The 115,343-nt window shown below is 70.1% G+C and carries 90 protein-coding genes and 5 pseudogenes (1 of these 95 running past the window's edge); 44 read left to right on the top strand and 51 right to left on the bottom strand.

All coding sequences use genetic code 11. The features are described 5' to 3' along the window. The 4 genes from FE633_RS15940 to FE633_RS15925 form a co-directional block, all read left to right on the top strand. On the top strand, positions 1–1,222 hold the 3' portion of the coding sequence (locus FE633_RS15940; protein WP_138045799.1) for a bifunctional polysaccharide deacetylase/glycosyltransferase family 2 protein. The gene continues 872 nt to the left of window position 1, outside the view; 1,222 of the gene's 2,094 nt are visible here — the last part of the coding sequence; its start codon lies beyond the left edge, outside the window; the stop codon is at positions 1,220–1,222. Between the two features lie 13 nt (positions 1,223–1,235). Beyond that, positions 1,236–2,591: an LCP family protein gene (locus tag FE633_RS15935; RefSeq protein WP_246113640.1), complete on the top strand. Its 1,356-nt coding sequence runs from the start codon at positions 1,236–1,238 to the stop codon at positions 2,589–2,591. 171 nt (positions 2,592–2,762) lie between these two features. Then, positions 2,763–3,737 carry an alpha/beta hydrolase gene (locus FE633_RS15930; protein ID WP_138045798.1) on the top strand — a complete coding sequence of 325 codons (975 nt, stop codon included), beginning with the start codon at positions 2,763–2,765 and terminating at the stop codon, positions 3,735–3,737. Positions 3,738–3,789: 52 nt separating this feature from the next. Next, a complete protein-coding gene (locus FE633_RS15925) occupies positions 3,790–4,872 on the top strand; it encodes a PucR family transcriptional regulator (RefSeq protein ID WP_138045797.1) in 1,083 nt (360 codons plus the stop codon). A 10-nt stretch (positions 4,873–4,882) separates the two neighbouring features. On the opposite strand, the gene FE633_RS15920 is transcribed toward FE633_RS15925, so the two are convergent. After that, positions 4,883–6,136 carry an MFS transporter gene (locus FE633_RS15920; protein ID WP_138045796.1) on the bottom strand — a complete coding sequence of 418 codons (1,254 nt, stop codon included), beginning with the start codon at positions 6,134–6,136 and terminating at the stop codon, positions 4,883–4,885. Positions 6,137–6,342: 206 nt separating this feature from the next. Between FE633_RS15920 and FE633_RS15915 the strand changes: the two genes are divergently transcribed. Next, positions 6,343–7,314, top strand: a complete 972-nt coding sequence (locus FE633_RS15915; RefSeq protein WP_138045795.1) for an SGNH/GDSL hydrolase family protein — start codon at positions 6,343–6,345, stop codon at positions 7,312–7,314. Positions 7,315–7,402: 88 nt separating this feature from the next. Here FE633_RS15915 and FE633_RS15910 read toward each other — a convergent pair whose 3' ends face one another. The 7 genes from FE633_RS15910 to FE633_RS15880 form a co-directional block, all read right to left on the bottom strand. Then, positions 7,403–11,062, bottom strand: coding sequence for a LamG-like jellyroll fold domain-containing protein (locus FE633_RS15910; RefSeq protein ID WP_246113639.1), 3,660 nt, complete (start codon positions 11,060–11,062; stop codon positions 7,403–7,405). A 376-nt stretch (positions 11,063–11,438) separates the two neighbouring features. Beyond that, a complete protein-coding gene (locus FE633_RS15905; protein WP_246113638.1) occupies positions 11,439–12,086 on the bottom strand; it encodes a TetR/AcrR family transcriptional regulator in 648 nt (215 codons plus the stop codon). After that, complete coding sequence (locus FE633_RS15900) at positions 12,083–14,101, bottom strand: CocE/NonD family hydrolase (RefSeq protein WP_138045793.1); 2,019 nt, start codon at positions 14,099–14,101, stop codon at positions 12,083–12,085. The genes FE633_RS15905 and FE633_RS15900 overlap by 4 nt, the downstream gene beginning before the upstream one ends. After that, positions 14,098–15,873, bottom strand: a complete 1,776-nt coding sequence (locus FE633_RS15895) for a dipeptide ABC transporter ATP-binding protein (RefSeq protein ID WP_138045792.1) — start codon at positions 15,871–15,873, stop codon at positions 14,098–14,100. The genes FE633_RS15900 and FE633_RS15895 overlap by 4 nt, the downstream gene beginning before the upstream one ends. Next, positions 15,870–16,778 (bottom strand): ABC transporter permease, encoded by a 909-nt coding sequence (locus FE633_RS15890; protein WP_138045791.1) that lies wholly within the window; start codon positions 16,776–16,778, stop codon positions 15,870–15,872. Before FE633_RS15890 ends, FE633_RS15895 begins: the two co-directional genes overlap by 4 nt. After that, positions 16,775–17,731, bottom strand: coding sequence for an ABC transporter permease (locus tag FE633_RS15885; RefSeq protein ID WP_138045790.1), 957 nt, complete (start codon positions 17,729–17,731; stop codon positions 16,775–16,777). The genes FE633_RS15890 and FE633_RS15885 overlap by 4 nt, the downstream gene beginning before the upstream one ends. 2 nt (positions 17,732–17,733) lie before the next feature. Further along, positions 17,734–19,317 carry an ABC transporter substrate-binding protein gene (locus tag FE633_RS15880; RefSeq protein ID WP_138045789.1) on the bottom strand — a complete coding sequence of 528 codons (1,584 nt, stop codon included), beginning with the start codon at positions 19,315–19,317 and terminating at the stop codon, positions 17,734–17,736. A 275-nt stretch (positions 19,318–19,592) separates the two neighbouring features. Here FE633_RS15880 and FE633_RS15875 point away from each other — a divergent pair, with 275 nt between their 5' ends. Continuing rightward, the gene (locus FE633_RS15875) at positions 19,593–20,495 is read left to right on the top strand and encodes an MHYT domain-containing protein (RefSeq protein WP_138045788.1); all 903 of its coding nucleotides are present in this window, start codon (positions 19,593–19,595) and stop codon (positions 20,493–20,495) included. 116 nt (positions 20,496–20,611) lie between these two features. Here FE633_RS15875 and FE633_RS48400 read toward each other — a convergent pair. Further along, positions 20,612–20,824, bottom strand: a pseudogene (locus tag FE633_RS48400) (VOC family protein); the annotation flags it as partial. Between the two features lie 18 nt (positions 20,825–20,842). Here FE633_RS48400 and FE633_RS48395 point away from each other — a divergent pair. Both FE633_RS48395 and FE633_RS15865 read left to right on the top strand, forming a co-directional pair. Beyond that, positions 20,843–20,986 (top strand): hypothetical protein, encoded by a 144-nt coding sequence (locus FE633_RS48395; protein ID WP_246113637.1) that lies wholly within the window; start codon positions 20,843–20,845, stop codon positions 20,984–20,986. A gap of 76 nt (positions 20,987–21,062) precedes the next feature. Continuing rightward, on the top strand, positions 21,063–22,253 hold the full coding sequence (locus FE633_RS15865) for an epoxide hydrolase family protein (protein WP_138045786.1): 1,191 nt from the start codon (positions 21,063–21,065) through the stop codon (positions 22,251–22,253). Positions 22,254–22,324: 71 nt separating this feature from the next. On the opposite strand, the gene FE633_RS15860 is transcribed toward FE633_RS15865, so the two are convergent. The 4 genes from FE633_RS15860 to FE633_RS15845 are packed head-to-tail and all read right to left on the bottom strand — an operon-like array spanning position 22,325 to position 27,642. Then, positions 22,325–24,514 carry a hypothetical protein gene (locus FE633_RS15860; protein ID WP_212747224.1) on the bottom strand — a complete coding sequence of 730 codons (2,190 nt, stop codon included), beginning with the start codon at positions 24,512–24,514 and terminating at the stop codon, positions 22,325–22,327. Beyond that, positions 24,511–25,428, bottom strand: a complete 918-nt coding sequence (locus FE633_RS15855; protein WP_138045784.1) for a carbohydrate ABC transporter permease — start codon at positions 25,426–25,428, stop codon at positions 24,511–24,513. The genes FE633_RS15860 and FE633_RS15855 overlap by 4 nt, the downstream gene beginning before the upstream one ends. Next, positions 25,425–26,393 (bottom strand): carbohydrate ABC transporter permease, encoded by a 969-nt coding sequence (locus FE633_RS15850; protein ID WP_138045783.1) that lies wholly within the window; start codon positions 26,391–26,393, stop codon positions 25,425–25,427. Before FE633_RS15850 ends, FE633_RS15855 begins: the two co-directional genes overlap by 4 nt. Beyond that, on the bottom strand, positions 26,386–27,642 hold the full coding sequence (locus tag FE633_RS15845; protein WP_138045782.1) for an ABC transporter substrate-binding protein: 1,257 nt from the start codon (positions 27,640–27,642) through the stop codon (positions 26,386–26,388). Before FE633_RS15845 ends, FE633_RS15850 begins: the two co-directional genes overlap by 8 nt. A gap of 291 nt (positions 27,643–27,933) precedes the next feature. Between FE633_RS15845 and FE633_RS15840 the strand changes: the two genes are divergently transcribed. Further along, on the top strand, positions 27,934–28,719 hold the full coding sequence (locus FE633_RS15840) for a FadR/GntR family transcriptional regulator (protein WP_138045781.1): 786 nt from the start codon (positions 27,934–27,936) through the stop codon (positions 28,717–28,719). Positions 28,720–28,767: 48 nt separating this feature from the next. Here FE633_RS15840 and FE633_RS15835 read toward each other — a convergent pair whose 3' ends face one another. Continuing rightward, on the bottom strand, positions 28,768–29,976 hold the full coding sequence (locus tag FE633_RS15835; protein WP_212747223.1) for a mandelate racemase/muconate lactonizing enzyme family protein: 1,209 nt from the start codon (positions 29,974–29,976) through the stop codon (positions 28,768–28,770). A 185-nt stretch (positions 29,977–30,161) separates the two neighbouring features. On the opposite strand from FE633_RS15835, the gene FE633_RS15830 reads away from it, so the two are divergent. Both FE633_RS15830 and FE633_RS48390 read left to right on the top strand, forming a co-directional pair. Beyond that, positions 30,162–30,923, top strand: a complete 762-nt coding sequence (locus tag FE633_RS15830; RefSeq protein ID WP_171059967.1) for an SDR family NAD(P)-dependent oxidoreductase — start codon at positions 30,162–30,164, stop codon at positions 30,921–30,923. 39 nt (positions 30,924–30,962) lie between these two features. Next, a pseudogene (locus tag FE633_RS48390) lies at positions 30,963–31,114 on the top strand (class I SAM-dependent methyltransferase); the annotation flags it as partial. Positions 31,115–31,121: 7 nt separating this feature from the next. Here FE633_RS48390 and FE633_RS15820 read toward each other — a convergent pair. Continuing rightward, a complete protein-coding gene (locus tag FE633_RS15820; protein ID WP_138045864.1) occupies positions 31,122–31,643 on the bottom strand; it encodes a DinB family protein in 522 nt (173 codons plus the stop codon). A gap of 139 nt (positions 31,644–31,782) precedes the next feature. Next, on the bottom strand, positions 31,783–33,000 hold the full coding sequence (locus FE633_RS15815; RefSeq protein WP_171059966.1) for a DUF6777 domain-containing protein: 1,218 nt from the start codon (positions 32,998–33,000) through the stop codon (positions 31,783–31,785). A gap of 168 nt (positions 33,001–33,168) precedes the next feature. Between FE633_RS15815 and FE633_RS15810 the strand changes: the two genes are divergently transcribed. Both FE633_RS15810 and FE633_RS15805 read left to right on the top strand, forming a co-directional pair. Beyond that, positions 33,169–34,464, top strand: coding sequence for a streptophobe family protein (locus tag FE633_RS15810; RefSeq protein ID WP_138045778.1), 1,296 nt, complete (start codon positions 33,169–33,171; stop codon positions 34,462–34,464). A gap of 30 nt (positions 34,465–34,494) precedes the next feature. Then, the gene (locus FE633_RS15805) at positions 34,495–35,139 is read left to right on the top strand and encodes a class I SAM-dependent methyltransferase (RefSeq protein WP_138045777.1); all 645 of its coding nucleotides are present in this window, start codon (positions 34,495–34,497) and stop codon (positions 35,137–35,139) included. A 23-nt stretch (positions 35,140–35,162) separates the two neighbouring features. On the opposite strand, the gene FE633_RS15800 is transcribed toward FE633_RS15805, so the two are convergent. From FE633_RS15800 to FE633_RS15785, 4 genes are all read right to left on the bottom strand, one after another. Beyond that, on the bottom strand, positions 35,163–36,179 hold the full coding sequence (locus tag FE633_RS15800; protein WP_138045776.1) for a serine/threonine-protein kinase: 1,017 nt from the start codon (positions 36,177–36,179) through the stop codon (positions 35,163–35,165). Next, the gene (locus FE633_RS49750; RefSeq protein WP_425473177.1) at positions 36,179–37,690 is read right to left on the bottom strand and encodes a hypothetical protein; all 1,512 of its coding nucleotides are present in this window, start codon (positions 37,688–37,690) and stop codon (positions 36,179–36,181) included. Before FE633_RS49750 ends, FE633_RS15800 begins: the two co-directional genes overlap by 1 nt. A gap of 5 nt (positions 37,691–37,695) precedes the next feature. Beyond that, positions 37,696–40,041: an ABC transporter ATP-binding protein/permease gene (locus FE633_RS15790; RefSeq protein ID WP_138045775.1), complete on the bottom strand. Its 2,346-nt coding sequence runs from the start codon at positions 40,039–40,041 to the stop codon at positions 37,696–37,698. 89 nt (positions 40,042–40,130) lie between these two features. Then, a complete protein-coding gene (locus tag FE633_RS15785) occupies positions 40,131–40,541 on the bottom strand; it encodes a hypothetical protein (protein ID WP_138045774.1) in 411 nt (136 codons plus the stop codon). A gap of 496 nt (positions 40,542–41,037) precedes the next feature. On the opposite strand from FE633_RS15785, the gene FE633_RS15780 reads away from it, so the two are divergent. Continuing rightward, positions 41,038–41,337, top strand: coding sequence for a DUF1905 domain-containing protein (locus FE633_RS15780; RefSeq protein ID WP_138045773.1), 300 nt, complete (start codon positions 41,038–41,040; stop codon positions 41,335–41,337). Here FE633_RS15780 and mgrA read toward each other — a convergent pair. Beyond that, positions 41,327–42,316 carry an L-glyceraldehyde 3-phosphate reductase gene (gene mgrA, locus FE633_RS15775; protein WP_138045772.1) on the bottom strand — a complete coding sequence of 330 codons (990 nt, stop codon included), beginning with the start codon at positions 42,314–42,316 and terminating at the stop codon, positions 41,327–41,329. The two genes, FE633_RS15780 and mgrA, sit on opposite strands and share 11 nt — an antisense overlap. A 104-nt stretch (positions 42,317–42,420) precedes the next feature. Here mgrA and FE633_RS15770 point away from each other — a divergent pair, with 104 nt between their 5' ends. The 3 genes from FE633_RS15770 (at position 42,421) to FE633_RS15760 (ending at position 45,595) form a co-directional block, all read left to right on the top strand. After that, positions 42,421–43,308 carry a LysR family transcriptional regulator gene (locus FE633_RS15770; protein WP_138045771.1) on the top strand — a complete coding sequence of 296 codons (888 nt, stop codon included), beginning with the start codon at positions 42,421–42,423 and terminating at the stop codon, positions 43,306–43,308. Positions 43,309–43,538: 230 nt separating this feature from the next. Then, positions 43,539–44,726, top strand: a complete 1,188-nt coding sequence (locus FE633_RS15765) for a peptidoglycan recognition protein family protein (RefSeq protein ID WP_138045770.1) — start codon at positions 43,539–43,541, stop codon at positions 44,724–44,726. Between the two features lie 158 nt (positions 44,727–44,884). Beyond that, on the top strand, positions 44,885–45,595 hold the full coding sequence (locus tag FE633_RS15760) for a dienelactone hydrolase family protein (RefSeq protein ID WP_138045769.1): 711 nt from the start codon (positions 44,885–44,887) through the stop codon (positions 45,593–45,595). A gap of 52 nt (positions 45,596–45,647) precedes the next feature. On the opposite strand, the gene FE633_RS15755 is transcribed toward FE633_RS15760, so the two are convergent. Both FE633_RS15755 and FE633_RS15750 read right to left on the bottom strand, forming a co-directional pair. Beyond that, complete coding sequence (locus FE633_RS15755) at positions 45,648–47,021, bottom strand: phosphoinositide-specific phospholipase C-related protein (protein WP_138045768.1); 1,374 nt, start codon at positions 47,019–47,021, stop codon at positions 45,648–45,650. A gap of 90 nt (positions 47,022–47,111) precedes the next feature. Next, complete coding sequence (locus tag FE633_RS15750; RefSeq protein WP_138045767.1) at positions 47,112–48,212, bottom strand: acyl-CoA dehydrogenase family protein; 1,101 nt, start codon at positions 48,210–48,212, stop codon at positions 47,112–47,114. A 98-nt stretch (positions 48,213–48,310) separates the two neighbouring features. On the opposite strand from FE633_RS15750, the gene FE633_RS15745 reads away from it, so the two are divergent. Continuing rightward, the gene (locus FE633_RS15745; protein ID WP_138045766.1) at positions 48,311–49,486 is read left to right on the top strand and encodes an acyl-CoA dehydrogenase family protein; all 1,176 of its coding nucleotides are present in this window, start codon (positions 48,311–48,313) and stop codon (positions 49,484–49,486) included. 62 nt (positions 49,487–49,548) lie between these two features. Here FE633_RS15745 and FE633_RS15740 read toward each other — a convergent pair whose 3' ends face one another. Then, positions 49,549–51,141 (bottom strand): CocE/NonD family hydrolase, encoded by a 1,593-nt coding sequence (locus tag FE633_RS15740; RefSeq protein ID WP_171059965.1) that lies wholly within the window; start codon positions 51,139–51,141, stop codon positions 49,549–49,551. Between the two features lie 20 nt (positions 51,142–51,161). Beyond that, positions 51,162–52,538 (bottom strand): CitMHS family transporter, encoded by a 1,377-nt coding sequence (locus tag FE633_RS15735; RefSeq protein WP_171059964.1) that lies wholly within the window; start codon positions 52,536–52,538, stop codon positions 51,162–51,164. A 177-nt stretch (positions 52,539–52,715) separates the two neighbouring features. Between FE633_RS15735 and FE633_RS15730 the strand changes: the two genes are divergently transcribed. The 5 genes from FE633_RS15730 (at position 52,716) to FE633_RS15710 (ending at position 59,089) form a co-directional block, all read left to right on the top strand. After that, entirely contained in the window at positions 52,716–53,642 is a 927-nt protein-coding gene (locus FE633_RS15730) for a LysR family transcriptional regulator (RefSeq protein ID WP_138045764.1), read from the top strand. A gap of 274 nt (positions 53,643–53,916) precedes the next feature. Continuing rightward, positions 53,917–55,134, top strand: coding sequence for a CaiB/BaiF CoA transferase family protein (locus FE633_RS15725; RefSeq protein ID WP_138045763.1), 1,218 nt, complete (start codon positions 53,917–53,919; stop codon positions 55,132–55,134). 88 nt (positions 55,135–55,222) lie between these two features. Further along, positions 55,223–56,140, top strand: coding sequence for an HpcH/HpaI aldolase/citrate lyase family protein (locus tag FE633_RS15720; protein WP_138045762.1), 918 nt, complete (start codon positions 55,223–55,225; stop codon positions 56,138–56,140). Between the two features lie 120 nt (positions 56,141–56,260). Continuing rightward, positions 56,261–57,979 (top strand): IlvD/Edd family dehydratase, encoded by a 1,719-nt coding sequence (locus tag FE633_RS15715; RefSeq protein WP_138045761.1) that lies wholly within the window; start codon positions 56,261–56,263, stop codon positions 57,977–57,979. A gap of 66 nt (positions 57,980–58,045) precedes the next feature. After that, the gene (locus FE633_RS15710; RefSeq protein WP_138045760.1) at positions 58,046–59,089 is read left to right on the top strand and encodes a zinc-dependent alcohol dehydrogenase; all 1,044 of its coding nucleotides are present in this window, start codon (positions 58,046–58,048) and stop codon (positions 59,087–59,089) included. On the opposite strand, the gene FE633_RS15705 is transcribed toward FE633_RS15710, so the two are convergent. Further along, positions 59,086–59,787, bottom strand: a complete 702-nt coding sequence (locus tag FE633_RS15705; RefSeq protein WP_138045759.1) for a response regulator — start codon at positions 59,785–59,787, stop codon at positions 59,086–59,088. The genes FE633_RS15710 and FE633_RS15705 overlap by 4 nt on opposite strands. Here FE633_RS15705 and FE633_RS15700 point away from each other — a divergent pair. Beyond that, positions 59,732–60,073, top strand: a complete 342-nt coding sequence (locus tag FE633_RS15700; RefSeq protein WP_246113635.1) for an ABC transporter permease — start codon at positions 59,732–59,734, stop codon at positions 60,071–60,073. The genes FE633_RS15705 and FE633_RS15700 overlap by 56 nt on opposite strands. Positions 60,074–60,461: 388 nt before the next feature. Here the strand turns inward: FE633_RS15700 and FE633_RS15695 are convergent, their stop codons facing one another. Beyond that, positions 60,462–61,934 (bottom strand): glycoside hydrolase, encoded by a 1,473-nt coding sequence (locus tag FE633_RS15695; RefSeq protein WP_138045757.1) that lies wholly within the window; start codon positions 61,932–61,934, stop codon positions 60,462–60,464. A gap of 300 nt (positions 61,935–62,234) precedes the next feature. Here FE633_RS15695 and FE633_RS15690 point away from each other — a divergent pair, with 300 nt between their 5' ends. Continuing rightward, on the top strand, positions 62,235–64,268 hold the full coding sequence (locus FE633_RS15690) for a GDSL-type esterase/lipase family protein (protein ID WP_138045756.1): 2,034 nt from the start codon (positions 62,235–62,237) through the stop codon (positions 64,266–64,268). A 97-nt stretch (positions 64,269–64,365) separates the two neighbouring features. Continuing rightward, on the top strand, positions 64,366–65,364 hold the full coding sequence (locus FE633_RS15685; RefSeq protein WP_138045755.1) for a TerC family protein: 999 nt from the start codon (positions 64,366–64,368) through the stop codon (positions 65,362–65,364). 61 nt (positions 65,365–65,425) lie between these two features. Here the strand turns inward: FE633_RS15685 and FE633_RS15680 are convergent. Beyond that, positions 65,426–66,490: pseudogene (locus tag FE633_RS15680) on the bottom strand (RNA polymerase sigma factor); the annotation flags it as partial. Between the two features lie 474 nt (positions 66,491–66,964). Between FE633_RS15680 and FE633_RS15675 the strand changes: the two are divergent. Continuing rightward, a complete protein-coding gene (locus FE633_RS15675; protein ID WP_138045754.1) occupies positions 66,965–68,023 on the top strand; it encodes an acyl-CoA dehydrogenase family protein in 1,059 nt (352 codons plus the stop codon). 76 nt (positions 68,024–68,099) lie between these two features. Here the strand turns inward: FE633_RS15675 and FE633_RS15670 are convergent, their stop codons facing one another. Further along, entirely contained in the window at positions 68,100–68,594 is a 495-nt protein-coding gene (locus FE633_RS15670; protein WP_342791175.1) for a hydrolase, read from the bottom strand. 200 nt (positions 68,595–68,794) lie between these two features. Between FE633_RS15670 and FE633_RS15665 the strand changes: the two genes are divergently transcribed. After that, positions 68,795–69,250, top strand: coding sequence for an SPW repeat protein (locus FE633_RS15665; RefSeq protein WP_138045753.1), 456 nt, complete (start codon positions 68,795–68,797; stop codon positions 69,248–69,250). A gap of 102 nt (positions 69,251–69,352) precedes the next feature. On the opposite strand, the gene FE633_RS15660 is transcribed toward FE633_RS15665, so the two are convergent. Further along, positions 69,353–70,120: an ArsR/SmtB family transcription factor gene (locus FE633_RS15660; RefSeq protein ID WP_138045752.1), complete on the bottom strand. Its 768-nt coding sequence runs from the start codon at positions 70,118–70,120 to the stop codon at positions 69,353–69,355. A gap of 337 nt (positions 70,121–70,457) precedes the next feature. On the opposite strand from FE633_RS15660, the gene FE633_RS15655 reads away from it, so the two are divergent. From FE633_RS15655 to FE633_RS15645, 3 genes are all read left to right on the top strand, one after another. Continuing rightward, positions 70,458–71,690, top strand: coding sequence for an aminoglycoside phosphotransferase family protein (locus FE633_RS15655; RefSeq protein WP_246113634.1), 1,233 nt, complete (start codon positions 70,458–70,460; stop codon positions 71,688–71,690). Between the two features lie 77 nt (positions 71,691–71,767). Next, positions 71,768–72,031, top strand: a complete 264-nt coding sequence (locus FE633_RS15650; RefSeq protein WP_119099268.1) for a GlsB/YeaQ/YmgE family stress response membrane protein — start codon at positions 71,768–71,770, stop codon at positions 72,029–72,031. A 173-nt stretch (positions 72,032–72,204) separates the two neighbouring features. Continuing rightward, entirely contained in the window at positions 72,205–73,086 is an 882-nt protein-coding gene (locus FE633_RS15645) for a GNAT family N-acetyltransferase (protein ID WP_138045750.1), read from the top strand. 71 nt (positions 73,087–73,157) lie between these two features. Here the strand turns inward: FE633_RS15645 and FE633_RS15640 are convergent, their stop codons facing one another. Continuing rightward, a complete protein-coding gene (locus FE633_RS15640) occupies positions 73,158–73,937 on the bottom strand; it encodes a GNAT family N-acetyltransferase (protein ID WP_138045749.1) in 780 nt (259 codons plus the stop codon). Between the two features lie 100 nt (positions 73,938–74,037). On the opposite strand from FE633_RS15640, the gene FE633_RS15635 reads away from it, so the two are divergent. Next, on the top strand, positions 74,038–74,520 hold the full coding sequence (locus tag FE633_RS15635; RefSeq protein ID WP_138045748.1) for a nucleoside deaminase: 483 nt from the start codon (positions 74,038–74,040) through the stop codon (positions 74,518–74,520). A 117-nt stretch (positions 74,521–74,637) separates the two neighbouring features. Beyond that, a complete protein-coding gene (locus tag FE633_RS15630; protein WP_246113633.1) occupies positions 74,638–75,777 on the top strand; it encodes an acyltransferase family protein in 1,140 nt (379 codons plus the stop codon). A gap of 58 nt (positions 75,778–75,835) precedes the next feature. Here the strand turns inward: FE633_RS15630 and FE633_RS15625 are convergent, their stop codons facing one another. Beyond that, positions 75,836–76,699, bottom strand: coding sequence for a GNAT family N-acetyltransferase (locus tag FE633_RS15625; RefSeq protein ID WP_138045747.1), 864 nt, complete (start codon positions 76,697–76,699; stop codon positions 75,836–75,838). 111 nt (positions 76,700–76,810) lie between these two features. On the opposite strand from FE633_RS15625, the gene FE633_RS15620 reads away from it, so the two are divergent. Continuing rightward, the gene (locus tag FE633_RS15620; protein WP_171059962.1) at positions 76,811–77,317 is read left to right on the top strand and encodes a GNAT family N-acetyltransferase; all 507 of its coding nucleotides are present in this window, start codon (positions 76,811–76,813) and stop codon (positions 77,315–77,317) included. A 70-nt stretch (positions 77,318–77,387) separates the two neighbouring features. Here the strand turns inward: FE633_RS15620 and FE633_RS15615 are convergent, their stop codons facing one another. Next, positions 77,388–78,047: a chaplin gene (locus FE633_RS15615; RefSeq protein ID WP_138045745.1), complete on the bottom strand. Its 660-nt coding sequence runs from the start codon at positions 78,045–78,047 to the stop codon at positions 77,388–77,390. Positions 78,048–78,344: 297 nt separating this feature from the next. Between FE633_RS15615 and FE633_RS15610 the strand changes: the two genes are divergently transcribed. Beyond that, positions 78,345–79,928 (top strand): alpha/beta hydrolase, encoded by a 1,584-nt coding sequence (locus tag FE633_RS15610; RefSeq protein ID WP_138045744.1) that lies wholly within the window; start codon positions 78,345–78,347, stop codon positions 79,926–79,928. A 108-nt stretch (positions 79,929–80,036) separates the two neighbouring features. Here FE633_RS15610 and FE633_RS15605 read toward each other — a convergent pair whose 3' ends face one another. Next, a complete protein-coding gene (locus tag FE633_RS15605; RefSeq protein ID WP_138045743.1) occupies positions 80,037–80,450 on the bottom strand; it encodes an SsgA family sporulation/cell division regulator in 414 nt (137 codons plus the stop codon). A 458-nt stretch (positions 80,451–80,908) separates the two neighbouring features. Between FE633_RS15605 and FE633_RS15600 the strand changes: the two genes are divergently transcribed. After that, positions 80,909–82,372: a PP2C family protein-serine/threonine phosphatase gene (locus tag FE633_RS15600; RefSeq protein ID WP_138045742.1), complete on the top strand. Its 1,464-nt coding sequence runs from the start codon at positions 80,909–80,911 to the stop codon at positions 82,370–82,372. 62 nt (positions 82,373–82,434) lie between these two features. Here FE633_RS15600 and FE633_RS15595 read toward each other — a convergent pair whose 3' ends face one another. Further along, complete coding sequence (locus tag FE633_RS15595) at positions 82,435–83,931, bottom strand: DNA-binding protein NsdB (RefSeq protein WP_138045741.1); 1,497 nt, start codon at positions 83,929–83,931, stop codon at positions 82,435–82,437. 233 nt (positions 83,932–84,164) lie between these two features. Here FE633_RS15595 and FE633_RS15590 point away from each other — a divergent pair, with 233 nt between their 5' ends. Both FE633_RS15590 and FE633_RS15585 read left to right on the top strand, forming a co-directional pair. Next, positions 84,165–85,343, top strand: coding sequence for an aminoglycoside phosphotransferase family protein (locus FE633_RS15590; RefSeq protein ID WP_138045740.1), 1,179 nt, complete (start codon positions 84,165–84,167; stop codon positions 85,341–85,343). Between the two features lie 209 nt (positions 85,344–85,552). Next, the gene (locus FE633_RS15585) at positions 85,553–87,553 is read left to right on the top strand and encodes an N-acetylmuramoyl-L-alanine amidase (RefSeq protein ID WP_138045739.1); all 2,001 of its coding nucleotides are present in this window, start codon (positions 85,553–85,555) and stop codon (positions 87,551–87,553) included. A gap of 28 nt (positions 87,554–87,581) precedes the next feature. Here FE633_RS15585 and FE633_RS15580 read toward each other — a convergent pair whose 3' ends face one another. The 4 genes and pseudogenes from FE633_RS15580 to FE633_RS15565 all read right to left on the bottom strand — a co-directional run. Beyond that, positions 87,582–89,813, bottom strand: a complete 2,232-nt coding sequence (locus tag FE633_RS15580; protein WP_138045738.1) for a glycoside hydrolase family 95 protein — start codon at positions 89,811–89,813, stop codon at positions 87,582–87,584. Positions 89,814–90,050: 237 nt separating this feature from the next. Then, positions 90,051–90,548 carry a glycosyltransferase family protein gene (locus tag FE633_RS15575; RefSeq protein ID WP_138045859.1) on the bottom strand — a complete coding sequence of 166 codons (498 nt, stop codon included), beginning with the start codon at positions 90,546–90,548 and terminating at the stop codon, positions 90,051–90,053. Between the two features lie 82 nt (positions 90,549–90,630). Further along, positions 90,631–90,711, bottom strand: a pseudogene (locus FE633_RS15570) (CGNR zinc finger domain-containing protein); the annotation flags it as partial. A gap of 41 nt (positions 90,712–90,752) precedes the next feature. Continuing rightward, positions 90,753–91,255 (bottom strand): annotated as a pseudogene (locus FE633_RS15565) (RNA-guided endonuclease InsQ/TnpB family protein); the annotation flags it as partial. Positions 91,256–91,519: 264 nt separating this feature from the next. Between FE633_RS15565 and FE633_RS15560 the strand changes: the two are divergent. Then, positions 91,520–92,245 (top strand): leucine-rich repeat domain-containing protein, encoded by a 726-nt coding sequence (locus FE633_RS15560; protein WP_138045737.1) that lies wholly within the window; start codon positions 91,520–91,522, stop codon positions 92,243–92,245. 6 nt (positions 92,246–92,251) lie between these two features. Here the strand turns inward: FE633_RS15560 and FE633_RS15555 are convergent, their stop codons facing one another. The 6 genes from FE633_RS15555 to FE633_RS15530 form a co-directional block, all read right to left on the bottom strand. Next, a complete protein-coding gene (locus FE633_RS15555; protein WP_138045736.1) occupies positions 92,252–93,157 on the bottom strand; it encodes a universal stress protein in 906 nt (301 codons plus the stop codon). A 131-nt stretch (positions 93,158–93,288) separates the two neighbouring features. Further along, the gene (locus FE633_RS15550) at positions 93,289–93,531 is read right to left on the bottom strand and encodes a DUF397 domain-containing protein (RefSeq protein ID WP_138045735.1); all 243 of its coding nucleotides are present in this window, start codon (positions 93,529–93,531) and stop codon (positions 93,289–93,291) included. 128 nt (positions 93,532–93,659) lie between these two features. Beyond that, positions 93,660–94,826 carry a thiolase domain-containing protein gene (locus tag FE633_RS15545; protein ID WP_138045734.1) on the bottom strand — a complete coding sequence of 389 codons (1,167 nt, stop codon included), beginning with the start codon at positions 94,824–94,826 and terminating at the stop codon, positions 93,660–93,662. Then, positions 94,823–95,899: a thiolase domain-containing protein gene (locus FE633_RS15540; protein ID WP_138045733.1), complete on the bottom strand. Its 1,077-nt coding sequence runs from the start codon at positions 95,897–95,899 to the stop codon at positions 94,823–94,825. Before FE633_RS15540 ends, FE633_RS15545 begins: the two co-directional genes overlap by 4 nt. Then, positions 95,896–96,840, bottom strand: coding sequence for a Zn-ribbon domain-containing OB-fold protein (locus FE633_RS15535; protein ID WP_138045732.1), 945 nt, complete (start codon positions 96,838–96,840; stop codon positions 95,896–95,898). The genes FE633_RS15540 and FE633_RS15535 overlap by 4 nt, the downstream gene beginning before the upstream one ends. A gap of 149 nt (positions 96,841–96,989) precedes the next feature. After that, complete coding sequence (locus tag FE633_RS15530) at positions 96,990–97,790, bottom strand: crotonase/enoyl-CoA hydratase family protein (protein ID WP_138045731.1); 801 nt, start codon at positions 97,788–97,790, stop codon at positions 96,990–96,992. 176 nt (positions 97,791–97,966) lie between these two features. On the opposite strand from FE633_RS15530, the gene FE633_RS15525 reads away from it, so the two are divergent. Together FE633_RS15525 and paaK are read left to right on the top strand one after the other, a co-directional pair. Next, on the top strand, positions 97,967–99,586 hold the full coding sequence (locus tag FE633_RS15525) for an acyl-CoA synthetase (protein ID WP_138045730.1): 1,620 nt from the start codon (positions 97,967–97,969) through the stop codon (positions 99,584–99,586). 214 nt (positions 99,587–99,800) lie between these two features. Then, positions 99,801–101,114, top strand: coding sequence for a phenylacetate--CoA ligase PaaK (paaK, locus tag FE633_RS15520; protein ID WP_138045729.1), 1,314 nt, complete (start codon positions 99,801–99,803; stop codon positions 101,112–101,114). A gap of 18 nt (positions 101,115–101,132) precedes the next feature. Here paaK and FE633_RS15515 read toward each other — a convergent pair whose 3' ends face one another. Both FE633_RS15515 and FE633_RS15510 read right to left on the bottom strand, forming a co-directional pair. Then, positions 101,133–103,196 (bottom strand): sulfatase-like hydrolase/transferase, encoded by a 2,064-nt coding sequence (locus FE633_RS15515; RefSeq protein WP_246113632.1) that lies wholly within the window; start codon positions 103,194–103,196, stop codon positions 101,133–101,135. A gap of 98 nt (positions 103,197–103,294) precedes the next feature. Further along, positions 103,295–104,827, bottom strand: coding sequence for an acyl-CoA synthetase (locus FE633_RS15510; protein ID WP_138045728.1), 1,533 nt, complete (start codon positions 104,825–104,827; stop codon positions 103,295–103,297). A 185-nt stretch (positions 104,828–105,012) separates the two neighbouring features. Here FE633_RS15510 and FE633_RS15505 point away from each other — a divergent pair, with 185 nt between their 5' ends. Then, on the top strand, positions 105,013–107,433 hold the full coding sequence (locus FE633_RS15505; RefSeq protein ID WP_138045727.1) for a penicillin acylase family protein: 2,421 nt from the start codon (positions 105,013–105,015) through the stop codon (positions 107,431–107,433). Here the strand turns inward: FE633_RS15505 and FE633_RS15500 are convergent. Beyond that, positions 107,393–108,007 (bottom strand): hypothetical protein, encoded by a 615-nt coding sequence (locus FE633_RS15500; protein ID WP_138045726.1) that lies wholly within the window; start codon positions 108,005–108,007, stop codon positions 107,393–107,395. The genes FE633_RS15505 and FE633_RS15500 overlap by 41 nt on opposite strands. Before the next feature lie 176 nt (positions 108,008–108,183). Between FE633_RS15500 and FE633_RS15495 the strand changes: the two genes are divergently transcribed. Beyond that, positions 108,184–108,795 (top strand): antibiotic biosynthesis monooxygenase family protein, encoded by a 612-nt coding sequence (locus tag FE633_RS15495; protein WP_138045725.1) that lies wholly within the window; start codon positions 108,184–108,186, stop codon positions 108,793–108,795. 49 nt (positions 108,796–108,844) lie between these two features. On the opposite strand, the gene FE633_RS15490 is transcribed toward FE633_RS15495, so the two are convergent. Next, positions 108,845–110,419 (bottom strand): acyl-CoA synthetase, encoded by a 1,575-nt coding sequence (locus FE633_RS15490; protein ID WP_138045724.1) that lies wholly within the window; start codon positions 110,417–110,419, stop codon positions 108,845–108,847. Beyond that, positions 110,416–111,525 (bottom strand): nitronate monooxygenase, encoded by a 1,110-nt coding sequence (locus FE633_RS15485; protein WP_138045723.1) that lies wholly within the window; start codon positions 111,523–111,525, stop codon positions 110,416–110,418. Before FE633_RS15485 ends, FE633_RS15490 begins: the two co-directional genes overlap by 4 nt. Before the next feature lie 193 nt (positions 111,526–111,718). Between FE633_RS15485 and FE633_RS15480 the strand changes: the two genes are divergently transcribed. Continuing rightward, on the top strand, positions 111,719–113,500 hold the full coding sequence (locus tag FE633_RS15480; RefSeq protein ID WP_138045722.1) for a serine hydrolase domain-containing protein: 1,782 nt from the start codon (positions 111,719–111,721) through the stop codon (positions 113,498–113,500). Positions 113,501–113,612: 112 nt separating this feature from the next. Here the strand turns inward: FE633_RS15480 and FE633_RS15475 are convergent, their stop codons facing one another. Further along, positions 113,613–115,175: a phytoene desaturase family protein gene (locus FE633_RS15475; RefSeq protein ID WP_138045721.1), complete on the bottom strand. Its 1,563-nt coding sequence runs from the start codon at positions 115,173–115,175 to the stop codon at positions 113,613–113,615. Positions 115,176–115,343: the final 168 nt, after the last annotated feature.

Raw genomic sequence — 115,343 nt, 5'->3', positions numbered from 1 at the left:
CGCGGTAGCAGGTGCGCTGGGGGTGGTGCGGCTGCTGGTGCTCGTCTTCTTCGCCCGCGCCCACGTCCGGCGTCTCACGCGCTTCCGCCCCGGAGCGCCCTGGCTGCGGGAGATCAACGACCCGGTGACGATCCTCATACCCGCCTACAACGAAGAGGCGGGTATCGAATCCACGATCCATTCCCTGCTCGCCTCCACGCACCGATACCTGCAGATCATCGTGATCGACGACGGGTCAACGGATCAGACGGCTGATCTCGCCACCTGGATCAACGATCCCCGGGTGCGGGTGATCCGGCAGCCCAACTCGGGCAAGGCCGCCGCCCTGAACACCGGGCTGGACCATGCGATGTACGACATCGTGGTCATGGTCGACGCCGACACCGTCTTCGAGCCGGACGCGATACACCAGCTCATCCAGCCACTGGCGCATCCGGCCGTCGGCGCGGTCAGCGGCAACACCAAGGTCGGCAACCGGCGCGGGCTGCTCGGCAGATGGCAGCACCTGGAATACGTCTTCGGGTTCAACCTCGACCGCCGGATGTTCGAGGTCCTGGAGTGCATGCCGACGGTCCCCGGTGCCATCGGGGCCTTCCGCCGGGACGCGCTGTTGGGCGTCGGCGGGGTCAGCGAGGACACCCTCGCCGAGGACACCGACCTCACGATGGCCCTGTGGCGGGCGGGCTGGCGCGTGGTCTACGAGGAGTCCGCCGTCGCCTGGACCGAGGTGCCCACCTCGCTGCGCCAGTTGTGGCGGCAGCGCTACCGCTGGTGCTACGGCACGATCCAGGCGATGTGGAAACACCGCGGTGCCATTTTCGAGGTGGGCCCGGCCGGCCGCTTCGGACGCCGCGGGCTGAGCTATCTCGCCATCTTCCAGGTCGCTCTGCCGCTGATGGCGCCGATCGTCGACCTCTTCGCCCTGTACGGGGCGCTCTTCCTCAACCCCGTGCAATCGGCCGGCGTGTGGCTCGCCTTCCTCATCATTCAGCTGGCCTGCGCCGGATACGCGCTGTGGCTGGACGGTGAGCGAAGGAGGGCACTGTGGTCGATGCCCTTCCAGCTCTTCGTCTACCGACAGTTGATGTATCTCGTGGTCATCCAGTCCCTGGTCGCCATCGTGCTCGGCACTCGGCTGAAGTGGCATCGCATGCAGCGCTCCGGCACCGCCGCCGATTACATAGGTCAACCCGCCCAGGCAGCAGAGCTGACATCGAGATGACCAAGGACAGCTCATGAATGATCGGCAGTACGGGTGGACGCCCACCGACGGGCTCGACGAACAGTGGGAGACGCACCGCGTCATTCAGGGGGAGGTGTGGCAACGGACCGACCACCCGTCCCAGCCGCACACCATGCGGACTCCGAACGCATCGCTGAACACGGGCTCAACGGGTGTGTTCATCCCTCATCAGCGGGACACCCCCACCCACACCTATGACGGAAGCGCCCTCCCGTTCGACGCAAGCGCCCGTCCGTATGGCGGAAGCGAGAACGGCTACGGTCCCGGAGGCAGTGTCGGCGGACCCGCCAGGCCTGCCGGGTTCGGCGGTTCGGGCGGAACCCGCCGATCCAGCCGGCCCCTCAGAACTCCCCGCAGCCGGGCCCGCAAGATCATGCGGGCCGTGAGCCTGCTGCTCTGCCTGCTCCTTGTCACAGCCGGCAGCACGTACCTCTGGGCCGACATCGAGCTCAACCGCGACGTGGACCTCGGCAAGATCACGGACCGTGTACCGCATGGCAAAGGGACCAACTACCTCATTGTGGGCTCCGACAGCCGTGCGGGCCTTTCCGCCGAGGCCATCAAGGATCTGCACACCGGCGGCTCGGCCGCCGACGGCCGCCGCACCGACTCGATGATCCTTCTGCACACCGGCGCCAACGGCACCACGATGATGAGTCTGCCGCGCGACTCATGGGTGACCATCCCTGCGCACATCCGCCCCCAAACGGGCATGCACTACCGGCCGGCGAAGAACAAGCTGAACGCGGCGTTCTCGTTCGGCGGGCCCGAACTGCTGATACGGACCATCGAGCACAACACGGGTCTGCGCATCGACCACTACGCGGAGATAGGTTTCGCGGGTTTCGTGAACATCGTGAACGCGGTGGGTGGCGTGGACATGTGCGTGGACAGGCATATCAAGGACGAGAAGTCGGGACTGAACCTGACGAAGGGCTGCCACAACCTCGACGGCCGCAACGCGCTCGCGTTCGTCCGCCAGCGCCACCAGGAGGCCCAGGGCGACCTCGGGCGCTCCCGCAACCAGCAGAAGTTCCTGGCCGCGCTCGCCCGCAAGGCCGTCACACCGGGTGTCGCGCTCGACCCGTCCAAGCTCTATCCGGCCACCAGCGCGGGGCTGGACACACTCATCGTGGACAAGGGCATGAGCCTGTCCACCCTCGCCTCGCTGTTCCAGGCGATGAGAAGCGTCACGGCCGGCCACGGCAAACAGATCAACGTGCCCGTGTCGTCCCTCGGCATCCGGACCTCCAAGGGCGAAGCCGTGAAGTGGGACGACGCGCAGGCCAAGAAGCTCTTCGCCGAGCTGAGGGACGATCGACCGGTGACGGTCGCGGAGAAGAAGTAACACCGTCGGCGAAGGAGCGGCCCTTCGGTCACGGGCCGTCCGACCTGCGACCAGGCGGTTACGCAGCCCGCCGTCCTGCGGGAGACTTCCGCCGGACGGCGGGACCCCCGTTCCCCTCCGGGGCGGCGATGATCTGCGTCAGCCGCCGACGCCGCATCCGAGGAGAAACCGATGACCACCACTCCCCCGCCCTTCGACCCCGAGCTGGCCGCCGCGCTCGCGTTGATGGGCGACCAGGCGCCGACCACACTCCTGCCGGAGTGGATCTCCATGGCGCGAGAGGCGGGCGACGGCCCCTTCGAACTGCCGACGAACGAGGTGCTGAGCCGCGACGGCGCCTTCGAGGTCGAGGAACGCGCGGTGCCCGGTCCCGAGGGCGCACCCAACATCTCCCTGCTCATCTGCCGGCCCACCGGCGCACCCGGTCCGCGACCGGTCGTCTACCACACCCACGGCGGCGGCATGGTGCTGGGCAACAACCGGCTCGGCATGGACGCGACGATGGAGTGGGCCGCGGAGCTGGGCCTGGTCGTGGTGTCGGTGGAGTACCGGCTCGCCCCGGAACATCCGCACCCGGCCCCGGTGGAGGACTGCTACGCGGGTCTGCTGTGGACGGCGGAGCACGTCAAGGAGATCGGAGGAGACCCGGACCGCATCATCCTGGCGGGCGGCAGCGCCGGCGGCGGACTCACCGCGGCGATCGCTCTTCTGGCCCGCGATCGGAAGGGTCCCCGTGCGATCGGTCAGGTGCTGCTCTGCCCGATGCTCGACGACCGCAACGACACCCCGTCCGCGCACCAGATGGCCGGCATCGGCATCTGGGACCGCACCGCGAACGAGACCGGCTGGGCCGCGCTGCTCGGTGACGCACGCGGCACCGCGGACGTCTCCCCGTACGCCGCCCCGGCCCGCGCCGACGACCTCTCCGGGCTCCCCCCGGCGTTCATCGACGTCGGCTCGGCCGAGACCTTCCGTGACGAGGACATCGCCTACGCGTCCCGCATCTGGCAGGCGGGCGGCCAGGCCGAGCTGCATGTATGGCCCGGCGGGTTCCATGCCTTCGACGGACTCGCCCCGCAGGCCGCGCTGTCCCAGGACGCCCGCGCCGCCCGGATGCGGTGGCTGCGTCGCCTGCTCGGTGACTGACCCGACACGATCCTCAGACGCGCATATGTGATTCCTGACCGAGAATGAGCAGATGGAAGAGCTGGCAGGGCGCCTGGCGGCGCTCGATCCGGACGCCGGAGCCGCCGTCCAGGTGATCGCTTACTTCGACCGCCTGGTCGAAGGTCGCGCCGGCCTCGAGGCCCTCGTGCGGGGTGCGGCGGTGCTGTCCGGCTGCCCCGCGCGGCTCGTGGACGCGGACCGGCACGTACGGATCCGGGTCGAGCCCGACGGGCGGAGGAGCGACGAGACCGGGCCGGTGCGCCCCGAGTGGCCCTCGACGCCGCTGAGCCCGGGCGGAGCGCCCGCGGTGTGGCTGGAGCGCACGGGACCGCCGACCGTGGTCGACTCCATGGTCCTGGAGCGCGCCGCGAGTGCCGCGCGGCTGGTCCTCGACCGGACCCGGGGGCGGGCACCGGCACACGGCACGACCGAGGATCCCGCCCTGCTGGAGACGGTGCTCGACCCGACAGCCACGGTGGCCGCCCGGCTGCACGCGGCGCGCGGCCTCGGTCTCGATCCGGACGGCCAGGCCCGCGCGGTCGCGCTGCACGGCGGCCTGCGGGGCGCCCGCCGGCCGCCGGGATCAGGCACGGCCCGCGACGAGCAGTCCACCTTGAGTCTGGCCTCCGGGGAGCGGGCTCTCGTCCAACCGGTTCCCGGCCCGGAGCTTACACAGGGGATTCGCATGGGCGTGGGCCCGGCGGTCCCCGTCCTGGAACTGCCCCGGTCCTGGGCCGCCGCCCGCACGGCCCTGCGCTTCACGGCGGAGGGTCGCGACGACGACCCGGGCCCGCGCGTCGTCCACTCCGATCAGCTCGGCACGCTCGCCCTGCTGGCGACCGTGGTCACCCCGGGCACGGAACCGCCTGCCGATGTGCGCACCGTCGACCACGCCGCCGGGGCCGCTCCCTGGCTCCTGCCCACACTGCACGCCGTCGTCACCCACCCGAGCCTGCGGACGGCGGCCACCGAGCTGAACCTCCACCACTCCACGCTCCAGGACCGGCTCGCCCACGCGGAGTCCCTGCTGGGCTGGCCGGTGCGCACCCCGCAGGGCCGTCTGCGACTCCAGCTCGCTCTGGCGGCGCGGCACCTGGCCCGGAACCAGACCTGAGCCCACCGCGTCAGGTCGGCGCACTGACACTCTGCTGCTGGTGAGGCAGTGCGCGGCGCGTGCGGACCGGTGAGAGGAAGACCGGCACGAAGGCCAGCGCGAGGCAGGCTGCGCCCACCCACAAGGTCGTGTGCACACCGGCCAGTTCACCGATGAGGCCCGCCACCGCCGCGCCGACGGCGAGGGCCCCGGTCAGCACGAACCGGAAAGTGGCGTTCATACGGCCGAGGAGGGCGTCCGAGGTCATCCGCTGGCGCAGGCTCACGCCGAGCACGTTGTCCATGCCCGTCTTGAACAGGGCGAGGACCCAGCCGAACCCCCCGATCCACAGCCAGGCGCCACGGTCGACGAGAGGGACGAGCAGTCCGGCAGGGGCGAGGCACATGCCCACGAAGCCGAGTGTGCGGCCGTGGCCGAGTCGCCCGGCGAGCGGGCCGGCGCAGCGGGCGCCGAGCAGGAGGCCGACGCCGCCCGCCGCCCAGAACAGGCCCAACGCACTTGCCGGAAGGCCGAGTTCGCTGACGAACAGCACCGGGAGCATGGTGTTGATGATCTGCATGCCCAGGTTGGTGAGGGCGGCGGTGAGCGCGAGGGCCCGCAGTTCCTTGTTACCGAAGACATGGCGCAACCCCTCGGCGATCTGCGTCCGCAGCCCGGTCGACCGGCTCGGCGCAGGCGGCGTCGGCGCGTCGCTCATCGCGATGAGCCGGAACGCCGACGCAAGGTGGCTCACCGCGGTGCAGAGGACGGCCACCGGTGCCGTGAGCAGCTGGACCAGTCCACCGCCCACGCTCCGGCCGACCACGTTGCTCACCGCGAAGAGGCTCACCAGGGCGGCGTTGGCCCGCACGAGCGCGTCGCGGCCGACGAGCCTGGGCAGCACGCTCTGTGAGCTCACGTCGAAGAACACGGTGGCGCAGCCGTTCAGCAGGACGACCGCGTACAGCTGCCCCAGCGTGAGCGTGTCCAGCCACCAGGCCGCCGGGACGGACGCGAACAGGACCGCGCGCATCAGGTCCGCGCCGATCAGCACCCGCCGCGAGCGCATCCGGTCCACCCAGGCCCCGGCGGGCAGGCCGATGAGCAGGAAGGCGACGGTGCTCAGGGTCGCCAGGGCACCGACCTCGCCGGGGCTCGCGTCGAGCGCGGCCACGGCGATCAGCGGGACGGCGATGTAGCTGACGTTCGTGCCGAGCTGGCTGAGCGCGGTCGCGGTGAAGAGCGTACGGAAGTCGGCTGCCCGCCATGGGGAGTTGGTCTGCACGTTCGAGTACGCTGCCCGAGCGGAGTGTCGCAGCACAAGTGAATAGATCTACGGTAATACTTAAGCGCGGCTACGTATTTCCCGGGTGGCTCTTTCCTCAAGTGACCGTCGTGCGCCGGGCGTTGGCCTTGTCGGCGCACTTCCCCCTTGCGCCGCGCTGTGCTTGTCTGGGGGCCGTTTTCGGTGGCTGGGGCGGGAGTTACCGCATGCGCAAACCGTGGATCGTCGGGGTACTTGTGGGCTTGCTGCTGCTCGGCGCGTGCGGAGACCCTTCCTCAGGTCCCGAGACCGCGCTTCCCGCGCGATCGGATCCGGTTACGTCACCGTCTTCGGCTTCCGGGGCTTCCGGAGCTCGCGAGGCATCACCGTCCTCGACCACACAGCAGCAGCGTCCGCCCGCCTCCTCCTCGCCCGAGGCACCCGCGAAGCGGCCCACCGTGCTCTACCTCGGCGACTCGCTCGCCATGGAGAACCAGAAGGTGCTCGGCGGACTGCTGCGGGACGAGTTGCAGGCGCGCTACACCAGCGCCCCGTACTCGGGGACGACGCTCTGCGACTATCTGGAGGGCACCGGTCAGGACTCGCTCGTCCCCGCCAAGGACAAGGCGGCCGCCCTGGTGCGTGCGTTGCGGCCGGACTTCGTGGTGCTGCAGTTCTGGGGCAACGCGTGGGGATACACGCCGTGCATGGACGGGATCACCCATGACAAGGCGCGGGCCAGGTATTTCGCGCGTTACGCCGCCGACGCGAAGAAGCTGACCGCGCAGATCGCGGACGCGTCAGGCGCGCACGGGCCGAAGGTCGTCTGGGTGCTCCAGGGCCCGGATCCGATCACGCCCGACCGGATCCGCCGTGTCAACACGATCTACGAGCGGCAGGCCGATGCCTCGGGCGCCCTGCTCGCGGACGCCGGCAAGGAGGTCAGCCCGGCCACGTCCCGCTACACCTGGACCCAGTACCTGCCGTGCACGGCGTACGAGCGCGACCACAGCGCGTACTGCACCCGTCCGGGCAGCGGCCGGACGGCCTTGCACCGCGACGACGACTATCTGCACTTCTGTCTGGCCCCCACCACCGAGAAGCCCAAGCCCTGCCCGGTGCGCTCCCCCGGCATCCTGCGCATCACCCGGGCGATCACCCGGGTGGTGACCTCCGCGACGAACTGGCCAACGGCCTGAAGCGGTGCCGGGTCCGCCCGCCTTGACGGACCCGGGCACCTGCTTGCGGCACCGGCGGCGAGATGGCTCGCCGCCGGTGGTCATCTCTTCATCGCGCCTCCCGCATGTACGGCGCGACGGTGATCCGGTCGATCAGCGGCGCGTAGCGGGAGCGGAGCAGCACGCCGGGAAAGGTGTCCGAGGCGTAGGTGGTGCCGTCGAAGTTCGGCAGTTCCTCGGATCGGAAGGCGATCGTGTTCTCCCCCTTCTTCAGGTGGACCGGGACGGTCAGCTCCCAGAAGTTGTTCTGATGGAAGCTGTGCGGGAAGCTCACGCGCCGCACCTCGCCGTTGACGCTGATGTCGGCGTGGCGGGCGAGCGGGTCCGGGTTGTAGTGGGTGGCCTCCGACTGCTCCGGGTTGGAGAAGCGGATGCGCAGCGCGTGCAGGCCGGTCCGGTCGGCCTTGACGGTGAACGTCGCGGTGTTGCCGTTGCCGGGCTCGCCGCCGATACCGTTGATCGCCGTGCCGTCGGTGGCCAGCGAGAGCCGATCGAGACTGGCCGAGCCGGCGAGCTTGGCGTCGTCCGCCTCGTACGTACGCGCCGGCAGCGCGCCCTCGGTCGGCGTGACCCTGAGGCGGTCGACGAGGGTGGTGGACGAACCTCCGGTCAGCGTCACCTTGTTGACGCCGCCCGAGAGAGATACCGCCGCGCTGCTCCTGCCCTCGGCCAGGCGCAGGACGTCGTGGCCGTTCACGGAGAGCCGGGCGCCCGAGCCGCCGAGGGTGTCGACCTTGAGGGTGGCCTCGCGGTCGGCGGGCGAGTAGACCCAGAACGTGGCGGTCTGCCCCTTCGCGAGCCGGACCGCGCCCGAGCCGGTGGCGGGGGTTCCGGCCTGCTCCGGCAGTTTGTAGACGGGCTGTGCCCCGCCGCCCAGCCAGGCCAGTTCGCCCTCGTACACCTGGGTGTCGGCCGAAGCCTCGGGGAGGGAGAGGGTGAGACGGTCGACGATGGCGTCGCCCTTGGTGGCGCGTTTGCCGTCGGCGCTCTTCGCGGCGAGCGTCAGGGTGTGCTTGCCCTTGGTGAGCTTGACCTTGGTGTCGGTGTGGTCCCACACCACCCACTTGTAGCCGAGCGGCAGATGCATCTCCCGCTCGCTGTCCGCCTTGCCGTCCACGCGCAGGAAGACGTTGGTGGGGCCCTGCTCCTTCACCTTGTCGAAGGTGTTGAGGGAGTTGGCGAAGACGCTCAGGTCGTACGTGCCGTCCTGCGGCACGTCCACGGTGAAGTCGAGCGTGACGTCCGAGCCGGTGCGCAGGCCGCCCACGTCGTATCCGCCGGAGGTGTAGAACTTCGACACGTCGCGGGGCGAGCCCTCCGGGCCGTTCTTGGAGTAGTCGGATCCGGTGTGGGCGGCGTCCTCCGCCTCGTACGAGGCCTTCCAGCGCACGGGCGGCGACTGCGTGCCCTTCGCCTTCCCGGCCGGGCTGAGGACGATCTCGTACGCCGAGGACTCCTTCAGCTTCGGCAGCGCGCCGTCGCCGAAGTCGACGACGACCTTGCCGTCGTCACCGACCTTCAGGTTCTGCTCGGAGAGCAGCTTCGGGCCTGAGTTGTCGCCCACCTGTCCGCTCCAGTCGATCTCCCGCACCCAGGCGTGCACGCGGTCCCCGAAGAGCTTCTTCGGGACGTTGTCGAAGGTGATGTGGCCCTTGCCGGTGGAACCGCCGAAGATCAGCCGGGACTGCTTCTTCTTCTCGTCCAGCGTGGCGACGCCCTGCATGGTGTAGTTCTCGCCGGGGAACGGCGGGGTCACCTGCACCGTGTGCCCGCTCATCGAGGCGTACGAGTTCAGCAGCCACCACTGGCCGTTGCCGCGGTTCGACTGCACCGCGGAGTCGGAGAGGTTGCCGTCGATGTTCCAGTACGCGATGTCGGCGTCCACCTTGGACTCCTCGATCGCGGACACCCACTGGATCATCTGGCCGGGGACCGAGGTGTGGTAGTTGAAGGCGTACTCGTTGACGTTGATCGGCAGCCGGGTGCCCTCGAGGTCGGTGCCCTTGAACAGATCCTTCTCCCACGCCCGGTACTTGGCGACACTCTCGCGCACCGCCTCCGGGTGGCTCAGCTCGTGCCAGGTGATGACGTCGGGGAGGGTGCCTGCGGCCAGGGCGTGGGTGAGGAAGCCCTTCACCTGGTCGTAGAGGACGCTGGTGTTGGGACCGGCGATGCGTGCCTTGGGCATCTTGCCCTTGATGAGCTTGTAGAAGTCGTCCCAGGCGGCGAAGTAGTCGTCCGGATCGTTGAGCCAGCTGACCTTGTTGTAGCTCCACTCGCCGGTGCCGAACATGTTGCCCTCGGGCTCGTTGAACGGCACGAAGACGATGTTGTCCTGGTACTTCTCGGGCAACTGCAGGACCTGGTCGACCTGCTTGGCGATCTTCTCCCTGTAGAGCTTGACCTTCTCCTCGGGGGTGTCGCCCGGCCACTGGTACGGGAAGCCGCGGTGGATGTCGGTCATGTAGATGTACACGTCACCGTTGGTGGAGTCGGCCAGCGGCTTGACCACGTCCAGCGCGTCGGCACCGGGGTGCTGCGGGCCGTCCTGCGCCTTCGTGGATACCGTGCGCAGGCCCATGCCCTCGATGAGGTTGTTCGTGGGGACGTCCGGGCCGTACACGCCGTAGAGCGTGCCGGAGGCGCCGCCGTGGAACGCGCCGGTGTCCGAGCCGAGGTCGACGTTGAGCTCCCCCTCGCGGACCACGGTGACGGTCGCCTTCACGGCCCGCCCTGCCGCCGTTCCCGCCACCGTGAACGTCCCGGGCTGGGCGTACTTCTCGGGTGGTATGTCGTCCCAGGTGATCGGGGTGTCGCGGTCGTAGCCGTCGGAGAAGGTGGAGCGGACCCCGGCGGGGAGGGACGGGGCGGTCCCGGTCGTCGTACGGGCCTCGAAGGACGTCTTCGAGAGCTCCTGGAGGGTGGGCAGGGCCCCGACCGTGCCGGCCACCTGCTCGGCGCTGAGCGCCGAGTGCCACACGGTGAAGTCGTCGACGGCGCCCTTGAGCAGCGGATCCGGCCAGAAGGACTTGCCGATGTAACCGGCGGCCGTGGCCGAACCGTCCAGCACGTCCCTGGCCTTGATGCTGGTCTCGGTGGAGGAGACCGCCACGCCGTCGAGGTAGGTGGTGAGCCGGCCGGCGGAGGTGTCGAGGGTGACGGTGACGGTCCGCCACTCGTTCGCGGGGAGCGGCGCGTAGCCGCGGACCTGTGCCTCCGCGCCCCCGCCGCCGGTGGTCACGGAGGTCTGCAGCAGCCCGCTGCCGTTGTACGGGGTGCTGAAGAGGTACTTGGTGGTGTTGGTGCCCAGATCGAAGATCCGCTGCCAGGACGACTTGTCGCCGCTCCACTTCACGCGCGCGGAGACAGTCAAGTCGGCTGTGTCGCCGACTACTTCGCGGGGCAGGCGGACGTACGCGCCGTCGGAGTCGGGCGCACCGCCGGGCAGGGCGAGCGCCTTCCCTCCGTCAGTGCCCTCGACGGACTGGGCGGTGGAGCCGTTCACCAGGCTCGCCGTCAGACCGTTGCCGGAACTGTCGGTGATCTTTCCGGAGGCGAGGTCATCCTGGTCGAAGGTGTAACGAGCCGTGGGCTGGGGCGTATCGGCCGCTTGCGCGGGGGCGGCCGGCGCGGCCAGCAGGCCCGCGCCGAGGGCCAGCGCCATGGCGGCCGGGGCTCTGCGCCGCGCGGCTCTGTCAACGGATGGCATGGATGGCGTCCTTCCAGGAGAGCGTCGAACCGGTTCGACAACGGCATCAGCCGTGCTCGTACCGGTTGGCACGGATCGACCAGGTGCTCAGGTTCCGGGGAACGCGGCGCGCCCGTGCGCCGGTTCTTCGGGGGTGACAAGCAGCGCGTGCTCGGCCTTTCGGCTACGGGAGGCGGGACGTCCCTCTCAACTCGCCCCGAGTGTGCGGCATTTCGAACATGGTTCGTAGCATCGGCGAGACCGTAGGGGCGGATGAGGCAACGGTCAAGACCTTGCGCAGGCCCCTGAGGGTGTCCGCTCGGTTGACCGGTCCGGGACAGGGGCCCGTCGAGGAGAACACGTCCGCATCAACACCGGGCCCGATCGCCGCGCGGTTCTAGCGCCCCGTCCCCAGCTCCGTCTCGACCAGTCGGTACAGATGGCGGCGGGCGTCCTCCGTGGTCAGCGGGGGCGCCTGGCGCAGCCATTGGAGGGCCAGGCCGTCGGAGAGCGCGGCGAAGCGGACCGTGAAGCCGACCGGGTCGGCGCAGACGAACTCGCCCTCGGCGACGCCCCGTTCGACCAGTGCACGGATCTGGCTGTGCCAGTCCTCGTACCGCCTGGCCTGGCCGCGGGCGAAGGCCCGTTCCGGGTCCTGGTCGCGGTCACCCGCGCTCCAGTAGTCGAACCACATCCGCCAGTGCCGGTCGGTGTCCTCCGTGAACAGCGCGTCGATCAGCAGCCGCAGCGCCTCGGAGCCGCCGGCCGCCTTGTCGGCGGCCTCGCTCAGCGCCGCGTAGTACCGCTCGATGTGCAGCACCATGGCCTCGGAGAGGATCTCCTGCACGCTGTCGAAGTGGTACGTGACGGTGCCGACCGACACCCCGGCCGCGGCCGCCACATCGCGCACGCCCACCGACTGGTACCCGCGTTCCACGATCAGTGGCACGGCCGCCTCCACGATGAGCCGACGGCGCACCTCCGTGGGCTGGCGGGTGCGGTCGGCGGCGGCGACGGCACGGCGAGGACTCTTGGCGGCCTTCATGCCGACGTCCTCGGGATGGCGCGCTGCCATACGCGTTTGGCCACTGTCTCTCCGTCCGCCCGTGCTTCGATGCGACTGTCCATGATGAACTCCGTGGCCGTGGCCCGCAGCTCCGTACGGGCCATGATCTCAGTGTCCCAGTCCGCGCCGCGCCGCAGCCGGATACCCCACTCGGAGACCGCCCGCGCCGAGAGCGGATCATCGGCGCGGATCCGGTACGTCTCGCACGCGCTCTCCTCGTAGCGCAGCCCGTCGGGGTAGGTCCGGGATCCGCCGTAGTTGGGGTCGACCTCCAGTGTCCACTCGCCGGTGACCACGTCGTGCGTGACCAGCCGCTCCGGCCGGGCATCGGCGGGCCGTTCGTACCCCACGGGCAGCGGCGAGGCCTGCTCCGGCTCCTCGAACCGGATCGGCTCCCTGCCCCGGTCGTACGCGGGGTCCCGGACGGGCAGGAGGAGGGCGCTGTCGGCGGGCACCACGGCCAGGCCCGCGCCGCGCTCGCCGTGCGGCCACACCCAGGGCCAGTACGTGTCGGAGACGGCGACCCTGATGCGATGGCCGGGCGGGAAGGCATAGCCGGTGCCGCCCAGCTCGAACTCCACCGTCTCGTACGTGCCCGGTTGCCACTCCACGGCCCGGTCGCGCCCCTGCCTGCTCAGCAGGTTGAGCACGCCGCGCGAGACGAGGGTGGACGTGCCGTCGGGCGCGACGTCGCACAGGCGGACGATCACATGGGCGCGCGGGGTCGCGCTGTCGAGGCGCAACCGGACGCGTGGACGGCCCAGGACCTCCACACGCTCCTCCAGAGTCCGCGAGTCGAAGCAGACGGAACGTCCGTCCTCCTCGCGCTGGTCCGGCGGCAGATCGCTCGCGTTGCCGAAGGGGAAGAAACGGCCGGCGTCGAGGCCGGTGTGCTGCGGTGTGCGGATGAGGGCGGGGGTGTGCGTCTGCCCCAGTGGCTGTTCGGCCCAGGTGACCGACGGGGAGGGCCAGGCCGGGTCTCCGACCCAGCGGCCCGGCATGATGTCGTACGAAGTGGCGGGCCGGACCGATTCGTTGATCCAGGCGCGGAGCTTCGGCTCGCGCATGATGCCGGTGTCCGCGCCCTTGAGGTGCTGGTCCCACCAGCGGAGGGTCTCCTGCAGAAAGCCGATCGCCGGGCCGGGCGGCAGGCCTCGGTCCGGGTACTGGTGCGACCAGGGGCCGATGAGCCCTCGTACGCGGTCGTCCGGCAGGTGCTCCACCAGCCGCAGCACGGTGTCGCGGTACGGATCGTGCCAGCCGCCGACGGCCAGGACCGCCGCGCCGATCGCCGGGTAGTCCTCGCAGACGCTGCCGTGCCGCCAGTAGTCGTCGCGTTCCTGGTGGGCGAGCCAGGTGTGCAGGAAGGGTTCGAGGGCGTCGAGGCGTTCGCGCCACATCGGGAGCCAGCGGTCCCGGCCGACGCTGTTCGGATCCGGCGGGCGGGCGGCGAACGCGAGCATCGTGCCCGCCCAGGCGAGCATGTCGATGCCGAGGACGGCGCCGCCCGTGTAGTGCACGTCGTTGTCGTACCGGTCGTCCGTCGAGCAGACCGTCACGATCGCCTTCAGCGGTTCGGGGGCGAGGGCGGCGATCTGCAGCGAGTTGAAGCCGCCCCACGAGATCCCGAACATGCCCACCTTGCCGGTGCACCAGGGCTGTGCGGCCAGCCAGTTCACGACGTCCACGCCGTCCGCGAGTTCCTGCGCGTCGTACTCGTCGCCGGGGGTTCCCTCGCTGTCGCCGTGGCCCCGGATGTCGACGCGGACGGAGGCGTAGCCGTGGCCCGCGTACCAGGGGTGCCGTTGGGCGTCCCGGGGCGCGGTCCAGTCGGTCTTGCGGTACGGGAGGTATTCGAGCAGGGCGGGGACGGGGTCGGCCTCGGCGTCGGCCGGTCGCCAGATCCGCGCGTGCAGGCGTGTCGTCCCGTCCCTGGTGGGGATCCAGACGTCCTCGCGCATGACCTGGCGGTCGAAGTGCTCGCGGTACCTCACGAAACTCCATCCCTCGCGGCCGGGCGCCAGCGGCGCACCCGGTGGCCCTGGCCGTGGTCGGTCCACAGGTCGTCCGGTTCGGCGGCATCAGTCCACTCGGGGGCGTCCTCCACGAGAGGCTGGGCGTCGGGATCCGGGTCGGGGGCGGGCTCGGGCTCGGCGGGGGCGGGCTCGGGCGAGGGCTCGAGGGCCGCCGCCATGAGCCGGCGCGTGTAGGGGTGCCCCGGAGAAGCGAACACCGCCTCCGTCGGGCCCTCCTCCACCACCACGCCGTGCCGCAGGACGACCACTCGGTCGGCGATGCCCCGTACGACGGCCAGGTCGTGGCTGATGAACAGGCATGCCAAGCGGCGTTCGCGCCGCAAATCGTCGAGGAGGCGGAGCACCTCGGCCTGGACCGAGACGTCGAGAGCGGTGGTGATCTCGTCGGCGATCAGTACGTCCGGCTCCCCCGCCAACGCCCGTGCGATGCCGATGCGTTGACGCTGGCCGCCGGAGAGCTGGGCGGGCAGCCGGCCGACGAGGGCCGGGTCCAGGCGTACGTCGGACATCAGCTTCCGGGCGCGTACGGCCGCCTCCGCACGACTGCCCGCCGTGCCGAAGAACCGCAGCGGCCGCCGTACCGCGTCACCGACGGAGCGGCGCGGGTTCAGGGAGGTGTCGGCGTTCTGGAAGACGAGCTGGACCCGGCGCCGCAACGACACGGGCCGTTTGCGCGCGGGCGCGGCGAGGTCGCCCGACTCGCTGGTCATCGTGCCGCCGGACGGAGCGCGCAGGCCCGCGAGGGTCCAGGCGAGGGTGGACTTGCCGCTGCCCGACTCCCCCACGAGGGCGAGGACTTCGCCCCGTCGGACCTCGAAGGAGACACCGTCCACGGCACGGGAGGCCCCGTAGTCGACGGTGACGTCCCGCGCGGAGACGGCGACGGGTGCGTCACCGGCGACCACAGCCCTGGGCCGCATCTCCCGCTCGCCCTCCTCGCCCACGATCGCGAGTCCGGTGTCGTCGAGTCGTGGCACGCTCGCCAACAGCCGTCTGGTATACGGGTCTTGGGGCGAGGAGAAGAGCCGCCCGGTGGGCGCGGCCTCCACGATCCGACCGTCCCGCAGCACGGTCACCTCGTCGGCCATGTGCGCCACGACTCCGAGGTCGTGGCTCACCAGCACGGCGGCGAGGCCGAGTTCGTCGCGCAGGGCGTCCACCAGATCGAGCACGCCGCGTTGCGTCACCACGTCGAGGCCGGTGGTCGGCTCGTCGAGGACGAGGACCTTCGGCCGGGCGGCGAGGGCCATGGCGAGGGCTACGCGCTGCTGCTGACCGCCGGACAGCTCGTGCGGGTAGCGGCGGGCGAGCTCAGCGGGGCGGGGCAGCCGGACCTGTGCCAGCAGGTCCACGACGGGTACGTCCCCGCCGGCCTCCTCGATCTGCCGTCCGATCCGCATGGACGGCGTCAGCGCCTGCCCGGCGTTCTGCCCGACGAGCGCGACCGTCCCGCCGCGCAGTCGCCTCAACTCCCGTGCCGACAGGGCGAATACGTCGGCCCCGTCGACCCGGACCGAGCCGCCCGTCAGCCGCGACCCGTGCCGCAGATGCCCGAGCAGCGTCGCCGCGACCGTCGACTTCCCACTGCCCGACTCACCGACCAGCGCCAGCGTCCGGCCCGGTCGCAGGTCGAACGACACCTCGTGGACGACGGGCACGTCACGTCCGCCCGAACGGTAGGCCACGGAGAGGGAGTCCACGGACACGATGGCGGCGGCGCTGGCGGTCATCGGGCCCCCTCCTTGATCCGGTCGACGCCCCACGCCTTGGACAGGCCGTCGGCGGCGAGGTTGAGCCCGATCACGAGCGTGGCCAGGGCGATGATGGGCGCGAGGCTCGCCATGGGGACGACGGTGATGGCCGTGCGGTTCTCGGCGACCATGAGGCCCCAGTCGGGCGTCGGCGGATCGGCGCCGAAGCCGAGGAAGGACAGCGAGGAGATCAGCAGCACCACCCACGAGGCCCGCATCGCGAACTCGACGCACACCACGTCGATGATGTTCGGCAGGACCTCGCGCCGCAGGATCGGCCAGGTGCCCTCGCCCCGGGCGCGCGCCGCGGTCACGTAGTCGGCGGGCACGACCGCCAGCGCGGCGCCGCGCACCACGCGGACGACCTGCGGGACGGACACCACGGCGATCGCGAGGACGATGACCCACGGGCCCGTCCCCAGCGCGGTCACGATGACCAGCAGTGCCAGGACCGACGGCACGGAGAGGACCGCGTCGAGGACTCGTCCCAGCACATCGTCGAACCAGCCGCCGCGCAGGGCCGCCGCGCACCCGGCCACCGTGCCGAGTGCGACGGTCAGCAGCGTCGCGGCCACGGAGACTCCGAGCGCGTACTGGCCGCCGTACAGCACCCGGGCGAGTACGTCCCGGCCGTACTGGTCGGTCCCGGCCAGATGCTCCCAACTCGGCCCGAGCAACGCCTGGTCGGCGTTGCTCGCGAGGGGATCGTACGAGGTGAGGACCGGCGCGAGCAGAGCGATCAGGACGTGGACGGCGACGATCGCGAGGCCGATGGTGGTCGTCCGGGAGGACCGGAGCGTGCGCCAGGCGCGGGCCGTGGCGGACGGCGGCGCGAGCGGGGTGGCGGACGGGGGCGGGGGCGCCGGGGTTTCCAGGGTGCTCATCGGGTCCTCCCGAGCGTACGGAGCTTGGGGTTGAGGGCCATGGCGCCGAGGTCGGCGGCCAGGTTGCAGACGACGTACACGACGGCGCTGATCAGGGCGATGGCCTGGATGACGGGCAGGTCCCGGTTCTGCACGGAGGAGAGCATCAGCTTTCCGATGCCGGGGTAGTTGAAGACGTTCTCGACGACCGCCACCCCGCCGGCGAGCCAGGCGACGTTCAGGGCGATGACGTGCAGGGTGGGCAGCAGGGCGCTCGGCAGGGCGTGCCGTGTGACGACGCGCCACGTCGACAGGCCCTTCAGCCGGGCCGTGGTGACGTACTCGCTCGCCATCACGTCGATGACGGAGGTGCGGGCCATGCGGATGATGTACGCGGCCATGACGACGGCGAGGGCGAGGGCGGGAAGCCATACGGCGGGCAGGAGTTGGCCGACGCTCGCCTCGGGCCCGTACAGCACCACGGCCGGGAACAACGGCAGCGCGATGGAGAAGCACAGCACCAGTACGGTCGCGACGACGAACTCGGGGACGCTCATTCCGACCAGGCTGACCGTCGAGATCAGATGGTCCGGCCAGCGGTCGCGGTACAGGCCCGCGAGGATGCCGAGGAGCAAGGAGCCGGTGACGGCGAACAGGACCGTCACGAGGGCGATGAGCGCGGAGTTGCCGAGGTACAGCCCGACTTCGCCGCCGACCGCCTTGCCGGAGACGAGCGAGAGACCGAAGTCGCCGTGCAGGGCGCCGCCCATCCAGTCGGCGTACCGCTCCCAGGCGGGCTGGTCGAGCTTCAGTTTCTCACGCAGCGCGGCGACCGCGTCCGGCGTGGCGTCCCTGCCGAGTACCTGGGTGGCGACGTCGCCGGGCAGGGCCTGAACGGCGAGGAAGACCAGGACCGAGGAGAGGAAGAGCGTGCCGACGGCGGCGAGCACACGGCGGGCGATGAACGAGAGCATGCTCAGGCTCCCTTCAGGCCGATGCCGCGGTAGTCGAACTCGAAGCCGTACTCGGCGTATCCACGCACCTTGCGCGAGAGACCGACGAGCCGGTCGGCAAACATCGGGGTGATCGCGCCGCCCTTCTCGATCACGAGGGTCTGCGCCTCGCCGTACAGTTCCCGCCGCCGTTTGCCGTCCGTCTCCTGCCGGGCCCGGTCGAGCAGCGCGTCGAAGTCGCGGTCGGACCAGGCGGTCTCGTTGTAGGAGGAGCCGCTGCGGAAGACCTGGGTGAGGAGTTGGTCGACGGGTCTTCCGGTGAACCAGTACGTCGCCATGAGCGGCTGCTTCATCCAGATCTGCGTGTAATACGAGTCCGCCGCGGCCGTCTTGACCCGGATCCGGATTCCGGCCCGCCGGGCCGAGTCCTGGTAGGCCAGGGCCATGGGCGTGAAGACCGGGTCGTACGACGACGTGTAGAGGTCGACCGTGAGGCCCTCGTGTCCGGCCTTCTTCAGCAGGTGCCGCGCCTGTTCCGGGTCGTGCTCGGGGTGCGCGGTGATGTGGGCGGGGTCGCTCGGCGGCACCGGGTTGTCCCAGCCGGCCGTGCCCGCGCCCTGCAGGGCGACCTTCACCACGTGCTCGGGGTCGTACGCGAGCTTCATCGCCTGCCGCACCCGTACGTCGGTGAAGGGCTTCTCCGTGGTGAGCATCGGCAGCACGTACCACTGGGCGTCCTCGACCCGTGCGATCGTCGCGCGGTCGGAGGCGGCGACGACCCGGGCGGTCGCGAAGTCGAGGTTGGTCTGGGACAACAGATCGACCTGCCCGGCCAGCAGGGCATTCGAGCGGGCCGACATATCGGCGACGGAGTAGAAGGAGATGGCGTCCAGGACCGGGCGGCCGGCCCAGTGGTCCTCGTACGCGGTGATGCGGCCGGGGCCCGCGGGCGTGAACGACTCCAGTTGGAAGGGGCCGGTGCCTATGCCGGTGCGGCCGATGCCGCGGCCGCTGCCGTCGGGGATGACATAGCAGTTGTAGTGCGTGAGGAGGCTCGGGAACTCCGCGTGGGGGGTCTTGAGCGGTACAACGAGCGTGTGGGCGTCGGGAGTTCGCAGTCGGCCGGGGTCGACGAGCGGGGCGAGGACGGCTGCCTGCGGAGAGGCCGTCTTCTCGTCGAGGATGTGGCGCAGGGTGTAGGCGGCGTCGGCGGAGGTGAGGGCGCGCCCGTCATGGAAGGTGACGCCCTTGCGGATGCGGAAGGTCCAGGTGCGCGCGTTGGCGTCCGGCTCCCAGGACTCGGCGAGGTCGGGGGCGACGGCACCGTTCTCACCGATGCGGACCAGGCGGTTGTAGAGGGCGCCGAGGTATTCGTACGCCGACAGGGCGCTCGCCGGGTCGAGGGTCTCGGCGTCGGAGGCGGGGGGCCGGGCGATACGGAGGGTGCCGCCGGGGTCTGGAGCGCCCTGCTTGGCCGCGGCGGGCAGTGCGGGCGCCGCCGATGCGCCGGTACAGCCGCTGAGCAACCAGGAGGCGCCGAACGCCGCGGCGCTCGCGGCTCCCGTGGCGAGGACCGACCGCCGCCCCGGGTGGTGGATGTCGGACATGACCGACCGTCCTTCGCGCTATTCGTTCGAAAGAACGATTGAGTGAACGGCGTGAACGATAACGCGGCGACGGGATCCCGCCAACCCTTGGAGGCGGAACGCCCCCGGGGCGCAAAGTGACCACGCCACCGGTCAGATTGCGCCAACCCATGACCGCAATTTGCGTCAGGAAAGACGGACCTACGTCCGTACCGACGGTAAGGGCTTGCTTTGCATGGCCTTTGCACGTAACCCTTCCCGCCCATAACTAGCCAGGTTCCGGGGGGAATTGGCATATGCAAGGCACGGTGGACGGATTCAGCTACGGCGCGGTCACTCCGGTGGCCGCCTACCTCATGGCATGCCTGGGAGGCGCTCTGGGGCTGCGCTGCATCGTCCGGTCTCTTTACAACAACGAACAGGCGTGGAAGCCGGGTTGGCTGGCGCTCGGCGCGGCGTCGATCGGATGTGGCATCTGGACCATGCACTTCATCGCGATGATCGGTTTCCAGGTCGAGGAGACCCCTGTCCGCTACGAGGTCGGCTTGACGGTGCTGAGTCTCGTCGTGGCGATCGTCGTGGTCGGCGTCGGCGTCTTCGTCGTGGGATACCGCGGGGCCGACGGCGGCACGCTGGCCGTCGCGGGCGTCGTCACCGGCCTCGGTATCGCCGCCATGCACTACTTGGGGATGTCGGCGATCCAGATGAACGGGCGTGTCGAGTACGCCCCGGTCCCCGTCGCGCTCTCCGTCGTGATCGCCGTCGTCGCCGCGACCGCCGCCCTGTGGGCGGCCGTCTCGGTCCGGGGTCTCCTGGCAAGCCTGGGAGCCAGCCTGGTCATGGGCGTGGCCGTGAGCGGCATGCACTACACCGGTATGTCCGCGATCAGCGTGCATCTCCACGGCGCGACAGGAGGAGCCTCGACCGGCGACTCGCCGATGTCGCTCCTGCTCCCCATGCTCATCGGCCCGGTCATCTTCCTGGTGCTGGCCGGAGCGATCGTGATGTTCGACCCCCTCCTCGTCACGGGTGACGGCGACCAGGGTCGGCCCGCCTCTCGACAGGGCACCGCGGTCGGCGACGCCGACAACTCCGTGCCCCGGTCCGGCTCCTCCGGCTCCCTCTTCGAGGAGGAGCCCGATCCCGAGCGACGCCCCCACGGGCAGCACGAGGCCCCACGGTCCGCCTACGAGTGGTGAGTTGCTTCTCGAAGTCGCCGCGTCTCGGGGGTACGTACCCGAGCCTGCCCCCGACCTGTACAGCGGCCGACTCGCCCGACGGGTGCGACGCGGGCCGCCGTCGTGACGACGCTTTTTCACCCGCCCGCGGCGGTCTTCTCCAGGGCGGCGATGTCCAGCTTGGACATCGAGAGCATCGCCTGCATCGCCCTGGCCGCCTTCCCCTGGTCGGGGTCGCTGATCAAGTCGGTCAGCCTGGTCGGGACGACCTGCCAGGAGAGGCCGAACTTGTCCTTCAGCCAGTCGCAGGGACCTTCCTCGCCGACGCCCTCTGTCAGCCGGGACCAGTAGACGGCACCTGGAAGGCCGTGCACCGCGGCGCCGGTTTCGTCGGCAAGCCGCTCTGGCTGATCATCAACCTCCAGATGGAGGGCTCGTCGGGCTCCTCGGGCCCGGGAGGGAACACGTACTACCGGGCGCGGAACGTGTACGTGGGGCGCAACCGGGTCTAGGGACGGGCCGGGGCCGGCCCCCTCCGGCAGAAACCCACCTGCGTGCATGGTGCACGCAGAGCTAGCATCGGCGGCCATGATCTCTTCGGACGACACAGCGATCCACCCGTTTCGCATCGACATCCCGCAGGGCGACCTCGATGACCTCCATGTGCGCCTGGACCGCACCCGGTGGCCTGACGAACTGCCCGGCGCGGGCTGGGCGTACGGCGTACCGCTGGACTATCTGAAGGAGCTGGCGCACTACTGGCGCCACGTGTACGACTGGCGGGCCGCGGAAGCACGGCTCAACGAGTGGCCGCAGTTCACCACGACCGTCGATGGCGCGACGCTGCACTTCGCCCACGTGCGGTCCCCGGAACCGGACGCGACACCTCTGGTCATCACGCACGGCTGGCCGGGTTCGATCGTCGAATTCCTCGATGTCGTGGGACCGTTGACGGATCCACGAGCCCACGGCGGCGACCCCGCCGACGCGTTCCATCTGGTGATCCCGAGCATCCCCGGGTTCGGGTTCTCCGGGCCGACGCGGGACAGGGGCTGGGACCACCGCCGGGTCGCCGCCGCGTTGGCCGTGCTGATGGAGCGGCTGGGCTACGAGGGGTACGGCGTGCAGGGCGGCGACTGGGGCGCGGGCATCTCCCGTGAGCTCGGCCGCGTCCGCCCCGACCGGGTCATCGGCGTGCACCTGAACCTGCTGCCGGACTCGGCCGTGACCGCGGAACCGGACGAGAAGGAGTTGGCCGCGCTGAGCCCCGCCGAGCGCGAGCGCACCCTGGCCTCCTGGGAACGCACCCAGGAGTGGGTCCGCGAGCGCCAGGGATACGCCGTCCTCCAGGCCACCCGGCCGCAGACGCTCGCTTATGCCCTCATCGATTCGCCGGTCGGCCAACTGGCCTGGATCGCCGAGAAGTTCAAGGAGTGGACCCACTCCGGTGACCGACCGGAGGACGCCGTCGACCGCGACCGGCTGCTCACCAACGTGATGCTGTACTGGCTCACCGGCACCGCCGGCTCGTCCGCCCGCATCTACTACGAGCGCGCGCACGCCGACGGCTGGGGCGCCGCGCCCGAACCGTCGTCCACCCCGACCGCCCTGGCCGTCTTCCCGCGCGAGAACTTCATCCCCGTACGGCACATCGCCGATCGGACGAACACCATCGTGCGGTGGACGGAGTTCGATCGGGGCGGGCACTTCGCCGCGACGGAACAGCCGGACCTGCTCGTGGACGATGTACGGGCGTTCTTCCGAGAGCTGCGAGGCTAGGGGGTGTCCGCCCTGATCCGCTGGACATGCCTTGGGGGCCCGTTGGATGACTCGTGTGCGCGGGTGCTCCGTCAGCAGTGTGCCTCGACGAGCACGGGCGCGCCGTCCGGCAGGTCGAGCCGGATCTCTTCGGCGGCCGCGACCGGGCTGCCGTCGACCCGTACGGCACCAGGGCTGAAACGGGCGGGCAGCCGAAGGCGTGCGGGTACCGTGCCCGACCCCTGCCGCACGACGCGTATCTCCAGCCGGTCCTCGCCCGCGCGGACATCGAGACCGACCCGGCCGAAGCGGGTGGGGGTGCCCTCGACGCGGATCTCGGCGCCCGGCCGGAACCAGTGCGCGGGCGCCGCGGGCAGCAGGTCGAGGCCCGCGCCGCGTTCGAAGACCAGCAGGTGACGCACCAGGCGGACGAACTCAGCCGACGCCCAGTTGTGCGGCATGTCCCCGCAGATCTGGAGGTGTCCACTGCCGGTCAGCGGCTGTTCCTCCCGCCAGACACGGGTCGGGGAGGCGTGGTTGGCGAAGGCGTAGAGGTAGTCGGCCGCCTTGTCGGGGCGGTCCGCGTACAGCCAGGCGTGCGCGGCGAAGGACGCCTGGTACGTCCACACCGCCTTGTACGGCAGCCAGCCGGTGGTGGCCGGGATGCCCTGCTCGTCGTCGCGGGCCTCGTACAGATCGAGCAGGTCGCGGACCACCTCGTCGTCGGCGGCGAAGATCTCGCCGGGCCAGATGGCGTGGCACAGCGCCCAGGTCGCGGTCTCGGGCCGGATCCGGCGCCAGACCGGCACCTGGCTGTCCGGGGTATGCGGCCGGAACTGGTGCTCGCCGCTGCCCGGCAGGTTCATCGGGAGATGACGCAGGCCGTCGTCGGTGGTACGCCGCTGGATCTTGGCGGATCGCTGGAAGGCGGAGAGCAGGCTTTCGAAGAGGTCCGCGAAGCGTTCGGCGTCGGCCGTCTCGTCGAGCATGCGCGCGCCCGCGACCGCGTACCGGAGTCCGGTGAGGATCCACATCGTGGTGGTGTACTCCGCGCGGCTGCCGCCGAGTCCGCCGTCCCCGAACGCCTCGGGGAGCAGCCCGCGGAGGGGATGGTCGGCGGGCAACTCGGCCGCCTGCTCGCGCAGTTCGGCGATATGGGCCACGGCCGCGCGGATGGTGGGCCAGCGGCCGCGCAACGCGTCGGAATCGCCGGTGAGTTCGGCCTGCCGCACCATGGTGGCGATGGCGATGCCGGTCTCCTTGACGTACGGCTCGCTGTCCAGCTGCACGATGGCGCCGTTCGGCTTGACCCGCCGCATCAGCACCTCAAGACCGGCGTCGGCCGGGTCGTCCAGCCCCAGGTAGCGCGCCGCCTCGAGGAGGAAGTGGCCGTCGACCAGCCAGAGTCCCCGATAGATGGTCGGCCCGACATGCAGCACCGGCAGGTCCTGCTCGATCTCCCGGGCCTGGAGCAGGTTGCGGGCGCAGGCGGTGAGCATGTCCTGTACGTCGGGGTCGGGCACCGTCAACGGCAGCCGCTGGACGTCGAGTCGGTCCCAGTACCGGCGTTCCGCCCGGAGCGCGGCGTACGCCTGGTCGAGGTCCAGTTCGCCGTCGGTCAGCGGAACGACGACCGCGCCGCTCATGCTATCGCCGCCCCGCAGAACCACCGGACTGGTCACCAGACCGTCGGCCGCACCGAACCCCGAAGCGGAGCCGCCGACGAGCGGATGACCGCAGGACCGCAGCCGCCAGGCGCCCGCGGGAGCGGCGTCGGTGGTCGGCAGCCCGTCCGTCCATTCCGGGGTGGCGGGCGCGGTGTCGAGGGGAACCGCGTGCACCTCGTGGCGGGATCCGGTGCTCGCGAGCGTCTCCCCGCGCAGCTGGGCTTCGATGCGCAGACCGGTGAGGACCTCGTCCGCACCGGGCGCCGCCCTGATGGTCCACAGGACGATGTCGTACCGGGCCGGCCCGTAGTGGGCGAAGGTGGTCATCTCCAGCGTCTGGTTCGGGTAGGCGACGACTGTACGGACGATGGCTCGCCGGGCGCTCTCGGTCTCCTGTGTGACCCGCACCGGGCGATGGGTGGTCTGCGCGGAGAACCCCACCGTCCGCGCGAAGGACCAGGCGTCGAAGCCGCTCGCGTGGAAGCCGTAGAGGAGGGCGCCGTCCTCGCCTACGAGGCTCTTGTGGGGGTCGTCCGGCCGGCACAGCAGCGTCCAGGAGGAGTCGGGCGCGTGCCTGAAGTCGATGGTGCTGGTGGTCACTTGACGATGGGTCATTTGACGGCTCCGGCGGTCAGCCCCGACACGATGCGGCGCTGCGCGAACAGCACGAGCAGGACGACGGGCAGGGTGATCAGGACGACCGCGGCGTCGATGCGGTTGTAGAAGACCTGGAACTGGCTCTGCCCGAGGTTCACGATCGCCAGCGGCGCCGTGAAGCGTTCCGGGGTCTGCAGGAAGGACGTGGCGAACGCGAAGTCGTTCCAGGCGAGGATGAAGGAGATGATCGCGGAGGTGAAGACGGCGGGCATCGCCACGGGGACGACGATCCGCCACAGCACTTGCAGGCGACTGGCGCCGTCCACCATGGCCGCCTCCTCCAGGCTGCGCGGCACCTGGTCGAAGAAGCTCTTCAGCAGCCAGGTCGCGATGGGCAGCGTGTAGACCATGTATGCCAGGACCAGTCCCGCCGGGGAGTCCAGCAGCTGGAGCTCGCGGTAGACGAGGAAGAGCGGGCCGACCATGGCCAGCACAGGGAAGAACCCGGCGAAGAGCACGAAGCCCAGCACGACGCCCGCGCCGCGCACCCGAAGCCGGGACAGCGCGTACCCGGCCAGCGTCGCGCACACCACCGAAAGCGCCGTGCTGACCAGGCAGATGAGGATGCTGTTGAGCAGCGGGCGCAGGAAGTTCTGGTCGGAGAGGTTGTCGGCGTAGCTGGAGAGCGTGAAGTGCTTCGGCAGGAATCCGGTGACCCCCTGCGCGAACTCCTGGGAGCTCATCAGCGAGGTGCGCAGGATCCACAGGAACGGGAAGAGCGAGATGGTGACGATGGCCGTCACGAGGAGGCCGAAGCCGGTGCGTCGCCAGGCCGCGGCCCGGCGACGCCGGTCCCGGCCGGCCCTCCGGGCATCCGGCACCGGTGCCCGCACCGCAGCGGAGTGCTCGGCCACATGGAGTTGTCCGGTCATCGGGTCTCCTCCCCGCGGTCGGTACGGAAGATCCGGACGTAACCGGCGGCGACGAGCAGCGCCAGCACCACGAGGACCACGGAGAGGGCACCGCCCGTGCCGAAGTCGGTCTCGACCAGGAACTCGCGCCAGTTGATGTAGGAGAGGGTCTCCGTGGTGTTGCCCGGCCCTCCGCCGGTGAGGATGAAGACCACGTCGAAGACCAGCAGGGCGGACAGCGTACGGAAGATCAGCGCCACCAGCAGGGCCGGCTTGAGCAGCGGCAGGGTGACGCGCCAGAAGGCCTGCCAGGCGCTCGCGCCGTCGATCCGTGCCGCCTCGTACAGCTCGTCCGGGATCACCTGGAGACCGGCCAGCAGGATGATCGCCACGAACGGCACGGTCTTCCACGCGTCGGTCGCGCCGATCGCCGCCCACGCCGTCCACTCGCCACCGAGCCAGTTGGTGTCCGCGCCGGGCAGATGCAGGGCGCTGAGGGCCTGGTTCACGAACCCGGTCTGCGGATCGAGCATCGTCTTCCACGACGTCGCCGCCACCACGGTGGGTACCGCCCACGGCACCAGGACGGCGGCCCGCACCCAGCCCCGGCCGCGGAAGCGGCGGTGGAGGACGAGGGCCACGACGAGCCCGGCGACGATCTGTGTGAAGACCGAACCCGCGGTGAACAGCAGGGTCCGTATCAGCGCCTGCCGGAACGCCGCATCGGCGAACAGCGCCCGGTAGTTGCCGAGGCCGGCGAAGCCGTCCGCCGCGGGGTCGGTCAGTTTGACGTGGCGTACGGAGTTCCACAGGTTGTACGCGAGCGGGAACGCCGTGACCGCCAGCAGGATCACCAGGGTGGGCGTCAGCAGCAGCCAGCCCAGTCGCCGGTCCGTCGCTGCGGCGCGTGCCCGCCGCAGCGACGGCCGGTTTCCCCCGGGGGAGGCGGTGCCACCGGCGAGAGGTGCGGAGACACCGCTAGCCACGGGCCGCGTCCCGGACCTTGGGCGCCGCGTCGGACAGGGCCTTGTCCGGTGCGGTCAGGTTGGACACGACGGAGGAGAGCATGGTCTGCAACTCGACCGAGACCTTGGGGTAGTTGGGCGAGACCGGCCGCTGGACGGCGACCTTGGCCACCTTCTCGACCTCGCGGTAGTAGGGCGCTTCCTTGAACAGCTCGGGGCTGTACGCGGCCGACACCGAAGGCGGGTTGCCCGCCTTCAGTGCCCGGTCGATCTGGACGTCCTTGCTGGTGAGGTACTGGATCAGCTTCCAGGCGGCCGCCGTGTGGGTGCTCTTGGAGTTGATCGCCAGCATCTCCGTGCCGAGGGTGCCGCCCTTGCCTGCGAACGGCACGAAGCCGACCTTGCCCTCGGTGGGCGTGCCCTTGGTGGTGGAGAAGACGAAAGGCCAGTTGATCGCGAACGCCGCCTGACCGGAGCTGAACGCCTGCTGGACTTCGCCCTCCTTCCAGCCGGTGACCGCGCTGGGTGCGATCTTGTACTTGCGGATCAGGTCGTCCATGAACTGCAACGCCTGCTGGTTCTGCGGTGTGTCGAGGTTCTCGGGATCGAGCTTGCCGCCGAAGCCGCCGGCGAGGGCCATGAACGCGGTGATCACGCCTTCGTACTTGGCGCCCTCGAAGGCCAGCCCGTACTTGAGCTTCGAGTCCTTCTTCATCGCCTCCTGAGCGGCGGTGACGAGTTCGTCGGGCGTCGTAGGGGGCGTCTTGACCAGGTCGGTGCGGTAGAAGAGGCCCTCGGTGTTGGCGAACCAGGGCACGGCGTAGGTCTTGCCCTCGTACTGGCCCGCGGTGAGTGAGCTCGGCAGGAACTTGGAGGTGTCTGCCTTCACCTTCGAAAGGTCGAGCAGCCAGCCGGACTTGGCGAAGGCGGCGCCGTAGATGCCGTCCAGCTTGAAGACGTCGGGGGCTCCTGAGCCCGCGACGAGCCGCTGCTGGATCTGCTGCTGGTACTGGGTGGCGTCGGTGGAGAGCACCTGCACCTTGACCTTGATCTTCGGGTTCGCCTTCTCGAACGCCTTGATCGCGGCGTTCGTGGCCTTGCCCTCCTCGCCCAGGCCGGTGAGAGCGACGTTGACCGTCTGCGTGCCGTCGGAGCTGGTCGAACCGCTTCCGCCGGTGCCGCAGGCGGCGATCAGGGAGACCGACGCCGCGAGCGCGAGTGCCGTGATGCATCTGCGCGGTGTCCGTCCTGGCGAAGTGAAGGCTCTCATGTCCCGACCTTTCTCGGAGCGCGGCGCATGGTCGTCTGCATGCGGTGGCAGCAAGTCCGGTCTAACTGGTCAGACCAGCCTGCCCGCGGGGCACACCTTCCCATCGCGGTCCGGGAGCGTCAAGGCAGTGGACGCAAGTTGTGGAGGGCCGCGCGGATGCCCAAATACGGCCTGGAGTGACGGGTGGGGCGGGGGTCTGCGACCGCATGGAGGCCGGTCCCTCGCTCACCATGCGGTCTTACCGGTCTATCCTGGCCACGGACACCGCCCGCCCTCGAGAGGACTGACACCATGGCATCGGACTTCTCGGCGAAGGCCGGCGCCCGGCCGCTCTATCCGAACCAGGACGCCGTCCTGACCCAGCTGGAGCGCCGGATCCTGAGCGGGGCGCTGAAGGTCGGCGACCGGCTGCCGTCCGAACGCACTCTGTGCGCCGAATACAACGTCAGCCGGCCGGTGATCCGGGAGGTGCTGCGGGGTCTGCAGGAACGCGGCTACATCGAGATCCATCCCGGTCGCGGCTCGTTCGTACGGGCCGTGGGAGCGAGCGACTTGGCACGGCCGCTGGCGCGGATGGCACAGCGCACCGGCGTCACGCCGAGGGATCTGGTTACAGCACGCACCATGCTGGAGTGCGAGGCGGCGGCGATGGCCGCGTCACGCGGCACCGACGAGCAGATCGATCTCGTACGGCAGGCTCTGGAGGCTCATCAGGCGGCCCAGGACCTGACCACCCTCGCCCGCTCCGACCTCGCCTTCCACGAGGCGGTGGCACACGCCGGCGGAAACCCGGTGATCGCGGTGATGTTCGGCTCCATCCGGACCCTGGTCTACGGGCTCATGCTGCGCAGCCTGAGCGACCGGGAGGTGCTGGCGGCGGGCGACCCGTGGCACCAGACGATCTACGAAGGCATCGCACGCCGGGATCCCGAAGCGGCGCGAGCCGCGATGGCGGAGCATCTGCGGCTGGCGCTGGACTTCTACGGCGCGGACCTGGACACGCCGCTGGACGACGTGCTGGCGCGGCGGGGCATCCAAGTCGCGCGACTGGACGACGAGTTGGCGGGCTTCGGCTGAGCAGCTGAGCCCCTGCAGCGACTGAGCCCGTCCAGTGGCTGAGGGCGGTCACCCGCCTGCGTCCAGCCGGGACACCCGGCGCCGCGTATGCGCGGACTCGAGGTGTTCCGCACGCAGCGCGACCCCCAGCCCGGGAGTGGTCGTCGGTGCCACCCGCCCGTCGACCGGCACGGGCAACCCCTCGGCCATGAGCCCGTACCAGCTGTGATGGAAGGCGCGTACGGTCTCGGCGATCAGCCCGTTCGGCTGACTCGCGACGAATTCGACGCAGGTGGCGAACGACACCGGCCCGGTGCAGTCGTGCGGCGCGACGGCGACGCCGTACGTGTCGGCCAGCGCGGCCACCTTCCGCGCCTCGGTCAGCCCGCCCGCCCAGCTGATGTCGATGATGGCCACGTCGATCGCGCCGCTCTCCAACAGCGGCTTGAACGCCCGGCGGCCGGCGAGCGTCTCCCCCGTCGCGATCGGCACCGAGGTGCGCGCGCGCAGACTGCGGTAGCCGTCGACGCCGTCGGGCCGCAACGGATCCTCCACCCAGAAGGGTTCGATGTCCTCCAGCGCGGTCAGGATCTCGACGGCGGCCCTGACCGACCACAGTCCGTGCAGTTCGACGAGGATGTCCATGCGATCGCCCGCGGCGCCGCGGATCTCCTCCAGCACCTTCATGCCCTGCCGGATGTCCGCAGGTGAGACGTGCAGCCCACCGGTCCGCTCCGCGGCGGAGTCGAACGGCCACACCTTCATCGCCGTGATCCCCTCCTCCAGCAGGGACCGCGCCAGCTCGGCGGGACGGTGGAGGAAGGCCTCCAGGTCCTCGTAGCGGTCGGACACCTCGGCCAGCCCCCAGTTGGCCGAGGACTGCCGCCCCTCGTCGCGGATGTAACCGGTGCCCGCGCAGGTGTTGTAGACGCGCAGCGACTCCTGCGCCGGACCGCCCAGCAGCGCCGCCACCGGCAACCCCGCGCGCTTGCCCAGCAGATCCCAGAGCGCGATGTCCACCGCCCCGTTGCCGCGCGTCTCCGCCCCCGAACCGCCGAAACCGACGTACGGCGCGAGCAGCCGGGCCACCCTCTCGGGAGCCGGATCCACCAGACCGAGCAGCACCGGAGCAACCGATTCATGGAGGTACGCCTCGACGGCCTCCGCCCCCCAGAACGTCTCCCCCAGCCCCTGCAACCCGTCGGACGTATGGACAAGGACCTGGCAGACGTTGGGCTGGACTGCCGACCGCACGGTTTCCAGGGCGGTGATGCGCATGAGCGGCCTCCATCTGGTCATGCCGGTCTTACCAGTCAGCCTGGAGCCTGACCGAGACTTCGCTTCGCGTCAAGCGCGCCGCTCCGGCACAGGGGACCCTGACGCACCTCTTGACACGCGGTGGGAAAGGGCGGCAGAAAGGGAGGCTGGCGGTCAGACCAGTTAGACCGAAGAGGGGACAGCGGGTGCTCCAGGATCTCGTCGGCCGACAAGTCGCCATCACCGGCGGCGTCGGCGACATCGGCCTCGCCATCGGGTACGAACTCGCCTCCCGAGGCGCCGACGTCGTACTGATCGACATCGTCGACGAGCCCGCGGCCGCCGCCCGCATCGCCGGCCTCGGACAGGTCGTGGGCACGCTGCGCTACGACATCGCGGACACCACCGACCCGGACGCTCTCACGGCGGCGCTGGCCCGCGTGGACGGCCTGGACACGGCGATCGGCAACGCCGGCATCGTCCGCTCGTCCCCGTTCCTCAAGATCACGCCCGAGGACTGGCAGGCCCAGCTGAACGTCAACCTCACCGGCGCCTTCCACCTGACCCAGGCGGCGGCCCGCCAGATGGTCGCCGCCGGCACCGAGGGCCGCATCGTCCTCACCGGCTCATGGATCGGCTCCGTGCCGTGGCCCGAGACCACGGCGTACTCCGTTTCCAAGGCCGGCCTGGAAATGCTCGCGCGCTCCGCCGCCCTCGAACTGGCCCCCCACCGCATCCGCGTCAACGTCCTCGCGCCCGGCATCGTCGACGCCGGCATGGCCGCCCGCCAGTACCGGGAGGAACCGCAGTACCGCGCGCGCGTGGACCGGGCCATTCCACTGGGCGAGCTGCAGTCCCTCAGGCAGGTCGCCCAGGCCGCGGGGATGCTGTGCTCCCCGGCGGCCGACTACCTCACCGGCACGGTGCTGCTGGCGGACGGCGGGTGCTCGCTGCTCGCGGGCACCTGACGGCCGGCCGACAACAGCGGCGGGCCGCGCCAGGCGCCAGCCTCGCGCACCGGGGTCGGTCCGGGCAGCCGGGTCCTGGAAGTGGGGCCCGGCACCGGCCAACTGACCGTTCCGCCGACGGAGTCGGGCTGCCTCATCACGGCCGTTGAGCCTGGGGCCACGAGGTGGCCGCGGTCGCCCGGCGCAGTCTGCAGGTGGCTACTGGCCGACCCGTCCGTCGATCCTCTCTCGGAGGAAGTCCGCGTGGCCCATGTGCCGGGCGTACTCCTCGATCATGTGGACGAGCACCTCGCGGAGGGCGATCGGTTCGCCGCCGTTGTCGCCGGCGACCTCGAGGTCGGCGGCCTCTTCCACGAACTGTTCCGCGAAAGCGACCTCGGCCCGCCAGTGCTCCCACGCCTCCGCCACGACCTCGGGGGCGGGCACCGCGCCGTTGAAGTCCGCGTTGGGGTCGGCCTCGGTGCGGTAGAGCCGGGGCACGTCCTGGCGCGCCATGACCCGCCGGAACCAGCTGCGTTCCGTCTCGGCGAGGTGGCGGACGAGGCCCAGCAGCGACAGGTTGGACGGCTCCACGGAGCGCCGGGCCATGGCCTCGGCGTCGAGCCCGGCGCACTTCATCTCCAGCGTCAGCCGGTAGTCGCTCAGATACGCGACGAGCGTGGCGCGCTCCCCCACATATCCGCCGTCGCTGCGCGGATCGTCATCGGGATGGAGGAACATGTCCCACCACCCGAAGGTGCGCTCCACCTTCTCGGGCGACCCATCTGGCTGTGCTTCCTTCTCGGGCTCTGGCTGAAGGGTGTTGGCCATGGGGTGAGCATCGGGGAACGGCATGGGATGCGCCACCGGATTTTCGCTGTCACGTCGTCATGTCGGAGGACGCCTGGTCGGGCGACTGTTCGGAGGGCTCCACCGGCGGGGGTTCGGACGACGGGGACTCGGTCTGCGGCGATTCCGTCTTCGGGGACTCGCTCTTCGGAGACTCGGTTTCCGGCGACGGCGTGGACGGAGACGACGGCGGCAGCGAACTCACGGACGGGGACGGCCGCTTCACGGGTGGATCGGTCTTCTCGTCCTTGCCGCCCGTGTCGCCCCTGTGCCGCTCGATCCATTCGCCGTTGTCCGGGTCATAGATGACGAAGACGTTGATGACCTGCGCCGCGGGCGAGACGACCACAACGTCCGACGACCGGTACGACGGCCACGAGTCGCCCGTCCTCTTGGGCGTGCCCTTCTGCGCGACCGGCGGCCGCAGCGGGTTGCCGCAGGAGCAACGCACGCGGGGCACGCCACGGTCGTCGACGAGGACGGCGGTGCCGGCCTGGAGGACCGCCTGGTAGCTGGTGGCGGCGCCGTCGCGATAGCCATGGTTGGTGACACGGGTGTCCATCCGCAGCTGTACGGGGGTGAGCGAGCGCAGGTAGCCGGGCACGGTGGAAGGCTCGATGCCGGGCACGGAGGCGAAGGCCTTGTTCTTGGCCGGTGCCGCCTGGAGTGCGCTGATCTGCTTCTCCACGTCGCAGCTGGCCACCTCTCGTGTGCCGCCGTAGAGGCCGGGGGCCGAACCGTCCACGCCTTGCGTCACGTTGGCGGAATCCGAGGTGCCTGTCGGCGGGGGCGTCTCCGGCACGGTCGAGTTGTCTCGTGCCGTCGACTCTGTGTACGGGTCGGGCCCCGCCTTGCCCGCGGCCTGGAGGAAGACCTCGCTGCCGGAGTTCGAGGCGCCGTCGGGGCGGGTGAAGACCAGGCCCAGGGTCACCGCGGCGATGGCCAGGACAGCGATGACCGCGATGCGGGGTCCCGATTTCCACCACGGGCGGCCACCTCCGCCTCCGCCTCCGGGGCCGTGTCCGTCACCGGAGCCGTGCTCGCCCGGGCCGATCGGACCGCCGGGGCCGGAGGGACCGCCGGGGCCCGGAGGACCGCCTCCCGTGCCGCCGGCCCCCGCCCCGCCGCCCGACGGGCCTGACGGACCACGATCGCCCGACGACCGCCCGGAACCCGGCCGAGACGGACCCGACAGCGGGCCCGACGGTGGTCCGGTGGGGCGGTCGGAGGACGGCGGTTCGGTACTCACGAGCTCTTCTTCCCGGCGTAGGGGATCCTGCGGCGGCATTTCACATGATGTGTGACGCTTTGCACATGCCCGAGGACATTGTGTGCTTCAGTCCTGTAGCGCTCGCAAGCTGACGCGGTCGGCCCTCCCTGGCAGGCGCGCCGCCGGAGCCCTGCCTAGCGTTGCAGCGTGAGTCACCAGACATCCGCTGACCAGGCAGTAACCCGCCGCGGCCGGGCCAGCCCCCGCGATGGCTGGATCGACGCCCTCGCGACGGTCCTGGCCGCGCTGATCGTCATGGCCGTGGTCGCCTCGCTCGGACTGTGGGCGGCAGGGGCGGCGGATCTGCCGGACGGCGCGTTTCCCCGCGTCGTCGCCGCCACCGTGGTGGTGGCGGTCGGCGGATCGGTCGAGTTCGCGGGCAATGCCGGGTTCCTCGCCGAGACACACGCCGACATGACCGTGATCCCCCTGTCCGTGACGCTCGCCGGAGTCCTGGTCATCACCGCCGGATTCCTCCGGCCGCTGCGCCACCGGGCCGTCGCCGGCGGCTCCGAACTCGTGGGCTGGGCCGCCCGGGTCGCGGTCCTGTGGCTCCTTGCCCTGACCGCCGTCGGGTTGTCGGCCCGCCAGACCTTCGAGATCCCACTCGGCGACGAGACCTTGGGCGACATCGGCGAGTTGCTCGACGCGACGCCCCGGGTGGGCTTCAGGACCGACCTGCCGGTGACGCTGGCCCTCGGGCTGCTGTGGCTCGCGGGTGTACTGGTCCTCGCGCTGCTGGTCTCCCGGAAGGCTCCGCTGCCGGCCCGGCTGCTGCGTTTCCAGGAGTCGGTGCGGCCGGCCGCGTTCGCCATGGTCGCGCTGCTGCTCGCGTGCGTCGCCGTGGGGCTCGTCATCGCTCTGGTCGTCGCGGCCACGCGCGGGCATGCCGTCGAGACGTTCGCGGTGATCCTTCTCGGGCTCCCCAACCTCGTCTGGCTCGTCTTCACCATCGGCCTGGGCGCCACGTGGGAGGGCCGCGTCGAGGGGCCGTTCGGGCTGCCCATGCCGGAGCTGCTGGACACCGTGCTGCGTACGCCGGACATCTCCACGCTCAACCTGCGGACACTGGCCGAGCAGGACGGCAGGGTGTGGTGGCTGATCGTCGTCGACGCCGTGCTGCTCCTGGCCGCGGCGTTCCTCATGGCCGCCCGCTCGCCGGCCAGGGTGCGCGCCTGGCAGCACGCCCTGCACATGATGGTCGCCCTCGTGCTCACCGTGCTCACGGTCTGTCTCGTCTGCCGCACCTCCGCGCACTACGGCTTGTCCCTCCTCGGCATCGGCGACCTCGGCGGCGAACTGTCCGGCGACCTTCTGCTGCGGCCACGGCTGTGGACCGCGCTGGGATTCGCCGCGCTCTGGGGACTCGTGACCGGTTTCCTGGGCGGCCTGCTCGCCTCACGCGTGCACCGGCGGGGCGAGGTTGGCAGTACGCGCGCCTGACTCCCCGGCGACGTACTACGGTACGTCTCCATGATCGAGCCGGACTTCCTGCACACGACCCGAACGGCGTACGACTCCGTCGCAGTCCAGTACGCCGAACTCTTCGCGAACGCACTCGACGACTATCCGTTGGACCGGGCGATGCTCGCCGCGTTCGCCGACCTCGTGCGGGCGGACGGCGCGGGAGCGGTCGCCGACGTCGGCTGTGGTCCCGGCCATGTGACCGCGCTGTTACACAGGCTCGGGCTGACCGCGTTCGGCGTGGACCTCTCCGCGGAGATGATCTCCATCGCGCGTGCGGCGCATCCGGAGCTGCGGTTCGACGTGGGTTCGATGACCGCGCTGGCCCTCGAGGACGGTGAGCTCGGCGGGGTCCTCGCCCGGTACTCGATCATCCATACCCCGCCGGAGCGGCTGCCGGAGGTGTTCGCCGAGTTCCACCGGGTGCTGGCGCCCGGCGGCCATCTGCTGCTCGCGTTCCCGGCCCACGACAAGCCTTCGGAGCTCGCGGAGTCCTTCGACCACAAGGTGTCGCTCGCCTACCGGTGGTCCCCCGACCCCGTCGCCGATCTGCTGCGCGAAACCGGGCTCCGCGAAGTGGCCCGTATGGTCCGAGAGCCGGGCGAGGACGAACGGGCCTTTCAACAGGCCCACCTGCTTGCCCGTAAGGCTTGATAAGGCTCAGGACGACTTCAGGCTCAGGGCCTCTCCGGTAGCCGGGGGACCTGGGGGAAGACCGGCAGGGCCCAGCGGGGCGGTGCCGGCGGTGGGCCCGGGTGGTGGGGAGTCCCGGCGACCCCGAAGTCCACCTGGGTCGGTGGGTGGTCCGCCGCCCGGGCTCTCGTCGCTGCCGTACGCAGCGCGGCCACGAAGGCGAGGCAGGAGTCGTAGCGGTCGTCGGGGCTCTTGGCCAGGGCCCTCTCCAGTACGGCGTCGGCGGGCGCGGGGATGTCGGGGCGCGCGTCGGTCAGACGGGGCGGCACGTCGTACTGGTGGGCCCAGAGCAGCGCCATGTCGTCGTCGCGCTGGAAGGGCGGCCGGCCTGCCAGGGCCTCGTGGACGACGCAGGCAAGACTGTAGACGTCGCAGCGGCCGTCGACGGGGCGGCCGGAGATCTGCTCCGGCGCCACATAGTCGAGCGTGCCGACGAACTGGCCGACCGTCGTGAACCCCGTCAGCGACAGCGACTTCTTCGTGAGGCCGAAGTCGGTGAGGTAGACGTGCTCGGGGTGGTCGCTGTCCGTGCCCTGGGCGACCAGGATGTTGCCCGGTTTGACGTCCCGGTGGACCAGGCCGTGGTCGTGGGCGGCGTCCAGCGCGGACGCCACCTGGCCGACGATTCGGGTGGCCGCCGCGACGGGCAGCGGGCCCTCGCGGTCGAGCAGATGGCGCAGGTCGCGGCCGGACACGTACCGCATGGCGATGTACAGGACGCCGTCCGTCTCGCCCGCCTCGAAGACCGGCACGATGTGCGGATGGTCGATCGCGGCGGCCACCCGCGACTCGTGAGTGAAGCGTTTGCGGAAGGTGTCGTTGCGGGCGAGTTCCGGGGCGAGCAGTTTGAGCGCGACCGTCCGGTCGAGGCGCAGGTCCCTGGCCCGGTACACCACGGCCATCCCACCACGGCCGATCTCGCACTCGATCCGGTAGCCCGCGATCTGCCGCCCGATGAGGTCGGAGGGCCGCCCCGAGTGCGGACTCGTGTCGTGCGGCATCAGCCGTCACCGTCGCCCGTCACGAACCGTGTGACGGCGTGTCCCACCGCGTCCCCACCCTGCGCCGCCTCCGGCCCGTCCTCACGACCGGGAACCCCGCCCTGCGCCGCCTCCGGTCCGTCCCGACCACCGGGATCTTCCAGGGCCTGCGCGGACCCCGCGCCGACCCCACCACCAGCGTCCTCGACGACCGGCGCCGACTCCGGCCCAGCACCACCGGCATCCCTGACCACCCGCGTCGGCTGCCGCCCAGCGGCGGGATCCGGGTCCCCGGCGACCCGCGTCGGCTCCAGCGCGCCTGCACGATCCAGACCCTCCACGACCTGTGTCGACTCCGAACCGACCGCGCCACCGGCGTCCTCTACGACCGGCCTCGGCTCCGGACCAGCCGCACCACCGGAACCCCCCGGCGTCGACTCCAGTCTGTCCCGACCACCGGGATCCTCCTGGGCCTGCGTCGACTCCGGGCCGCCCCCACCACCAGAGCCCTCGACGACCGGCGCCGACTCCCGCCCGACCGCGGGATCGGGGTCGCCCACGACCCGTGTCGGATCCGGTCCATCCGCAGAGTCGGGGTCCTCCCCTCCGTGCGTTGGCGCCAGTGCATCCGCGCCACCGGCGTCCTCTACGACCGGCCTCGGCTTCCGCGCGGCCCCACCACCGGCATCCTCCACAACCCGCGTCGGCTCCCGCCCAGCGCCACCGGCATCCCCCACCACCCATGTCCGCTCCGGCCCGGCCGCAGAATCGAGGCCGCCAACAACTTGCGTCGGCTCCGGTCCATCCGCCGCGCCACCGGCGTCCCTCAGGCCCCGCGCCGACTCCGGCCCGACCCCACCACCAGGTTCCTCCCCAACCCGCGTCGGCTCCGGACCAGCCACGCCACCGGCATCACTCACGACCCGCGTCGGCTCGCGCCCAGCAGTGGCAGGCGGCTCCGGTCCGGAGACGGCGGGCGGTGCTGGTGCCGCCGTGGCGGGCGGGTTTTGACCGGGCGCCGCGGGCGGCTCCTGACCCGGCGCGGGCGCCGGTGGCTGTGGTGTGGCGTACGTGCTCAGGCGTGTGCCGTCGCAGTACACCCACCGCTCATGCTCGGCCTCGTACAGCCACACGGCCTCCCCGTCGACCACGATCCCGACCCGCAGGCCCTGCGTGCGGCCGCGGAACGTCTCCCCGTCGACGCGCCCGTCCGTCAGCTCCTCGACCGTCTGCCGGTAGCGGCCCAGCGTCTCCTCGACGCGGGCGAGCAGCGGGCGTGGATCCGCGGTGCGGGCCAGCGGTCGGCCCGGGACGGGTGGCTCGTGGGGTACGGCGAGCAGCAGTCGGCCGTCGACCCATGCCGACCAGCCGTTGGCGCAGACGATGTGCCCCCAGTCGCCGCGCCGGTCGACCAGCTGGACCGGCAGCAGCGCGTCGAGCGGAACAGTGGGCCGGTTCGGGTCCGGGGCCTCCCAGGCCGGCATGCCGTCCTGGGGTACGACATGCGTGGGGCGGAAGCCGGGAGTCGTCATCACGCCTACTTCCGCATGACCTCGGGTTCGCGCCGCCGGAGCAGCCGTGCGACCAGGTATCCGAAGACGACCGCCAGGACGACGAGCATGCCCAGGTTCAGCAGCCACACCCACGCCTCGTGCCGGAACAGCGGGTCGGCGGTCAGGTCGCCGGGCACGATCCGGGCCAGACCGACGGTGCCCGCCATCGCGCCGAGCGCCCACCGCGACGGCACCAGCCACGACAGCTGCTCAAGGCCGGGCACCCCGTCCAGCTTCAGCAGCGCCCCGCAGAAGACGACCTGGACGATGGCGAGAAGCACGAGCAGGGGCATCGTCACCTCCTCCTTGCGCACCAACGCCGAGACGAGGAGGCCGAGCGTCATCGCCGTGAAGGCGAGCAGCGCGACCGCGACCGTGATCTCCACGAGGGGCGGCATGAGCACTCCCTCGCCGCCGGGCGCGTTCAGATCGACGCCGAGCAGCGCCACGAGGGTCAGTACGACGGCCTGCAGGACGGTGACCGTGCCGAGAACGGCGACTTTGGACATCAGATAGGCCGATCTGGACAGACCGACGGCACGCTCACGCTGGTAGATCACACGTTCCTTCACCAGCTCCCGTACGGCGTTGGCCGCGCCCGTGAGGACTCCGCCCACGCACAGGATGAGCAGTGCGTTCATGGATGTCTCCTGGGTGAGCCGGCTTCCGGCGAGGGCCCGGGCCATCACACCCATCACGAACGGCAGGGCGATCATGATGACGAGGAACGTCCGGTCGGCGGACAGCGCGGCCGCGTAGCGGCGCACCAGCGTGTGCACCTGAGCTCCCCAGCTCTGCGACTTGGGCGGCGGCCCGACGGCTTCGGGGCGGGCGGGCCGCGGAAGGTGCGGCTGCACGCTCGAGTTGGTGATGTAGTGCCGGTGGAACGGCGAGTCGCGGTACTCCCCGGCCCAGTCGCGGTCGCGGTCCCACTCAAAGGCCTCGAACGCCTCGGGCCACTGCTCGCAGCCGAAGAAGGCGAGGGCGTCGTCCGGCATCCCGTAGTAGGCGATCCTGCCGCCGGGCGCGAGCACGAGCAGCCGGTCGCAGACGTCGAGGCTGAGCACGCTGTGGGTGACCACGATGACGGTTCGCCCGTCGTCGGCCAGGCCGCGCAGCATGTGCATCACGGAGCGGTCCATGCCGGGGTCGAGCCCGGACGTCGGTTCGTCGAGGAAGAGCAGCGATGGTTTGGTCAGCAGTTCCAGGGCCACGCTGACGCGCTTGCGCTGGCCGCCCGACAGACTGTGGATGGGCTGCCCGGCGCGCTGCTCCAGGCCCAGCTCACGGATCACCTCCTCGACCCGCGCCCGGCGCTCGGCCTTCGCGGTGTCCTGCGGGAAGCGCAGCTCGGCGGCGTACGTGAGGGCACGTCGCACGGTGAGCTGAGGGTGCAGGATGTCGTCCTGCGGTACGAGGCCGATGCGCTGGCGCAGCTCGGCGTAGTCGCGGTAGAGGTCCCGGCCGTCGTAGAGGACCCTGCCCCGGTCGGCGGGACGCTGCCCGGTCAGCGCGTTCAGCAGCGTGGACTTTCCCGCGCCGCTGGGGCCGACCACGGCGAGCAGACATTTCTCGCCGACGGGAAAGGAGACCTCGCCGAGGAGCGTCTTGCGGCCCCGGTCGACGGCGACCGTCAGATCCTGCACGTCGAGCGAGACCTCGCCGGTGTCGACGTACTCCTGCAACTGGTCACCGACCAGGCAGAACGCCGAGTGGCCGATCCCCACGATGTCGCCCTGCTCGATGAGGGCACGCGTCACCGGCTGCCCGTTGAGGAATGTGCCGTTGTGGCTTTCGAGGTCGACGATCTCGTACGCACCGTCCGGGTGGGCGCGCAGTTCCGCGTGCCGTCGGGAGACGATCAGATCGTCTACCACCAGGTCGTTGTCGCCGCCGCGGCCGATACGGATCGTGCGGGCGGTGTGCGCGGGCAGCGGGCGTACCGTCGTGGGCTGCCGGAAGGTGCCCGTGGCGGCGGGCGCGGAGACGGCGGACGGGCGCTCGGGGGCGGGCGGCCGGGGGCGGCTCGTGAGCACGGCGCTCGGGCCGTCGGCGGGACTGCCGAAGCGGAGGACGCTGCCGGGGCCGACGTCCCACGCGCGAACGCGGCGACCGTCGGCGTACGTACCGTTCGTACTGTTCTCGTCCTCGAGCGTCCAGTGGTCGTCCTCGGGCCGCAGTACCGCGTGGTGCCAGGAGACCCGGGCGTCATCGATGACGATGTCGCTCAGCGGATCGCGTCCCACGCGATAGTGACGGCTCGGGCTCATCACCGTGGAACTCGTGTCGGTTTCGAGAACGAGTTCGGGCGCAGTTGACCGCTCTCCCATGCCCGAATTCTATCTATTCGCCCATATGTGTGCCTGGTCGGCGGCACCCTATGTCCGAGCACCGGGCACGCGGGGCGAGCGCACTGGCGTCAGGCGGCTGGGACCGACAGCACGGGGATCGTCCGCTGCATGCGCAGCGCGTCGACAGACTCCGCCAGCAGCTCGTACTCGGTGGTGTCGTCGCTGGTGGCGATGCGGACGAGTCGCCCGGCGGCCAACTCGTCGGCCACCAGCTCCTGTTGGGCCGTGTCACCGCACCACGCGCGCAGCTCGCCCGACACGTCCGGCACGGTGTCCGCGACGGGTGCTATCGAGTTCGACGGGAAGTACGGCGCCTCGGGATCCGGGTCGAGCCGCTCGGCGATCCACGAGGCCCGATCCCGTAACCACCACAGCGCCAGCGCCAGCGTGGGCGCCCGATAGGTTCCCAGAGGTACGCCGATCCGCCGGCCGCCGCATATGCCGTACGCCGTGACATGACATAAGAACTCGTCGTGCACGATCTCTCCCCCGTTGCCCGGCCTGCCGCCGGTCCGGCCTCTCTTTCCCTGCGTTGTGCTCGTCGTGCACGATGGGGCGACTCGGCCGCGTCCGCGGCCGAGTGAGTTCAGCATTGCGAGCGCTCAGGGCTCAAGCACTCAGGTATTCGAGAGCTCAGAATCTGAGTATCGCCACTCTTGACACTCTGTCACCATGCCATTCCAGCCAGTCTCCTGGCATATTCACGGCCTGAGTTGGCTGAAACGATTCGGGGCCCACGCCCCGGCGCCTCCGACCTGCTCTTTCATACGGCAGGCGCCGAGGCGCCGGCAGAGGGGGCGCCGCCGCGCAGGCACCGGAAGGCAGCGACATCGATCTTTTCGGCGACGTCAGCGGGCACGATGGAATCACCGATGAGTTTTTCCGCTCCCGGCGGTCTGCCCAGGTAGGAGATCACCGGAAGGCGCCCGCCGAAGAGGCGGGCCCCCGGAACGACCACCGAGAGCGGAGGCCGCCATGAACAGCGCCGACACGATGGGCAGGGAACTCAATCAGGAATTCTCCGCCGTGCTGCGCAAAAGCCCCAGTAAAGGCGGCTGGACCTATCTGGTCTGGCCCGAATCCGTCGCTTTCTTCGGCACCCGGGGGCTCGTCAGGGTCCGTGGAACGATCGACGGCCACCCTTTCCGCAGCTCCTTCATGGCCATGGGCGACGGCACCCACAAACTGCCCGTGAAGGCCGACGTACGTCAGGCGATCGGGAAGGAGGAGGGCGACACGGTGATCGTGCGCCTGGAGGAGCACCTCACGGCTTGATGATCGCGTCGATCTTGGCCAGCTCGTCCGCGTCGAAGTCCAGGTTGCGGGCGGCCGTCACGCTGTCCTCCAGCTGCCGGGCACTGCTCGCGCCGACGAGGGCGGAGGTGACACGACCACCGCGCAGCACCCAGGCCAGGGCCATCTGGGCCAGGGTCTGACCGCGCGACTTGGCGATGTCGTCGAGGGCGCGCAGTTGCCCTACCAGGTCCTCGGTCACCGTCTCCGCGTTCAGGAAGGGGCTGTCGCTCGCGGCGCGCGAGTCCTCCGGGATGCCGTCGAGGTAGCGGCCGGTGAGCAGTCCCTGCTCCAGCGGCGAGTAGGCGATGGAACCGACCTCCAGCTCGTCGAGCGTGTCCAGGAGCCCGTCCTCGGGGCGACGGTCGAGCATCGAATAGCGCGGCTGGTGGATCAGCAGCGGCGTCCCCAACTCCTTCAGGATGCGGGCGGCTTCACGCGTCTGCTCGGGCGAATAGTTCGACACGCCGACGTAGAGCGCCTTGCCCTGCAGGACTGCCGAGTGCAGGGCACCCATCGTCTCCTCGAGCGGCGTCTCGGGGTCGGGACGGTGCGAGTAGAAGATGTCGACGTAGTCGAGGCCCATGCGAGTCAGGCTCTGGTCGAGCGAGGACAGCAGGTACTTGCGCGAGCCCCATTCGCCGTACGGGCCCGGCCACATGAGGTAGCCGGCCTTGGTGGAGATGATCAACTCGTCCCGGTATGACCTGAAATCTGCCTTCAGCGCCTCTCCGAGAGCCGACTCGGCGGCGCCGGGCGGCGGCCCGTAGTTGTTGGCCAGGTCGAAGTGGGTGACACCCAGGTCGAAGCCGCGGCGCAGGATCTGCCGCTGGGTCTCGACCGGCCGGTCGGGACCGAAGTTGTGCCACAGGCCGAGCGACAGCGCGGGGAGCTTCAGGCCGCTGCGCCCGGTGCGCCGGTAGGGCATGTCCGCGTAACGGTCGGAATGTGCGGTGTACACGCGTACTCCTGAAGTGCCGGGAACCAGGTCTCCACTCTCGCCTGCGCAGGGGCAGCGGTCCAACAGAAGAATCGGATGGGATTCAGCGGCTACGCTTCTCAATCATGGAACTGCGCCACCTTCAGCACTTCGTCGCCGTCGCCGAGGACCGGCACTTCACCCGGGCCGCGGAACGGCTGATGGTGTCGCAATCGGGGCTGTCGGCCTCGATCCGCGCACTGGAGCGGGAGTTGCGGGCTCCGCTGTTCGTGCGCACCACGCGTCGGGTCACCCTCACCGAGGCGGGGCGCGCCCTGCTGGGCGAGGCCGAGCGGATCCTCGCACAGGTCCGGGCGGCCCACGATGCCGTGGCCGCGGTGCAGGGCGTCCTGCGTGGCACACTCGCCCTGGGCACCGAACAGTGCATCGCCGGAGTGTGCGTCGCCCCGCTCCTGGCCGCGTTCCGGCGACAGCACCCGGACGTCGAGATCAGGCTGCGTCAGGCCGGCTCCGGCGCGCTGGCCGAGGAGGTCGCCGCCGGCCGCCTCGACCTCGCCTTCGCGGTGACGACGCGCCCCGACAGCGACCAGCTGCGCTGCCTGCCGCTGACCAGTGAGCCGATGACCGTGCTGTGCCATCCGACGCACCGCCTCGCGGGCGGCGGAGCGGTCACCCCGGAGGACCTGGGCGGCGAGGACTTCGTCGACTTCCATCCCGACTGGGGTCCCCGCCGTACCACGGACGCGGTCTTCGAGGCCGCAGGCGTGCACCGCACGGTGGCCCTGGAGGTCAACGACGTGCACGGTCTTCTGGATCTGGTCCAGGAGGGCCTCGGAATCGCCGTCGTGCCACGCCACTTCGGCCACAAGCGCGAGGCCTGTGACCTCACCGCGCTTCCCCTGAAGGACACTGCCGAGACGTCGTACGAGACGGTGGCCATGCTCCCGCCCGCGGACGCGACCAGCCCGGCGGCCAGAGCGTTCATGGCACTGCTCGAGAGTCAGACGGGCTGAACGACCGAACGGACTGAACGGGCTGAAAGGGCTGAAAGGGCTGGGCAGTCTGGGCGACTCCCCGGTAACCGGTGGGGTGGTGGCCAAGGCGTGGATCAGAGCGCGTACTCTTCCTTGCGACTTCAAGTGTGCTGTCCGCCGGGCAGAACACAGAACTACGTGTGCTTGCTTGCGGGTTGCCCGGGACGCACCACCAAGAACGTTGCGATGAACGTTTAAAGGACTCCCCCATGGCCACTCCCCCCACCTCTCCTTCCTCTTCGCCTTCCTCCTCTCCTGACCCCTCCTCCTCGCCCTCGCACCGGGCCAAGTCCCGCGTCACGCGCCGCGGTCTGATCGGCGCCGCCGGCGCCGTCGCCGCCGGTGCGGTGGTCACCCCCGCCGTCATGGCGGCCACCTCGTCCGACGACTCGTCCGGGTCCGACGGCGCGAGCGGCTCCGACAAGCCGGGAACCACCAAGAAGGCCTTCCCCACCACCCGCTCCAAGGCGGCCACCGGCGAACAGCCCGTCGAGGCCGCCTTTCCCATCGGGTATGTCGGCATTCGCTGGAACGGGTCGAACTCCGCCGACGGCGGCGCGCTGAGACTGCGCGACGCCGATGGCACCGAGAGCGCCTGGAAGCCGCTGAGCAAGAGCGGTTGCACGGTCGCCAACGGCGGCGCGCTGCTCGTGCCCACCGGTCAGGCCTCCGGGTACGAGGTGAGGTCGCCCGACGGCGCCACCGACGTACGCTCGCTCGCTCTCGACACCAGTCAGGGCGCCAAGCGCGAGAAGGCCGTCCCCGCCGACACCACCCGCGTACGCGGTGTCGCCTATCTGTCACGCGCCGCCTGGGGCGCGGACGAGTCGCTGCGCTTCAAGGAGGACGGCACCGAGAACACGCCGACCGCCTACTACCCGTTCCAGACGATCACGGTGCACCACACCGTCACCGCCAACGACGACCCGGACCCGGCCGCCACGGTACGGGCCATCTACGAGCTCCACGCCATCACCAACGACTGGGGCGACATCGGCTACCACTTCCTCATCGACGCCGAAGGCCGTATCTACGAGGGCCGTTACTCCGGCGACGACGGCGTCCCCGCGCACGACGCGGACGGCAAGCTCGTGACCGCCTTCCACGTGGGCGGGTTCAACTCGGGCAACCTCGGCATCGCCCTGCTGGGCGACCTGACCTCGCAGGGGCCCTCGGACGCGGCCCGCGAGTCGCTGACCGGTCTGGTCCGCGCCCTCACCCGCCTGCACGGAGTCGATCCCACCGCCCAGGTCACCTACACCAACCCCATCAACGGCACGACGAAGGAAGTGTCGGAGATCAGCGGTCACCGGGACTGGATGGACACGGAGTGCCCGGGCGAGACGATGTACGCGGAACTCGACCGCCTCCGCGAGGCGGTGAGCAGCTCCCGCTGAGAGGGGCGCCCCAGGCGAAGGGCCGGGACACTTGGCGGTCGGCCGAAGCTGTACGCAGCCTCGGCCGACCGCGGCACTTCGCCGGCGGGGGTGCCTGCCGGCGCTTCGGCCGCCTCCGGCATGCTGGAGCCAAGATCGAGTGACAGGAGTGACGTGCCATGTCCGAGACGCCCAGGTCGACCGGGGCCCCCGCCCGTCAGAACGTGACCTTCCCCAGCGGCGGGACCACCGCGCACGGCTATCTGGCGCTGCCGAGTTCCGGGCAGGGGCCGGGTGTGCTCGTCATCCAGGAGTGGTGGGGCCTGACCGACCACATCGCGGATGTCGCCGACCGTCTGGCGGGGGAAGGCTTCGTGGCGCTCGCTCCCGATCTGTACGGCGGGAATGTCGCGCACGACAGCACCGAGGCGTTCCGCATGATGAAGGATCTGCCGGTCCCTCGCGGTGTCGAGCTGCTCTCCGGGGCCGTCGACCACCTGCTGGCGCTTCCCGAGGTGACCTCGCAGACCATCGGCTCGGTCGGCTTCTGCATGGGTGGCGGCTTCGTCCTCTACCAGTCCGCCGTCGACCCGCGCGTCCGCGCGGCGGTCCCCTTCTACGGTGTCATCCAGGGCGAGGTACCTGACTTCTCCGAACTCAAGGCCCAGGTTCTCGGCCACTTCGGGGAGCGCGACGCCGCGATTCCGGCCGACAGCATCGCCACCCTCCGCACCGCGATCGAGCAGCAGTCCGGTATCACCCCGGACTTCCGCCTCTACCCCGCCGACCACGCCTTCTTCAACGACGGCCGTCCCGAGGTCCACGACCCCGAGTCCTCGGCCCTGGCCTGGCGCAGCACCGTCGACTTCCTGCGCGCACAACTGAGCTGAGCACGGTGAGCCGAGCGCGGTGAGCTGAGCGGGCACGCTGAGCTGAACTTCCTCAGTAGGTGTACGTGTTCAAGGTGGTCACCGCCGATGAAGCAGAACCGAGGTCATAGCGGTCCACCGCAAGGAAGTTGGGCTTCTTGCGGGCGGCCGGCTGGCAGAAGCGCTGGGCCCGGTCGGTGAGTTTGGTGTTGTCGGTGGCGGCGGTGGACGCGATCGCGGCGTCGCGGAAGTGGTTCATGACGAAGAGCGGGCGGAAGGACGGCTCGGTGCGGGTCAGCGGGATGTTCGTGCCGGCGTCGTACCAGCGGCTGTAGCAGGACCAGTCGGAGCTGCCGACGCCCGATCCCATGGACCAGTAGTTCTCGACCGTCCACTCTCGCTGGTACATCACTCCGAAGCTGTCGCGGGTGAGCCCGGCGGCCTGGTCGGCGGATCGGCTGTGGTCGGTGAAGAGGAGCAGGCGGTCGTTCTCGGCGATCAGGTCCGCCATGCGGGGCCAGCCGTTGGCGCGAACGCCCGTCCGGTCGGGGCGGTAGAGCACGTCGGACAGGCCGCTGACCCGGGCGAGCTCGCTGCGCAGGACACCCGGATCGACGTAGTCCTCCAGGAATACGGTGATGAACTCACCCGGGTTCTCTTTCAGGAAGTCCACCATGCGCTGCACATCCACCCACAGTGCGACCGGTCTGCTGACGAGCGTGCAGCTGTTGTGGCACAGAATCGCGCCGTCCGAGGTCTGGTGGATGTCCATCATGAAACCGCGTACGCCGTCGGTGAGTTGCTGATTGATGCCTCGGCTCTGGTTCGGCACCAGGTTCACGAAGGGCGGGGCGAAGCCGCCGTCGACGCCGTTCGCGTAGGCGTTGTGGGCCGTGAGGAACGTGACCTGGTCCAGGGTGCGTTGGTCCGGGGACGGTATCGGGCTGGTCGGGGAGGCCACCGGGGTGAGATACCAGGCGGCCAGGCCTCCGGCGGAGCCCAGGACGAGCTGAGCGGGGTAGTTGGCGCCGGAGGGCTTCGCACTCACCGTCAAGTACCGGTCGGCCCCGGGCACTTTGAGCGTGTACTGGTCGGCGCCGGCCGGCCGCACCTCCCACGCGGCATCGGCGCCGGCGCAGGCCACGGTTCTGGCCTGGTTTCCGGAGCGGCCCAGGCAGCTGCCCGCCGTGTCGGTGCTCTCCAGCACGTACGCCGTGCCGCTCGGGCGCAGCGTCCACTGCTGGTGGTCCTCGTTGCCCTTGGGGTTGCGCTGGACGACCGCTCCCCCACTGTCGGCGGCGTTCAGCCCCGTGGTCACGCTCTGTACGTAGTACGCGCCGGCGGCGGGGACCTCCGCGGAGAGCGCGGGCGAGGGGGCGATGAAGACGGTGGCCAGCGCCGCACCGGCGGCGATGGCGGCGAGCAGGGGGCGGTGCGTCCGGAGCATGGTTTCCCTTCCGCTGCACGGGGATGCGGCCACGAACCGGGTCAATTCCGCTGCGCGGCCGCGCAGTTGGCGTTCGACATCTCGCGGATGTTATCGAGCCGCGGTCAGCCCCAGATCGGCCGCGAGTCGGCCCCGGTGCCAGGCCGGTGAGCCGAAGAGATGGGCCGAGCCATGGGCTCGTTTGAAGTAGCGGTGGGCGTCGTGCTCCCAGGTGATGCCGATACCGCCGTGCAGTTGGATCATCTCGCCCGCGACCGACGAAAAGGCCTCCGAGCAGGCGGACTTGGCGGCAGCGGCGCGGCGGGTCACCTCCACTGAACCCTCGTCGACTGCGAAGGCGGCACCCAGTGCTGCCGAGCGTGCCGCCTCCACCCGTACGTAGGCGTCCGCGAGCCGGTGCTTCACCGCCTGGAAGGAGCCGATGGGGCGACCGAACTGGACCCGCTCTTTGGCGTAGGCGACCGTGACCTCCAGGCACCGCTCGGCGGCGCCAACCTGCTCGGCGGCAAGTGCCGTGCAGGCGAAGTCCAGCACATGCCCGAGGATGCGCCCGCCGTCGCCTTCACGGCCCACGATCCGGCCCTCGGCTTCCTGGAAGACCAGGCGCGCCTGAGGGCGGGTCTGATCCATGGTGACCGTCGGCCGGTGGCGTACCCCCGGATCATCGGTGGCGACATGGAACAACGAGACCCCCCGCGCCGTCCGTGCGGCCACGAGCAGCACATCGGACTCGGCCTCCGCTTGGCCCTCGGACATCTTCCCGTACAGCACGTGTTCCTTCGTACCCGTGATCCGCCATACCGCACGCGGTCCCGGGGTCGCCTCGGTGCGGATGGCCGTCGGGTCCCAGGAACCGCTCTCGGCCCACGCCAGGGTCCCCACCGCGCCGCCTCCGGCGAGTGGCGGGAGCAGCCGCACGCAGGCCGGTTCGTCGCCGGAGGCGAGGAGGGCCTGGATCGTCAGTACCGCGGATCCGAGGTACGGAACGGAGCTCAGCCTGCGCCCCAACTCCTCCATCACGACATGGACTTCACGGGCTCCGCACCCGGCGCCACCGTACTCCTCGGGGACGGCGAGACCCGCGATGCCGATCTGCCGCGTCAGGTGACGCCAGGCCGTCGCACCCTCGTGCCGGTCCAGGACCGATCGCACGGCGGACCGCAGCTCTTCCTGTTCCTTCGTCAGCCTCACCCGCTCCCCCAACCTCTCCTTCCCAAACAATTGTTTGGTAGGTTATCGTGCGGGACATCGGCCGTCGAGGACGCCAACAGCCGTACGGAGAGCCGCCCATGAGCAGCGTCGAGGAGTTCCGTGCCGAGTTCCGGGCCTGGTTGCGCTCCCATCTGACCGGCGAGTTCGCGGGGCTGCGCGGGCGCGGCGGCCCCGGGCGGGAACACGAGGCCTTCGCCGAACGCCTCGCCTGGGAGAGGCACATGGCGGCCGCGGGATGGACGTGCGTCGGCTGGCCGAAGGAGTACGGCGGCCGTGGCGCGACTCTGGAGCAGCAGGTCGCCTTCCACGAGGAGTACGCCCTCGCCGACGCCCCCGCCCGGGTGGGGCACCTCGGCGAGCAGCTCCTCGGCCCCACCCTGATGGCCTTCGGCACGCCGGAGCAGCGCGAGCGCTTCCTTCCGCCGATCGTCACCGTCGAGGAGTTGTGGTGCCAGGGTTACAGCGAACCGGAGGCAGGCTCGGACCTGGCGAACGTACGGACCCGGGCCGAACTCGACGGTGATCGCTGGGTGGTCACCGGCCAGAAGATCTGGACCTCACTCGCCCAGGAGTCCAACTGGTGCTTCGTGCTCGCGCGCACCGAGCCGCGGACGCCTGGTTCCGCACGCCATGCCGGTCTGTCGTACCTCCTGGTCCCCCTGGACCAGCCCGGTGTCGACATCCGGCCGATCACCCAGCTGACGGGCACCTCCGAGTTCAACGAGGTGTTCTTCGACGGAGCCCGCACCCACACCTCCCATGTGGTCGGTGCACCGGGCGAGGGCTGGAAGGTGGCGATGGCCACCCTGGGCTTCGAGCGAGGGGTGTCCACGCTCGGCCAACAGGTCGGTTTCCGACGTGAGTTGGAGGCGGTCATCGAACTGGCCAAGGGCAACGGCGCCGCCGCGGACCCACTGATCCGGGACCGCATCGCCCGGGCCTGGACCGGACTGGAGATCATCCGCTGCAACGCGCTGCGCATGCTCGACGGGGTGGCCGCCGGAGCACCGGGGCCCGAGGCGTCGATCGGAAAGATCTTCTGGGCGACCTGGCACCGTCAACTCGGCGAACTCGCCATGGACGTCTGCGGCGCCGCCGGCATGGCGGCCGCGGGCGAGCCGTACGACCTGACCGACTGGCAGCGGTTGTTCCTCTTCTCCCGTGCCGACACCATCTACGCCGGATCGAACGAGATCCAGCGCACCATCATCGCCGAGCGCGTCCTCGGGCTACCGAAGGAGCCCCGCCCGTAACTCGCCGCTCGGACCGTACTCGGCACTGAGGCACCACTCCCTGCTCGGCCCCCACTCGCCACTCAGACCGTCCTGACCGTGAGGCGCAAGGTGGAACCGCCCGCGCCGGTCCTCACGCCGACCCGGCCCGCGGGCACGTCGGAGTCGATCTGCGGGTAGTCGTCGCTGGAGATGCGCAGCACCAGCCGGTGGCCCGCGGACAGTCGGTAGTGGACCGGCCAGATGTGCACGCCGAGTGCGTAGTCGGTGCCTGGTTCCACCGGAAAGAGCCGAGTGTGGGTGGCACGGTGGCTCGCCTTGAGCCAGCCTTCCGTGATCCGTGTGCTGGTGCCGTCGGGAGCCTGGTCGTACAGCACTGCCGCGATGTTTCCGTCGGGGGCGGTGAACGAGGCCCGGATGTCGGCCAGGCCGTCTCCGGCGAGCACCAGGTCGTGGCGCAACGGCGGTGTGGTGAAGCGCAGTTGTTGGTGCTCCGCCGGGGGTGTCGTGCCGGTGTTGACATCGAACGCCGCCACGCCGGGGGCTGTTGCTCCGGGGCGCAGCGTTCCGTTCGCCCCGAGCCGGAGGGTGAGTGCCCGTGCGTCGCGCGGGGGCCACTGCTCGAACCGCTGCCAGCCCCTCCCCGCTCCGGGGCCGGGCACTTCGTAGGAGGTGACGTGGGTGGCCGGCAGCGGCGCGTCACGGTTGCGGGCCAGCCAGTGGTCCCACCAGGCGAGGTAGGCGCCGCTGCCGATGCCCGCGTACTGGCCTTCGGGTGAGCCGTGTTCCCAGGGGCCCGATACGAGCCATACGTTGTGGGGGCGGGCTCGGTAGTTCTTGACCATGCCGTCGCGGTAGCGGTCGTACCAGCCGTTGATCTCCAGCGTGGGGACGGTGAGGTTCTCCCAGCGGGACATGACGCTGCGGGCCCGCCAGTAGTCGTCGTAGAGCGGGTGCTCGGCGTAGGTGCGGAGTGTGTCCGGTGCCACCGTCTGCTGCCATTCACGGATGCGCGGTGAGTAGATGCCGCCCCGGTAGATGGTGTTCTCGTACCAGTCGTGAAGCGCGTTGACCGGGATGACGGCCTTCAGGTGTGGCGGCCGGTTCACCGCGGCCAGGAGGGTGGTGTGACCGCCGTAGCTCACGCCCATCTGTCCGATGCGGCCGGTGGAGGCGGGGTGGCGGGCGAGCCACTCGATGACGTCGTAGTTGTCGCGCTGCTCCTGCGGGCCGAACGGGTCGACGGTGCCCGGCGATTGACCGGATCCTCTGACCTGGCACACGAGGGCGATGTAGCCACGGCGCACGAAGTACGCGGCACCGGCACCGAAGGTCTCGGCAGAGTCGGCGTACGCGGTGTACTCGTACACGATGCCGGGGAAGGTGCCGGTGGCGGGCAGGGTCGCGGACGTTCCCGGTCGGTACAACTGGCCTGCCAGGTGGCCGCCGTCACGGAGAGGCACCATCACGTCCTCGCGTACGACCTCATACCGCGCCGGACGGCTGTAGGAGAAGAACGGGTCGGGCAGGAGTCCGGGCTCGCCGACGGCGTCGGCGGAGGACGCGGGGAACGCGGGGAACGGCAGTGCGGCGGTCAGGGGCGCCGCGAGAGCCAGGGAACACATGGCCCGCCGGGACAGCGGTGCCGGCTGCCGGCTCTCTCGTGGTGCACGCATGGTCGCTCCTGGGTGCTGTGTCAGAGGGAGAAGGCGCCGGTGACGAGTGCGCCGACGGTCATGACGAGGGTGGTGGCGAAGGCCCAGCGGAAGATGAAGCGCTGGTGCTCGCCGAGTTGCACACCGCTCATGCCGACCAGGATGAACGTGGACGCGGTGAGCGGGCTGAGCGGGAATCCGGTGGTCATCTGGCCGAGGATGGCGGCCCTGGCGACCTCGGCCGGGGGAACTCCGAAGCCGTCGGCGGTGTGGCCGAGGACGGGGAGTACGCCGAAGTAGTAGGCGTCCGGGGTGAAGACCAGGCTGAGCGGCATGGACGTGAGGGCCACCAGGACGGGCAGATGTCCGCCGAGCGAGTCGGGGATGACGGAGACGAGCGCCTCGGCCATGGAGTCGATCATCTTGGTGCCGGTGAGGACTCCCGTGAGGACGCCGGCGGCGAAGATCATCGTGGTGACCAGGACCACGCTCTTGGCGTGCTTGTCCAGCAGCGCCTGCTGCTGCTCCCAGGTGGGGTGGTTGACCAGCATGGCGACGGCGAACCCGAGCACGAACAGCACGGGCAGCGGCATCACTTCGAGGATCAGACCGACGACGAGGGCGATGGTGAGCACCAGGTTGAACACGGTCAACCAGGCACGGGCGGAGGGAGCGACGGGGGCCGGTATCCGGAGGGTTCCCGGCCCCTCCCCCGCGGCCGCGGGCCGCGCCTGCGGTGCCTTCTCGTCGACGATGTCGTCCCCGCCACGATCCTCCGTGAGGCCGTGGCCCCGCGGGTCGAGCATGCCCAGGCGGCGGCGCTCCCGACGGCCGATCAGGTACGAGGCCACCAGCACCCAGACGATGCCGAAAGCCATCGCCGGCAGGACCGGCGTGAAGACCTCGGAACTCTCCAGTTTCAGCGCCGCCATGGCTCGTACGGTCGGGCCGCCCCAGGGAATCATGTTCATGACTCCCGCACCGAGGCAGACGACCCCGGACAGCACCAGCGGGCTCATGCCGAGTCGCTTGTAGACCGGCAGCAGAGCGGAGACGGTGATGAGGAACGTCGAGGCACCGTCACCGTCCAGTGCCACGCACATCGTGAGGACGGCTGTGCCGACCGTGATGCGCAACGGGTCGTTGCGGACCACGCGCAGGATGCCGCGGATCAACGGATCGAAGAGACCCGCGTCCACCATGAGGCTGAAGTACAGGACGGCGAAGGCGATCATGATGCCCGTGGGGGCCACGGTGGTCAGCCCCTCGAGGACGAGCTCGCCCAGCTCGTCCCCGAAGCCGCCGACCAGCGCCGCCAGCACCGGAAGCAGGACCAGGGCGACCAGAACCGAGACACGCCTCGTCATGGTCAGCAACAAGAAGAGGCCGATCGTGGAATAGCCCAGGGCTGCCAGCATGGCGTCGGCTCGCTTTCTCGGGGAACGGCTCCTGGCGGCAAGGAACAGAAGTCCGGCCTGGAGCACCGGTGTCGCGGGAGAGTTTCCGAGCCGTGACAGATCGGTGTCCAGCATCGAACCGGGATCAACTCATGCGATCTCAGCATCAATGCCGGAGGGTGTGCCTATCCTCCGGCCATGGATGCCACCTTGCGCCAACTGACGGCCTACGCGGCCGTCGCCCGGGCGGCGAGCTTCACCGCCGCCGCGGCGGAGATGCACGTGTCGCAGTCGTCGCTCAGCCGTGCCGTCGCGGATCTGGAGCGGCTGCTCGGCGCGCAGTTGCTCGAACGTGACACGCGCAACGTTCAGTTGACCGCTGCGGGCGTCGAGGCGCTGCGGATAGCCGAGCAGATCGTGAACGCCCATCGAGCGGGCATGAAGGAACTCCGGCGGTTCCTGCTCGGCGAGTCGGGCACGGTCGCGGTGGCCACCCTGCCGTCCGTCGCCGCCGTGCTGCTGCCGCAGGTGATCTCCCGGTTCCGTACGGGGCGTCCGCACGTGACGGTCCGCATCCTCGACGGCCTGGAACGGTCGGTGCTGGACAGGGTCCTGTCCGGCGACGCCGACTTCGCGATCACCACGGTCGGCAAGTCGTCGGTCCAGCTGGAGCAACGCCCGCTGGTGCGGGACCGGTTCGTCGCGGTACTGCCGACCCACCATCCACTCACCGAGCGCACCGAGGTGTCCTGGGAGGACTTGGCCCGCGAGCCCTTCCTCGCCGTCGGGCGCGACTCGAGCGTCCGCAGACTCACCGATGCCGCCTTCGCCCAGGTCGACGCACACGAGGAACCGGCGGCCGAGGCCGGCAGCATCGCCACCGTGGGCGGACTGGTGGCGGCGGGCCTGGGAGTCTCCGCCCTGCCCGCTCTGGTGCTGCCCCTCACCGGTACGGGTCAGGTCGTCTGCCGTGATCTCGTGGGCCCCGTGGTCGACCGCCGCCTGGACATCGCCCTACGGGCCCGCCGCACCCTGCCACTAGCGGCCCACCGCCTCCTGGAGACGCTGGACGAGTTGCGCGTCCAGGGGCACGAATTGCCGGACGGGGTCGCATGGTCCGAGTAACCCGCGCCCCTGTAAGGGGCGCGGGGAACTGCGCAACCAGCCACACACAACTCGCAGCCGAGAAACAACCGGGGATCGGGGGTCTGGGGGCGCAGCCCCCAGGGATGGGACGGGTAGGGGCGGCGGGGGCGAAAGAACCCCGATTCATGCGCAAGCCGCATGGATTGATCGGCTTCCTTTGCTGGACAGGCATTTCTCCGCTTCGGCACGCTGAGATCCCGGGCGCGGTACGTCACCGAACGAGGGAGAGCGTGGATGGCGAGGGAGTGCAACGGTGTCGGATGAGGAGCGGGACACCGGCGGACAGGGGCAGTTGCGGGGGCTGAAAGTCGTCGAGTTCGCCCATGTGGTGGCCGGACCGCTGGCCGGTTCGATGCTCGCCGACCAGGGCGCCGACGTCGTCCACGTCGAGCCGCCCGGCAACGGGGACGCCGCGCGCGCGATGGGACCGCAACGGGACGGCGTCCCCTTGTGGTTCAAGGTCGCCGGGCGCAACAAGCGGTCCATCACCCTGGATCTGCATCACGAGGCCGGCCGGGCCATCGCCCACCGGCTCGTCGCCTGGGCGGACGTCGTGATCGTCACGCTGCGCGCCGGACGCCTGCGCAGCTGGGGACTCGACTGGGAAGCGGTGCACCGGATCAACCCGAAGGCGGTCCTCCTGCAGATATCCGGCTTCGGCGCGACCTCCTCGCAGGCCGACGCCCCCGGCTTCGGCAAGATGGGCGAGGCCCGCAGCGGGGTCGTCCATCTGACCGGTTTCCCCGACGGCCCGCCTGTCCACACCGGCTTCTCCCACGGCGACGCCGTGACCGGCCTGATGGGCGCCTACGCCGTGCTCGCCGCTCTCCACCGGCGCGAGCGAGAGCCCGACTTCGAGGGCGAATGGATCGACCTCGCGCTCTTCGAGCCCCTGTTCCGGCTCGTGGAGTGGCAGGTCATCGTGCACGACCAGCTGGGGACGGTGCCCGAACGCGCCGGCAACCAGCTGGCGGTCGCCCCCGCGGCGGTGATCAACACCTACCGTTCCCGTGACGGCGAATGGATCACGGTGACCTCCGCGACGCCGCGCTCGGTACGCAACGTGGCCCGCCTGCTCGGGCTTCCCGACGAGGAGTTCGCCACGACTCAGCAGCAGCACGCCCGGCGCGGCGAGCTGGACGAGGGGCTGCGCGCCTGGGTGGCGGGCCACTCGACCGCCGAGTGCCTGTCGGAGTTCGCCCGCAACGAGGTGGTGGCCTCACGGGTGTTCAGCGCCGCGGACATCGCCGAAGACCCCGTCTACGCCGAACGCGGCGACATCGTCACCGTCGACGACCCCGATCTCGGCCCCGTACGTATGCAGGGGGTCATCCCGCACTTCCACCGGAACCCGGGGCGCGTCTGGCGCACCGGACCCGCACTCGGCCAGGACAACAGCCTCGTCTACCGCGACTGGCTCGGCCTCGACGAGAAGGAACTCACCGACCTCGAGGAGCGAGGTGTCGTGTAAACCGGGCGACGGTGCGACGGGACGGCCGCCACTGCCCTCCCCGCGCTCTCCGAGCCGCCCTCCGAGCCCTCCGCGTCCCCCGCGCCCCTTGCGCTCGCTGCTCTTCGTGCCGGCGAACAGAACGGAATGGCTGCCGAAGGCGCGGGCGGCAGGCGCCGATGCCGCCATCCTCGACCTCGAGGACGCGGTGCCCCGGCAGGACAAGGCCTCAGCCCGCGCGCGGGTGGTGGAGGCCGTCGCAGACGCCGCCACGGACCCGCGGGGGGGCATGGCACTGTTCGTCCGGATCAACCCGCTCGACAGCTGGACGGGCGCCGAGGAACTGCGCGCGGTCGCCCGCCCCGGACTGGCCGGCATCGTCCTGCCCAAGGTGGGCTGCGTCCAGGACGTACGTCTCGCCGACCGGTTGCTCACCTGGTGTGAGGACGAACAGGGCCTGCCCCGGGGGCAGTTGGTGCTCGTACCTCTGCTGGAGACGGCTCGTGGACTGCGCGAGGCCCATCAGATCGCGTCGGCCGCCGCACGGATCGCGTATCCGGGTGCCCTCACGGCGCCCGGCGGCGACGTCGAACGTGCGGTCGGCTATCGGTGGACCCCCGAAGGAACGGAAACCCTCGCACTGCGCTCGCGCGTCCTGCTGGACGTCCGCGCGGCCGGATCGCCCCACCCCGTCACCGGGCTGTGGACCAACCTCGCGGACCTCGCCGGCCTGCGCGCCTTCGCCGAACAGAACCGCTCCCTCGGATACGAGGGGATGATGGCCATCCACCCTTCCCACGTTCCCGTGATCAACGATGTCTTCTCCCCCGGCCCCGACGAACTCGCCCGCTACGCCCGTCTGATCGCAGCCGTCGAGCAGGCCCAGACACAGGGACGGGGCGCGGCGTCCTTCGAGGGACAGATGGTGGACGAGGCCATGGCCGCGACGGCACGCCTGGTGCTGGAACGGCACGCGAGGAGTGGCGCGCAGGGGGCGAGTGAGGCGCGGGAGAGGAGTGGGCACTAGACCGAGGCCGTTCGGCATGCTGCTCGGCGCGCGCCGCACCACGCTGGTCAGCGCCCTTTCCCATTGCTAGCGTGATCGATCCACCCGAACCCGTGCGAGTGCGCGACGGAAGGACGATGGATGGCGTCTGAACTGCGAAGCGCACAGTGGTACGCCGGGACGGATCGCAACGCCTACATCCATCGCGCGTGGATGCGGCGCGGACTTCCCCAGGACGCCTTCTCGGGCAGACCGCACATCGCCATCGCGAACACCGCGTCGGACCTGACCCCCTGCAACACCCATCTCGGCGAGGTCGCGAAGTCCGTGCGGGACGGCGTGCACGAATCCGGCGGCATTCCTCTGGAGTTGCCGGTGGTCTCGCTCGGCGAGACCCAGATGCGGCCCACGGCCATGCTCTGGCGGAACATGGCCGCGATGGCGGCCGAGGAACTGCTGCGCGCCAACCCGATCGACGGTGTCGTCCTCCTCGGCGGGTGCGACAAGACGATCCCCGCGCTGCTCATGGCCGCCGCTTCGGTGGGCCTGCCCGCCGTCGTCGTGCCCGGCGGCCCGATGCTCACCGGCACCTTCCGCGGCAGACCGCTCGGATGCGGGACGGATGTGTGGCGGCTGAGCGAGGAGGTTCGCGCGGGGACGCTGTCCCAGCAGGACTTCACCCGCTCCGAGTCGTCCATGATCCGTAGCCGGGGGCACTGCAACACGATGGGGACCGCGTCGACGATGGCCGTGGTCGCGGAGGCGCTCGGCATGACCCGGCCCGGCATCGCCGGAACGCCCGCTCCCGACAGCCGACTGCTCGAAGCCGCCCACGAGACGGGGCGGTTGGCCGTCGAGCTCGTGGCGGAGCGGCGAACGCCCGCCGACGTCATGACCGCCGCCTCCTTCCACAACGCGATCGTCGCGCTCGCGGCCACCGGCGGGTCCACCAACGCGGTCGTGCATCTGCTGGCCATCGCCGGCCGTCTCGGCGTACCGCTCGCGCTGGACGACTTCGACCGGATCGGCTCGCATGTCCCGCTCCTGGTCGACCTGTTGCCGGCGGGCACGTACCTCATGGACGACTTCCATCGCGCGGGCGGGCTGCTCGCGGTCCTCCGTGAGGTCCGCGACCTGCTCGACCCTACGGCGGTCACCGTCACCGGCCGTCCGCTCGTCGACTTCCTCGACGACGCGGAGAGCTGGGACCGCGAGGTGATCCGCCCGCGCGAGTCGCCTCTGCAGCCGGACGCGGGCATCGCCGTGCTGCGCGGCAATCTGGCCCCGGACGGCGCCATCATCAAACCCGCCGCCGCCTCGCCCGGTCTTCTCCGACACCGCGGCCGGGCGGTCGTGTTCGACAGCATCGAGGACTTCCACGCCCGCGTCGACGACCCGGAACTGCCCGTCGACGCGGACTCCGTGCTCGTGCTGCGCGGCTGCGGCCCAAAGGGCTACCCCGGCATGCCCGAGGTGTCGAACATGCCCCTGCCGCGCAAGCTGCTGGAGCAGGGCGTACGCGACATGGTGCGCGTGTGCGACGGCCGTATGAGCGGCACGGCGTACGGAACGGTCGTCCTCCATGTCGCCCCGGAGGCCGCCGCCGGAGGCCCGCTCGCTCTGGTACGCGACGGCGACTGGATCGCTCTCGACGTTCCCGCACGCACGCTCACCCTCGATGTCGACGACTCCGAACTGGCGCTGCGCACGCCCAACAAGGCGACCGTGGACGGTTTCGCGAATCCCGAGCGGGGCTGGGAACGCCTGTACGTGGAGCATGTGACGCAGGCCGACACCGGTGCCGATCTCGACTTTCTGACCGGTTCTTCGGGGTCGGTGGTGAGCCGTGAATCGCACTGACCGGACGAAGCGCGTGCGCTCCATGGGCGGCGCGGTCCGCTCGCGCTGCCGCCCGGGTCACCGCCGATGAGGGCCTTCGTCGTGTTCGGGCCCGGCGAGTGCGGCGTCGTGGACGTCGAACCGCCGACGGCCGCACCCGGCGAGGCGGTCGTCGACGTGGCCCGGGTCGGCGTGTGCGGTACCGACGTCGAGTTCTTCAGCGGTGAGATGCAGTACCTCCACGAAGGTCATGCGCGGTATCCGCTGCGCCTGGGCCACGAGTGGACGGGCAGGGTCTCGGCCGTCGGGGAAGGTGTCGACGCGTCCTGGATCGGCCGTCGGGTGATGGGCGACACGATGCTCGGCTGCGGGCTGTGCCGTCGCTGCCGCGACGGTCGGCAGCATGTGTGCGACGCGCGGGAGGAGGTCGGGATCCGCGGTGGCCGGGCCGGGGCCCTGGCCGAGCAGCTCGCCGTACCGGCCGGGTCGTTGTATCCACTGCCGGATGCCGTCGACGACACCCTGGGGGCCTTGGTGGAGCCGGGTGGCAACGCGTTCCGGGCGGCGCGGGCGGCCGCGATCGACGCCGGCGACCGGGTGCTGGTGCTCGGGCCGGGCACCATCGGCCTGCTGGTGGCCATGTTCGCCCGCCGGGCCGGCGCCGAGGTGCACCTGATGGGCCTCACCCGTCAGTCGCTGGACTTCGCCCGCACCCTCGGATTCGACGCCCTGTGGCAGGAGAAAGAGCTTCCCGACCTGCCCTGGGATGCCGTGATCGACGCCTCCAACGCGCCCGAACTGCCCGCGAAGGCGGTCGAGTGGGTCGAGCCCGGGCGACGGGTGGTGTACATCGGTCTCGCGGGATCATCAAGTCCCGTCGACACACGATCACTGGCGCTCAAGGACGTGACGGCCGTCGGAATTCTCAGTGCCTCACCCGGACTCGGCGCCACGATCGACGCGTACGCGAGCGGCGAGGTCGACCCGCGCCCCCTGGTGGCGGCGACGGTAGGCCTCGACGACGTGGGCGCGGTACTGGCGGGCACCCGGCCCGTCGGCGCCGGGCCGGGACCCAAGATCCATGTGGTCCCTGGCGGACAGGACAGGCGCTCCTTTCGACGCAGGCCCTAGTCGGCGAACCCCCGAGGGGAGACGAGCCCGGTCTCGTAGGCGACCACGACGGCCTGGGCACGGTCGCGGAGGGTGAGCTTGGCGAAGATGCGGGCGACGTGCGACTTCACCGTGGCCTCGCTGAGGGTCAGCTCGTGGGCCAGCTCGGCGTTGGACATACCTCGGCCCAGGAACATCAGGACCTCGAGTTCCCTGGGGGGCAGCGCGGCGAGATCGCGGTGAGGGCGCATGGGCTGGGTGCCCTGGCCGGGAGTGCTGTGCTGCCGGCGCGGCGCCGGAGTGGCGAAACGCTCGACGAGTCGCCGCGTGATCGAGGGGGCGAGGAGGGCGTCGCCTGTGTCGACCAGGCGTACGGCGGCCGCCAGGTGTGCGGGGGTGACGTCCTTCAGGAGGAAGCCGCTCGCGCCCAGGGCCAGGGCCTCGTACACGTAACGGTCGAGGTCGAAGGTGGTCAGCATCAGCACCCGGCAGTCCGGGCTCTGCTTCAGGATGAGCCGGGCCGCCTCAAGGCCGTCCATGTTCGGCATACGGATGTCCATGAGGACCACGTCGGGGCGAAGTTCGCGCGCGGCCGCCACCGCCTCGGCTCCGTCGGCCGCCTCGCCGACGACGTCGATGCCGCGGGTCGTCAGCATCACGGTTGTGCTCAACACCCGGGAGCGCCGCCGCGACCTGGGCATGCTCAAGTCCATCGGCATGACGCCACGTCAGGTGACCGTGATGACGGTGTCCTCGATGGCGGCCCTGGGCGCGGCCGGAAGCCTGCTCGGCATCCCCCTCGGCATCCTCGGCCACCACCTGATCGTGCCGGAGATGGCCGACGCGGTGGACCTCGCCCTGCCCGCGTACATGACGGACGTCTGGCAGCCCTCCGCCCTCACGGCCCTCGCCTTCGCGGGCCTCGCGATCACCAGCCTCGGCGCCTTGGTCCCCTCACGCAGGGCGGCCCGCCTGACGATCGCGGAGGTCCTTCACAACGAGTGATCCCCTGAGTGATCCGCAGCGACGGAGGCTCATCTGTCACTCGAGCAACGGCTCCCCCATCTGCCCCACAAGCCCCCGCCACCCCACCGAGCGGCGGCAACGCCGGGCAAAAAATCATGATTTGGGGGCTTTCATATGCTATTGGCAGCGCTAGAATGAAGGTCGGCCTGCGGGACGAGCGAGGGAGTTCAACCGGAGTAGCCGACTTGGGCGTGAAGTGCAGTGACGGCTTCCGCTTAGGCCGACGTCGACGGTTGGGCTGAGAGGCCAGAAGGTCGAGAGACTGGAAGGCGACCCCCACTACCTGATCCGGACAATACCGGCGCAGGGAGCCCGTCTCGTAGGTCTTTCGTGTGCCCCGAGCCCTGCCCCTGGCAGGGCTCGCGGCTTACACCGCCACGCCCTCCACCTGAAGCGTCTGCACGGCACCCGCCGCGAACGGCACACGCAGCAGCTTGCCGCTGAGGTACGTGTCCGCGCGCTCCGTGTACAGGTCGCCACCACCGGCGGTGACCGTGTTCCAGCGGCGGACCTGGCCTCCGGAGCCACCCGTCACGGTGCCGAAGCGGGAGAGGTCGAAGGTGAGGGTCTGGGCCGCGCCCGTGTTGACGGCCACGATGACCAGGCGTCGGGCCGTGGCGTCCAGGGCGGCCACCGCATAGCCGACACCCGTGTCCAGGATCGTCATCCCGGGGCGGATGTGCCGGCTGAACTGGGCCATCACGTAGTACTTGGTCTGGACGGCGCCGGCCTGGAGGGTGCTCGGGTCGTAGTGGATCAGTGCCCAGCCGGCGGTGGGGTCCATCACCTGCCAGCAGCACCAGGCCGTGGGGTGCAGCCAGCGGAAGTCCAGGCACAGGTTGCTCGCCAGGGTGAGGCCCGTGCCGTCCTTGTCGCCGTACTCGGAGTTCCACAGCTGCTTGCGCGCCGTGGTGACGACGTCGGTGTAGAGGAGGTCCCGGCGGCCTCCCGAGCCCTGGTAGCCGTGCACGTTGACGCGGCCCACGAGCGCCTTGGTCGACGAGCTGAACGAGTTCCACGTCGTGCGCGCCAGGTCATAGCTGGTCTCGTCGGACGCGGAGATCCGCGTGCCGGTCAGTCCGCGCTTGTCGAGCTCGCTGCGCAGGTGCGGGAGGACGGCCGACTGGACGGAGGCGTCCATGTGGCAGCCCTCCTGCCCACCGGTGGCGGTCCACCAGTCGGACGAGGGCTCGTTGAAGGGATCGACGGTCGCGAAGTTCACGCCCCAGTTGTTCTTGGCGTACAGAGCGACGGCCGCCAGGTGGGAGGCGTGCTGACGGTAGTTCCACGACTGGAGGTTGTTGCCGCCGCCGGACGCGCCCGAGGGGTTGTGGTTGAGGCACATCCACCACATCGGCGAGTTGGCGAACAGCTCACTGACCGCGCCCCGTTGGGTCGCCTTGACGAGCGCGGCGCGCTGGGCGGCGTCCGCGGACCACTTCCAGGCGGAGGAGGCCGGATCCTCGTTGTTCCAGTCCTGCCAGAAGCCCTCGATCTGCTTGAAGCGCAGGATGTTGGGTGAGGCGACCATGCTTTCGCCGCCGACGCTGTTCCAACTGCACGCGCCGAGGTTGTAGCGGGCGATGTTCAGACCCAGGCCAGGAAGCGTTCTGCCGTTGTACGCGACGGACTTGGTGGTGAAGAAGATGTCGGCGAAGTCGTCCCGCTGCCCGAACACATTGGCCCACCACGCCAACGACGTGCCCCAGCCGTCCCAACGTCCGTACGTCGCACCGGGGTTGACCGCGATGGTCGCGTCGGCCCGTGCGGTTCCCGTCGCCAGGGCGCCACCGAGAAACGTACCGCCCGCCGCAGCCAGTAGTGCCCTGCGTCTTATCATGGATCCTCCTGTCACGCTCATGCCATGCATCGCGTCTGCTGAAGGATGGGGCGGCGCATCAGGGCTTGTCGAGAGGCGTGACAGCGCTTTCTATCTGCATACGATCCGTTCGTCCGGCCGAACATTCCGACACCTCGCGCACCCCTCTCGCGCAAGGCACTTCCTTCGCGTACATGTCAGAAACCGATGCCGGATCCCTTGACGCTGAACCGTTTCATTGCTTCCCTCGAACAGCTGCCTCTGGGAGCGCTCCCATGTCCTGTGTCGGCTCCCAACCCCCTTCTGTGGAAAGGGAACTCCGTGCAGACCACCCCCCACTGGCGCGCGCCGCACCGCCACCTCAGACGCGCGCTGCAAGCCGTCCTCACCGCGGCCCTCGTGGCCTGCCTGCTGTCCTGGACGGGCGGCGCCCCCGCGCATGCCGCGCCGGGCGACGGCTCGGTCTCGGACCCGAACATCGTCTACGTCGGGCGCTGGGACACCGGTTCAGGCACCGCGGCCGTGCCCGGCTGGACCGGCGCGTATCTGCGGACCTCCTTCACCGGCACCACGGTGAAGGTCAAGGCCCGAGACGCCGTGAACCTCTACGTGAGCATCGACGGCAAACCCGACGTCTTCCACGCGGGCGTGCGCGGCACGGTGAACCTCACCCCGCAGCCGCTGCCCGCGGGCACCCACACCCTCCGGATCTCCTATCGCTCCGGCGACACCGTCTTCCAGGGCCTGGTACTGGACTCCGGCGCGCGCACGGTCAGTCCGAGCGTGCCGTCGGGGCTGATCGAGTTCGTCGGCGACTCCATCACCGCCGGCGCCCTCACCGACCGGCTGGCGCTCGACTCGTACGCCTGGAAGACCGGCGAGCAGCTGAACATGCGGCATACGCAGATAGCCCGCGCCGGCTACTGTCTGGTGGCCCAGTCCGGATGCACCGGGCTGAGCGGCCAGTTCTTCAGGACGGGCAGTACCGGCAGCCAGAACTGGGACTTCTCGCGTTACCAGGCGAGCGCGGTGGTCATCAATCTCGGCACGAACGACATCGGGCACGGCGTCTCCGGTGCCACGTTCCAGTCGGCGTACACCACGTTCCTGCGCGACATCCGCGCGAAGTACCCGAACGCCGCCCTCTTCGCGGTGCAGACGCTCAAGAAGCGCTACGTCACCGAGACCAAGGCCGCCGTCCGCGCCCGCAACAGCGCCGGTGACGCCAAGGTGCACTACGTCGACACCACGGGCTGGCTCACCGACGGCGCCGACTACGAGGACGGCAACGGGCATCCCAACGAGTCGGGCCACACCAAGTTCGCCAGTCGTCTGGCCCCGGTCATCCGTGCCGAACTGGGCAGCGCCACCGCGCGTTCCGCCCAGGCAGCGACAGGGGCAGCGGCAGTGGCCGCGGCTCCCGGCCAGCCGGGGGACCCCAACATCAAGTTCGTCGGACGCTGGGACACCCAGAGCTCCAGCACGCTCTACACCCCGTACTGGGCAGGTGCTTACTACCGGGTCGGCTTCACGGGCAGGACCGTCAAGCTGAAGCAGCGCAACACGATCGACTTCTGGGCGCGGATCGACAACGGGCCGGTGAAGTTCTACGACGACGTCAAAGGGACGGTGAATCTGACCCCGTCGGCGCTGTCCGCCGGCAACCACACCCTCCAGGTCAACTACCAGGTGGTCGCGGGCTCCTACCGAGGCGACGCCGTCTTCCAGGGGCTCGTCCTCGACAGCGGTGCGACGACCTTCGCGCCGTCCGCCCCTTCCAAACTCATCGAGTTCGTCGGCGACTCCATCACCGTGGGAACGACGTCCTCGCAGAACGCCCGGACCGCGTACGGCTGGCTGACCGGAGAACGGCTCGGCGCCGAGCACACCCAGATCGCCCAGGGCGGCGCCTGTCTGGTCGCCGCGGCAGACGGATGCGTGGGCCTGGAAAGGCAGTTCAGCAAGCTCAACCCCAACGCGTCCACCCCCGACTGGAGCTTCTCCCGGTACCGGGCGGACGCCGTCGTCATCAACCTGGGCACCAACGACGTCGGCCACGGGGTGAGCTCCGCGCAGTTCCAGTCGGCGTACACCAGCCTGCTGCGCCAGGTACGCGCCGCCTATCCGCAAGCCTGGATCTTCGCGATGGAGACCTTCCGCGGACGGTACGTCCCGCAGACCGAGGCGGCCGTGAAGGCGGCCGTCGACGGCGGCGACTCCCGGATCTCCTTCGTCGACACGACGGGCTGGCTGGGCTCGGGCGACCTCACGGACTCGGTCCACCCCAACGACCAGGGCCACCGCCACATCGCCGACCGGCTCGCACCGGTCATCGCGGCCAGAATCGGCGGCTGACGGCAGAAGCAGAATCCACGGTTCCGAGGGACGAGCGGGGCGTTGCCAAAACGCCCCGCTGGTGACAATGATTCTCACCTCAGTCTCCGGAGGAACAGTGAACGTAACTCTCAACATCTGGGTGCTGACCGTCGCAGCACTGTGCGCACTCATCGCCGTGGACTTCTTCATCGGCCGCAAACCGCACGAGGTGTCGATCAAGGAAGCCGGCATCTGGTCGGCCGTCTGGATCGCGCTGGCCGTACTCTTCGGACTCGGCCTGCTGGCCTTCGGCGGCGCTCAGCCGGCCGGCGAGTTCTTCGCCGGGTTCATCACGGAGAAATCACTGAGCGTCGACAACCTCTTCGTCTTCGTACTGATCATGGCGAAGTTCTCGGTGCCGCCGCAGTACCAGCAGCGGGTGCTGATGATCGGCGTACTGATAGCGCTGGTGCTGCGTACGGTGTTCATCGCGGCCGGTGCCGCGATCATCTCGACCTTCTCCTGGGTCTTCTACCTCTTCGGCGCCTTCCTGATCTGGACCGCCTGGAAGCTCGTCCAGGACGCCCGCCATGACCAGCACGACGAGGAGTACGAGGAGAACAAGCTGCTCAAGGCCGCCGAGGAGCGCTTCGGTGTCGCCGACCGCTATCACGGCACCAAGCTGTTCATCGTGGAGAACGGCAAGCGCGTGATGACGCCGATGATGGTCGTCATGCTGGCCATCGGCTCCACGGACGTGCTGTTCGCGCTGGACTCGATCCCCGCCATCTACGGTCTGACCAAGGACCCGTACATCGTCTTCACCGCCAACGCCTTCGCGCTGATGGGACTACGGCAGCTGTACTTCCTCATCGGCGGTCTGCTCAAGAGGCTGGTCCACCTCAGCTACGGTCTGTCGATCATCCTCGGGTTCATCGGCGTCAAGCTCGTGCTGCACGCGCTGCACGAGTCCGGAGTCCACGTTCCCGAGATCTCCATCCCCTTCTCGCTCGGCTTCATCGTCCTGGTACTCGCCGTGACCACCGTGACCAGCCTGCGCGCCTCGAAGAAGCAGGCCCTGGAGCAGGGGGCGGACGAAACGGATGCCGCGCGTGAGACGGACCGCTCGGCATGACGTGAGGCGAGGCGACAGGGGACGGGGGACGGGCGAGGTGCTGATGCGTGACCGGCGCTGATCAGTCGATGTCGCGGTAATCCTGCAGCACCTGGGAGCGTGTGGGATGGCGGAGCTTGGACATCGTCTTGGCCTCGATCTGGCGGATGCGCTCTCGGGTCACTCCGTACACCTGGCCGATCTCTTCCAAGGTCTTCGTCCGGCCGTCGTCGAGGCCGTACCGCAGGGAGATGATCCCGGCCTCGCGCGGTGTCATGGTGGCGAGGAGGGCCTTGATTTCATCCTTGAGCAGCAGGAACGTGACCATGTCCGAAGGAGAGACGGTCTCGGTGTCCTCAATCACGTCACCGAGTTCGGTGCTGCCTTCCTCTCCCAACGGCATGTGAAGCGAGACAGGATCCTTGGCGTACCCGTCGACCTCTATGATCTTCGCTACGGGCACCTCCAGCTGCTCCGCCAGTTCCTCCAGTGTGGGATCGACGCCCAGGTCCTGGAGCATTTCCCGACGGACCTTGGCCACTCTGTTGATCATCTCCACCATGTGGACGGGAATCCGGATGATCCGGCTCTGATCGGCCAGGGCGCGCGATATCGCCTGGCGTATCCACCAGGTCGCGTACGTCGAGAACTTGAACCCTCTGGTGTAGTCGAACTTCTCGACGGCACGAATCAGACCCGTGTTTCCCTCTTGAATCAGGTCGAGAAACATGAGCCCGCGTCTGCTGTAGCGTTTGGCGATGGAGACGACCAGTCGCAGATTCGCCTCGATGAGGTGGGATTTCGCCCTGCGTCCATCCTCGGCGAGGATCTCCAGCTCCCGGCGGAAGCGCGGATCCAGCAGGCCAGGGTCTTCCTCGATCTTGTTCTGGGCGAGCAGGCCGGCCTCGATGCGCTTCGCGATCTCCACCTCCTGCTGGGCGCTGAGGAGACGGACACGGGCGATGAGTTTGAGATAGTCCCGTACTTGGTCAACCGTGGCGCTACCCGTGGCGAGTTGCGGGACGGGGCCGTCGGCCTCGTCGTCGTCCTCGTCCACCCGGGACAGCGGAAGCGGCTCCTCCTCCAGCGCCTTGATGCTCATCTCCATCGCGCTCAGCTTCTCTTCCCGTTTCGGGCCGCTGGAATCCTGAATTACCGTCGACACGCCACACACATCAGGTTCGCTCAGTTACCGTACACCTGGTTGCCCGCTCGTAGACCGCAGCACATTACGGCAAAAACCCGGTGAAATGAATCATGCCGACCGTGCTGTTGATTTTCCCGGAGATTTGTGGACCCGTTGCCAGTCGCCAGTTGCCGGAGAAAGATCATTTGGTTTTCTTCGGATGTCACCGCGCGCGACACGGTGATCCGCTAGCTGGACCGGCGGCCAGCGGCAACAACTCGCCGTCGACCGGGCCCTGGTGGATGAGATCGAGGAGACGATGCCGTCGCCGGCCGTTGAGCGCGTGAACAGGTGTTACGGCGTGTCCTGCTTGGCGTAGTGTCGGCCTCCAGGCTTGTCTGCCGGTGTTCCACTCCTTGCCCGTGGGGACGAAGTGGAGACGAACGGTCCGTAAGGGACGAACGAGGACGCTGCCACGACACCGGGAGATCTCGCATGAGCACTGCGCCTCACCCCCTGCTCGTCCGCGCGCGGCACCTCGCCACGGAGGTGCTCGCGCCGTGGGCGGAGCAGGTGGACCAGGAGAGTGTGCCCACGAGTCACATCGAGGCCCTCAAGGCGTCGGGGCTGCTCGGGGCGACCGCGCCGTTGGCGTACGGCGGCTCGGCGGCACCCGCCTCGGTGGTCCGCGAGATCGCGGAGATCCTGGCCGGATCGTGCTGCTCCACCTGGTTCGTGCAGACGCAGCACAACAGTCCTCTGAAGACCCTGGTCGAGAGCGAACTGCCCATCCGGGAGAAGCTGTTGCGCCGCCTGGCCGAGGGCGAGCTGCTCTCCGGAGTCGCCTACTCGCATCTGCGCGCGTTCCCCCGCGTTCCGGTCCGGGCCACGCCCGAGAGCGGGGGTGTGCGCTTCGACGGCCGGGTGGCCTGGTACACGGGCTGGGGCCTCAACGACGTGATGATGCTCGCGGGCGTGACCGCCGAGAACGAGGTGCTGTTCGCCTTCACCGAGGCCCGCGAGCGGCCGGGGCTTCGCCCCTCTCCCCCGATGCGCCTCGCCGCCCTGACCGCCGCGCGCACCGTCTCCCTCGATCTGACGGGCCTGTGGGTGCCCGAGGATGCCATCGCCCTGCGGACCTCGTACGAGAAGTGGGCGGCCGCGGACCGAGCCAGGAGCGCCAACGCCAATCCGGCGGTCTTCGGTGTCGCGCACGCGGCACTCCAGCTCCTGGAGGAGGCCGGCGAACGCGACAGCAAGGAAACCGGCCGCGCGCTGCGCATCCGCCTCGACAGGGTCCGCCGCCAGGCCTACGCCCTCGCCGATCACCCGGTGGCGCACGAGTACATCGAGGAGCGGCTGGCGTACCGGACGCAGGCTCACCATCTGATGCGCGCGGCGACGACCGCGGCCCTGGTCGCCGGTGGCGGAAGGTCGATGGCGCTGGGCAGCCGGGCCCAGCGACTGGCGCGCGAGGGGATGTTCCTGCTGGTGCAGGGGCAGACCGCCGAGACGAGGGCGGCGCACCTCGGGTCGTTGGCGGACAACTGCTGACGAGGGTCTGTGCCCGCGAAGGCCGTCACGCCGTGACGGCCGTGACGGCGCCAACGGCGGTCATCCAAGCGGCGGTTCAGCCTGCCGCGGCATCGGTTCCTCGGGGTCGTCCGGGTCCTCCGGGTCCTCCGGGTCCTCCGGGGGAACACCGCAGCATCCGCTTGAAGCCCAGCAAGGTCCGGTACCGGTCTCGGGCGGCGAACTCCCCCATGGTCCACACCGCTGGACGCCCGGCCTCCGCACAGAGATGAAGGATCCTGTCCTGCCCCACGACTACGCCTAAGTGCGCGCCCCATGCCTCGTCGGTGGCGTTGAAGAGGGCGAGGTCGAGGGGCTGGGCGACCGTGACGCGGCGCGTTCGTCGCGCATCGGCCCACAGGTCGCTGGAACGCCAGGCCTCGGGCGCCAGACCGAAGAGTTCGAGGACCGCGTACGCGAACAACTGGCAGTTGGCCCCGTCGGTGAGACCCGGTCGGTCGCGTACCGCCGCGGATCCCGGAAACCGTGCCCCGGCATACGGGGTCGCCCACATGTCCGCCGGTATCCGCGCGAGCACGTCGTTCACGTCCATCCTCGGATCCCTCCAGGAACACTGAACGTGGCAGCTCATCACGCTGTGAAGCAGCTACGGTAGCCCGCTTCCCCTCCCGCCTCTGTGGACTCGCGCACCACTACACATAAAGAAGAAATAAGCGCAGAATGGACGTAAGCGGCGCTTACCGCATACCACACCAGAGCGGTCGGGCCGGCAGAGAACAAAGGAGACGAGTCATGTCCAACGTCTCACACACCAGAGGTGACATCACCACCCACCCTGATGTATCCGAGATGCGGGAGCGGTATGACCGTGTGCTCGGTGGTCGCGATGTGGCGCTCGTGGACGGACCGGTGTTCCTGCTCGGTCTGTACTGCGCCGCGTCCCCGTGGATTCTCCACTACACGACAAGCCAGACCCCGCTCGTGACGCACAACCTCATCATGGGCATCGCGATAGGCGTGCTGGCGCTCGGATTCACCACCACTCCGGCGCGCATGTACGGCCTGAGCTGGGCCATGTCCGCCGTGGGCGTGTGGCTGATCATCTCGCCGTGGGTCGTGGGCGACAGCCCCGACGCGGGCGTCATCGTGAACAACGCCATCATCGGCGGTCTCGCCGTGGTGCTGGGGTTGATCTGCGCGGCCGCATCGGCGAAGTCGAAGGGCGCACGGCGCACGGCGCAGACGTAGCAGGGTGTCTGCGGGAATGAGAACGGTCGGCCGGTCCGCGCGTTCGCGTCACGGGCCGGCCGACTCACGTCCGTGGCTGAGCCGGTAGGCACGCTCCACCCCTCAGCCGGTCGGTACGCTCCACGGCTCCTCCGGCAGTGGGCTGCCGGTCTCGAGGAGCGACTTCAGATTCGACAGAACGGCCGCCCAGCCGGAGGCCGCCTCTGCGGCCTCGCCCTCGTCGGCCAGGTCCTCGTGCGTGACGGTGAGCCGGACGATCCCGCCGTGCGGCCGGATGTCGAAGGTGACCCTGGAGTACTTGTCCTGCTGCTCCTCGTCCTCGGGCGCGGCCCAGGTGGTCACCAGCCGGACGGGCCGTTCGCTCTCCAGGACGGTGCCCACCACATCGGCGGTGCCCGAACCGTCCGTACGCCGGTGTTCCCAGCGGGAGCCGGTCCTCCAGTCCGAGACGTTGCTGTGGCCCCAGTAGGCGGCGGTCAGGTCGGCGTCGGTGAGAGCGTCCCAGACCTGTTCGGGGGTGCTCTCTATATAGGTGACGTACACGAACGTCGGTTTGTCGGTCATGGCTTCCTCGGCTCGTCGCTTGAGGTCGCTGAGCGCACGCAGGCGTGGGCGCTCGAATTTGTCGATCCACCGCTCCTGCATCTCGTGGAGCGGTACGGGATTGAGGTAGTGCAGCTTTTCCCGCCCCCGCCGCACCGTGCTGACCAGATGGGCAGCCTCCAGGACAGCCAGGTGCTGGGTCACGGACTGACGAGTCATGTCGATGCGCTCACACAGCTCTCCCAGGGTCTGCCCGTTGTGTTCATGCAGCCTGTCGAGCAGCTGCCGACGCGTCCCGTCCGCCAGCGCCTTGAAGACCTGGTCCATCTCCGAATCCCTCTCCGATCGCACACTCCAGGTTATGTAGCCAATTACCTGCATGTCAATCGGCGGGCGGGGGCAGGGCCTGCTTGGTGGCCCTGCTGCTGGGCGCCCTTTCAGACCGGCGAGGGGAGCGCCCCTACAGGGGCGCGGGGAACTGCGCGACCAGCCACAGCCGACCCGCATCCGAAGTGCGACCCCGGGGTGGGGGTCTGGGGGCGCAGCCCCCAGACAGGGGCCACTGGGCGCCATCCCGTCCTGTCGCAGCGGATTGCCGTCGCCCCGACGCGATCCCGCACAATATTCACTGGCTGGGCGCGGGCGGGCCGCTCACACTGGCGCGGTGAGCCGAACTTTCAGTGCGTGGGTCACGTCGGGTGAGGACTTTCTCGGTGTTACGGGCGCCTTCTCCGTCGACGTGCCGTGGTGGGCCGAAGTCGAGCCGGTCGTCGGACAGTTGCGGCAGGCGCTCGGGGTACCGGTGTGGGTGCTGCGTCTGCTGTCCGTCGAAGGTGGCGAGGGCGGACGAGACGGTCATGTGACGTACCACGTCGAGGCGTTGGAGCGGCCGGGGCACGGGCTGTCCGCGGGGAAACCGTCGCCTGACGTCGGTGAGTTGAACGGGTACGAGGCGCTGCGGGCACCGTGGGCGCGGACCGACGGACTACGGGAGCTTCTCGACTGGTCGGCGCGTACGTTGTCGGCAGCGGGGCGGCCTGTGACCGGCCCGGTGCAGCAACACCGCACCTGGAACCTCGCGGGGCTCTTCCGCCTGCCCACGGCGCGAGGTCCGGTGTGGCTCAAGAGCACCCCGCACTTCGCCGCCGACGAGGCGGCGGTCATCGCCGCGTTCGCGCGCGTCGATCCGGGCCTGGTGCCGAGGGTCCTCGGCTCCGCCGACCGGCGCATCCTGATGGAGCACATCCCCGGCGAGGACTGCTGGAACGCCTCGCCCGAGACCATCGCCGCCGGAGTGCGGCGCTTCGTCGCCGCGCAGGCCGCGCTGGCCTCTCGGCCCGACGAACGCCCGCCCGGCCTGCCGGACCGCCGTACACCTGTCCTGGCCGAGCGCGTCCGGGAACTGCTCGACGGGCCGGTCACCGGCGAACTGACGACACAAGAGGTAGCTGCCGCCGGGGAGTTGGCGGGCCGCTGGAGCGCGCTCGACGAATGCGGTCTGCCGGACACGGTCGTGCACGGTGACTTCCATCCGGGCAACTGGCGCAGCGACGGCGGGCCACCCGTGGTCCTCGACTTCGCCGACGCCCATTGGGGCCATCCGGTCCTGGACAGCCTGCGCCTGCACGACTTCCTTCCCGAAGCCGTGCGGGCGACCGCCGCCCGCGCCTGGGTCGACGCATGGCAGGCCCACGTGCCCGGCAGCGACCCGGCGCGCGCCCTGGCCGTGGCCGAGCCGCTCGCCCCTCTCGCGAACGCGGTCCGCTATCAGGAGTTCCTGGACGGCATCGAACCGTCCGAGCGGATCTACCACTCCGGAGACCCCGCCTCGGCGATCCGCGACGCGGTGCGATGCGCCACGGCTTCCGACCCGGATCTCGCCCCTGCGCGACGCTGACCGAGGGCGAAACGAGGAGTGCGCTGTCCTCCAGGGGGCACTCATACCAGTGAGGAGTATGACGAAAAGGGGCTGAGATGGAGATCTCGGGCATCATCAGTGCCATCGTGATCGGTGTCATCATCGGCACGATCGGCAGGCTCGTCGTCCCGGGCCGTCAGCGCATCGGCATCCTGTGGACCATTCTGGTCGGCATCGCGGCCGCGCTCGTCGGGTCGGGTCTCGCGTCCGCGTTCGACGTGGCCGACACCGACGGGGTGGACTGGATCGAGTGGCTGTTCCAGATCGGACTCGCGGCGCTGGGCGTCGCCGCGCTGGACCGCTCGAAGGTGCGCCGCTGACCACAGCGGCCCACCGCACGAAAACATACAGACAACACACAACACACGGCCTACGGCACTAAATCTGTTGCACACCTGTCTCCGTCACGGCTAGCTTCCGCGGGTTCCATACCGCCTGCATCACCGCTTTCACCATCACCTTCACCCACGCAGCCGACCGTGACGGAGACACCGTGCCGCCCCGCATCACCGCCCTCATCGATCCCGAACCCGCCGCGTCGAGCCGCCGCTCGGCCTGGCTCGCGTCGGACGATGAGGGTGTGCCGATCGGGTCCGCCTTTCTGCGGCTGTTCACCAAGGAGGGTCAGGAGCACCTCGCCGAGCTCCAAGTCGCCGTGCACCGGGCCGAGCGGCGGCGGGGCGTGGGCGCCCGTCTGCTGGAGGCGGCCGTCGCCGCGGCGCGGAGCGAGGGGCGCCGGTCGATCCTCGCTCAGGCGAACGAAGGCTCCCCGGGTGATCTGTTCCTGGCGGCGAGCGGCTTTCGCCGAGTACTGACGCTGGCGTACGCCCGGCTCCCGCTCGCCGACGCCGATCTCACCCGGATCGACACGATCGCCGAACAGGTCCACGACGGCTACCGGATGACGCACTGGGACGGCATGGTGCCGTCCGCACTGGCACAGACCTACGCCGCGTCGCGGCGGGCCATGGACGACATGCCGATGGAGGGGACCGACTACGGCACGGTGGTGTGGGACGTGGAGCGGGTGGTGTCGGCGGCCGAGGTGATCGCGAAGCGCGGTGATCTGCTGCACACCGTCGCCGTACTGGACACGGCGGACGGGTCGGTCGTCGGGTTCTCCGAGCTGGTCGTTCCCGGCAGCGGGCGGGGCGACGGTCAGCATTACGGGACCGCCGTCCTTCCTGAGCACCGCGGACACGGCCTCGGACTCTGGATGAAGGCCCATTCCATCCGGCTGGCCCGCCGACGTCACCCCGACCTCGCCGGCCTGCTGACCGACACGGCGGACAGCAACTCGCCCATGCGCGGCATCAACGACATCCTCGGCTATCTGCCCACGCACAAGGCCGTGGAGTACCAGCTCGATCTGTGAGAACGAGGGCGGCCACCCGTCGGCGCCCGACGAACAGCGTGCCAAGGACACGGCCCGGCCGCCCCAGGGCGTCAGCGAGGGGCGTACACGTACGGCGTGGTCGTGGTCAGCGGTGCGAAGCCGAGCCGTTGGAGGATGGGGCGGCTCTGGTCGGAGGCGTCGACCTGGACATAGGCGTAGCCGCGGTCGGCGGCGATCCGGGCCCGGTGGGCGACCAGGGCGCGGTAGATGCCTCGGCCGCGCCAGGCCGGGACGGTGCCGCCGCCCCACAGGCCCGCGAACCGTGTGCCGGGTGTGAGCTCCATACGAGCCGAACTCACCGGCACGCCACCGGCGAGGGCCACGACGGCGACGACCGTGTCCGGGTCCGCGTCGAGCTGGGCGAGCAGCTGGTGGCGGAGCCGGGAGCTGTCCGTTCCGAAGGCCTCCTCGTGGACGTCCGCCACGAGGTCGACGCCCGCGCTGTCGGTGACGGTGCGCAGTTCGATGCCCTCGGGCGGCTGGGCGTCGAGGCGCAGCTCGCCGCAATCGGCGATCATCAGCGTCTCCTCCGGCTCCGGGGTGAGCCCCGCGGCGCGCAGCCGCCGCCCCAGGTCGACCGGCAGGTCGTGGCCGTACAGCTTCCACTCGAACTCGCGGCCGAGCTCCGCGAAGTACCGCACCTGCTCGGCGATCACCGCGTCCACGTCCGCCTCGGCCAGGTCCGACCAGACCACGCCGCTCCAGCCCTGCCCGGCGCCGACCTGGCGCACCACCCCGTCCTTCCGCTCCACCACGGCTCCAGGGCCGTCGGGCCGCGCACCCTCGCGCATGTCCCGGTCGAACAATGCCAACACCGCCACGTGATCCATTCCGTCACTTCAACACCCAAATGCCAAGCGGGCAACGCGTTTTAGTGACGGCACGTACCCTGCACGCCGGAGTTCCGGTCCCGAGGAAGGCGAGTACGAAATGGTCGACGACGCCGAACTGAAGTATGTGCGCCGCTGTGTGGAGTTGGCGAGGGAGGCGCTGGAGGTCGGCGACGAGCCGTTCGGTTCGGTGCTGGTGGGTGCGGACGGCACGGTCCTGGCCGAGGACCACAACCGGGTGGCCTCCGGCGACCGCACCCGGCACCCGGAGTTCGAGCTGGCGCGCTGGTCGGCAGCGCACATGACGCCCGAGGAGCGCGCCGCCGCGACCGTCTACACCTCGGGCGAACACTGCCCGATGTGCGCGGCCGCACACGGCTGGGTGGGGCTCGGCCGCATCGTGTACGTGGCGTCGTCCGAGCAACTCGCTTCCTGGCTCGGCGAATGGGGCGTACCCGCTCCCCCGGTCCGGACGCTGCCGATCGACGAGATCGCACCGGGCGTGATCGTGGAGGGGCCGATCCCGGGCCTGGCGGACGAGGTGCGCGCCCTGCACCGGCGCTTCCATCACGGTGCCCGCTGAAGCAGGGCCGTCGGCCGGGTGGCCGCACAGGTGTGAACGTCCGATACGCACGAGCCGTATGTGACAGTGGCAAGCGGGAGGGACCAGTACAGCGCATCGAGGCTTGGAGATGATGTGGTGCCGCAAGACTTAGCAGCCCCGGCTCCCGTGGCGGCGGCGGACCCAGCGCCCGCAGCGGCCGCGGAACCGCCGGCCGGCACACCGGCCAAGCCGCCACCCGCCCGCCGGGATCCGTACTTCGACAACGCGAAGTACCTCACCATCGTTCTGGTGGCCTGTGGTCACGCCTGGGAGCCGTTGACACACGGGGGCCGCGCCGCGACGGCGGCGTATCTGACGGTCTACGCCTTTCACATGCCAGCGTTCGCGCTCATCTCCGGGTTCTTCTCCCGGGGTTTCGACATGGGGCCGGGTATGGTGCGCAGGCTGTTGACGGGCGTCGTCGTGCCGTATCTCGTCTTCGAGACCGCATACAGCCTCCTCTACCGCTGGGCGGGGGACGATCCGGACCTTCCGCTGAGCCTGCTGGATCCCGGGTATGCGATGTGGTTCCTGGTCGCGCTCTTCATCTGGCGGCTGACCACCCCGGTGTGGCTGTCGCTGCGTCATCCGATGCCGGTCGCCATGGCGCTGGCCGTGTTCGCCGCGGTCTCACCGAATCTCGGCGGGGACATCTCGATCCAACGTGTCCTGGGATTCCTGCCGTTCTTCGTGCTGGGGCTGAAGCTGCGGGCCGAGCACTTCGCCCGACTGCGCACTCGGCGGGTACGGATGCTCGCCGTGCCCGTGGTCGTGGCCGCGTTCGGGACGGCGTACGCGGTGGCACCGTGGTTCAACGCCACGTTGCTCTATCACAGCAGCAGCGTCACGGAGCAGGGGCTGCCGAGATGGGCAGGGTTGTTCACCACGCCCGTGCTGTTCCTTGGGGCGCTGGTCCTGACCGCCTGCTTCCTGGCCTGGGTGCCGGGGCGGCGCTGGTGGTTCACGGCGCTCGGCGCCGGGACGATGTACGGCTATCTGCTGCACGTTGTGATCATCAAGGCATCGCGCTTCTGGGACTGGTACGACCACTCCTGGCTGTACACCCCGCTCGGCCAACTGGTAGTCACCGCAGTCGCGGTGGGGCTCATCACGGTTCTGTGCTCGGGGCCGGTCCGTTCTGTCTTCCGGTTCGTCGTCGAGCCGCGTATGTCGTGGCTGTTCCAGGACCGGACAGATGCCGGGAAGAGAGCGACGGCCGCCGCGCCACCGCGCTGACCATGCCGACGCGCTGACCGTGCCGACGTGCTGACCATGCCGACGTGCTGACCACGGATCAGCCGAGTTCGAGTGTCGTGACTCCGTGGACACGGTCCGTGGCAAACGGCCGGATCGGGCCCGTATACATGCGAGCCGTCTCGAACGACGGTGTGAGCCCGTGCTCTTCCGCCAGCGCGATGCCGACGGCGCTCGTCTCCGGGACGTCGATGGCGACCGGGCGACCGGCGGCTTCGGCGATCAGCGCGGCGAAGACGGCCCGGGCGTCGTCGGGCGTGTCGGCGAACAGGGGCCCGATGCGCAGGGAGTCACGTGCGGGCCGGACGACTCCGTACCCGGTGAGACGTCCGCCGACGAAGCGGACCACCGTGCGGTGTCCCGGAGCGCTCAGCCAACGCTCCACGAAGCGCGGCCGGTCGGCCGGACAGCAAGCGCTGTCGTACGCCGTGATCGACGCCAGGTCGGCCGGTTCGGCGGCCCGTACATCAGTGGCCGTGGCCGCTGCGGACGCCACTCCGGTGAACCGCGCGGTGTTGTAGGCGAGTTCGAATCCGGACTTGCGGTAGTTGTCCTGCTCCGCGGGCACGCCGTCGAGACCGATGGTCCGGTCGCCCGCGTGGGCGAGAGCCGTCTTCCATGTGGTGATGCCGTAACCACGGCCGCGCAGGTCGGGGCGTACGAGATAGAAGCCCAGGAAGGCGTAGTCGGGCCCGTAGTTGACGACGGAGATCGCCGATACGGGTTCGCCGTCGATCCTGCCGAGGAAGAAGCCCTCGGGATCCTGGGCGAAGAAACACGGGCCGTCGGACAGCCCCGGGTTCCATCCCTCGTCCGCCGCCCACCCGCCGACCACGGGCCAGTCGTCGAGCGAGGCCCGCGTGACGACGAGGTCATCGGGTCCCGGGAAACCCGGAGAGGTCATGGGTGCGCTCCGTTCATTGGGGGGTGGCGTGACACGGCCTTCAGCATCCTGAGCCCGCCGACCGGCCTGCGGCGGACCGCAGTTGGCTTCACAGCGGCATAGGTTATCCCCATGGACCACGTGATACTGCGCCCGGTGACCGAGAACGACCTGTCCGTGATGGAGCTGTTCCTGACCGATCCGGAAGAGGCCTCGCGCTTCCAGTGGTACGGATGGTGGGACACCGGACGCTGGCGACGCCAGTGGGCGGAGACGGGCCTGATCACCGATGACGCGGGCCATCTGATGGTGGCGCACGGCGACGCGGCGCTGGGCTTTGTGGCCTGGCGCAAGGTCGTGGCCTCGCGAAGCTCGTTCTACTGGAACGTGGGCATCACCCTGCTCCGGGAGGCCCGCGGCAAGGGCGTGGGCACCCAGGCACAGCGACTGCTCGTCCAGTACCTGTTCGCGCACACACAGGTCATGCGGATCGAGGCCGACACCGAGGTCGACAACGTGGCCGAGCGACGCGCCCTGGAGAAGGTTGGGTTCACCCGCGAGGGCATTCTGCGCAGCGTCGTCTTCCGCGACGGGCAGTGGCGCGACGGGGTGCGGTACAGCATCCTGCGCGGCGACTGAGAGGAAGACCCCACCGGTCTGCGTGGCCGGCGGGGTCCTACTTCCTCGACGGGTCTCTCTTTCGGAGGATTCAGCGTCGGGCGGCCGGCCGTGAGCGGCGGTACAGCACGGCTCCGGCCACCACCAGAGCCGCGCTCGCGGCGACCGCCGGTCCCGTCGTCAGGTCCGTCCCGGTGTGGGCGAGCGCGGCCGCGTGCTGCGGCGCGGCGTGGCGCTGCGTCTGCGGTTGCGCCTGCGGCGGGGTGTGCCCCCGCGGGGGTGCGGACGACTGCGGCGCCGGATCGGCCGGGCGCCGCGGCCGGCTCCCGGACTGGTTCGTGGATTCGTTCCCGACGGCGGCGTTGCCGACTCCGGCGACGTTGACCGAGTTGCCGCTGACGTTCACGGGAACGTGGACCGGGAGCTGGACATCGTTGCCCGACAGCACGCCCGGCGAGTCCCGCACGGATCCGTCGGCCACGGCCGCGTTGTCGCGCTGCTCGGCTCCGCCGCCCTTGTTGGCACAGCTGTTGCCCGCCGTGGGATTGAGCAGCCCTGCCACGTTCACGGTGTTCCCGCACACGTTCACCGGAGCGTGGACCGGGAGCTGGATGGTGTTGCCGGAGATCACCCCGGGCGAGTTCGCCGTGCCGCCGTCCGCCGCGGAGTCCGCGTGGGCCGGCATCGTGACGCCCATGGCGCCCGACGCCGCGGCCACGATGATCAAACCATTCCGGGTAACCCGTCTCATAGGTTCCCTGCCTTCCAGACATGGGTCGCGAGCCCTCGCCCGCACCCGTTAAAACGCGGGCGCACCATCGGAGTTATGGCTAATCGGCCTTTCACCCCATCGAGCGGCATGCTCATCGAACTGTCTTTCAAGGGCCTCGGCGGCAGAGGACATCCGGCCTGAACGGCGCGCGGGGTCGCACAGGGTAAGGCCTCCGCGGGCGAAGCGCTCGCCCAGAGGCGCGGTCAGGGGCACGCCCTTATCGTGATCGAGGGGGAATCCCCGGCCCTTGCGCCGAGGCGTCCCTGGAGGCTTGCCATGCTGTCCACGCACCACAGCTGCGCTTTCGCAGGCGCCGTGACGCTGGCCCTGCTGGGAGCCGTGCTGTCACCTCAGGCTCTGCCGGGAACCGGCCCGCGGGCATTCGCGGACGAGCCCGACCAGCCCGACCTGTCCCGCTTCTACGACCAGAAGATCGACTGGGCCGACTGCAGGGGCGACGGCCTGCCCGAGGACCTGCAGTGCGGCAAGGTGACCGTCCCGCTCGACTACGCGAGGCCCGCCGCCGGGACGCTGGACGTCGCCATGGCCCGCTTCGAGGCGACGGGCAAGTCCAGGGGTTCCGTACTGCTGAACTTCGGCGGGCCCGGCGGCTCGGGAGTCAGTCAACTCGCCGTCGGCGGCGAGGACTTCATGGGCCTGACAGAAGGCTACGACGTGGTGACCTTCGACCCGCGCGGCGTGGGCAGAAGTTCGCCGGTCAGCTGCGGCGAAGCCGCCTACGGGATGTCGGACCCGACCACGGACACCGCCCCGGACGACAGGGATCCGTGGGCGGCTCTGCGGTTGCTGCGGAAAGCCGCCGACGCATGCGCCAAGCACTCCGGTCCCGTGTTGCCGCACATCGGCACGGTCAACGCCTCGCGGGACCTGGACGTGATGCGCCAGGCCCTGGGCGACGAGAAGCTCAACTACCTCGGCTTCTCGTACGGAACGCGGCTGGGCGCGGTGTACGCCAGTCAGTTCCCCGGGAAGACCGGCCGGCTGGTGCTCGACGGCGTGGACACGCTCACCGAACCGCTCAGCGAACAGGGCATCGTCGGCGCCGAGGCCCAGCAGACCGCGCTGGAGGACTTCCTCACCTGGTGCACGGAGGACGTCAACTGCGCGTTCGGGCAGGATCCGCGCCGGGCGAGACAGGAGGTCGTACGGCTGGTGGACGCCATGGACGAGGCCCCCGTGCCGACGGACTTCGGTGATCGGTTCTCCGGCCAGGACCTCGTGGGCGCCATCGGGCTGGCCCTCTACAGCGAGGAGTTGTGGCCGATCCTCGCGCAGGCGCTGCGCTCGCTGGTCGAGGACGGCGACACACGGGACATCGTCCGGTTCTCCGCCTTCGGTATCGCGGCGCCCGGCGACGGTGGGCTCGTCGACGAGGGCGACATCCCCCTCGACAACCTCCCGGCCGCGCTCATGGCCATCAACTGCGCGGACGACCCCGACCGGCCCACGGCCGACCAGATCGCCAAGAGCCTCGACCGGCTGCGTGCCGCGTACGAGGAGGCCTCGCCGGTCTTCGGCCGGTACCGGCTCACGCAGCTACTGACGTGCTACGGCCGCCCCAAGGGCACCAGCTACATCCGCGAAGAGGTGCACGACGTCGACACCCCGAAGATGCTCCTGGTCGGCACCCGCGGCGACCCGGCCACCCCGTACCGCTGGACCGTGGAGACCGCGCGGCGGCTCGGCTCGTCGGCCGTGGTGCTCGACAACAAGGGCACGGGCCACACCGGATACGCGTCCTCCAAGTGCGTGCAACGGAAGGTCGAGGACTTCCTGCTGTACGGCTCGCTGCCGCACGGCTGGAGTTCCTGCGGGCCGGACGAGCGAGCGCCCTCCTGAGACGCGGCCGGGCGGTGGTGCCGAGGCGGGCCAGAAGTGTCGCAGGACGCCAACACGGACAAGTCGGGTACAGCCTCGCGGATCGGGGCGGGGTGGGTCACGGGTGCCTCAGACACCTCCGAAGAGTGAGGTCAGGCCGCGTTCCAGGGCAGGTCCCACATCTTCTCTGCCTGCGGCGACCACCGCGTACGACCGGAGCAGGAACCGGCTGAGGATCGCCGTGTCGAACTGGATGAGGGCCAGGCCGGGCAGCGCGTGGAACTCCAGGACCGTGCGTTCCGGGCCGCACGGCCATATGTGGACATCACCGCTGCCCGCGGGGGCGCTCAGGCCCTCCTCCAGGAGCTCACGGGCGAAGATCCATGTGGCGGTGTTGCCGTCGAGCGAGACCTCGGGCGGGAAGACGATCTCGACCGCGAGTGGGTCGGCGGCGGAGTAGCGGAGCGTGGCGGACACGGGAAGGTCCTGGCTCTCCGAAGTGATCAGGCGCGCGCGGGCGGGCTGCTCCAGGACGATGTCCATGATCGGTCTCCGTTCCGGGTCGGGGCAGTTCGTTGTGCCGATGTGCCCTTACGACCTCGCAGGGGCCGTTGTCGGTACACGGAACCCCGAAGAGATTGTTGTGATCTGCGTCACAGCATCATCCGACGCCGCTCCGTCGGCGCCGGCACCTGGCGAGGCAACGGACATTGGCCGGAAACCGGTCACTCGGCACCCGCTCGCGAGAGCGTCGAACGTATGCTTGGAGGAACCGCACACGACATCGACACTCCGTCAACTGGCCGACTACGACTACGACTTGGCCGCCCCCACGCGTACTGCATGCGTCCCGCATGAGCCACCCGAGAGGACAGCGGCATATGCCAGGAACATGACCGCATCGCGTGTTGCCAAATCCCTTACAGAGCGTCGCAGGCTGTGCAACAGTCGTAACGGTCCAACCCAGCCTTGGTCGTACCGTGCCTGTATCGGAGTACGTCATGCCGTCCCATCTCTCGGCGGGCCACCCGGCCGCCCAGCCGCCCCCACGCGGCTCGGTCGACGCGCTCATTTCGCAGGCGCGCCGACTGCGAGGCGACGTGGACGCCGTGCGGCGTGAGGCGCCGGCCGACGGCTCGGACCCGCAGGGACTCTGGCAGCGCGCCCTCTGTGACCTGGCGATGCATCAACTCAACGATCTCGACGAGCATTTGGCGCAGTTGCGGGACGGCCCGGCACCCGCACCCATGCCCGTGCCCGTGGGGGGTGACGAGGCACCGCCCGCCGCAGGAGCCGTGCCGACCGCACCGGGGCATGGCTCACCCGACGCACATGACTCGCTGCTCAGCCGTGTCGGCAGCGCCGAGTGGAATCTGCTGACGGACGAGGCGAAGTGGTCCGGCGAGCTCTACCAGATCCTCGGCCGCGACCTCGCCACTCCCCCGCTCACCCTCGACGAACTGCCGTCCCTGGTACTCGACGAGGACCGGCCGCGGCTGACGGCGATGGTGACCGACTGCCTGATCGACGCCAAACCGATCGACGGAGAGTTCCGCATCGTGCGCCCGGGCGGCCGCGTGCGGACCGTGCACATGATGGGCGAGCCCGTGCTGGCCGCCGACGGCAGCACCGCCTCGATGTGGGCGGTGCTGCGGGACGTCAGCGAACTGCGCCGCAGCCAGCGGACCGTGAGCGAGACCCGTGACTCGCTCGAACGCCAACGGCACATCGCGCAGACCGAGCACCGGCTCGCGGTCGAGCTGCAGGAAGCCGTGCTGCCGCCGTGGCGCGGCTCCCTGCGGTTCCCGCGCCAGGGACCGCAGACACTCGACCTGTCCGCCCGCTACCTACCGTCCTCGAGGAGCGAGCTGATCGGCGGCGACTGGTACGACGCCCTCGAAATGCCCAACGGCGAAACACTGTTCAGCGTCGGTGACCTCACCGGACACGGGGTCACCGTCGCCTCGGGCATGGCGATGCTGATCGGCGCCCTGCGCGGCATGGCCATGACGGGCGCCGAGCCGGGTCAACTCATGACGTGGCTCAACCAGTTACTGGACGCGTCGGTCGAGCCGGCCCTGGGCAGTGCGGTGTGCTGCCGCTACCGGCCCGAGACCCGCACCCTTGTCTGGGCGCAGGCAGGACACCCCGCCCCGCTGCTGTTCCGCAACGGGACGGGGCGCGTGCTTTCGCGGCCGGAGGGCGTCCTGCTCGGCGCGACCTCGGGTGCCACCTACGGGCAGGCCGAACAGCCTCTCGAACCGGGCGATCTGCTGCTCCTGCACACCGATGGGCTGATCCCTGGGCACAGTGGCACCGCGGCGGTGAACCATCTCCTCGACCTGGCGCCCCGCTTCGGCGAGGCCCGTGCCGCACAGGACTGCGTACGGACGGTCGAGGAGGAGTTCGGCGAGGCGGCGCGCGAGGACGACGCCTGCGTACTCATCGTCAGGCTTGCCACCTGAAGACGGCATCCTGAGGATGGCCGCCTGAGCAGCACGGTCCCCCTGTGCCCGTGCTCATCCGCTCACGCCCGTGCGCTGCTGCCACCCCGGGTGTTCAAGCCCTTGGGCAGCGCCAGTTTGATCTCCTCACGCAGATCGTGGATCTTCGGATAGCTGGAGTACTGCGCCGTCAGCCGGTACATCTCACGCAGCCGGTCCCAGGTGCGATGGGATGAGTTCGAGCCCATCGACGTCAGGGCCAGGCGCGCGTACCGGTCGGCTTGTTCGGGGTCGTCGGCGATGAAGCAGGCCGACGCGAGCGAGAGGTGGTCGAAGATCTTCGAACGGTCCCGGCCCTTCTCGCGCAGCTGGAGCGCCTCCTTCGCATGGCGCTGCGCGACGGCGGCCGCACCCGGTTCGTGCTCCGCGAGCGTCCGGTAGGCCAGGGCCTGCATACCGTGCATGTCCGCCTCGTCGAAGAGCTGCATCCAACTCGGCGGCGGTACATCGCCCTTGTCCGAGGCGAAGAGGTCCTCCGCCTCGCCGAGGGTCCGCCGCATGGCCTGGCCCTTGCCCATCGACGCCTGAGCCCAGGCCTCGATGGTGTGGAGCATGGCCCTCGTACGCGGCAGCACCTCGTCGCCGGAGCCCGACTGGGCGAGCTTCATGAGGTCGAGTGCGTCGTCGGGCCGGCCCAGATGCACCATCTGGCGCGCGGCGCGGGAGAGCGCTTCCCCGGCGCGGGGCCGGTCACCGGCCTCGCGGGCGGCGTGGGCGGCGATGACGAAGTACTTCTGAGCCGTGGGCTCCAGGCCGACGTCGTGCGACATCCAGCCCGCGAGAACGGCGAGGTTGGCGGCGACGCCCCACAGGCGCCGCTGCAGATGGTCGGGGTGTCGGTAGGCGAGCATGCCGCCCACTTCGTTGAGCTGTCCCACGACAGCCTTGCGTTGCAGCCCGCCGCCGCGGGCCGCGTCCCAGGCCCGGAACACCTCGACCGAGCGCTCCAGCTCTTCGATCTCCTCCGACCCGATGGGGGCGGCCTCGTAGCGGTCGAACCCGGCCGGGTCGACGTGCAGGGGATCGTCGATTTCGGGAGCGTCGGCCGAAAGGGCCGGATCTGTGTGCAGCCAGTCGTACATGGCACTGCTGATTGCGGATCCCGCGGCGAGCGCGGCACCCGCGCCCACCAAGCCGCGTCGGTTGAGCATGAGGTCCATTCCCGTGAATTCGGTGAGGACCGCGGCGGTTCGCTCGGGCGCCCACGGCACTCCGTCGGGATGTTCCACACTCCCGCCGCCCTGCCGGTTCCCCGTACGCCCGTGCCGGACCAGACCGAGGTCCTCAATGGTCACGACACGGCCGAGACGCTCGGTGAACAGCGCCGCCAGCACCCGCGGAACCGGATCGCGCGGGATCTCTCCCATGTCGATCCAACGCCGCACCCGCGAAGTGTCGGTCGCCAGCTGGGGGTGGCCCATGGCCGCCGCCTGCCGGTTGACCATTCGCGCGAGCTCGCCCTTGGACCAGCCGGCCAGGCCGAACAGATCCGACAGACGCGTGTTGGGTTGTCCGCTCACGTCAAGCCCCCAGGTTCTCGGCTGAGTTGACAGTAACCCCGTGTCAGTTGCTGCGGGACTATTCGCCAGGGTTCGCCAGGGTGCGCCAGATGGTGTGCCAGTGCGCATCCGGTGTCAGGTAGGAACGCGCCACCCCGACCCGGTCGCCGAAGGAACATTCCCCAGGGTGTACCGAGGCGGCCGGGGCGGGTGGCGCGGTAATTCTCAGGCACACGAAGGGATCTGTATCACCCATGTACGCAGCATCGTCCTCCGTGTCCGCCCCGCCCCGGTCGCTGCACGCCCGTCCGCAGGTACCCGGCTCCGCTCGAGCAGGAGAGAGCGCGGTGGCGGGCAGCGGCCCTTATGTGGACCCGGCACGCCCGGGGTCACCCGTACTCGGTGCCGGTCGGACGCGACGCGTACCGGGGCTCGGCACCCAACCGCTCAGCGGGAGACTCGACTTGTCCGGCCCTCAGGGCGCGCAGCTGCGCACGGCGATCGCTTCGGTGCACCGGATCTGCCCGGAATTCGCGCCGGTGCAGGTACTGCGCCGCAGCGGCCGCTCGGTGCTCCTGGTCGGCACCACCGGGCGCAGCACCGCCGTCGCGAAGTGTTTACTGGACCTTTCCCCCGTGTGGGCCCAGCGGATCCGCCACGAGATAGCGGCATACCGCTCGTTCGTGCGGCACCGTCCTCCGGTACGGGTGCCCCGGCTGATCGCGGCGGACCCGGACAACTGCACACTCGTCATCGAGCGGATGCCGGGCCGGGTGGCGGCACTGCAGCGGCACCCCGGGGAGGCCCCGCCCCGTGCGGACATCAGGGCGGCGCTGGGCGCGATCTGCCGGCTGAACGCGTGGCGGCCGGCGGCGGGGACGTTCGACGCCCCGCTGGACTATGCGGCGCGGATCTCCCGGTATCACGAGCTGGGGCTGCTCACCGACCGGGACATGGGCGATCTCCAGAAGCTGGTGCACGGCATCGCGCACTCGGCGGGGCGCCAGGGGATGGGCCAGTTCTGCCACGGCGACGCGTTGCTGTCGAACATCCTGCTCTCACCGGCCGGTCCAGTGCTGGTGGACTGGGAGCACGCGGGCTGGTACCTGCCGGGCTACGACCTGGCGACGCTCTGGTCGGTGCTCGGTGACGCCCCCGTCGCACGGCGGCAGATCAGCCAGCTCGCGCAGTCGACGGGGCCCGCGGCGCGCGACGCCTTCCTGGTGAACCTGATGCTCGTACTGACCCGTGAGATCCGCACGTACGAGACAGCCGTACAACGTTCGATGCACGAGGCGACCCCGGCGGCACCGGGACCGGCCCACCCGGGTGCTGCGCCGTCCGGCGAGGAACAACGGCTGCTGCTCAGGCGGCTGCACGACGACTGCCAGCTGGCCCGACGGGCCGTTCGAGCGGCGGTCGGAACTCGCTGACGGGGATGACGGCCCGCGGTGTGCCCTGGGCAGCGGCACACCGCGGGCCTTCGTCATGTGAGTGATCGACACGCATTCCTCGACCCGCCGCTGACATGGTGAATCGCCCGCTCCTGGGCATGATTGACGGATCGTCGGCGAGCCGGTAGCACTGACGCACGCCCGGCTCCGCACGCATCATCGCGCTCGATCGCCTCAGGAGGCCCGTTTTGCGAGGATCCGTCACCGCCCAAGCCCCGGCCGCCGGCCACAGACGAGGGCGCAGGACCGCGGGCGCCGTAGCCTCGGCGGCGCTGCTGCTGCCGCTGCTCGGCGCGGCCCCGTCGGACAGCACCGAGCAGCCCTCCTCCGGACGCCTGCAGAACGCCTTCGCCACGGCCGCGGCCGAGTACGACGTACCGCAGAGCGTGCTGCTCGCCGTCTCCTATCTGCAGTCCCGCTGGGACGCGCACGACGGGGCGCCGAGTGTCACGGGTGGCTATGGCCCGATGCACCTGACCGACGCCCGCACCGCGATCGCCCGGACCGGGGCACCCCATCACAGTGACGCCACGGAGGACGCGCGCGGCGACGACTCGCGTACCGCCCTGCTCCCCGACACGAAGATCCCGGACACGAAGCTCCCCGACAGCTCCGAACTCCCCGCCCGGCTCAAGACGTTGGCGAAGGCAGCCGAGCTCACCGGGCTCTCCGCGGAGCGGCTGCGCACGGACGCGGCCGCCAATGTGGCGGGCGGTGCCGCGCTGCTGGCCGCCGCGCAGAGGGAGCTCGGTGAGCCGCCCAGCGACGACGCCGCCGACTGGTACGGGGCGGTGGCACGCTACTCGGGCGCGGACGACTCGGCGACGGCCGCCAGGTACGCCGATGACGTCTTCGACGTGATCCGCGCGGGCGAGCGGCGCACCACGGACGCGGGACAGCGGGTCGCGCTCACCGCCCAGCCCCGACTGCGCCCCGAAACGGAGCAGTTGAAGGGCGCAGGTCTGCGGACGGCCGCCGCGGAGGGCACCGAGTGCCCGGCGACCGTGTCCTGTGAATGGATTCCGGCACCGTACGAGGAGTTCGGCGACGGCGATTACGGCAACCACGATCTCGCGAACCGGCCGACGTCCCAGAGCATCGACTACATCGTCATCCACGACACCGAGGCCACCTGGGACACCACGCTCCAGCTCGTGCAGGACCCGACCTATGTGTCGTGGCACTACTCGCTGCGCTCCACGGACGGTCACATCGCCCAGCATGTGAAAACCAAGGACGTGGGCTGGCACGCCGGCAACTGGTTCGTCAACGCCAAGTCGATCGGCCTGGAGCACGAGGGCTTCCTCGCGGCGCCGGACGCCTGGTACACGGAGGAGATGTACCGGACGTCGGCACGGCTGGTGCGGTACCTCGCGAGGAAATACGGCATCCCGCTGGACCGGCAGCACATCCTCGGCCACGACACCGTGCCGGGCCCGACGACGTCGACCATCCCGGGCATGCACACCGACCCCGGTCCCTACTGGGACTGGCAGCACTACTTCACCCTGCTCGGCAGGCCCTTCGGCCGCACGGCCGGCGCCAACGCCAAACTGGTGACCGTACTGCCCCAATTCACCAGGAACCGGCCGGAGTTCACCGGCTGTGTCACCCCGGGTGAGCCGTGCGCGCCGCACGGCTCCAGCGCCGTGCGCCTGTACACGGAGCCGAGCGAGGACGCCCCGCTGATCAAGGACATCGGCCTGCGGCCGGGCGGCGGGGACTCCACGACCGGCGTGAACGACACGGGGTCACGGGTCTCCACCGGCCAGCAGTACGCGGTCGCGGGACGCAAGGGCGACTGGACGGCGATCTGGTACCTGGGGCAGAAGGCCTGGTTCAGGAACCCGGCGAAGCGGCCGACGGCGGTCGGCGCGTCGGGCCTCGTGGTGACACCCAAGGCCGGCCGCGAGGACATCCCGGTGTACGGGCGTGCCTACCCGGAGAAAGAGGCCTACCCGGCGGGCGTACCCGTCCAGGCCGTGTTCCCGTTGCCGTACAAGCTGCTCGCGGGCCAGAGGTACGCGACCGGCGACAAGGTGCCGGGTGAGTACTTCTACGCGCCGACCTTCGACACGGCACCGCACAAGGTGGTGCGCGGTTCCGACATGTACTACGAGATCCAGTTCGGCCACCGGGTGGCGTTCGTACGGGCCACCGATGTGCGCGTGATGCCGTCGGCCCTGTAGGGGGCCGATGCCTCCGCGGAGGCATCGGCTACGCCTTCTTGCCCCAGACGTATCGTTGCCCGGCGATCGCCTTGAACGTCGACTCGCCGCCCGGCAGCAGGTCGCTGCGGACGGTGAGCCGGCGTGTCCGGGACGCCGTCAGCGCGATGCGGGTGGCGCGGCCGTTCGACCAGTCGAGGTCGAGCGTCGCGCCGCCTCGGGCGCGCAGTCCTCGGACCGAGCCGTCCGGCCAGGTGGTGGGCAGGGCGGGGAGTACCTCGATCACGTCGTACTGGCTCTGCAGGAGCATCTCGGTGATCCCGGCGGTGGCACCGAAGTTGCCGTCGATCTGGAAAGGCGGGTGGGTGTCCCAAAGGTTGGGCAGGGTCGAGCTCTTGAGCTGTTCGGCGAGCATCTTGTGGGCGTGGTCGCCGTCGCGCAGCCGCGCCCAGAAGTTGATCTTCCAGGCCTTGGACCAGCCGGTGCCGCCGTCGCCGCGGGCGGTGAGTGAGACCTTGGCGGCGTCGGCCCACTTGGTTCCGGGTTCGATCTGCCGCCCCGGGTGGAGGGCGTAGAGATGCGAGACGTGCCGGTGATCGTCGGCCGGATCGTCCAAGTCGGCCTTCCACTCCTGGAGTTGCCCCCAGGAGCCGATGCGAAGCCCTGGGTCCAGCTGACCGAGCACCGCTTCCAGCCGCGTTCTGAACGCCCGGTCGTCGCCCAGGATGCGGGCCGCCTCAAGGGTGTTGGTCAGCAGGTCGTGCACGATCTGCTGGGACATGGCCGCGCCGGCCGTGAAGTCGCCGTGCTCGGGCGAGTAGCTGGGGGTGACGACCAGCGTGCCGTCACGCGGATCGGTGCGCAGGTTGTCGAGCCAGAACTCGGCGGCCTCCTTCATCACCGGGTACGCGGTGGTGCGCAGGTAGTCCGTGGAGCCGCCGAACCGGTAGTGCTCGTACAACTGGCCGGTGAGCCACGCTGCCCCTTCTGGGAACCAGAACGCGGTCGACCAGTCGTGCACGCCGGTGAAGCCGAAGGGGTTGGTCTCGTTGTGCACGACCCAGCCCCGTGAGCCGAACATCTCCTCGGCGGTGCGCCGCCCGGGCGCGCGCAGGGCCTCGACGAAGCGGTCGTACGGGGCTGTCGTCTCGGCGAGGTTCGTGGCCTCGGCGAGCCAGTAGTTCATCTGGAGGTTGATGTTGACGTGGTAGTCCGCCGACCAGGGCGGTGAGGTGCTGTGGTTCCAGACGCCCTGGAGGTTGGCGGGCAGGGAGCCGGGCCGCGAGGAGGCGATGAGGAGATAGCGGCCGTACTGGAAGTAGAGGGCTTCCAGGGCACGGTCCGTGCTCGTGGCTCCGCCCGTGTAGCCGGCGAGGAGCCGGTCGGTGGGCACATCGGCGGGGACGGACTGGCCGATGTCCAGGGCGACCCGGTGGAACAGTGCCCGGTGGTCGCGAACATGGCGGGCGAGCAGTGAGTCGTAGCGCCTGTCAGCCTTGTCGAGGGTGCCGGTGACGGCGGTGTGCGGGTCCTTGCCCCGGTAGTCGGGGTAGGTGTCGGCGTAGTCCGTGCCCGCGGCCAGGGCGAACCAGGCGCTGTCGGCGCCGGTCACCGTGATCGTTCCGTCGGCGTTCGAGGTGACGGTGCCGCCTTCGCCGCGTACCTGGATCTGTGCCTCGAAGCGCAGGCCGTTGTCCGCGAGCGCGCCGCGCACCGTCAGACGACCGCTCGCCGCGGTGGCGGTGAAGTCGCTGCGGGGCGAGGCGTAGCGGAGGGTGAAGGTGACACTGCCCGGCCGGTCCGCGCTGAGCCGCCCGACGATCACGCCGTCGGGATACGAGGCAAAGAACTCCCTTTGGTGGCACACCTGTTGGTGGGTGTAGACGACCTTCGCGACGGCGTTCGCGATGTCGAGTTCGCGGCGATACGTCGCCGGGGTCTCCGGTGCGTCCGGTACGTCGAGGTACAGATCGCCGAAGGTCTGGTGGGCGCCGTATCCGACGCGCGGCTGCCCCAGCTCGGCGGCAACGCTGTCGGGGTCGAGCCTGGTCTTCGCGTCGAGTTCGTCCTGCACGGCGGCGAGCGCGCCCGGCCGTGCCTCGCGCCAGTTGCCGTGGTCGTAGCCCTGGGCCGAGCCGGGGCCGCCGGTCCACAGGGTCTTCTCGTTGAACTGCAGCCGCTCGGAGGCGAGCGTGCCGAACACCGCGGCGCCGAGCGAGCCGTTGCCGATCGGCAGGGACTCGCGTTCCCAGTCGGCGGCCGGAACGCCGTACCACAGCATCAACGGCTCCCGTGATTCATCGGAGGAATCTGCGGCGGCAGGCCCGGCTAAAGCCAGGCTCCCGCCGCCGAGGGCGAGTCCGGCCGCTCCGCCAAAAGTGGTCTTCAGCGTGGTTCTTCTGGATACCTCAAACGACTCACGGGGCTCATGCGACTCATGCGACATGGCTCCGGACGCTAAAGGTCCGATCACCTCGGTGACAAGAGCTAGGACACGGCGTTCGGGACCCCGAACGGTTCACGCCTGCTGGAAGAGTTCCGCGGGAAGAGGCTTCAGGAGCGCGTACAGATCGTCGGTGATGGGGCGGTCCCACGCGGCGATCGTCACGAGGACGTTGTCACTGCGGTCGAACTGCACACAGGAGATGCGCTCCTCGGAGAGCTTGAGGCGGCGCACGATCAGGAGGTTGTCGCCCTGCATCACGGGCGTGTCCTCGACGCTGACGACGGTGATCTCCTCGTCGTTCTCCAGCGCCAGCAGGAGTTGGGCCACCTCGAAGGGAATCTCGCCCTCGGCGACCTCGCGGGCCGGCGAGCCCTCCGGCAGATTGCCGATGATCATCGCGGGGCCGCGACCGCCGAACAGGTCGTAGCGCAGGAACACACCCTGGCAGCTGCCGTCGGGGGCGGGCAGCAGGCCCGCGCCGAGATTGCCCGGCCAGTCGCCCGGGTCCATGGCCAGAACGTCGAAGTCGGGCCCGGCGGGTGTGGCGCTGCGGCGGCGGAGGAAGGACATGCCGCAATGGTACGTGCAAGGAGGGACCACCGGCTCGGTCACCTGGTCCGGCGGACCAGGACCCTGATCCGCCGGACAGACCCTAGGGCGTCTTCTTGTGCCGCTCGTGGTGGCGGGCGACACCGGCGCGGTTGCCGCACGACGGCGTGCACCACTCCTGGCGGGACGCCGCGGGGGCGGGCGGGGTGGCCCTTGAGGAATTGACCTGCCCGCACTGTCCTTGATCACGGTGACGCTGGAGGGGACGGCGGGCAGACGCCTGGACCAGGCGACCTTCACCGCCCCGATCTTCGGCAGGTTGAGGCGTCCGCCGGGAGTGATCGACCAACGGGCGTTGGCGGTGAACCGGATCGTGGGCCGCTGGTCCTTCCGCGACTTCATCCGCGGCGCCTCGACCCTGGGGCCCTTACGGGTGCCTTTCCTCGAGGCGAAGAAGTTGCGGTAGGCGGCCTCGGCGTCGCGCAAAGACTGCTGGAGCACCACCGCGGACACCTCCCCAGCCAGGCCCGCTCCGGACGGTGCTTCGCCTCGGTGACCAGAGCCCGAGACAGCAGGCCCAGCGAGGGGTACGGCCGGCCGTTGGCATGGGCGTCGCGGCGGGCACGCACAGCGTCGTTGTAGACGACGCGGGCGCACCCGAACGCCCGCGCCGGCGCACGGACCTGGCCGGGCTCCGGGTACAGGCGAAAGCCGTACCGGAGCTGCATGCCACTGATCGTACGAGCGAGCCCCGCACGCACACATCGGGAACATCCGTTCCCCGCCTCACCCGGCCCGGGGCTGAGTACGCTGGGAGCCAGTGCGCCCGAGACCGTTCGGGGCGTGCGGCTGATCGGGATCACTCCCGCTCAGTTCCAAAGGAACGGTGGGCGAGCCGCACGCGATGACGCTGTCCAAGGCGGGCGCCGACGGGAATCCGACGGCTCGCACTGGTCCTCAAGGGGCTCTGCCCGACGGGAGTTGCTGTGGCCGTGCCCCGGCAAGGCGTACTCGACCACTGGCGCGCCGACCTGGACGAAGTACCTGATGAAGTGTGGCAGCACCCCGCACCGGAGATCCTGCTGCTGCCGGAGAACAGGCTCACCCAGGTACCGGCCCGCATCGGCACGCTCACCACGCTGCACACCCTGGATCTCGGACACAACCGCCTCACCGAGGTCCCCGACGAGCTGGGGGACCTGACGGGGCTCGCGCGTTTCCTCTATCTGCACGACAACCGGCTCACCGCACTCCCCGAGTCGCTGGGCCGACTGACCCGGCTGGCCTACCTCAACGTCGGCGAGAACCGCCTCACGGCTCTGCCGGAGTCGCTGGGTGCGATGACGGGCCTGGTGGAGCTGCGCGCCCAGCACAATCGGCTCACCCGGCTGCCCGCCTCGCTCGGCGCACTGGCCTCGCTGCGCGAGCTGTGGCTGCGCGGCAATCGGCTCACGGCGCTCCCCGACTCCGTACGGAATCTGCGCGAACTGCGCGAACTGGAGCTGCGCGAGAACGAGTTCGCCGAGATTCCCGAGGCGCTGCGCGGGCTGCCGTTGCTGCGGCGGCTCGATCTACGGTCCAACCGGCTCGGCGAACTGCCGCCCTGGGTGGCGGAGTTGCCGTCCTTGGAGAAGCTGGATCTGCGGTGGAACGACATCGAGGCCCCGCCCGGGGTGTGGCGGGACCTCGAAGGGCGCGGGTGTGTGGTGCTGCGGTGAGGAGGGTCAGTCCGCCGGGCCGGCCGCCGGCACCACGGCCACCGGGCTCGCCGCGTGCAGCAGTACCGCCTGCGTGACCGAGCCGATCATGCGCATGGGTGCGAGCATGCGTCGGCGGTGGCGGCCCACCACCACGAGTTCGGCGCCCTTGGAGGCCGCGACCAGGCGGCCGGCGGCGTCGCCCGGCAGCACGTCCACCTCGACACGGACCTCGGGGTGCCGCTCGCGATACGGGGCCACGAAGCCGTCGGCCAGCGTCCGGATACCGGTCTCGACGGCCTCCTGGTCGGCGGCCGAGGGCGGGACGAAGTCGCCGGGGCCGGCCCACATCTGGAGCGGCCACGGATACGCGGCGACCACCTGCACCCGGGCCCCACGGCGGGCGGCCTCGGCGCACGCGAAGGCGAGGCTCGCCTCGTCGGGGCTGTCGACGTGCAGCCCCACCACCACGCGCGGACCCGGCTCGGCGGGGCCGTTCTCGTGCACCTCGCGTCCGGGGCGGGGCACCACGACGACGGGGCACTTCGCTTCCCGTGCCACGGCCATCCCGTTCGAGCCCAGGAGCAGACTCGCGAATCCACCCCGGCCGCGGGAGCCGAGCACCATCAGCTGGGCGGTGGAGCCGAGTTCGGGCAGCACCTCGGCCGGTGCGCCCTCCGGGGCGAGATACTCCGTCACCGGCCGGTCGGCCCGGCCCTCCAGGTGGCTGCGCACCTGATGCAGGACCGGGTCCTCCTCCGGCTCCGGCGGCCCTGCGGTCAGTACCTCGGGCTGGGCCCAGGACGCGTACTGCCGCACATGGACCACACGCAACGGCGCCTCACGCATCCGAGCGGCGTCGAGGGCCCACTCCAGCGCGCGCAAGCTGTCGTCGGAACCGTCGACCGCCGCGATGACGGGCAGGGTGCTCATGAATTCCTCGCCTCCGGAACGCCGGCTTCTGCTTCCCGGGGCCAGCCTCGCTCAGGCGTGGCTCCGGGACGTGGCCGAAGGTCGCGTGTCCGGAAAGAGAGGGTGAAAACACACTGTCGCGTGTGTGCCCGTCAGGTGAGGTCGAACTCCCCCTCCCGTGCCCCCGACACGAAAGCGCCCCACTCCGCGGGTGTGAAGATCAGGGAGGGGCCTTCGGGGCGGCCACTGTTGCGCATCGCGATGAAACCCTCGACAAAGGCGATCTGGACATCCCCAAGCCCGCGGCTGCTGGAGTGCCAGTCGGCTTTGCTGAGGTCAAGTTCCGGCTTGTCCCAGCCTGCGAGCGGGTGCTGCTGGATGGTGCTCTCAGCCACGTCCGTGCTCCTCCCGGTTCGTCGTCCGCCGCCAGCCTAGCGATCGGTTCCGGCGGCGGACAGGCCGCGGAAGAGGGTTGCCGCCATGTCTTGATCACAGAGCCGGTCTCCCCTTGGTCATGTCGTGCTCAGGAGGTGGGCGGCTCCGCTCCGACCAGCCACATCGAGAAGAACTGCGAGCCACCGCCGTAGGCGTGCCCGAGTGCCCTGCGTGCCCCTTCGACCTGGTGTTCCCCTGCCTGCCCGCGTACCTGAAGGGCCGCTTCCGCGAAGCGGATCATGCCTGAGGCTCCGATCGGATTGGTGGACAGGACGCCACCGGACATGTTGACCGGCAGATCCCCGTCGAGTTCCGTCACACCGGACTCGGTGAGCTTCCAGCCCTCGCCCTCGGCGGCGAAGCCGAGGTTCTCCAGCCACATGGGTTCGTACCAGGAGAACGGCACGTACATCTCCACGGCGTCGATCTCCCGGCGCGGGTCCACGATCTGGGCCTGCCGGTACACGTCGGCCGCGCAGTCCTTGCCGGCCTGCGGGGACACCGCGTCCTTGCCCGCGAAGAGGGTCGGCTCGCTGCGCATCGCCCCACCGTGCATCCATGCGGGCGGCCGCGGCGAACGGGCCGCCCCCGCACGGTCGGTGAGCACCATCGCGCACGCGCCGTCCGACGACGGGCAGGTCTCGGAGTAGCGGATCGGGTCCCACAGCATGGGCGAGGCCTGCACCTTCTCCAGCGTGATGTCGTGCTCGTGCAGATGCGCGTACGGGTTCTTGAGCGCGTTGCGGCGGTCCTTGTACGCGACCAGGGAACCGACCGTGTCGGGGGCGCCGGTGCGCCGTATGTACGCGCGCACATGGGGCGCGAAGAAGCCGCCCGCGCCGGCCAGCAGCGGCTGCTGGAAGGGGATCGGCAGGGACAGGCCCCACATGGCGTTCGACTCGGACTGCTTCTCGTAGGCCAGGGTCAGTACGGTGCCGTGGACGCGGCCCGCGATCAGGTTCGAGGCGACGAGCGCGGTGGAGCCGCCGACGGAGCCCGCGGTGTGTACGCGCAGCATGGGTTTGCCGACCGCGCCGAGGGCGTCGGCGAGGTACAGCTCGGGCATCATGACGCCCTCGAAGAAGTCCGGCGCCTTGCCGATGACCACGGCGTCGATGTCGGCCCACGTCAACTCGGCGTCCGCCAGGGCCCGTCCGGCGGCCTCACGGACGAGGCCCGCGATCGAAACGTCCCGGCGGGCGGCGACGTGCTTGGTCTGGCCGATGCCGACGACGGCCACGGGCTCCTTGCTCATCGGGCGTCCCCTTCGAGTACGGCGACCAGATTCTGTTGCAGACAGGGTCCGGAGGTGGCGTGGGCGAGCGCGCGGTCGGACGCGCCGCGGTGGATACGGGCGGCGGCCTCGCCGATACGGATGAGCCCGGCGGCCATGATCGGGTTGGCGGCGAGCGCTCCCCCGGAGGGGTTGATCACGACGTCGCCGTCCAGCCGCAGGGCCTTGCGCAGGACCACCTCCTGGGAGGTGAAGGGCGCGTGCAACTCCGCGGTGTCGACGGGGCGTTCGAAGGCTCCGGCCTTCTCGGCGGCCAGTCGCGCGGACGGCGAGTCGGTCAGATCGCGCACGCCGAGGCCGTGCGCCTCGATGCGGTGGTCGATGCCGCGGATCCAGGCGGGCCGCTCGCACAGATCGCGGGCCCGCTCCCCCGCCGCGAGGATCACGGCGACGGCCCCGTCACCGATGGGCGGGCAGTCGCCGGTACGCAGCGGACGTACGGCGTACTCCCCCTGCGCCACCGAACCCCTCAGCTGGGCATGGGAGTTGGACCGGGCCGCGTCGCGGCTGCGCGAGGCCACCGCGGCGAGCGCGGGCTCGTCCGTGTCGCCCGCGTCGATGAGCGCCTGCGCCTGAAGAGCGGCCAGGGCCACGGAGTCCGGCCACAGGGGTGCCACGTAGTACGGGTCGAGCTGCCGGGTGAGTACGTCGCGTACGGAGCCGGGCGAGGACTTGCCGTAGGAGTACACGAGCGCGGTGTCGGCCTCCCCGGTGAGCAGCTTCGTCCAGGCCTCGTACAGCGCCCACGCCCCGTCCATCTCCACGTGCGACTCGGAGATCGGCGGCCAGGCGCCGACCCCGTCGAGCGCCATGGTGAAGGAGAAGGCGCGGCCCGCGAGATAGTCCGTGGATCCGGAGCAGGTGAAGTCGATGTCGCTGGCCCTCAGCCCGGTCCTGGCCAGGACTTCGTGCAGGACCGGCATGAGCATCTCCACCTCGGAGAGCTCGTCGGAGGTGCGCAGATGGTCGGTCTGCGCGAAGGCGACGACGGCGATCTCCCGCGCCCTGGCGGCTCCTTGTGCGTCCCCGGTCACAGCAGCTCCTTGTACGTCTCGTAGTCCGCGTCGGGCTCGCCGGTGGGCCGGTAGTGGTCGGGGTAGCGGCCCCCGGACGTCCACACCGGCTCGACGCGCAGGCCCATGCGCACCTGGTCGTAGGGGATGCCGCCGATGCGGCCGTGCAGGGCGAGGTCGGCGCCGTCGAGCGCGATGTGCCCGTAGACGTAGGGGACTTCGATGTCGAGGTTCTTGGCCTTGATGTTGACGATGCAGTACGTGGTGACGGTGCCGCCTGGTCCCACCTGGACCTGTTCCGATGTGGCCACCCCGCAGGTGGGACACGCGCCCCTCGGCGGCACGTACACCTTCCGGCAGGACGGGCACCGTTCGCCGACGATGCGCCGGTCGGCGAGTGCGTTGATGTAGCCGGACTGGGCGCGGCCGGGTGAGTAGGTGTAGTCGAGGCGGGCGGGGGCGACGATGCCGGTCACCATGTCGTCGAACTGTCCGTCGTGACGGGCGAGTTCGTGGCTGTCGGGGCTGTCGTACGGCTCGAAGCAGGCGATGTCGGTGATGGCGCCGGAGCGTTCCTCGGCCCAGCGGACCCGGACGCGCATGCCGGTGTGCACGACGTCCGGCCCGGGGGCGTCCAGGGCGTGCAGGAGTGCCGTGTCGGCCCCGTCGAGTTTCACCAGGACCCAGGCGAAGGGGGTGTCCAGGGGCTGGTCGCGGCGTGGGGCGTGGTTCCAGGCCCAGGTGGTGACGGTGCCGGTGGGAGCGACCTGCACGAGGTCGCGAAGATCTTCGGAGGTGACGGGGTCGTACTCGACGGGCGGGACCAGGGTCCTGCCGTCACTGGTCTTCACACCGAGGACGACGCGCTCGCGCAGCCCGGTGAGGAAGGCGCTCTGGACGGGGCCGAGAGAACGGGTGAACGGGAATTCGACGACCAGGGGAGCTTTGAGGACTTCGGGCACGGGATCTCCTCGCGAGGCTATGAGATGTGCCCCGTAAGGGGCGCGGGGCTGTGACACCATGCGGCTGCGACCAGCGCCCCTAAGGGGCGCGGGGAACTGCGCGACCAGCCACAACGGACCCGCAGCTTCAAACCGGCCTACCAGCGGAGCTACTCGCGGCGATACACCGGCGGTCGCTTCTCGGCAAAGGCACGCGATCCCTCCTTGGCATCAGCCGTATCGAAGATCGGCCACCCCCGCTTCAGCTCGGCGGCGAGCCCATCCGCCTCGGTCATCTCGGCGGTCTCGTACACGGACGCCTTGACGGCCTCGACGGCGAGCGGCCCGCAGGCGTTGATCTGCTCGGCGATGGCGAGGGCCTTCTCCAGGGCCGTTCCGTCGGGGACCACGTGACCGATCAGGCCGATGTCGGCCGCCTCCTGAGCTGAGTACGGACGGCCGGTGAGCAGCATCTCCAGGGCGTTCGTCCGCGGAATCTGCCGCTGGAGGCGCACCGTCGAGCCACCGATCGGGAACAGACCGCGCTTCACCTCGAAGAGCCCGAAGGTGGCCGACTCCCCCGCGACCCGGATGTCGGTCCCCTGGAGCATCTCGGTACCGCCGGCCACGCAGTGCCCCTCGACGGCGGCGATCACGGGTTTGCGCGGCCGGTGGTGACGGAGCATCGCCTTCCAGTGCAGATCGGGGTCGGCTTTGAGCCGGTCCCGGTACTGCTGGCCCTCCATCCCCTGGCCGGCCAGCGCCTTGAGGTCCATGCCCGCGCAGAACACGCCGCCCGCTCCGGTGAACACGATCGAGCGGATCGCGTCGTCCTCGTCGGCCTCGACCCAGCCGTCGTACAGGCCGACCAGCATCGGCAGCGAGAGCGCGTTCTTGGCCTCGGGCCTGTTGAGCGTGAGCACCAGTGTGGCGCCTTCGCGCTGCACGGTGAGGTGTTCCGTCCCACCCATTGCGGTCCTCCTGTCGCCGGGACGAGAACAGGTTGCAGGAGGCGCGGGGGCAGTTCAAGAGTTTTCTGACACGTAGTCAGATTTCTTGTGCGCGGGCCCTTCACAGTTGTGTCGGCCTTTGCTCTGATGACCGTCGAACCGATGGATGCCAGGCACGCCCGGGGTCAGGAGGAGCGGTGGAGTACAACCTTGCCGACCTGTTCGAGTCGGTCGTCGACGTGGTTCCCGACCGCGAGGCGCTGGTCTTCATCGACCAACCCGGCACCGGCGCGGAGCGCCGTCTCACGTACGCCGAGCTGGACGCGGCGGCCAACCGCATGGCACACCACCTGATCGACAGCGGTGTACATCCCGGCGAGCATCTCGGGCTGCACCTCTACAACGGCATCGAGTACCTCCAGACCGTCCTCGGCTGTCTGAAGGCACGGATCGTCCCCGTCAACGTCAACTATCGGTATGTGGAAGAGGAGTTGGTCTACCTCTACCGGGACGCCGATCTGGTGGCCCTGGTCTTCGACGCGGAGTTCACCGAGCGGGTGGCGGGGGCGCTGCCCCAGACGGAGAAGTTACGGCACCTGGTGCGTGTGGGGACCCCCGCGCCGGGCGCTCCCGAGGTGTCCGCCGTGGACTTCGCGGAGGCGGAGGCGTCCGGATCCGCGGAGCGGGGCTTCGCGCCACGCTCGGCCGACGACCAGTTCATCATCTACACCGGCGGCACGACCGGTATGCCCAAGGGCGTGATGTGGCGTCAGGAGGACCTGTTCTTCTCGGGGCTGGGAGGCGGCGCCCCGACCGGTGAACCGGTGAAGAAGCCGGAGGAGCTCGCCGAGCGCGTAGCGGCCGGCGGCGACGGGATCACCTTCTTCCCCGCAGCCCCGCTGATGCACGGCACCTCGACGCTGACCGCCTTCATCGGCTTCAACTTCGGCCAACGCGTCGTCCTTCACCGCAAGTTCGTGCCGGAGGAGGCCCTGCGCACCATCGAGAAGGAGCGGGTCACCAGTGTGTCGCTGGTCGGCGACGCGATGCTGCGGCCACTGATCGACGCACTGAGCGGCCCGATGAAGGATACGGACTGCTCCTCGATGTTCAGCGTCTCGTCCTCCGGCGCGATCATGTCGGAGACGGTGCGCGCACAGTTCCAGGCGCTCGTACCGAACGTCATGCTGCTCAACAACTTCGGCTCCTCGGAGTCCGGCTTCAACGGCACGGCCACGGAGGACTCGGGCCCCGACCGCGGTTTCCGGGTACGCGTCAACTCCCGTACACAGGTGGTCGATCCCGCGACTCACGAGCCCGTCGCCGTCGGCGAACCCGGCCGGATCGCCCAACGCGGCCACGTGCCGCTCGGCTACTACAACGACCCGAGGAAAACCGCCGAGACCTTCTTCCAGAAGGACGGTGAGCGGTGGGTGCTGCTCGGCGACATGGCGACCGTCGACGAGGAGGGCATCGTCACCGTGCTCGGGCGTGGCTCGCAGTGCATCAACACCGGCGGCGAAAAAGTGTATCCGGAGGAGGTCGAGCAGGCGCTCAAGTCCCACCCCGACGTCTACGACGCGCTGGTGGCCGGTGTGCCGGACGTGAAGTGGGGCAACCACGTGGCCGCGGTGGTGCAGCTGCGCGACGGGGCGGGTCGGCCGTCCCTGGACGACATCCAGACCCACTGCCGCACACGTCTCGCGGGCTACAAGATCCCGCGCCAGCTGGTGATCACGGACTCCATTCAGCGATCCCCGAGCGGCAAGGCGGATTATCGGTGGGCCCGCTCGGTGGCAGTCGCAGCGGATCACTGAGTCCGCGGATCGCTGAGTCCGCGGATCACTGAGTCCGCGGATCACTGAGTTCGCGCGTCGGCCGTCATGAGGTGCCCCACGCCACCTGCCTCACCGAGCCACCCCCATGCTGTATGTCTTGACGACCGCCCGAGCCCCTGGATTACTGATCCAGAGCACCTCGACCGAATGATCGGTCGCCCGGATTGGTGCGGTTGGCGAGGGAGAAGTACGTATGGCGGGTGCGGCTGATCTGCTGGACGCGGGGGAACGGCTCGACGCGGAGGAGCTGCGGGCCCTGCAGCTGGAGCGGCTGCGGGCGTCGCTGCGGCACGCGTACGAGAAGGTGCCGTTCTACCGGGAGTCCTTCGACAAGGCCGGTGTACGCCCCGAGGACTGCCGCACCCTCGCCGACCTGGCCGGATTCCCCTTCACCACCAAGGCGGACCTGCGCCAGAACTATCCGTACGGGATGTTCGCCGTGCCCCAGGACCGGATCCGGCGCATCCACGCGTCGAGCGGCACCACCGGGCGCCCCACCGTCGTCGGCTATACCGAAGGTGACCTGTCCCTGTGGTCGGACATGGTCGCCCGCTCGATCCGGGCGGCGGGCGGCCGTCCGGGTGACAAGGTCCATGTGGCGTACGGCTACGGGCTGTTCACCGGTGGGCTCGGCGCGCACTACGGAGCCGAGCGACTGGGCTGCACCGTGATCCCGGCGTCCGGCGGCATGACGGCCCGCCAGGTCACACTGATCCAGGACCTGAAGCCCGAGATCATCATGCTGACCCCGTCCTACATGCTGACGCTGCTCGACGAGTTCGAGCGGCAGGGTGTCGATCCGCGCGGGACCTCGCTGCGCGTCGGCATCTTCGGTGCGGAGCCGTGGACCGAGGAGATGCGGCGGGAGATCGAGGAGCGGTTCGCGATCGACGCGGTCGACATATACGGACTGTCGGAGGTGATCGGGCCGGGCGTCGCCCAGGAGTGCGTGGAGACGAAGGACGGGCTCCACATCTGGGAGGACCACTTCTATCCGGAGGTCGTCGATCCGATCACGGGCGAGGTACTGCCGGACGGCGAGGAGGGCGAGCTGGTCTTCACCTCGCTCACCAAGGAGGCCATGCCCGTGATCCGTTACCGGACCCGGGATCTGACGCGTCTGCTGCCCGGCACGGCGCGCGTCTTCCGCCGAATGGAGAAGGTCACCGGCCGCAGCGACGACATGGTCATCCTGCGCGGTGTGAACCTCTTCCCCACCCAGATCGAGGAGATCGTCCTGCGCACTCCGGGCGTCGCCCCGCACTTCCAGCTGCGGCTGACCCGCGAGGGCCGCCTCGACGCGCTCACCGTGCGCGCCGAGGCCCGCACCCATGCGACCCCGGAGACGCGCGACACGGCCGCGCGCGCCATCGCGGCGGCCGTGAAGGACGGCATCGGCGTCTCGGTCGACGTCGAGATCGTCGAACCGGAGTCGCTGGAGCGGTCGGTGGGGAAGATCAAGCGGATCGTGGACCTGCGCCCGCGCCAGCCTGGTTCCGCCCCTTGAACTCAGCCTTTTGGAGACCTACTTGGAGGGCTTGGGCTGTGAGCCGTAGGCCGTCAGGAAGCGGTCGCGGAAGGAGTCCATCCGCCAGACCGGCGCCTTCGGGTCGGGTTCGAGGCCGTCGGTCCAGTTCCAGCTGTCGATCTTGTCCAGTACGGACTTGTCGCGGGCGACGATCGAGACCGGCACGTCCCGGCTGGCGTTGTTGCCGCTGACCTTGGCCATGGGCTGGTGGTCACCGAGGAAGACGAGCACGGTGTTCTTCTTGCCGTGCTTCACCAGGTAGTCGATGAGGCTGGTCACGGAGTACTGGATGGACTTGCCGTACTCCTCCTTCGCCTTGTCGGAGTCGTAGAACACGTCGGCGGGGTCCTTGCCGGCCTTCGCGATGTCCTTGTAGACCGAGCCGTCGCCGACCTGGTCATCGGGGATCGTCTTGGGGATGGGCGCCCAGGGCTGGTGGCTGGAGGTCAGGACGATCTCCGACATCAGCGGCTTGTCGTGCTTCTTGCCGTGTTCCAGCTGCTCGAAGGCCTTCAGCGCGTACTGGTCGGGCATGGTCGACCAGCTGAACTTGGGCCCCCGGTAGCCGAGTTCCCGGGAGTCGTAGACGTGGTCGAGGCCGTAGAACTTGCCCTCCGGCCAGTTCTTCTGGATGCCCGGCATGATGCCCACCGTGCGCCAGGCGCCGGTGCGCTTGAAGGCGCCGGTGACGGTCAGGTGCTCGCCCGCGGTGACGGTGCGGTAGCGGTTCTGGTTGTTGATCCACAGGCCCGACAGGAAGGTGGAGTGGCCGAGCCAGCTGCTTCCGCCGTACGTCGCCGAGGTGAGCCAGCCGCTCTTCGCGGCGAACCCGGCCTTGCGCAGCTCCTCGTTCTTGGCCGTGAGGGTCGCGTCGACGCCCGGCGCGATGTCCGGGTCCTCGACCGCGCTGCGGCCGTAGCTCTCGATGAAGGTGAAGATGACGTCCTTGCCGCGCAGCCCGGTGAGCAGCTGGTCGCCCGGGGTGTTGCCGAAGGCGTCCTTCTTGGCCTCCTTGGCGAACGCCGCCTCGTCCCTGAGGGTCGCCCGCACCCGGTCCATGCGGTCCTGGACGAGGGCGACCGTGCTGCGCGCCGCGAGCGGCGGACCGGTGAGCTGCAGGCCGAGAGCCGCGCAGGTGACCCAGACGGTCCCGATCGCCACCGTGGCACGGGTGGCCCTGTCGCGGTTGCGGGCCATGACGTTGCCCAGCCGGAGAACCGCCAGTGTCATCAGGGCGAGCACGGCGAGGATGAGGGCCACGACCCCGATCAGTACGCCGATGGTGCCCCCGCGGCCCATGGAGTCCTCGAGGTACGACTTCGCGTCGTCGAACAGGACCCAGTCGAGGACCACGTTGAATCCTCGTCCGAGGAACATGTAGAAACCGATGTCCAGGAGGTTCAGGACGGTCAGCAGGCCGAGACCCACGCCGGCGAGGACCGCCGCGACCAGGCGTGGCTTGCGGGGCAGGGCTATCAGGACACCGGCGCCGAGGACCGCTTCCACCGGTATGCGCATGAACACACCGGGCGAGAACCGGTCGATACGGGTCGGCATGAGGAGCGCGACGCACACGAGCGCGAGGGCCAGGACCGTGACCACCCACCCCACGTTGCGCGCCGCGACCGCGTGCCTTTCCCGCCAGCGGCGGTGGGCGGCGACGGGCTGTTCCGGGGCCGCCTCGGCGGGGGCGCCGCTCGCGGAGGCGGCCCCTCTCTTGGCGGTGTCCGGCTCGGCTTCGTCAGCGGTGGCCGGCTCGGCTTCCGCGGCGGCGACCGGCTCCGCATCCGCGGCGGCGACCGGCTCGGCTTCGTCAGCGGCGACCGGCTCGGCCTTCTCGGCGGTGCCTGTGTCGGCTTCGTCGGCGGTGGCTTCCTCAGCTTCTTCGGTGGTGGCCGGCTCGGCCGCGCTGTCGCCTTCCGAAGCCGTGGCCTTTTCGGCGGCGCTGTCGGATGCGGTGTCGTCAGGCGTGTCCGCGGGAGGGGTCTTTGGGGTCACGTCCTCCTCGGGAGTTGCCTGCTCCGTGTCCGGCAGATGAGGAGAGTTCGTGGTGCTCGACAACCCGAAGGTCCTTCCTTGCGAAACCCTGTGGTGACACGGCGGACCCGGCTCGGGGGTCCAGGCCGCCGATTACTGTACGGCCGGCAGGGGCCAACCGTTCAATCACCTGGGGCGATCGCCGGGCCGGGCTCGTTCCGGAACCTGTCCCTCAGCTCCCGCTTGAGAATCTTCCCGCTCGCGTTGCGCGGCAGCTCCGCCACGAACAGGACCCGCTTCGGCGCCTTGAAGTGGGCCAGCTTCTCACGCGCGTGGGCGAGCAGCTCGGCCTCCGTGACCTCACCCCGAGGGACGACCACCGCGGTCACCGCTTCGATCCACCGCTCGTCCGGCAACCCGATCACCGCGACCTCGGCCACCTCGGAATGTGTGTAGAGCGCGTCCTCGACCTGCCGCGAAGCGACCAGGACACCACCGGAGTTGATCACGTCCTTCACCCGGTCGACCACGGTGAAGTACCCCTCGGCATCGCGCACCGCGAGATCCCCGGAATGGAACCAGCCGTCCCGGAAAGCCTCAGCCGTCTCCTCGGGCTTGTCCCAGTAGCCCTCGCACAACTGCGGTGAGCGATAGACGATCTCGCCCTGCTCCCCGTCGGGCACATCCTTGCCGGACTCGTCCACGACCCGCGCCTCGACGAACATCACCGTGCGCCCGCAGGAATCCATCCGCCCCTTGTGCTCGTACGGCCCGAGGACCATCGACAGGGGGCCGATCTCGCTCTGGCCGAAACAGTTGTAGAACGCCAGCTTCGGCAGCCGCTCCTTCAAGCGTTCCAGTACGGGCACCGGCATGATCGACGCTCCGTAGTACGCCTTGCGCAGCCCGCTCAGATCGCGGGTCGCGAAGTCGTCGCGGTTCGACAGGCCGATCCACACGGTCGGCGGAGCGAACAGGCTGTCCGCGCGACCGGTCTCGACGAGGTCGAAGATCCGCTCGGCGTCAGGTGCGTCGAGAATGACGTTCTCGGCGCCCACCGCGAGATACGGCAGCAGAAAGACATGCATCTGCGCCGAGTGGTACAGCGGCAGCGAGTGCACGGGCCGGTCGCCCGCCTGCAGGTCGAGAGCGGTGATCGCGCTCAGGTACTCGTGCACCAGGGCGCGGTGCGTCATCATCGCGCCCTTGGGGAGGGCGGTCGTGCCCGACGTGTAGAGCAGTTGCGTCAGGTCGTCCCCGCGCGGCTCCTCTCCGTCGTACGGAGCCGTCGTGGCGAGTCGCGCGAGCAGCGAGTCGTCGGCGTCACGTAGCGGCAACACCCGTACACCGTCGGGGAGGTGACCCGCGAGGTCCGGGTCCGCCAGGACGAGCCCGCTGCCGGACTGACCGACGATGTACGACAGATCGTCACCGGTCAGGTTCTGGTTGACCGGGACGTGCACCAGACCGGCGCGCGCACAGGCCAGGAAGGCGATCAGGTACGCGTCGGAGTTGTGGCCGTAGGCGCCGACCCGGTCGCCGGGGACGAGCCCCGTGTCGCGCAGCACCTGCGCGGCCCGGGAGACGGCATCGTCCAGTTCCGCGTAGGTCCAGGACCGTTCGCCGTAGTGGACGGCGACGCGGGCCGGGGTCCGCCGGGCGCTGCGCCGCACCACCCCGTCGACCGTCACACTGCGTCCGGCCTCCACCGTCATGCCCCACTCCTTCGTCGCGCTGCCCTGGCGTGATCCTCGTGCGGCGGCGCGAGCGGGGTCAAGCAGCGGGCGCGTGTGGCGCGAAACGGATCAACCTCGGCGAAGCTCGAACGCGCACACGCACAACCGGACATACCTGTTGTTACGCTCAACCGCCCTTTCTCTCAAGGATGTTGGGAGTCACGATGCGCACCCGCCTGAGACAGCTCGTCGTCACAGCCGCCGTCCTGTTCACCGCCGCGGCGTCTTTGCCGGCCTCCGCCGCCGATGATCAGGACCGTCGGGAACGCCCCTCCCAGGGCGGCCTCTCCGCGGTCATCCGCTACACCGAGTACGGCATTCCGCACATCCTCGCGAAGAACTACGCCGATCTCGGTTTCGGCGAGGGCTGGGCGCAGGCCGCCGACCAGGTGTGCACGCTCGCCGACGGCTTCGTGACACTGCGCGGTGAACGTTCGCGCTTCTTCGGGCCCGACGCGGCTCCCGACGGCTCGCTCTCCTCGGCCACCAAGAACCTCACCAGCGACCTCTACTTCCGAGGGGTACGGGACGCCCGCACGGTGGAGAAGCTGCTCGCCGAGCCGGCGCCCCTGGGCCCGAGCCGCCAGGTGAAGGACCTGATGCGCGGCTGGGCGGCCGGTTACAACGCCTGGCTGAAGCAGAACCGCATCACGGATCCCGCCTGTGAGGGTGCCGCCTGGGTCCGGCCCGTCACCACGCTCGACGTGGCCGCCCGCGGTTACGCCATCGCCGTGCTCGGCGGCGAAGGTCGCTTGATCGACACGGTCGCGACCGCGCAGCCGCCCACCGGATCCGCGACGGCCACCCCCACACCGGACACCCCGGGCACCCCGAACGCGAAGGCCGCCGCCCGGGCCGCACGCGAGCTGTTCGCAGACGCCGACATGGGCTCCAACGCGGTCGCCTTCAACGGCGGCACGACCGCGAACGGCCGCGGTCTGCTGCTCGGCAACCCGCACTACCCGTGGCAGGGCGGTCGCCGGTTCTGGCAGTCTCAGCAGACGATCCCCGGCGAACTCAACGTCTCCGGCGGCTCCCTGCTCGGCCTGCCGACCGTGTCCATCGGATACAACGCGCACGTGGCGTGGAGCCACACCGTCTCGACCGGCGTCCCGGCCAACCTCCATCAGCTGACGCTGGATCCGGCCGATCCGACGACGTACCTCGTGGACGGCAGGCCGGAGCGCATGACGAAGCGGACCGTGACCGTCGCGGTGAAGGACGGCGCCCCGGTGACCCGGCCCCAATGGTGGACCCGCTACGGCCCGGTCGTCACCTCCCTCGGCAGCCAGCTCCCCCTGCCGTGGACCACCACGACGGCGTACGCGCTCAACGATCCCAACGCCGAGAACATGCGCTTCAACGACACCTCGCTCGGCTTCGGCAAGGCACGCGACACGGCCGGCATCCTCAAGTCCCTTGCCCGGCACCAGGGGATCCCCTGGGTGAACACCATCGCCGCCGACTCCTCGGGGCACTCCCTCTTCACCCAGTCGCAGGTACTCCCCCGGATCACCGACGAGTTGGCGGCGCGCTGCTCGACGGCGCTCGGCAGGACCACGTATCCGGCATCCGGGATGGCGATCCTCGACGGCTCGCGCGGTGACTGCGCACTCGGCCGCGACCCCGACGCCCTACGTCCGGGGATCTTCGGACCGGAGAGGATGCCGACGCTCAAGGACGCGCCGTACGCGGAGAACTCCAACGGCACGCCGTGGCTGACCAACGCGGACCGGCCGATCACCGGGTACGAGCGGATCTTCGGCACGGTCGGCACGCCGCTCGGGATGCGGACCCGCGGCGCGATCGAGGACGTGGCGGCGATGGCCGCGAAGGGCGATCTGACCGTACGGGACCTGGAGCGGCAGCAGTTCGCGAACCGGGTGCCCGCGGGTGATCTCACCGCCGAGGACGCGTCACGGGCCTGTGCCGCGCTGCCGGGAGGTACGGCAACGGGCAGTGACGGGAAGGCCGTTGACGTGTCCGAGGCCTGCGGTGCACTCAAGGCGTGGGACCGCTCCATGGACACCGACAGCCGGGGCGCACTCCTCTTCGACCGGTTCTGGCGCAAGCTGACCGCGACGGTCCCGGAAGCCCAGTTGTGGAAGGTGCCGTTCTCCGCGGCGGACCCGGTGCGCACCCCGAACACGCTCAACACGGACGCGCCCGGATTCGCCAGGGCCCTCGCCGACACCGTGACCGAACTGCGTACGGCCGGGATCGCCCTGGACGCGAAGGCGGCCGCGCACCAGTTCGTCGTACGCGGCGGTCAGCGCATCCCCGTCCCGGGCGGCACGGAGTCACTCGGCGTCTGGAACAAGATCGAGCCGGTGTGGGACACGGCGGCCGGCGGCTACACGGAGATCACCATGGGCTCCAGCCACATCCAGGCCGTCGGCTGGGACGGCGGACGCTGTCCAGTGGCTCGCACGCTCCTCACCTACTCCCAGTCGTCGAATCCCGGCTCGCCGCACTTCGCCGACCAGACGCGGCTGTTCTCGGCCGAGAAATGGGTGAAGTCCCGCTTCTGCGAGAAGGACATCCTCACCTCGCCGGCCCTGAAGGTGGTGCGGGTGCACGGGTGACTCGCAGCCGTATGGGTTCGGGGTTGTAGATGCCCGGGGCGAAGCGCTCCACCGCGGCCACGATCGCGTCGTGGTGGGCGCGCCGCCGGGCCGGGCGCAGGGTGTCGCCGAGGGAGTAGTAGGGCAGATAAGAGGCGCGGTCGGGCACGGGTCGCTTCCCGGGGACCTCGGCGCCCGGGCGCACCCGTAGCACCAGAACATTCCGGTTCCGGGTGAACTGCACCGCTTCCAGGGCCGCCCAAGGCGCGATCACGACACCGGACCGCCCCTCCTTGGCGAGGCCCCGCTCGTCGATCCGCAGCGCGGGCCAGGCCCAAGCGCGCGGCAACAGCGGCGTGATGAGGACGCCGCACAGCACCGGCATTGTCAGATAGCCGGCCACACCGGGACTGCGGAAGATGTCCATGTCACTGCCTGCCATCAGGACAGCCACCACGAAGATCATCACGACCTCCAGCACCAGGACTCCGGCGATGACCGCGAGGACGACGCCCACCTGCCCCAGCAGCCGTCGCCCCCGTTCAGCGGGCAGCAGCAGCCCGTCGGCCGGTATCGATCCGTCGGCCGCGTCCATGGTGTGTCCCCTTCCGGTCCCCGCTGTTGCATCCCCGCTGTTGCTCTCCGCAGCAGCGTAGGGGGTCCGGATCTTGGTGCGTGCACCCGGACCTACCGTTTGCCCAGGTCCGCCCCCGGTAGAAGACTGGCACATGTCAGAAGTTTCGGATGTGTGCGCGGCTTCTGGGAGGCATCATGTTCATACGCACGGTTTACGCGACCGGCGATCCGGCAAACATCGACACGGCCATCGAGGCAGTCAGCACTGAAGGCCGGGAACTGCTCGAGCAGCAGCCAGGATTCCGCGGCCTCGGGCTCTTCGTGGACCGGGACCTCGGAAAACTGCTGGCGGTCAGCTGGTGGGAGTCGGAGGAGGCCCGGAGGAACAGCGACGAGGCAACGCGCGAGCGGCGGACGGCGATCCTGGAGCGGTTCGCGGCGTCGACGGCGATCGACAATTTCGAAGCGGTGGTCTTCCACCCGGTCCGGCAGCCGGAGGCGGGAGCGGGGCTGCGGATCACCAGGGTGGAGTTCGACCCCTCGGACGCGGATCTGTTCACCGAGACGTTCCGGGCGACGGTGATCCCCAGGCTCGAAACGCTCCCAGGACTGGCCAGGGCGTCCCTGCTCATCGACCGGGACCGGGGACGCGGGCTGGTCGGCGCCCTGTTCACCGACCGCGAGTCACTTGCCGCGTCCCGTGCGGGCCAGGCGGCGGCCAGGCATGAGGCGGCCGCCAAGGCACATGTCACCGTGACCGGGCTGGAGGAGTTCGAGGTCATCTTCGCCGACGTGCGCGGCACCTGAGGCGACGGGCGTTCCCGGCGAGGAAGCCGGCCCGCTCGCGGAGCGGATGCTAGACCGGGCGGGTGTGCCCCTCCCAATACGGCTCCCGCAACCGGCGCTTGTACAGCTTTCCGTTGGGATCGCGTGGCATCGTCTCGATGAAGTCGACGCTCTTGGGACGCTTGTATCCGGCCAGTTGCCGTTCGCAATGGGCGAGGATCTCGGCGGCCAGCGCCGCGCCGGGTTCACCACCGGGGGCGGGCTCGACGACGGCCTTGACCTCCTCGCCCCAGTCGTCGTGCGGGATGCCGAACGCGGCGGCGTCGGCGACGGCGGGGTGCGTGAGCAGGGCGGCCTCGATCTCGGCCGGGTAGATGTTCACGCCGCCCGAGATGATCAGGTCGATCTTGCGGTCGCGGAGGAAGAGGTAGCCGTCCTCGTCGAGACAGCCCAGGTCGCCGACGGTGAAGAAGTCGCCGATGCGGTTCTTCCGCGTCTTGGTCTCGTCCTTGTGGTACGAGAATCCGCCGGTGGTCATCTTCATGTAGACGGTGCCCAGTTCACCCGGCGGCAGCCGGTTTCCCTCGTCGTCGAAGACCGCCAGCTCGCTGATGGGCCAGGCCTTGCCGACCGTGCCGGGCTTCTTCAGCCAGTCCTCGGCCGTCGCGAAGGCACCGCCGCCCTCGCTGGCCGCGTAGTACTCCTCCACACAGGTGCCCCACCACTCGATCATGGCTCGTTTCACATGGTCGGGGCAGGGGGCGGCGCCGTGGATGGCGTGCCGCATGGACGAGACGTCGTACCGGGCCCGCACCTCGTCAGGCAGCGCCAGCAGGCGGTGGAACTGGGTCGGGACCATGTGCGTGTGGGTGCACCGGTGGGCGTCGATGAGGCGGAGCATCTCCTCGGGCGTCCACTTGTCCATCAGCACCAGTTGGTGGCCGATGTGCAGGGACGCGCCCGCGAACTGGAGCACGGCCGTGTGGTAGAGCGGTGAGCAGACGAGATGCACGTTGTCGTCGAACGGTTTGATCCCGAAGATGCCGAGGAAGCCGCCGAGATACGACTCCTCTGGGAGCTTGCCGGGCAGCGGGCGCCGGATGCCGCGCGGGCGGCCCGTGGTGCCCGAGGTGTAGTTCATGACCCAGCCGAGGGTGCGGTCGGCGGGCGCCGACTCGGGCTGGCCGTCGAGGAGTTCGGCGTACGGCCTGAAGCCCTCGACCGCGCCGACCGCGTACCGCCGGCTCTTCGGCAGCTTCGCCTCGTCGGCGGCGTGACGTGCGGCGTCGGCGAACCGCTCGTGCGCGACCAGCACTTTGGCACCCGAGTCGGAGACGATCCAGGCGATCTCGGGTCCGACGAGGTGGTGGTTGACCGGGACGAGGTAGAGGCCGGCCTGTGCGGCGGCGAGGTACGCGGTGAAGAACTCGACACTGTTGGGCAGCACGACCGCGAAGGCGTCGCCGCGTTCGAGCCCGGCCGCGCGCAGCCCGTGCACCAGCCGGTTGGCTTCGGCGTGCAACCGTCCGGCGGTCCACTTCTCGCCATCGGGGGCGATCAGGACCGTACGCCCGGGTTCGGCGGCGGCCTGGGCCCAGAAGCCGTTGGAGGAACCGTTCGGAGAACCGCCCGGGGCCTGACTCATGCCTCGCTCCTTCCCGCGATGCGGTTGATTCGGTCGACCGCCTTCTCGAATCCGCGCGTGAGATCGTCGAAGACGGCCTGGACGCTGCGCTCACTGTTCATCCGGCCGACGATCTGCCCGACGGGCGTCCCGAGCAGCGGCTCCACCTCGTACTTCTGGATCCGCGAGACCGCCTCCGCGACCAGCAGCCCCTGCAGTGGCATGGGGAGCGTGCCCGGTCCGTTCGGGTCGTCCCATGCGTCGGTCCATTCGGTACGCAGCTGCCGTGCGGGCTTGCCGGTCAGCGCGCGGGAACGGACCGTGTCGCCGGATCCGGCGGCGAGGAGCTTCTGCGTCAGGGCACGCGAGTGCATCTCGGCCTCGGTGGTGGTCAGCCACAGGGAGCCGAGCCACACGCCCTGAGCGCCGAGGGCGAGTGCGGCGGCGACCTGCTGTCCGCTGCCGATACCGCCCGCCGCCAGCACGGGCAACGGATCGACGGCGTCGACGACTTCGGGTGTGAGCACCATGGAGGCAATCTCACCGGTGTGGCCGCCCGCCTCGTAGCCCTGGGCGACGACGATGTCGATGCCCGCCTCGGCGTGCTTGCGGGCGTGCCGGGCGCTGCCCGCGAGCGCGGCGACGAGCACGCCTTGGTCGTGGGCGCGCGCGATGACATCGGCGGGCGGTGAACCGAGCGCGTTGGCCAGGAGTTTGACCGGATAGTCGAAGGCCACGTCCAGCTGGCTGCGGGCCACCTGCTCCATCCAGCCCGTGATACGCCAGCCGGAGGCCTCGCCCTCGGCGAGTTCCGGTACGCCGTACTGGGCCAAGGTGTCCTTGACATACTGCCGGTGTCCCTCGGGGATCATCGCCTCGACGTCGGCCTCGGTGACACCCTCCACCTTCTTGGCGGGCATGACGACGTCCAGGCCGTAGGGCTTGCCGTCGACGTGTTTCTCGACCCAGTCGAGGTCGCGTTTGAGGTCGTCGGGGGCGGTGTAGCGGACCGCGCCGAGCACACCGAATCCGCCGGCCCGGCTGATGGCCGCGGCGACGGCGGGGAACGGCGTGAAGCCGAAGATGGCGTGCTCGACTCCCAGTGTGTTGCTCAGCTCCGTCTGCATGGCCGCAGGATGCCGCAGTCCTCCGGACGAGGGAAGCCCTTTTCTGATGCTCCGTCAGATTTCTCGGAGGGGCGCACCTCCCTCCCCAGCCGTCTTCCGCAGTCTTGACACACCCCACACCCGAAACAAAAGCTTCACTCCGCAAGTCGAACCCCGAAAGATACTTTCAGGCGGCGCTACGGGAGGCTCCTCGATGACCGAAGACACAGAGGACAGAGCGAACGGCGGGCTGACGCGTCGCCAGTTAGTCGGCAAGACTCTGGCACTGGGCGGTGCCCTGGCCCTCGTACCGTTTCCGGCGGGTCCCGCCACGGCCGCGCAGCACCACGGCCGGCCCACCCTGCGGCGCGGATCCGCAGAGCGCGCGGGTTTGCTCGCCGGGCACCTGCGGCAACTCGTCGCCGACGCCGAGAAGTTCCTCGGCCCCTCCCCCAAGTACCCCTGGTACGCGGGCGCCGTACTGCTCGCCGGACGCGGCGGCACGGTCGCCCTGCATCAGCCGATCGGCACGGCGGTGCGCTACTCGGCGTACGACGAGAAGACCGACACCGGCGTGGAGTTCACGGCCGATCAGCAGATCCCCATGGCCGAGGACACGGTCTTCGACCTCGCGTCCGTCTCGAAGCTGTTCACCTCGATCCTGGCCGTGCAGCAGATCGAGCGCGGCACGCTGGAGCTGGAGGCGAAGGTCGCCTCGTACCTGCCGGACTTCGGGAGCGCGGGCAAGCAGGACATCACCGTCCGGCAGCTCCTCACCCACACCTCCGGGTTCCGCGCCTGGATCCCGCTCTACAACGCGCCGACCCACGAGGAGAAGCTCCAACTCATCTGGAACGAGGCGCCACTCAACCCGCCGGGCACCAAGTACCTCTACTCGGACCTCAACCTGATCTCGCTCCAGCTCGTTCTGGAGGAGATCACCGGTCGCGCTCTCGATGCCCTGCTCCGCGACGAGATCACCGCTCCGCTCGGGATGCGTCGCACTCGCTACAACCCGCCCGCCTCCTGGAAGCCGAGGATCGCCGCCACGGAGGACGCCCGCAAGCCCTGGTCCGGGATCGACCGCGGCCTCGTCTGGGGCGAGGTGCACGACGAGAACGCGTACAGCCTCGGCGGGGTCGCGGGCCACGCGGGCGTCTTCTCCTGCGCGTGGGACCTCGCGATCCTCGGCCGTACCCTCCTCAACGGCGGCTCGTACGGCCGGGCCAGGATCCTGAAGGCCGAGTCGGTGGAGCTGATGTTCACCGACTTCAACACCGCCTTCCCCGGCGACGAGCACGGCCTCGGCTTCGAGCTCTACCAGCACTGGTACATGGGCGCCATGGCCACTCCGCGCACCGCCGGGCACACCGGCTTCACCGGCACATCCCTGGTCCTCGACCCGACGACCGACTCGTTCCTCATCGTACTCGGCAACTCCGTTCACCCCGTGCGCAGTTGGCGATCCGGCTCCGCTCCCCGGGTCGCCGCCGCGAACCAGCTGGCGCGGGCCGTCCCGGTCCGGCCCGCGCGAGGGCGTACGGCCTGGTTCTCGGGCATGGCGAACGCGACATCCGCGACGCTCACTCTGCCCGCGCTCGCCGTCGACGCCGGTGGCCGGCTGCGCTGCGCGCTGTGGTGGGACACCGAACCCCAGTCGGACGGCCTGTTCCTGGAGTCCTCGACGGACGGCGGCACCACGTGGCGGCCGGTCCCGTTCACGACCACGCGCCATGGCGAGGACGCGCGCGAGCATCCGTCCGGTTCGGTGACCGGCTGGTCGGGCCGTGTCTGGCACCGGCTCACCGCGGAGCTCGCCGAGTCCCCGCGGCTCGTGCTGCGGTGGCGCTGTACGACCGACCGGCTCTACGTCGGCCGCGGGGTGTACGTGGACGGGCTGCGCGTCGACGCCGGCGACCGCGTCGTCTTCGACGAGGCCAGGCCCGCGGACGCGGCGCGCATCGAGGCGGTGGGCTGGACGACGTCGGCGAACTGACGCGGTACGTCACCTCCGAGGCCACCTCCACCGCACTTCCAGGGCGCGGGGGTGCCGGCGGTCCGGCGGTCCGGCGGTCCGGCGGTCCGGCGTCGCCCGACGGGGCCGCCCGCTATGCCGGTTGCTGATCCTCCAGCACCGCCATCGCCGCGTTGTGCCCCGGCACCCCGCTCACCCCACCGCCGCGCACGGCGCCCGCGCCGCACAGCAGGACGTTCGCGTGCGGGGTCTCGACGCCCCAGCGGCCGGTGCCCTCCTGTGCGTAGGGGAAGGCCAGGTCGCGGTGGAAGATGTTGCCGCCGGGCAGACGCAGGTCGCGTTCCAGGTCGAGGGGGGTCTTCGCCTCGATGCAGGGGCGGCCTTCCGCGTCGGCCGCCAGGCAGTCGGCGAGCGGTTCGGCGAGGTGTGCGTCCAGCTGCGTCAGGGTCGACTTGAGCAGTTCCTCGCGTACGGCGTCGTTGTCGCGCGTGAAGAGCCGTGCGGGCGTGTGCAGGCCGAACAGCGTGAGCGTCTGGTAGCCCCGCTCGACCAGGCCGGGCCCGAGGATCGTCGGATCGGTGAGCGAGTGGCAGTAGATCTCGGAGGGCGGCTCGGCCGGCAGCGCACCGGACGCGGCCTGTGCGTGGGCGGTCGCCAGCTGCTCGTATCCCTCGGCGACGTGGAAGGTCCCGGAGAACGCCTCGCGCGGGTCCACGGAGGTGTCACGCAACCGGGGAAGTCGCTTGAGCAGCATGTTCACCTTGAGCTGGGCGCCCTCGGCCGGGGTGGGGGGCTCCTCGCCGGTGAGATTCGCGAGTTCCTGCGGCGAGGCGTTCACGAGGACGTGCCGGGCCGAGACGACTCCTTCTCGGTGCTCGGTCCGGAACGTGACCTCCGCCGACCGTCCGTCCGTCGCGATCCGGACCGCCTCGTGCCCGGTGGCGATGGCCGCGCCCGCGCCGCGGGCGGCGGCGGCCAGGGCATCGGTCAGCGCCCCCATACCGCCCACCGGCACGTCCCAGGCTCCCGTGCCGCCGCCGATCACGTGGTACAGGAAGCAGCGGTTCTGCCGCAGGGAGGGGTCGTGCGCGTCGGCGAAGGTGCCGATGAGCGCGTCGGTGAGGACGACTCCGCGTACGAGATCGTCGGCGAACCGCTCCTCGACGGCCGCGCCGATCGGCTCCTCGAAGAGGACCCGCCAGGCCTCCTCGTCGTCGATGCGGCGGCGCAGCTCGTCGCGCGTGGGCAGCGGTTCGGTGAGCGTGGGGAACACCTGCTGGGCGACACGGCCGGTCATGCCGTAGAAGCTCTGCCAGGCCCGGTACTCGCGGTCCGAGCCGGTCAGCCGTGCGAAGGCCTCCCGGGTGCGCCGCTCGCCGCCGCCGACCAGCAGACCGGTCGGCCGTCCGGCGCGCTCGACGGGTGTGTACGAGGACACCGTGCGGCCACGGACCCGGAAGTCGAGGCCCAGGTCCCGGACGATCTTCCGGGGCAGCAGGCTGACGAGGTACGAGTAACGCGACAGCCGTGCGTCGACCCCGCTGAACGGCCGGGTGGACACGGCGGCGCCCCCCGTGTTCCCCAGGCGTTCCAGGACGAGGACGGACTTCCCGGCGCGGGCCAGGTAGGCGGCGGCGACCAGACCGTTGTGGCCACCGCCGACGATCACGGCGTCGTATCCCTCGTGTACAGGCATGCCTCTTCGTAACACGCCGTGATCCGGGTCGGCCAGGCATACGCGGCAGGCGGCGGGCGGCCGAGCGGGGCACCGGTCGCGCGGCCTCGGTGGCCGCGAGCGCTCGGCGGGATGACGGCCCGACGGCCGGGCAGGCCCCGGCGGCCACACCCGGCGGCCGACGGCCAC

It is taken from the genome of Streptomyces montanus, assembly GCF_005786655.1.
GTDB lineage: Bacteria > Actinomycetota > Actinomycetes > Streptomycetales > Streptomycetaceae > Streptomyces > Streptomyces sporangiiformans.
The sequence above is the reverse complement of the archived record's forward strand: the minus strand, read 5'-3'. Positions and strand labels throughout refer to the sequence as shown.

What these genes read in the sequence shown, in the direction of transcription:
- FE633_RS15935 (WP_246113640.1), top strand. Translation starts at nt 1,236, where the DNA reads ATGAATGATCGGCAGTACGGGTGGACGCCCACCGACGGGCTCGACGAA.
- FE633_RS15930 (WP_138045798.1), top strand. Translation starts at nt 2,763, where the DNA reads ATGACCACCACTCCCCCGCCCTTCGACCCCGAGCTGGCCGCCGCGCTC.
- FE633_RS15925 (WP_138045797.1), top strand. Translation starts at nt 3,790, where the DNA reads ATGGAAGAGCTGGCAGGGCGCCTGGCGGCGCTCGATCCGGACGCCGGA.
- FE633_RS15915 (WP_138045795.1), top strand. Translation starts at nt 6,343, where the DNA reads ATGCGCAAACCGTGGATCGTCGGGGTACTTGTGGGCTTGCTGCTGCTC.
- FE633_RS15910 (WP_246113639.1), bottom strand. Translation starts at nt 11,062, where the DNA reads ATGCCATCCGTTGACAGAGCCGCGCGGCGCAGAGCCCCGGCCGCCATG.
- FE633_RS15905 (WP_246113638.1), bottom strand. Translation starts at nt 12,086, where the DNA reads ATGAAGGCCGCCAAGAGTCCTCGCCGTGCCGTCGCCGCCGCCGACCGC.
- FE633_RS15895 (WP_138045792.1), bottom strand. Translation starts at nt 15,873, where the DNA reads ATGACCGCCAGCGCCGCCGCCATCGTGTCCGTGGACTCCCTCTCCGTG.
- FE633_RS15890 (WP_138045791.1), bottom strand. Translation starts at nt 16,778, where the DNA reads ATGAGCACCCTGGAAACCCCGGCGCCCCCGCCCCCGTCCGCCACCCCG.
- FE633_RS15885 (WP_138045790.1), bottom strand. Translation starts at nt 17,731, where the DNA reads ATGCTCTCGTTCATCGCCCGCCGTGTGCTCGCCGCCGTCGGCACGCTC.
- FE633_RS15880 (WP_138045789.1), bottom strand. Translation starts at nt 19,317, where the DNA reads ATGTCCGACATCCACCACCCGGGGCGGCGGTCGGTCCTCGCCACGGGA.
- FE633_RS15875 (WP_138045788.1), top strand. Translation starts at nt 19,593, where the DNA reads ATGCAAGGCACGGTGGACGGATTCAGCTACGGCGCGGTCACTCCGGTG.
- FE633_RS15865 (WP_138045786.1), top strand. Translation starts at nt 21,063, where the DNA reads ATGATCTCTTCGGACGACACAGCGATCCACCCGTTTCGCATCGACATC.
- FE633_RS15860 (WP_212747224.1), bottom strand. Translation starts at nt 24,514, where the DNA reads ATGACCCATCGTCAAGTGACCACCAGCACCATCGACTTCAGGCACGCG.
- FE633_RS15855 (WP_138045784.1), bottom strand. Translation starts at nt 25,428, where the DNA reads ATGACCGGACAACTCCATGTGGCCGAGCACTCCGCTGCGGTGCGGGCA.
- FE633_RS15845 (WP_138045782.1), bottom strand. Translation starts at nt 27,642, where the DNA reads ATGAGAGCCTTCACTTCGCCAGGACGGACACCGCGCAGATGCATCACG.
- FE633_RS15840 (WP_138045781.1), top strand. Translation starts at nt 27,934, where the DNA reads ATGGCATCGGACTTCTCGGCGAAGGCCGGCGCCCGGCCGCTCTATCCG.
- FE633_RS15835 (WP_212747223.1), bottom strand. Translation starts at nt 29,976, where the DNA reads ATGCGCATCACCGCCCTGGAAACCGTGCGGTCGGCAGTCCAGCCCAAC.
- FE633_RS15820 (WP_138045864.1), bottom strand. Translation starts at nt 31,643, where the DNA reads ATGTTCCTCCATCCCGATGACGATCCGCGCAGCGACGGCGGATATGTG.
- FE633_RS15805 (WP_138045777.1), top strand. Translation starts at nt 34,495, where the DNA reads ATGATCGAGCCGGACTTCCTGCACACGACCCGAACGGCGTACGACTCC.
- FE633_RS15800 (WP_138045776.1), bottom strand. Translation starts at nt 36,179, where the DNA reads ATGCCGCACGACACGAGTCCGCACTCGGGGCGGCCCTCCGACCTCATC.
- FE633_RS49750 (WP_425473177.1), bottom strand. Translation starts at nt 37,690, where the DNA reads ATGACGACTCCCGGCTTCCGCCCCACGCATGTCGTACCCCAGGACGGC.
- FE633_RS15790 (WP_138045775.1), bottom strand. Translation starts at nt 40,041, where the DNA reads ATGGGAGAGCGGTCAACTGCGCCCGAACTCGTTCTCGAAACCGACACG.
- FE633_RS15780 (WP_138045773.1), top strand. Translation starts at nt 41,038, where the DNA reads ATGAACAGCGCCGACACGATGGGCAGGGAACTCAATCAGGAATTCTCC.
- FE633_RS15770 (WP_138045771.1), top strand. Translation starts at nt 42,421, where the DNA reads ATGGAACTGCGCCACCTTCAGCACTTCGTCGCCGTCGCCGAGGACCGG.
- FE633_RS15765 (WP_138045770.1), top strand. Translation starts at nt 43,539, where the DNA reads ATGGCCACTCCCCCCACCTCTCCTTCCTCTTCGCCTTCCTCCTCTCCT.
- FE633_RS15760 (WP_138045769.1), top strand. Translation starts at nt 44,885, where the DNA reads ATGTCCGAGACGCCCAGGTCGACCGGGGCCCCCGCCCGTCAGAACGTG.
- FE633_RS15755 (WP_138045768.1), bottom strand. Translation starts at nt 47,021, where the DNA reads ATGCTCCGGACGCACCGCCCCCTGCTCGCCGCCATCGCCGCCGGTGCG.
- FE633_RS15745 (WP_138045766.1), top strand. Translation starts at nt 48,311, where the DNA reads ATGAGCAGCGTCGAGGAGTTCCGTGCCGAGTTCCGGGCCTGGTTGCGC.
- FE633_RS15740 (WP_171059965.1), bottom strand. Translation starts at nt 51,141, where the DNA reads ATGCGTGCACCACGAGAGAGCCGGCAGCCGGCACCGCTGTCCCGGCGG.
- FE633_RS15735 (WP_171059964.1), bottom strand. Translation starts at nt 52,538, where the DNA reads ATGCTGGCAGCCCTGGGCTATTCCACGATCGGCCTCTTCTTGTTGCTG.
- FE633_RS15730 (WP_138045764.1), top strand. Translation starts at nt 52,716, where the DNA reads ATGGATGCCACCTTGCGCCAACTGACGGCCTACGCGGCCGTCGCCCGG.
- FE633_RS15715 (WP_138045761.1), top strand. Translation starts at nt 56,261, where the DNA reads ATGGCGTCTGAACTGCGAAGCGCACAGTGGTACGCCGGGACGGATCGC.
- FE633_RS15710 (WP_138045760.1), top strand. Translation starts at nt 58,046, where the DNA reads ATGAGGGCCTTCGTCGTGTTCGGGCCCGGCGAGTGCGGCGTCGTGGAC.
- FE633_RS15705 (WP_138045759.1), bottom strand. Translation starts at nt 59,787, where the DNA reads ATGCCGATGGACTTGAGCATGCCCAGGTCGCGGCGGCGCTCCCGGGTG.
- FE633_RS15695 (WP_138045757.1), bottom strand. Translation starts at nt 61,934, where the DNA reads ATGATAAGACGCAGGGCACTACTGGCTGCGGCGGGCGGTACGTTTCTC.
- FE633_RS15675 (WP_138045754.1), top strand. Translation starts at nt 66,965, where the DNA reads ATGAGCACTGCGCCTCACCCCCTGCTCGTCCGCGCGCGGCACCTCGCC.
- FE633_RS15670 (WP_342791175.1), bottom strand. Translation starts at nt 68,594, where the DNA reads ATGGACGTGAACGACGTGCTCGCGCGGATACCGGCGGACATGTGGGCG.
- FE633_RS15665 (WP_138045753.1), top strand. Translation starts at nt 68,795, where the DNA reads ATGTCCAACGTCTCACACACCAGAGGTGACATCACCACCCACCCTGAT.
- FE633_RS15660 (WP_138045752.1), bottom strand. Translation starts at nt 70,120, where the DNA reads ATGGACCAGGTCTTCAAGGCGCTGGCGGACGGGACGCGTCGGCAGCTG.
- FE633_RS15650 (WP_119099268.1), top strand. Translation starts at nt 71,768, where the DNA reads ATGGAGATCTCGGGCATCATCAGTGCCATCGTGATCGGTGTCATCATC.
- FE633_RS15640 (WP_138045749.1), bottom strand. Translation starts at nt 73,937, where the DNA reads ATGGATCACGTGGCGGTGTTGGCATTGTTCGACCGGGACATGCGCGAG.
- FE633_RS15635 (WP_138045748.1), top strand. Translation starts at nt 74,038, where the DNA reads ATGGTCGACGACGCCGAACTGAAGTATGTGCGCCGCTGTGTGGAGTTG.
- FE633_RS15625 (WP_138045747.1), bottom strand. Translation starts at nt 76,699, where the DNA reads ATGACCTCTCCGGGTTTCCCGGGACCCGATGACCTCGTCGTCACGCGG.
- FE633_RS15620 (WP_171059962.1), top strand. Translation starts at nt 76,811, where the DNA reads ATGGACCACGTGATACTGCGCCCGGTGACCGAGAACGACCTGTCCGTG.
- FE633_RS15615 (WP_138045745.1), bottom strand. Translation starts at nt 78,047, where the DNA reads ATGAGACGGGTTACCCGGAATGGTTTGATCATCGTGGCCGCGGCGTCG.
- FE633_RS15610 (WP_138045744.1), top strand. Translation starts at nt 78,345, where the DNA reads ATGCTGTCCACGCACCACAGCTGCGCTTTCGCAGGCGCCGTGACGCTG.
- FE633_RS15605 (WP_138045743.1), bottom strand. Translation starts at nt 80,450, where the DNA reads ATGGACATCGTCCTGGAGCAGCCCGCCCGCGCGCGCCTGATCACTTCG.
- FE633_RS15600 (WP_138045742.1), top strand. Translation starts at nt 80,909, where the DNA reads ATGCCGTCCCATCTCTCGGCGGGCCACCCGGCCGCCCAGCCGCCCCCA.
- FE633_RS15590 (WP_138045740.1), top strand. Translation starts at nt 84,165, where the DNA reads ATGTACGCAGCATCGTCCTCCGTGTCCGCCCCGCCCCGGTCGCTGCAC.
- FE633_RS15580 (WP_138045738.1), bottom strand. Translation starts at nt 89,813, where the DNA reads ATGCTGTGGTACGGCGTTCCGGCCGCCGACTGGGAACGCGAGTCCCTG.
- FE633_RS15575 (WP_138045859.1), bottom strand. Translation starts at nt 90,548, where the DNA reads ATGTCCTTCCTCCGCCGCCGCAGCGCCACACCCGCCGGGCCCGACTTC.
- FE633_RS15555 (WP_138045736.1), bottom strand. Translation starts at nt 93,157, where the DNA reads ATGAGCACCCTGCCCGTCATCGCGGCGGTCGACGGTTCCGACGACAGC.
- FE633_RS15545 (WP_138045734.1), bottom strand. Translation starts at nt 94,826, where the DNA reads ATGAGCAAGGAGCCCGTGGCCGTCGTCGGCATCGGCCAGACCAAGCAC.
- FE633_RS15530 (WP_138045731.1), bottom strand. Translation starts at nt 97,790, where the DNA reads ATGGGTGGGACGGAACACCTCACCGTGCAGCGCGAAGGCGCCACACTG.
- paaK (WP_138045729.1), top strand. Translation starts at nt 99,801, where the DNA reads ATGGCGGGTGCGGCTGATCTGCTGGACGCGGGGGAACGGCTCGACGCG.
- FE633_RS15510 (WP_138045728.1), bottom strand. Translation starts at nt 104,827, where the DNA reads ATGACGGTGGAGGCCGGACGCAGTGTGACGGTCGACGGGGTGGTGCGG.
- FE633_RS15505 (WP_138045727.1), top strand. Translation starts at nt 105,013, where the DNA reads ATGCGCACCCGCCTGAGACAGCTCGTCGTCACAGCCGCCGTCCTGTTC.
- FE633_RS15500 (WP_138045726.1), bottom strand. Translation starts at nt 108,007, where the DNA reads ATGGACGCGGCCGACGGATCGATACCGGCCGACGGGCTGCTGCTGCCC.
- FE633_RS15495 (WP_138045725.1), top strand. Translation starts at nt 108,184, where the DNA reads ATGTTCATACGCACGGTTTACGCGACCGGCGATCCGGCAAACATCGAC.
- FE633_RS15490 (WP_138045724.1), bottom strand. Translation starts at nt 110,419, where the DNA reads ATGAGTCAGGCCCCGGGCGGTTCTCCGAACGGTTCCTCCAACGGCTTC.
- FE633_RS15485 (WP_138045723.1), bottom strand. Translation starts at nt 111,525, where the DNA reads ATGCAGACGGAGCTGAGCAACACACTGGGAGTCGAGCACGCCATCTTC.
- FE633_RS15480 (WP_138045722.1), top strand. Translation starts at nt 111,719, where the DNA reads ATGACCGAAGACACAGAGGACAGAGCGAACGGCGGGCTGACGCGTCGC.
- FE633_RS15475 (WP_138045721.1), bottom strand. Translation starts at nt 115,175, where the DNA reads ATGCCTGTACACGAGGGATACGACGCCGTGATCGTCGGCGGTGGCCAC.